82 protein-coding genes and 2 tRNA genes are annotated in these 85,000 nt (G+C 55.7%); 61 read left to right on the plus strand and 23 right to left on the minus strand.

Going from position 1 to position 85,000, the window contains the following annotated elements:
- The 9 genes from QEP11_RS05490 to QEP11_RS05530 all read left to right on the plus strand — a co-directional run.
- Nucleotides 1-268: electron transfer flavoprotein subunit alpha/FixB family protein (locus QEP11_RS05490; protein ID WP_284335637.1), on the plus strand; the 268-nt coding region annotated here is incomplete at its 5' end.
- A 375-nt stretch (nucleotides 269-643) separates the two neighbouring features.
- The gene (locus tag QEP11_RS05495; RefSeq protein ID WP_284335638.1) at nucleotides 644-2,434 is read left to right on the plus strand and encodes an acyl-CoA dehydrogenase C-terminal domain-containing protein; all 1,791 of its coding nucleotides are present in this window, start codon (nucleotides 644-646) and stop codon (nucleotides 2,432-2,434) included.
- Between the two features lie 131 nt (nucleotides 2,435-2,565).
- Nucleotides 2,566-3,525, plus strand: a complete 960-nt coding sequence (locus QEP11_RS05500) for an NAD(P)H-dependent flavin oxidoreductase (protein WP_284335639.1) — start codon at nucleotides 2,566-2,568, stop codon at nucleotides 3,523-3,525.
- Nucleotides 3,526-3,681: 156 nt separating this feature from the next.
- Nucleotides 3,682-5,361, plus strand: a complete 1,680-nt coding sequence (gene cydD / locus QEP11_RS05505) for a thiol reductant ABC exporter subunit CydD (protein ID WP_413788685.1) — start codon at nucleotides 3,682-3,684, stop codon at nucleotides 5,359-5,361.
- A complete protein-coding gene (locus QEP11_RS05510; protein WP_284335640.1) occupies nucleotides 5,358-7,049 on the plus strand; it encodes an amino acid ABC transporter ATP-binding/permease protein in 1,692 nt (563 codons plus the stop codon). The genes cydD and QEP11_RS05510 overlap by 4 nt, the downstream gene beginning before the upstream one ends.
- Nucleotides 7,050-7,138: 89 nt before the next feature.
- Entirely contained in the window at nucleotides 7,139-8,731 is a 1,593-nt protein-coding gene (locus QEP11_RS05515; protein WP_284335641.1) for a cytochrome ubiquinol oxidase subunit I, read from the plus strand.
- A gap of 15 nt (nucleotides 8,732-8,746) precedes the next feature.
- Nucleotides 8,747-9,898 carry a cytochrome d ubiquinol oxidase subunit II gene (gene cydB, locus QEP11_RS05520; RefSeq protein WP_284335642.1) on the plus strand — a complete coding sequence of 384 codons (1,152 nt, stop codon included), beginning with the start codon at nucleotides 8,747-8,749 and terminating at the stop codon, nucleotides 9,896-9,898.
- Nucleotides 9,899-10,031: 133 nt separating this feature from the next.
- Entirely contained in the window at nucleotides 10,032-10,160 is a 129-nt protein-coding gene (cydX, locus tag QEP11_RS05525; RefSeq protein ID WP_284335643.1) for a cytochrome bd-I oxidase subunit CydX, read from the plus strand.
- A gap of 126 nt (nucleotides 10,161-10,286) precedes the next feature.
- Complete coding sequence (locus QEP11_RS05530; RefSeq protein ID WP_284335644.1) at nucleotides 10,287-11,198, plus strand: DUF3014 domain-containing protein; 912 nt, start codon at nucleotides 10,287-10,289, stop codon at nucleotides 11,196-11,198.
- A 62-nt stretch (nucleotides 11,199-11,260) separates the two neighbouring features.
- Here QEP11_RS05530 and QEP11_RS05535 read toward each other — a convergent pair whose 3' ends face one another.
- The 6 genes from QEP11_RS05535 to QEP11_RS05560 all read right to left on the minus strand — a co-directional run bounded on the left by QEP11_RS05535 (nucleotide 11,261) and on the right by QEP11_RS05560 (nucleotide 17,649).
- A complete protein-coding gene (locus QEP11_RS05535) occupies nucleotides 11,261-11,872 on the minus strand; it encodes a GbsR/MarR family transcriptional regulator (protein ID WP_284335645.1) in 612 nt (203 codons plus the stop codon).
- Nucleotides 11,873-11,971: 99 nt separating this feature from the next.
- On the minus strand, nucleotides 11,972-12,385 hold the full coding sequence (gene rnk / locus QEP11_RS05540) for a nucleoside diphosphate kinase regulator (RefSeq protein ID WP_284335646.1): 414 nt from the start codon (nucleotides 12,383-12,385) through the stop codon (nucleotides 11,972-11,974).
- Nucleotides 12,386-12,641: 256 nt separating this feature from the next.
- A complete protein-coding gene (gene glmM, locus QEP11_RS05545) occupies nucleotides 12,642-13,976 on the minus strand; it encodes a phosphoglucosamine mutase (protein WP_284335647.1) in 1,335 nt (444 codons plus the stop codon).
- 2 nt (nucleotides 13,977-13,978) lie between these two features.
- Nucleotides 13,979-14,833: a dihydropteroate synthase gene (folP, locus tag QEP11_RS05550; protein ID WP_284335648.1), complete on the minus strand. Its 855-nt coding sequence runs from the start codon at nucleotides 14,831-14,833 to the stop codon at nucleotides 13,979-13,981.
- Between the two features lie 67 nt (nucleotides 14,834-14,900).
- Nucleotides 14,901-16,826 carry an ATP-dependent zinc metalloprotease FtsH gene (gene ftsH, locus QEP11_RS05555; protein WP_284335649.1) on the minus strand — a complete coding sequence of 642 codons (1,926 nt, stop codon included), beginning with the start codon at nucleotides 16,824-16,826 and terminating at the stop codon, nucleotides 14,901-14,903.
- A 169-nt stretch (nucleotides 16,827-16,995) separates the two neighbouring features.
- Nucleotides 16,996-17,649, minus strand: a complete 654-nt coding sequence (locus QEP11_RS05560; RefSeq protein WP_284335650.1) for an RlmE family RNA methyltransferase — start codon at nucleotides 17,647-17,649, stop codon at nucleotides 16,996-16,998.
- Nucleotides 17,650-17,681: 32 nt separating this feature from the next.
- Here QEP11_RS05560 and QEP11_RS05565 point away from each other — a divergent pair, with 32 nt between their 5' ends.
- From QEP11_RS05565 to QEP11_RS05575, 3 genes are all read left to right on the plus strand, one after another.
- A complete protein-coding gene (locus QEP11_RS05565) occupies nucleotides 17,682-18,149 on the plus strand; it encodes a YhbY family RNA-binding protein (protein WP_284335651.1) in 468 nt (155 codons plus the stop codon).
- A 21-nt stretch (nucleotides 18,150-18,170) separates the two neighbouring features.
- Complete coding sequence (locus QEP11_RS05570; RefSeq protein WP_284335652.1) at nucleotides 18,171-18,920, plus strand: glycosyltransferase; 750 nt, start codon at nucleotides 18,171-18,173, stop codon at nucleotides 18,918-18,920.
- A gap of 77 nt (nucleotides 18,921-18,997) precedes the next feature.
- Nucleotides 18,998-19,234, plus strand: a complete 237-nt coding sequence (locus tag QEP11_RS05575; RefSeq protein ID WP_284335653.1) for a VF530 family protein — start codon at nucleotides 18,998-19,000, stop codon at nucleotides 19,232-19,234.
- 123 nt (nucleotides 19,235-19,357) lie between these two features.
- Here QEP11_RS05575 and fghA read toward each other — a convergent pair whose 3' ends face one another.
- Nucleotides 19,358-20,224: an S-formylglutathione hydrolase gene (gene fghA / locus QEP11_RS05580; protein WP_284335654.1), complete on the minus strand. Its 867-nt coding sequence runs from the start codon at nucleotides 20,222-20,224 to the stop codon at nucleotides 19,358-19,360.
- Between the two features lie 239 nt (nucleotides 20,225-20,463).
- Between fghA and QEP11_RS05585 the strand changes: the two genes are divergently transcribed.
- Nucleotides 20,464-20,991: a hypothetical protein gene (locus QEP11_RS05585; RefSeq protein WP_284335655.1), complete on the plus strand. Its 528-nt coding sequence runs from the start codon at nucleotides 20,464-20,466 to the stop codon at nucleotides 20,989-20,991.
- 55 nt (nucleotides 20,992-21,046) lie between these two features.
- On the opposite strand, the gene QEP11_RS05590 is transcribed toward QEP11_RS05585, so the two are convergent.
- Nucleotides 21,047-22,321 (minus strand): DEAD/DEAH box helicase, encoded by a 1,275-nt coding sequence (locus tag QEP11_RS05590; protein WP_284335656.1) that lies wholly within the window; start codon nucleotides 22,319-22,321, stop codon nucleotides 21,047-21,049.
- Nucleotides 22,322-22,544: 223 nt separating this feature from the next.
- Between QEP11_RS05590 and QEP11_RS05595 the strand changes: the two genes are divergently transcribed.
- On the plus strand, nucleotides 22,545-22,985 hold the full coding sequence (locus QEP11_RS05595; protein ID WP_284335657.1) for an SH3 domain-containing protein: 441 nt from the start codon (nucleotides 22,545-22,547) through the stop codon (nucleotides 22,983-22,985).
- Between the two features lie 80 nt (nucleotides 22,986-23,065).
- On the opposite strand, the gene QEP11_RS05600 is transcribed toward QEP11_RS05595, so the two are convergent.
- Complete coding sequence (locus QEP11_RS05600; RefSeq protein WP_284335658.1) at nucleotides 23,066-24,175, minus strand: S-(hydroxymethyl)glutathione dehydrogenase/class III alcohol dehydrogenase; 1,110 nt, start codon at nucleotides 24,173-24,175, stop codon at nucleotides 23,066-23,068.
- Nucleotides 24,176-24,422: 247 nt separating this feature from the next.
- Complete coding sequence (locus QEP11_RS05605) at nucleotides 24,423-25,247, minus strand: hypothetical protein (RefSeq protein ID WP_284335659.1); 825 nt, start codon at nucleotides 25,245-25,247, stop codon at nucleotides 24,423-24,425.
- Nucleotides 25,248-25,413: 166 nt separating this feature from the next.
- Between QEP11_RS05605 and QEP11_RS05610 the strand changes: the two genes are divergently transcribed.
- On the plus strand, nucleotides 25,414-26,409 hold the full coding sequence (locus QEP11_RS05610; protein ID WP_284335660.1) for a GlxA family transcriptional regulator: 996 nt from the start codon (nucleotides 25,414-25,416) through the stop codon (nucleotides 26,407-26,409).
- On the opposite strand, the gene QEP11_RS05615 is transcribed toward QEP11_RS05610, so the two are convergent.
- The 4 genes from QEP11_RS05615 to gltS form a co-directional block, all read right to left on the minus strand.
- The gene (locus QEP11_RS05615) at nucleotides 26,406-26,816 is read right to left on the minus strand and encodes an XRE family transcriptional regulator (protein WP_284335661.1); all 411 of its coding nucleotides are present in this window, start codon (nucleotides 26,814-26,816) and stop codon (nucleotides 26,406-26,408) included. The two genes, QEP11_RS05610 and QEP11_RS05615, sit on opposite strands and share 4 nt — an antisense overlap.
- A 31-nt stretch (nucleotides 26,817-26,847) precedes the next feature.
- Nucleotides 26,848-28,419, minus strand: a complete 1,572-nt coding sequence (locus tag QEP11_RS05620; protein WP_284335662.1) for a phospholipase D family protein — start codon at nucleotides 28,417-28,419, stop codon at nucleotides 26,848-26,850.
- A gap of 151 nt (nucleotides 28,420-28,570) precedes the next feature.
- Nucleotides 28,571-30,430 (minus strand): gamma-glutamyltransferase family protein, encoded by a 1,860-nt coding sequence (locus tag QEP11_RS05625; RefSeq protein WP_284335663.1) that lies wholly within the window; start codon nucleotides 30,428-30,430, stop codon nucleotides 28,571-28,573.
- Nucleotides 30,431-30,522: 92 nt separating this feature from the next.
- Nucleotides 30,523-31,761 (minus strand): sodium/glutamate symporter, encoded by a 1,239-nt coding sequence (gltS, locus tag QEP11_RS05630; RefSeq protein WP_284335664.1) that lies wholly within the window; start codon nucleotides 31,759-31,761, stop codon nucleotides 30,523-30,525.
- A gap of 1,235 nt (nucleotides 31,762-32,996) precedes the next feature.
- Here gltS and surE point away from each other — a divergent pair.
- The 30 genes from surE (at nucleotide 32,997) to QEP11_RS05780 (ending at nucleotide 63,421) form a co-directional block, all read left to right on the plus strand.
- Nucleotides 32,997-33,785 carry a 5'/3'-nucleotidase SurE gene (gene surE / locus QEP11_RS05635; protein WP_284335665.1) on the plus strand — a complete coding sequence of 263 codons (789 nt, stop codon included), beginning with the start codon at nucleotides 32,997-32,999 and terminating at the stop codon, nucleotides 33,783-33,785.
- Nucleotides 33,782-34,564 (plus strand): protein-L-isoaspartate(D-aspartate) O-methyltransferase, encoded by a 783-nt coding sequence (locus QEP11_RS05640; protein WP_284335666.1) that lies wholly within the window; start codon nucleotides 33,782-33,784, stop codon nucleotides 34,562-34,564. Before surE ends, QEP11_RS05640 begins: the two co-directional genes overlap by 4 nt.
- 13 nt (nucleotides 34,565-34,577) lie before the next feature.
- Nucleotides 34,578-35,426, plus strand: a complete 849-nt coding sequence (locus QEP11_RS05645) for a peptidoglycan DD-metalloendopeptidase family protein (RefSeq protein WP_284335667.1) — start codon at nucleotides 34,578-34,580, stop codon at nucleotides 35,424-35,426.
- 89 nt (nucleotides 35,427-35,515) lie between these two features.
- Nucleotides 35,516-36,544 (plus strand): RluA family pseudouridine synthase, encoded by a 1,029-nt coding sequence (locus QEP11_RS05650; RefSeq protein ID WP_413788686.1) that lies wholly within the window; start codon nucleotides 35,516-35,518, stop codon nucleotides 36,542-36,544.
- 103 nt (nucleotides 36,545-36,647) lie between these two features.
- A complete protein-coding gene (gene scpB / locus QEP11_RS05655; protein WP_284335668.1) occupies nucleotides 36,648-37,424 on the plus strand; it encodes an SMC-Scp complex subunit ScpB in 777 nt (258 codons plus the stop codon).
- A 76-nt stretch (nucleotides 37,425-37,500) separates the two neighbouring features.
- On the plus strand, nucleotides 37,501-38,739 hold the full coding sequence (locus QEP11_RS05660) for a pseudouridine synthase (RefSeq protein WP_284335669.1): 1,239 nt from the start codon (nucleotides 37,501-37,503) through the stop codon (nucleotides 38,737-38,739).
- Between the two features lie 109 nt (nucleotides 38,740-38,848).
- Complete coding sequence (ndk, locus tag QEP11_RS05665) at nucleotides 38,849-39,274, plus strand: nucleoside-diphosphate kinase (protein WP_284335670.1); 426 nt, start codon at nucleotides 38,849-38,851, stop codon at nucleotides 39,272-39,274.
- 93 nt (nucleotides 39,275-39,367) lie between these two features.
- Nucleotides 39,368-40,489, plus strand: coding sequence for a dual-specificity RNA methyltransferase RlmN (gene rlmN / locus QEP11_RS05670; protein WP_284335671.1), 1,122 nt, complete (start codon nucleotides 39,368-39,370; stop codon nucleotides 40,487-40,489).
- 32 nt (nucleotides 40,490-40,521) lie between these two features.
- Nucleotides 40,522-41,352 (plus strand): tetratricopeptide repeat protein, encoded by an 831-nt coding sequence (locus tag QEP11_RS05675; protein WP_284335672.1) that lies wholly within the window; start codon nucleotides 40,522-40,524, stop codon nucleotides 41,350-41,352.
- A complete protein-coding gene (locus QEP11_RS05680; RefSeq protein ID WP_284335673.1) occupies nucleotides 41,345-42,331 on the plus strand; it encodes a RodZ domain-containing protein in 987 nt (328 codons plus the stop codon). Before QEP11_RS05675 ends, QEP11_RS05680 begins: the two co-directional genes overlap by 8 nt.
- Before the next feature lie 3 nt (nucleotides 42,332-42,334).
- Nucleotides 42,335-43,606 carry a flavodoxin-dependent (E)-4-hydroxy-3-methylbut-2-enyl-diphosphate synthase gene (gene ispG / locus QEP11_RS05685; protein ID WP_284335674.1) on the plus strand — a complete coding sequence of 424 codons (1,272 nt, stop codon included), beginning with the start codon at nucleotides 42,335-42,337 and terminating at the stop codon, nucleotides 43,604-43,606.
- A 125-nt stretch (nucleotides 43,607-43,731) separates the two neighbouring features.
- The gene (gene hisS / locus QEP11_RS05690; protein ID WP_284335675.1) at nucleotides 43,732-45,030 is read left to right on the plus strand and encodes a histidine--tRNA ligase; all 1,299 of its coding nucleotides are present in this window, start codon (nucleotides 43,732-43,734) and stop codon (nucleotides 45,028-45,030) included.
- Nucleotides 45,031-45,048: 18 nt separating this feature from the next.
- The gene (locus tag QEP11_RS05695) at nucleotides 45,049-45,729 is read left to right on the plus strand and encodes a YfgM family protein (RefSeq protein ID WP_284335676.1); all 681 of its coding nucleotides are present in this window, start codon (nucleotides 45,049-45,051) and stop codon (nucleotides 45,727-45,729) included.
- 71 nt (nucleotides 45,730-45,800) lie between these two features.
- Nucleotides 45,801-46,895, plus strand: a complete 1,095-nt coding sequence (bamB, locus tag QEP11_RS05700) for an outer membrane protein assembly factor BamB (protein WP_413788687.1) — start codon at nucleotides 45,801-45,803, stop codon at nucleotides 46,893-46,895.
- Between the two features lie 13 nt (nucleotides 46,896-46,908).
- Nucleotides 46,909-48,243 carry a ribosome biogenesis GTPase Der gene (gene der, locus QEP11_RS05705; protein ID WP_284335678.1) on the plus strand — a complete coding sequence of 445 codons (1,335 nt, stop codon included), beginning with the start codon at nucleotides 46,909-46,911 and terminating at the stop codon, nucleotides 48,241-48,243.
- A 116-nt stretch (nucleotides 48,244-48,359) separates the two neighbouring features.
- The gene (hfq, locus tag QEP11_RS05710) at nucleotides 48,360-48,614 is read left to right on the plus strand and encodes an RNA chaperone Hfq (protein ID WP_284335679.1); all 255 of its coding nucleotides are present in this window, start codon (nucleotides 48,360-48,362) and stop codon (nucleotides 48,612-48,614) included.
- A 55-nt stretch (nucleotides 48,615-48,669) separates the two neighbouring features.
- Complete coding sequence (hflX, locus tag QEP11_RS05715; protein WP_284335680.1) at nucleotides 48,670-49,878, plus strand: GTPase HflX; 1,209 nt, start codon at nucleotides 48,670-48,672, stop codon at nucleotides 49,876-49,878.
- Nucleotides 49,879-49,948: 70 nt separating this feature from the next.
- Nucleotides 49,949-51,307, plus strand: coding sequence for an FtsH protease activity modulator HflK (gene hflK / locus QEP11_RS05720; RefSeq protein WP_284335681.1), 1,359 nt, complete (start codon nucleotides 49,949-49,951; stop codon nucleotides 51,305-51,307).
- 11 nt (nucleotides 51,308-51,318) lie between these two features.
- On the plus strand, nucleotides 51,319-52,212 hold the full coding sequence (gene hflC / locus QEP11_RS05725) for a protease modulator HflC (RefSeq protein WP_284335682.1): 894 nt from the start codon (nucleotides 51,319-51,321) through the stop codon (nucleotides 52,210-52,212).
- A gap of 52 nt (nucleotides 52,213-52,264) precedes the next feature.
- Nucleotides 52,265-52,456, plus strand: coding sequence for a DUF2065 domain-containing protein (locus QEP11_RS05730; RefSeq protein WP_284335683.1), 192 nt, complete (start codon nucleotides 52,265-52,267; stop codon nucleotides 52,454-52,456).
- Between the two features lie 90 nt (nucleotides 52,457-52,546).
- Nucleotides 52,547-53,695: an ATP phosphoribosyltransferase regulatory subunit gene (locus tag QEP11_RS05735; protein WP_284335684.1), complete on the plus strand. Its 1,149-nt coding sequence runs from the start codon at nucleotides 52,547-52,549 to the stop codon at nucleotides 53,693-53,695.
- 30 nt (nucleotides 53,696-53,725) lie between these two features.
- Nucleotides 53,726-55,102: an adenylosuccinate synthase gene (locus tag QEP11_RS05740; RefSeq protein WP_284335685.1), complete on the plus strand. Its 1,377-nt coding sequence runs from the start codon at nucleotides 53,726-53,728 to the stop codon at nucleotides 55,100-55,102.
- Nucleotides 55,103-55,158: 56 nt separating this feature from the next.
- Nucleotides 55,159-55,683 carry a phosphoribosyltransferase gene (locus QEP11_RS05745; RefSeq protein WP_284335686.1) on the plus strand — a complete coding sequence of 175 codons (525 nt, stop codon included), beginning with the start codon at nucleotides 55,159-55,161 and terminating at the stop codon, nucleotides 55,681-55,683.
- A 215-nt stretch (nucleotides 55,684-55,898) separates the two neighbouring features.
- A complete protein-coding gene (locus tag QEP11_RS05750; RefSeq protein ID WP_284335687.1) occupies nucleotides 55,899-56,720 on the plus strand; it encodes an EI24 domain-containing protein in 822 nt (273 codons plus the stop codon).
- A 300-nt stretch (nucleotides 56,721-57,020) separates the two neighbouring features.
- Nucleotides 57,021-58,436 carry a type I glutamate--ammonia ligase gene (gene glnA / locus QEP11_RS05755; protein WP_284335688.1) on the plus strand — a complete coding sequence of 472 codons (1,416 nt, stop codon included), beginning with the start codon at nucleotides 57,021-57,023 and terminating at the stop codon, nucleotides 58,434-58,436.
- Between the two features lie 200 nt (nucleotides 58,437-58,636).
- The gene (locus tag QEP11_RS05760) at nucleotides 58,637-59,146 is read left to right on the plus strand and encodes a hypothetical protein (protein ID WP_284335689.1); all 510 of its coding nucleotides are present in this window, start codon (nucleotides 58,637-58,639) and stop codon (nucleotides 59,144-59,146) included.
- Nucleotides 59,147-59,169: 23 nt separating this feature from the next.
- A complete protein-coding gene (gene glnL, locus QEP11_RS05765; RefSeq protein ID WP_284335690.1) occupies nucleotides 59,170-60,243 on the plus strand; it encodes a nitrogen regulation protein NR(II) in 1,074 nt (357 codons plus the stop codon).
- Nucleotides 60,244-60,288: 45 nt separating this feature from the next.
- The gene (ntrC, locus tag QEP11_RS05770; protein WP_284335691.1) at nucleotides 60,289-61,830 is read left to right on the plus strand and encodes a nitrogen regulation protein NR(I); all 1,542 of its coding nucleotides are present in this window, start codon (nucleotides 60,289-60,291) and stop codon (nucleotides 61,828-61,830) included.
- Nucleotides 61,831-62,152: 322 nt separating this feature from the next.
- Nucleotides 62,153-62,914, plus strand: a complete 762-nt coding sequence (locus QEP11_RS05775; RefSeq protein ID WP_284335692.1) for a hypothetical protein — start codon at nucleotides 62,153-62,155, stop codon at nucleotides 62,912-62,914.
- A 168-nt stretch (nucleotides 62,915-63,082) separates the two neighbouring features.
- Nucleotides 63,083-63,421: a MoaF-related domain-containing protein gene (locus tag QEP11_RS05780; RefSeq protein WP_284335693.1), complete on the plus strand. Its 339-nt coding sequence runs from the start codon at nucleotides 63,083-63,085 to the stop codon at nucleotides 63,419-63,421.
- A 195-nt stretch (nucleotides 63,422-63,616) separates the two neighbouring features.
- On the opposite strand, the gene QEP11_RS05785 is transcribed toward QEP11_RS05780, so the two are convergent.
- Nucleotides 63,617-64,429, minus strand: a complete 813-nt coding sequence (locus QEP11_RS05785; RefSeq protein WP_284335694.1) for an META and DUF4377 domain-containing protein — start codon at nucleotides 64,427-64,429, stop codon at nucleotides 63,617-63,619.
- Between the two features lie 256 nt (nucleotides 64,430-64,685).
- On the opposite strand from QEP11_RS05785, the gene QEP11_RS05790 reads away from it, so the two are divergent.
- Entirely contained in the window at nucleotides 64,686-65,294 is a 609-nt protein-coding gene (locus QEP11_RS05790; protein WP_284335695.1) for a DUF2242 domain-containing protein, read from the plus strand.
- A 41-nt stretch (nucleotides 65,295-65,335) separates the two neighbouring features.
- On the opposite strand, the gene QEP11_RS05795 is transcribed toward QEP11_RS05790, so the two are convergent.
- From QEP11_RS05795 to QEP11_RS05805, 3 genes are all read right to left on the minus strand, one after another.
- A complete protein-coding gene (locus tag QEP11_RS05795; protein WP_284335696.1) occupies nucleotides 65,336-66,184 on the minus strand; it encodes a peptidoglycan DD-metalloendopeptidase family protein in 849 nt (282 codons plus the stop codon).
- Between the two features lie 685 nt (nucleotides 66,185-66,869).
- Nucleotides 66,870-68,225, minus strand: coding sequence for a YdgA family protein (locus QEP11_RS05800; RefSeq protein ID WP_284335697.1), 1,356 nt, complete (start codon nucleotides 68,223-68,225; stop codon nucleotides 66,870-66,872).
- Nucleotides 68,226-68,583: 358 nt separating this feature from the next.
- Entirely contained in the window at nucleotides 68,584-70,395 is a 1,812-nt protein-coding gene (locus QEP11_RS05805) for a glutamine--tRNA ligase/YqeY domain fusion protein (RefSeq protein WP_284335698.1), read from the minus strand.
- Nucleotides 70,396-70,548: 153 nt separating this feature from the next.
- On the opposite strand from QEP11_RS05805, the gene QEP11_RS05810 reads away from it, so the two are divergent.
- The 8 genes from QEP11_RS05810 (at nucleotide 70,549) to QEP11_RS05845 (ending at nucleotide 75,254) form a co-directional block, all read left to right on the plus strand.
- Nucleotides 70,549-70,878 carry a hypothetical protein gene (locus QEP11_RS05810; protein ID WP_284335699.1) on the plus strand — a complete coding sequence of 110 codons (330 nt, stop codon included), beginning with the start codon at nucleotides 70,549-70,551 and terminating at the stop codon, nucleotides 70,876-70,878.
- A gap of 70 nt (nucleotides 70,879-70,948) precedes the next feature.
- A complete protein-coding gene (gene aroQ / locus QEP11_RS05815; RefSeq protein ID WP_284335700.1) occupies nucleotides 70,949-71,395 on the plus strand; it encodes a type II 3-dehydroquinate dehydratase in 447 nt (148 codons plus the stop codon).
- Between the two features lie 14 nt (nucleotides 71,396-71,409).
- The gene (locus QEP11_RS05820; protein ID WP_284335701.1) at nucleotides 71,410-72,342 is read left to right on the plus strand and encodes an alpha/beta fold hydrolase; all 933 of its coding nucleotides are present in this window, start codon (nucleotides 71,410-71,412) and stop codon (nucleotides 72,340-72,342) included.
- A 3-nt stretch (nucleotides 72,343-72,345) separates the two neighbouring features.
- Nucleotides 72,346-72,744 carry an alternative ribosome rescue aminoacyl-tRNA hydrolase ArfB gene (gene arfB, locus QEP11_RS05825; RefSeq protein ID WP_284335702.1) on the plus strand — a complete coding sequence of 133 codons (399 nt, stop codon included), beginning with the start codon at nucleotides 72,346-72,348 and terminating at the stop codon, nucleotides 72,742-72,744.
- Nucleotides 72,745-72,820: 76 nt separating this feature from the next.
- Nucleotides 72,821-73,660, plus strand: a complete 840-nt coding sequence (locus QEP11_RS05830; protein WP_284335703.1) for a dioxygenase family protein — start codon at nucleotides 72,821-72,823, stop codon at nucleotides 73,658-73,660.
- Nucleotides 73,661-73,754: 94 nt separating this feature from the next.
- Nucleotides 73,755-74,429: an alpha/beta hydrolase gene (locus QEP11_RS05835; protein ID WP_284335704.1), complete on the plus strand. Its 675-nt coding sequence runs from the start codon at nucleotides 73,755-73,757 to the stop codon at nucleotides 74,427-74,429.
- A gap of 155 nt (nucleotides 74,430-74,584) precedes the next feature.
- Nucleotides 74,585-74,809: a YdcH family protein gene (locus QEP11_RS05840; protein ID WP_284335705.1), complete on the plus strand. Its 225-nt coding sequence runs from the start codon at nucleotides 74,585-74,587 to the stop codon at nucleotides 74,807-74,809.
- A 151-nt stretch (nucleotides 74,810-74,960) separates the two neighbouring features.
- Nucleotides 74,961-75,254, plus strand: a complete 294-nt coding sequence (locus tag QEP11_RS05845) for a YdcH family protein (protein WP_284335706.1) — start codon at nucleotides 74,961-74,963, stop codon at nucleotides 75,252-75,254.
- 56 nt (nucleotides 75,255-75,310) lie between these two features.
- Here QEP11_RS05845 and QEP11_RS05850 read toward each other — a convergent pair whose 3' ends face one another.
- From QEP11_RS05850 to QEP11_RS05870, 5 genes are all read right to left on the minus strand, one after another.
- On the minus strand, nucleotides 75,311-76,153 hold the full coding sequence (locus tag QEP11_RS05850) for a M90 family metallopeptidase (protein ID WP_284335707.1): 843 nt from the start codon (nucleotides 76,151-76,153) through the stop codon (nucleotides 75,311-75,313).
- A 16-nt stretch (nucleotides 76,154-76,169) separates the two neighbouring features.
- Complete coding sequence (locus tag QEP11_RS05855) at nucleotides 76,170-76,955, minus strand: UDP-2,3-diacylglucosamine diphosphatase (protein ID WP_284335708.1); 786 nt, start codon at nucleotides 76,953-76,955, stop codon at nucleotides 76,170-76,172.
- Between the two features lie 31 nt (nucleotides 76,956-76,986).
- A complete protein-coding gene (locus QEP11_RS05860; RefSeq protein WP_284335709.1) occupies nucleotides 76,987-77,514 on the minus strand; it encodes a peptidylprolyl isomerase in 528 nt (175 codons plus the stop codon).
- A gap of 47 nt (nucleotides 77,515-77,561) precedes the next feature.
- Nucleotides 77,562-78,146, minus strand: coding sequence for a peptidylprolyl isomerase (locus QEP11_RS05865; RefSeq protein WP_284335710.1), 585 nt, complete (start codon nucleotides 78,144-78,146; stop codon nucleotides 77,562-77,564).
- Nucleotides 78,147-78,238: 92 nt separating this feature from the next.
- Complete coding sequence (locus QEP11_RS05870) at nucleotides 78,239-78,766, minus strand: tetratricopeptide repeat protein (protein ID WP_284335711.1); 528 nt, start codon at nucleotides 78,764-78,766, stop codon at nucleotides 78,239-78,241.
- A gap of 182 nt (nucleotides 78,767-78,948) precedes the next feature.
- On the opposite strand from QEP11_RS05870, the gene cysS reads away from it, so the two are divergent.
- The 7 genes from cysS (at nucleotide 78,949) to QEP11_RS05905 (ending at nucleotide 84,886) form a co-directional block, all read left to right on the plus strand.
- Nucleotides 78,949-80,328, plus strand: coding sequence for a cysteine--tRNA ligase (gene cysS / locus QEP11_RS05875; RefSeq protein ID WP_284335712.1), 1,380 nt, complete (start codon nucleotides 78,949-78,951; stop codon nucleotides 80,326-80,328).
- Between the two features lie 22 nt (nucleotides 80,329-80,350).
- Nucleotides 80,351-81,007, plus strand: coding sequence for a DNA-3-methyladenine glycosylase family protein (locus tag QEP11_RS05880; RefSeq protein WP_284335713.1), 657 nt, complete (start codon nucleotides 80,351-80,353; stop codon nucleotides 81,005-81,007).
- A gap of 46 nt (nucleotides 81,008-81,053) precedes the next feature.
- The gene (locus QEP11_RS05885) at nucleotides 81,054-82,025 is read left to right on the plus strand and encodes an acetyl-CoA carboxylase carboxyltransferase subunit alpha (RefSeq protein ID WP_284335714.1); all 972 of its coding nucleotides are present in this window, start codon (nucleotides 81,054-81,056) and stop codon (nucleotides 82,023-82,025) included.
- 172 nt (nucleotides 82,026-82,197) lie between these two features.
- Nucleotides 82,198-83,145, plus strand: a complete 948-nt coding sequence (tilS, locus tag QEP11_RS05890) for a tRNA lysidine(34) synthetase TilS (protein WP_284335715.1) — start codon at nucleotides 82,198-82,200, stop codon at nucleotides 83,143-83,145.
- A 97-nt stretch (nucleotides 83,146-83,242) separates the two neighbouring features.
- Nucleotides 83,243-84,508, plus strand: a complete 1,266-nt coding sequence (locus tag QEP11_RS05895; protein WP_284335716.1) for an aspartate kinase — start codon at nucleotides 83,243-83,245, stop codon at nucleotides 84,506-84,508.
- Between the two features lie 59 nt (nucleotides 84,509-84,567).
- Nucleotides 84,568-84,660: transfer RNA gene (locus tag QEP11_RS05900), tRNA-Ser, on the plus strand.
- 133 nt (nucleotides 84,661-84,793) lie between these two features.
- Nucleotides 84,794-84,886: transfer RNA gene (locus tag QEP11_RS05905), tRNA-Ser, on the plus strand.
- Nucleotides 84,887-85,000 lie beyond the last annotated feature (114 nt).

Genomic DNA, 85,000 nt, shown 5'->3' on the forward strand with positions numbered 1-85,000 from the left:
CGCAGCCATTGGCGCATCGCGCGCGGCGGTGGACGCAGGCTATGCGCCCAACGACTTGCAAGTGGGCCAGACCGGGAAGATTGTGGCGCCGCAGCTGTACATCGCAGCCGGTATCTCGGGCGCGATCCAGCACCTGGCGGGCATGAAGGACTCCAAGGTGATCGTGGCGATCAACAAGGACCCCGAAGCGCCGATCTTCTCGGTGGCGGACTATGGTCTGGAAGCGGATCTGTTTGCGGCAGTGCCCGAACTGGTGAACGCGCTGTAATGAGCGAAGCAAAAAAGGAGGGTGTGCCCTCCTTTTTTACTTTTTGCGGCTGCAGATCTTACGCACCTGCTACAACAAGAGAGTCTGACTCTGGTATGTAGACAGGGTATGAGGCAAGCCAATGCTGAGGCACGCGAAGTGCGGCGTAATGCTTGCATTTGCGCCGGACGCTGTTGCAGGCTCAAATACAAACGTAGGCATGAACGTTCTGGATGGGCAGACGATGCGAATGCGATTTCGTCATGCCGTGCAATCCATCTAATTTATGTAAACCGGGCTTTGTGAATGTGCAGGCACATATGACGTCATCGACGTTTGCGTGTGCTGATGGCACAAGGCTCAGGTCGTATTTTTAGCAATAAGGGGAGATGAAACATGAGCTATACCGCACCGATCAAAGACATGCTGTTTTGCATGGAGCATTTGGCCAATCTGGAACAGGTCACACAGATTCCAGGGTTTGAAGATGCGGGTCTGGAGACAGCACAGGCAGTGCTGGAAGAAAGTGCCAAGCTTTGCGAAGGTGTGGTGGAGCCGCTCAATATCCCTGGTGATACCAACCCATCTAGCTTTGCAGAGGGCAAGGTTACGACCACGCCAGGTTTCAAAGAAGCCTACCAGCAGTTCGTGGAAGGTGGCTGGCAGGGTGTGCAGCATCCGGCTGATTTCGGTGGGCAAGCGTTGCCCAAGACGATTGGCGCTGCTTGCGTAGAAATGCTCCATGCCTCGAATCTCAGTTTTGCCTTGTGCCCGCTGCTGACGGATGGAGCCATTGAGGCGCTCTTGACGGCAGGCAGCGATACGCTCAAAGCCACCTACCTGGAAAAACTGGTAAGTGGTACGTGGACTGGTTCCATGAACCTGACGGAACCCCAGGCTGGCTCTGACCTGGCTTTGGTGCGCACCAAGGCTGAGCCGCAGCCAGATGGGACGTACAAGGTATTTGGCACCAAGATTTTCATCACCTATGGTGAGCACGACATGGCAGAGAACATCGTGCATCTGGTGCTGGCCCGTGTGGCTGGCGCGCCCGAAGGAGTGAAGGGCATCAGCCTGTTTGTAGTGCCTAAATTCCTGGTGAATGATGATGGATCTCTAGGCGTGCGCAACGATGTGCACTGCGTCTCGATTGAGCACAAGATGGGCATCAAGGCATCGCCCACGGCGGTACTGCAATACGGTGACAACGGTGGGGCCGTAGGTTATCTGGTCGGGGAAGAGAACCGTGGACTGGAGTACATGTTCATCATGATGAACGCTGCGCGTTACGCTGTGGGCATGCAAGGCATTGCTGTCTCGGAGCGGGCCTACCAGCGTGCCGTGCAGTATGCGCGTGACCGCGTGCAAAGCCGTCCTGTGGATGGCAGTGTGGCTGGCAGTGCCTCCATCATTCATCACCCTGATGTGCGTCGCATGCTCATGACCATGCGTGCTACAACTGAAGCGTGTCGCGCCATGGCCAGCACCGCTGCGGCAGCCTATGATGCGGCTCACCACCATCCCGATGCAGAGGTGCGCAAAGCGAATGCTGCGTTCTATGAGTTCATGGTGCCGCTGGTCAAGGGCTACAGCACGGAGATGAGCCTGGAGGTGACAAATCTGGGCGTGCAGGTGCATGGTGGCATGGGCTTTATCGAAGAAACCGGGGCCGCCCAGTACTATCGAGATGCCAAGATTTTGACCATCTACGAAGGCACGACTGCCATTCAGGCCAACGACTTGGTAGGCCGTAAAACGGTGCGCGATGGCGGTCAGAATGCCAGGGACATTGCCGCGCAAATCGCGAAAACGGAAGCAGCACTGGCGGCCAGTGGAACACCTGCTGCACAAGCCATGGCGCAACGTTTGCAGGCGGCACGCGAAGCGTTCTTGGATGTGGTGGACTTTGTGGCAGGCAAGGCCAAGGCATCGCCCAATGCGGTGTACGCAGGCAGCGTTCCGTACTTGATGCTGACAGGCAACTTGGTTGCAGGCTGGCAGATGGGCCGCGCGTTGCTGGTGGCCCAGGACAAAGTTGCGAAGGGCGAAGATGTGGTGTTTATGCAGGCCAAAGTGGCTACTGCGCAGTTCTACGCCGAGCACATTCTGACGCGTGCCACCAGTCTGCGCGACAGCATTGTGTGGGGTGGTGAAAGCGCTTGCGCTTTGCCGCTGGACGCGTTCTGACACGCAAGCGACAGCCTGTGCGCCACACCCTGTCTGTGCCGCATTTAAACTCTGAAAAAAATAGCTGCCAGCGCTGAGAATTTCAGCGCTGGCAGTGGATTTTCTTCTATTTCAATGACGGAGACCCTTGGATGTCAAAGATCCCTGCAGTGTTGCAAAAATTGGCTTTGCCAGTGATTGGCTCGCCTTTGTTCATCATCAGCAATCCCAAGTTGGTCATTGCACAGTGCAAGGCAGGGATCGTGGGTTCCATGCCTGCTTTGAATGCGCGTCCTGCGGAGCTGCTCGATGACTGGCTGGCTGAAATCACCGAGGCTCTGGCCGCCCATGACAAAGCCTATCCTGAAGCGCCTGCTGCGCCATTTGCCATCAATCAGATCGTGCACAAAAGCAATGACCGTCTGGAACATGACCTGGAAGTGTGTGCCAAGTACAAGGTTCCATTGGTCATCACCAGCCTTGGGGCACGCGAAGATGTGAACCAGGCTGTGCATGCCTGGGGAGGCGTGGTCATGCACGATGTGATCAACAACAAGTTTGCGCACAAGGCCATTGAAAAGGGCGCCGACGGTCTGATTGCGGTGGCAGCTGGTGCCGGAGGACATGCAGGTACGAAAAGCCCGTTTGCGCTAATTCAAGAGATCCGGCAATGGTTCGATGGTCCATTGGCGTTGTCAGGTTCTATGGCATCGGGTGGCGCCATCTTGGCAGCACAGGCTATGGGCGCAGACTTCGCTTATATCGGTTCAGCCTTTATCGCTACCGAAGAGGCACGTGCTGATGCAGCCTATAAACAAGCCATCGTGGACTGCAACTCCGACGATGTGATCTATTCCAATCTGTTCACCGGTGTGCACGGCAATTATTTGGCGCCGTCTATCCGGGCAGCTGGTTTGGATCCAGACAATCTTCCGGTTTCGGACCCAAGCGCTATGAACTTCGGTTCGGGCCGTACCAAAGCGTGGAAAGATATCTGGGGCTGTGGTCAGGGCATCGGTACGATTGACAAGGTACAGCCAGCGGCGGATTTGATCGCGCGCTTCAAGCAGGAGTACCAGATGGCACGTCAACGCTTGTTGCAAGCACATTGATACTTGATCAAAATCAATTTAAAAAGCACCTGAGGGTGCTTTTTTTATTGCGCAACCACTCGAGTGTTTCTCTGGGGTAATGCGGGAGAGTGAGCCCAAGTTTTTGGTAACTGCTTAACATTCATCAAATTTCAGTAATTTCTGAAAAAAGGAAAAATGCTAAGTCTTGATCCATCTCAGGTGACCAACAATGCCCAAGCTGTTACGCGACACCGCTTTCAGCCTGGTAGTGGTTGGCTGATGCTGGCATCCTTGCTGTGGTTGCCTCAGGCTGCAGCCATTGCGTGGGCCGTGCAGTGTTTTGCAGATGGACGTGCGCTGGCGCATTTGCCGGTGCAAGTGGGTATGGTGGCTGTGTGCGGGATACTGCGGGCCCTGTGTGAAGGTCTTGGCATTCGCGTGACCTATGTGCATGCGCGTGCACATGTCAGCCATTTGCGCAGGCAGGCCTTGCAAGCACAGGCGCAAACTTCTGCATTGGATCGAAGCCGCCCGGCATCGGGCCTGGTTGCAGGTGCTCTGGCCGAGCAGGCCGAAGCCATTGTTCCGTGGCTTGCGCGCTACCAACCTGCGATGTGGCGTGTGATGGTGGTTGCGCCAGTGATCGCCCTGGCGGTTGCCACTCAATCATGGCTGGCTGCCTTGATTTTGCTGTTCGCAGCGCCATTGATTCCCCTTTTCATGGCCATTGTGGGCTGGAGGGCCAAGGCTGCGAGTGAGGCTCATATGGTGGAATTGGGCCAGATGAACGGATTTTTGCTGGATCGTCTGCGCGGTTTGAGCACACTGCGTGCTTTGCATGCCGTACCGCTAACTGCAAGCCGCCTGCGCGATCATGCGCGATCGCTGTGTGAGCGCACCATGCGCGTTCTGCGCATAGCATTTCTATCGTCGGCGGTGCTGGAGCTGTTCGCCGCCCTGGGCGTGGCGATGGTGGCGATGTATGTGGGCTTTCACTTGCTGGGCAATCTGCCTTTTGGCGCGTGGGGCGACAAACTGAGCCTTGGGCAAGCCTTGTGGGTGTTGATGCTGGCGCCGAGTTTTTTTGATCCGCTGCGTGAGCTCTCAGCGGTTTGGCATGACCGCGCAGCAGGGCAAGCTGCCATGGAGAGTTTGCAAGCGTTGCATCGCCAGCAACTGCCACTGCCTGCGGCTTTGGAAAATGTACCCCGGCAGGCTGCAAATGATGCCGTGGAAGTTGAGGTGCGTGGGCTTGAGGTGGCTGTACAAGGTCACAGTGCGCTGCCACCCGTGAGTCTGAAGATTGCTGCTGGTGAGCATGTTGCCATATGGGCACCCAGCGGTGCTGGCAAATCGGTGCTGCTGGCACAGTTGGCAGGTCTGTTGCCAGTGCCAGCACACACATTGTGGATGGATGGACTGCCCATGGACGATGCGCACTGGCCATCCATGCGTGCGCGCACAGCGTGGATGGGGCAGCAGGCGCATGTGTTTGCAGCCACCGTCAGCCATAACGTGAGTCTGGGACGTGAAACCGTGGATGCCGCTGGAGTCAGGGATGCCCTGGCGAAAGCTGGGCTGATGCAAAGTCTGGGACAGCGCCCCTCGAGTAGCCTGGGTGAGGGTGGGCAGGGGCTTTCCGGTGGTGAAGCTGTGCGTTTGGCATTGGCGCGTATGGCGGTGCATCAGCATGCTGGTTTGTGGCTGGTGGATGAGCCGACAGCGCATCTTGACCCCGAGACGGCAAAGCAAGTCATGCATAACTTGCGTTATATGGCTGAAGGTAAGACCTTGGTGGTAGCCACGCATGACCGTGCATTGGCAGCGTTGATGGATCGGTCCATTTGCTTACCCCAGGCTGGAGAGCTGTCATGAAACAGCGCACTGGATTGCGACAAATGGCGCGCTTGCTCAGCACAATGGCTCCCCGCCGCTGGTGGTTGGGCGGGGCAGCCATGGCTACCTTGACCGTGGTGATGGGCATGGCGTTGCTGGGGCTGTCGGGCTGGTTCATTGCCGCCACTGCGATTGCGGGCCTGGTTCCAGCCACAGCCTTGGTGTTTGATGTGTTCATGCCTTCTGCTGGCATTCGCTTGCTGGCCATGGGGCGTACTGCCTCGCGTTATGGTGAACGCTTGGTAACCCATGAGGCCACACTGGCCGTGCTGGCAGGTTTGCGAGAAAAGCTTTTTGTCAGCTGGGCACAGCCTGGTGCAGCACGATTGTTGCAGTTGCGACCCGCACGCTTGCTGCAGCGCCTGAGCGCAGATGTGGATGCGCTGGACAGCCTTTATCTGCGTCTGATTGTTCCGGTGGCTGCGGCAATGGGGGCTACGCTGCTAGCCGCAGCGGTGCTGGGCGCTTTGAAATGGTGGTTGGGGCTGGCTGTTTTCGGTTTCCTGATGCTATTTGGCACCTGTCTCACCTGCTGGCTGGCGCATCGCAGCACGGTACCTGCAGTACAGCGTGCCCTTGCGTTGGAGCGCATGCGGTCTGAAACCGTAGATTTGGTTGCGGGGCAAACAGAGCTGTTAATGGCTGGGCGCTTGCCTGCGCAGTGTGCCCGTGTGCAACGCAGCGATGAGCGTGTTGCCAAGGCAGATCATCAACTCAATCGTCTTGATGCCCAAGCCGCCACAGGTTTTGGTGTGGCGGGGGCATTGCTGCTGGCTGGTGTTTTGGCGGCTGCAGGCTACCTGGTGCAGGTGAATGCGATCGGTGCGCCTGGAGCAGCTTTGGCACTGCTTGTGTCATTGACGGCGATGGAGCCTTTTGCGGCTCTGCGTCGTGGTGCACTGGAAGCAGGGTGTACCCGTCTTGCTGCACGCCGCCTGGGTGAGCGTTTGCAGGCGGACGAGGTTGACTCAGCACTCACTGCGCCGGAACAAGGTATCGCCTTTTCGCTGCGCAACGCCACAGTGCATTACCCAGGGCAGACACAGCCAGCCATACAGCAGATCAATCTATCGATTGACACGTCCGAATGTGTGGCGCTGATTGGGGCGAGCGGGGCGGGCAAGTCGACGGTGATGGCGGTATTAGCGGGAGAGCAAGCGCTGACCCAAGGTCAGGTACATGCGCAGCCAAGTGTGTGGCTGACCCAGCGTGTGGCCTTGTTTCAGGACAGTATGCGTGACAACCTGCGTCTGGCTGCACCACTGGCAGACGATGCCGCGCTGTGGGCGGCATTGCGCGACGCCGGTTTGGATGCAGATGTGCGTGCCATGCCGCAAGGCCTGGACAGCCCGCTGGGTGAAGGTGGCTTGGGCCTGTCAGGCGGACAGACTCGCCGCCTGGGATTGGCAAGGCTGTTGTTGGCGCAGCAGCCTTGCTGGCTGCTTGATGAACCCACTGAAGGCTTGGATAGCACCACGGCACTGGATGTGCTGCAGCGATTGCAGGCACGCAAGCAAGGCACCACGGTTTTGTTGTGCACGCACTTGCAGCGTGAAGCACAGATGGCTGACCGGTTGCTATGGCTGGAAGCGGGTGTTGTGAAAGCACAGTCCAGAAGAGGAGAGCCTATGTTTGATGTCTTGTTGCAGCGTTTGCGGCCAGATTGAGCGCGGCCACATTCGTACAGAGTTTTTTATTGCACGGGCGCAAGCCCAACAGCCTCATTGCGTCTGGGGGCCTTTAGAAAGGAAAAGCCATGGATCTCGACATCGTCGACTTATCGCGATTGCAGTTTGCGATAACGGCGCTCTACCACTTCTTGTTTGTACCGCTGACTTTAGGTCTGGCCGTGCTTGTGGCGATCATGGAGACCGTATACGTCATGACAGGCCGCACCATCTGGCGCGATATGACCAAGTTCTGGGGAGTGCTCTTTGGTATCAACTTCGCTATGGGGGTGGCGACCGGCGTGGTGATGGAGTTCCAGTTCGGCATGAACTGGAGCTACTACAGCCACTATGTGGGCGACATCTTTGGTGCTCCACTGGCCATTGAAGGCCTGATGGCCTTCTTCCTGGAAGCAACCTTTGTCGGTCTGTTCTTTTTTGGTTGGGACCGCATGACCAAGGTACAGCACTTGATAGCGACCTGGTTGGTGGCCATTGGCTCCAACTTCTCGGCGCTGTGGATTCTGATTGCCAACGGCTGGATGCAAAACCCCGTAGGGGCAGTGTTCAATCCGCAGACCATGCGTATGGAAGTCAATGACTTCCTGGCTGTGTTGACCAACCCGGTGGCCCAGGCCAAGTTTGTGCACACAGTATCGGCAGGTTACGTGACGGCTGCGATTTTTGTATTGGGCATTTCGGCCTGGTACATCCTCAAGGGGCGTCATATTGCGCTGGCGAAGCGCTCAATGACTGTGGCGGCTTCGTTCGGTCTGGCGGCATCGCTGTCTGTGGTGGTGCTGGGTGATGAGAGCGGTTATCTCTCGTCAGAACATCAGAAGATGAAGCTGGCATCGATTGAAGCCATGTGGGAAACCGAGCCTGCACCTGCTGCCTTTACTGCCTTTGGCTTTCCGGATACCGAGGCACGCGAGACGCACTATGCCGTACACATTCCATGGGCCATGGGTCTGATTGGCACTCGCTCCTTGAACACCGAAATCCCTGGTATCAAGGATCTGGTAGCACGTGCTGAAGACCATATCCGTAACGGTATCGAAGCTTATGACGCGCTGCAGACTATCCGTATGGCCAAGAGCGATGCAGAGGTGCCTGCACAAGCCAAGGCCATCTTTGAAGAAAAGGGAGACCGTCTGGGTTATGCCCTGCTGCTGATGCGCTACGTTGATGACCCGCGCCAGGCAACCGACATGCAAATCCAGCAAGCGGCCAACGATACCGTGCCACCGGTAGGCCCGCTGTTCTGGTCCTTCCGTTTGATGGTAGGACTGGGCTTCTTCTTCATTGTTCTGACAGCCACCTTCTTCTTCCTGTCCGCGCGTCACAAGCTTGATGCCTATCCATGGCTTCTCAAGGTGGCGGTGTTCTCCATTCCACTACCCTGGATTGCTGCAGAGTGCGGCTGGATTGTGGCTGAAGTGGGGCGCCAACCTTGGATTATCGAAGGGGTGCTGCCCACTGCGATGGCGGTCTCGAATTTGGGTGCGGGCACAGTGTTGCTGACGATTGCGCTGTTTGTGGCGATTTACACCGTGATGTTCATCATTGAAATGGTGCTGATGCGCAAAGCCATTTTGAAGGGACCGCAGGAAGAAAGCGAGCCGCATTTGAGTGCTTTCTTTTCTCAAATCCAGTGGGCAGATTCCAAGGCCAGCAAGTAATCGAGGGAGTCACACATGATCTTGCATGAACTTATTTCGTACGACGTCTTGCGCGTCATCTGGTGGCTGCTTTTGGGCATTTTGCTCGTTGGCTTTGCAGTCACTGATGGCTTTGACTTGGGGGTCGCAGCCTTGCTGCCTGCCACAGCCAAAACCGATGTGGAGCGCCGGGTGGTGATCAACACCATTGGCCCTGTATGGGAAGGCAATCAAGTCTGGTTGATCCTGGGTGGTGGTGCCATTTTTGCCGCTTGGCCACAGTTGTATGCCATCTCGTTTTCAGGTTTTTATATGGCCATGTTCGCCATTCTGGTATGCCTGATCCTGAGACCTGTAGCTTTCAAATTCCGCAGCAAGCGAGAGGGTGCTGCATGGCGCAATCGCTGGGACTGGATATTGTGCCTGTGTGGTTGGGGCCCAGCCTTGGTGTTCGGCGTAGCCATGGGGAACGTGCTGCTGGGCGTGCCATTCCGTCTGGCTCCGGATATGCGCATCTATTGGGACGGTAGCTTCTTCGACCTGTTTTCACCATTTGCCGTGTTGTGTGGTCTGGTCTCACTGAGCATGCTGCTCATGCACGGTGCAGCATGGCTGGTTTTCAAAACCACAGGTGCTGTGCAAGCACGCGCTGTGCGCTGGGGTGTATGTGCTGCCGTGGTCACCACACTGTTGTTTGTGTTGTCGGGTGTGTGGCTGTCCAGCCATGATGGCTATGTCTTGACGCAGGCAATGAGTACCACCGGCCCGTCCAATCCGCTGCTCAAGTCGGCAGCAGTGGGTGAGGGAGCTTGGATGCTCAATTACAGCAAGCAGCCGCTGTTGTGGATTGTGCCTGCTCTGGGCGTGCTGATGCCTTTGCTGGCTGCGCTGGGCATGCATTTGCGTCGCGAATGGCTGGGTTTGATGAGCAGTGGCCTAGCCATTGCAGGCATTGTGCTGAGTGTGGGCGTATCCATGTTCCCCTTCATTCTGCCGTCCTCGGTGGATCCGACGTTCAGCCTGATGGTGTGGGACGCTTCGTCCAGCCACCTGACGCTGTTCATCATGCTGGTGTGCACAATTATCTTTTTGCCGATCATCCTGGCCTACACCAGCTGGGTCTATCACATCATGCGTGGCAAGGTAGAGCCTGAAGCCATTGAGCAAGGCAAGGGACACGCTTATTGAAGACGAAAGTGAGCAATCAGCGCTGGAAATTACGTGTTGGGAGGCATGTTTCTTTTGAAAACACAGAGCTTCCGCCGCGCGATGCTCAAGTATCGGGGTTGAATTACAAACGAATTGTTGAAAGGAAGCACACATGTGGTACTTCGCTTGGATTTTAGGCCTGCCGCTGGCTGCCGCATTTGCCGTACTCAACGCCATGTGGTTTGAGCTGATGGACGATGAAGCTACACGCAAAAAATTGCAAGGCAAAGCAGGTAATTAAGCGCTGTTAACAAGCAAGAGAAACCCGTGGCATGCAAGGTCGCGGGTTTTTTTATGTCCATAGGGCCGTTAGGATGGTCGCAACAGCGTGACATTGCCTCCATCGCGCTGTGCAGAAAGGAGTGTTATGTCCGAACCAGATTTTCGTCCACCCACTCAACAACGCAGCCATGACACAGGCACAACCAAGTGGTTGCTGATCGTGCTGCTCATTGCAGCCCTGGGCTATGGCGGTTGGTACGCACGCGAATATTGGGCTGCAAAAAATCGCGTGGCTGAGCCGCAGCAGGTACAAGCACCTGTGGCGGAGCCTGAGGCGACAGCGCAGCAGCGATTGCCTGATGCAGCTGCGGAAGATCCCGCACCTGCAGCCTCCGATGAAACTGCTTCAGAAGAAAAGGTGCTGCATCCCGTACCTGTCCAGGCAGATGCCCTGCCTGCAGATGATGACCAGGCGCTGGATCGCTTGGTTGGACAGTGGCTGGACAGCACTGCCGTGAAGTTCGTAGTGACGCCTGGTCTGGCGCACCACATTGTGGCCACTATCGATAACTTGCCCAGAGGCCATGCAGCTCCGCGCTTGTGGCCCATTTATCCAGTTGGCGGTCAAATGGAGCTGGCGCAAGACGAGAATGGCATGCGTATTGCGCAGAGCAACAGTGCGCGCTATGACGCCGTGGTGGGCTTTGTGACGGGTATTGAGCCAGCCAAGGCGGCTCAATGGTATCGACAGGCATATCCTGTGTTGCAGCAGAGCTATGAAAATCTGGGTTATCCCGGCAAGTACTTCAACGACCGCCTGGTGGCAGTGATTGATCATTTGCTGCAGACACCAGAACCGCAAGAACCGCTGCAACTGCGCCTGGTGCAAGTGCAAGGTCAGGTCGCTTCACAGCAGCCCTGGCTGCGTTATGAGTACGCAGATGCACAGCTTCAAGCGTTGTCGGCAGGGCAAAAGATTCTGTTGCGCATGGGAGCCCAGCACCGCAGCACCATCAAAACTTATCTGCAAGCTTTGCGCGGGCAGATTGCAGGATGAAAAAGGCCTGCGCTGAGCGCAGGCTGGTCGTGGTGCAAAGATTTTTGCAAGGTGGGCGGCGATCAAGCTTCGCCGCCGTCCTTGGTTACAGCCTTTGACTTGTCCTTGTCGCTACCACCCAGCAAGCGGTCTTTGAAGTCCAGAACCTTGGTCACTGCCGCACCCATGCCCATCAGTTGCATGGCGGTTTCAGGTTTGAGGCGTTGTACATCATCAAACCAAGTCATGAGCTTCTCAATCAGCTCATACATTTCCTGCATACGCTGCTGGGCATAACGTTCGTCATCAGTGGCTACATCTTCCAGCAAGGCTGAGCGCAGCATGGACTGAGTGGGTTCAATTTCACGGCGACGGCGTTCTTCTGCCAGACGGCGGAAAATTTCCCACACGTCTTGCGGCGCTTCAAAGTACTCTCGGCGGTCACCAGCGTGGTGGCGCAGATTGACCAGGCGCCACGACTGCAATTCCTTCAAGCCCATGCTCACATTGGAGCGCGAAAACTCCAGTGTCTCCGCAATCTCTTCTGCATTCAGTGCGCGTGGCGACAAATACAGCAGTGCGTAGATTTGACCTACGGTGCGGTTGATGCCCCAACGGCTACCCATCTCGCCAAAGTGCGAGACAAATTGCCGATTCAATGGAGGGAGTGGGGTGTTTTGTGTCATAGCACACATTGTGCCTAGGAATGCAGGCAGTTCTGCAATTGCGGAATTTACCGATGTTGGCCTGTATGGACTATTTCATGCAATAACGCGCTACATCAACTTTGTCGTTTAGCGATGTAGCTGACCGGCACTCTCAGGTTGGTAGGTAATGGCATCCACCTTCACAGTAACAGCTTTGCCAGTTGGGCTGGGCAGCTCAAACACATCGCCCACGCGCAGGCCCAGTAGGGCAGTACCCACTGGCGCAAAAACGGACACCTTGTCAGGGCTGCCATCAGCTTCTTTAGGGTAGACCAGTGTCAAGGTCTGGCTTTTATTGCTTTCCAGCAGAGTAAAGCGAACGGTCGAGTTCATGGTGATGACATTGGCCGGCATGTCCTTGGGTTCCAGCACATCGGCACGGTCCAACTCAGCTTCCAGGGCTTCCCGGCCAGGGAAGTTGCCAGGGAGTTTTTCCATCAATGCTTCAATGCGATCCATGTCCAGCGATGACAAAGTAATGGCGGGCTTTTTCTTATCCATGAGGTCCTTCCTTGCGGATGTGGTGATCAAACCGTGTTAAGAGCTGTTGATTGCGCCATGCATTGCTTACGAGTGCCGAAGCATGCATTGGAAGCGCGGCGCTCAAGCGCAGGTGCCTACACGGAGAAAGGCCCGGGCAACAACGGTTGTCCGGGCCAAAAGAGGGTGCACAACAAAAAGTGCTGAATGCATTGTCTCTGTCTGGCAGATAAATGCAAGCATTCCGCACGCCATGGGTGCGGAACTTGGGCCTGTGTCAGCCTGCTTTGACGGCGTCTGCCAGTTCTTGGGCGCAACGGTTGGCGATCGCTGCATCCTGCGCTTCCACCATCACGCGCAGCAAAGGCTCTGTGCCACTGGCGCGAATGAGCACGCGGCCAGTATTGCCCAGCTGTTGCTGAACTTTGGCTTGGGTCTCTGCCAGCAATGTATTGCTCTTCCAGTCCTGACCTGGATTCAGACGGACATTGATCAAGGTCTGAGGAAAGAGGGTCAGCGTCGACAGTTGCTGCGCCAGGGTTTTTCCAGAGCGCACACAGCTTTGCAGCACTTGCAAGGCGCTGACCAAGCCATCACCAGTGGTGTGCTTGTCCAGTGCCAGCAAGTGGCCCGAGCCCTCGCCCCCGATTTGCCAGCCTTTCTCATTGAGTGCTTCCAGCACATAGCGGTCACCCACCTTGGCGCGGACAAACTCCACACCCTGCTGTTGCAGTGCCACCTCCACGGCCATGTTGGTCATCAGGGTGCCCACAGCACCCACGACCTTTTCGCCGCGCTGCAAGCGCTCCTGCACCATCAGGTACACCAGCTCGTCACCGTTGTAGATGCGGCCCGCTGCATCCACCATCAGCAGACGGTCGGCATCACCATCCAGGGCAATGCCGTAGTCCGCATGGTTGGCGCGCACTGAAAGGGCCAGTGCTTCGGGATGGGTTGCGCCCACCCCGTCGTTGATGTTCAGACCATCGGGCTCACAACCAATGGCAATCACTTCTGCGCCTAATTCATGCAGCACCTTGGGGGCGATTTGATATGCCGCGCCATGGGCAGCATCGACCACAATGCGCAGGCCTTGCAGCGACAGATTGTTGTCGAAAGTGCTTTTGCAAAACTCGATGTAGCGGCCAGCCGCATCGGTCAGGCGGCGTGTTTTTCCCAATGCCGAAGAATCCACCCACTGTGGAGATTCTTCCAAAGCGGCTTCCACAGCCTCTTCCCAGGCGTCATCCAGTTTGGTGCCCTGTGCGCTAAAGAACTTGATGCCGTTGTCATAAAACGGGTTATGGCTGGCACTGATCACCACGCCCAAGCTGGCGCGCTGTGTGCGTGTGAGGTAGGCCACACCCGGTGTTGGCAAGGGCCCCAACAAGATGACATCCACACCAGCAGCATTGAAACCGGCTTCCAAGGCCGCTTCCAGCATGTAGCCGGAAATACGTGTGTCTTTGCCAATCAGCACGGAAGGCCGGGTTTGGGTCTTTTTAAGGACGCGCCCCACGGCATGGGCCAGGCGCAGTGCAAAGTCTGGATTGATGACTGACTGGCCAACCTTTCCCCGAATGCCGTCTGTGCCGAAATATTTGCGAGCCATTCCTAATTTTCTCCTGAAGAGTCTGCTTTTTTTTGTTCGTTCATGGCCCGCCAGACTGCCAAAGCGGCTTTGGTATCTGCCACATCGTGGACGCGGACAATGCGTGCTCCACGCTCGACAGCCAATAATGCTGCCGCGACGCTGGGCACCATGCGTTGCTCCACTGGCAAGCCGCTGACTTGTCCCAGAGAGCCTTTTCGGGACCATCCCGCCAAAAGAGGGAAGTCTAGTGCCAGCAACTGCTTTTGGTGTGCAAGCAAAGCAAAATTTTGTGCAACGCTTTTGCCAAAACCTATGCCGTAATCCAGGACGATCCGATTTCGGGCAACGCCTCGCTCCATCAGCGCTTGTGACGCTCCTTGCAAAAAAGTCTGGACTTGGGTGACTACATTCCCTTGCATATGGTGCAGGTGCATGTCTTGAGGCGTCTGGTGCATGTGCATGATGCAAACCCCGCAAAGCGGGTGCTGTGCAACCACATCCTGTGCCCCAGCTTGTCGCAACCCCCATACATCATTGATGATATCGGCGCCCAGGTCCAGGGCAGCTTGCATCACCTGGGGTTTGTAAGTGTCCACGGAGACAGCAACACCCAGCTTTACTGCTTCTTGCACAACAGGCAGCACGCGTTGAAGCTCTTCTTCAAGTGAAACGGACGGAGAGCCAGGGCGGGTAGATTCACCGCCGATATCCAGAATGTCGGCCCCATCTTTGACCAGCTGCTCCGCATGGCGCATTGCTTGCTGGCCTTGGTATTTGCCGCCATCAGAGAATGAGTCGGGGGTATTGTTGACGATGCCCATCACCAAGGGGCTTTGCAGATTCAGCAAGAAGCGGGTGGTCTGCCACTGCGGCATAGAAATCTCCAGATAACACTCGGCCATGAAAAACGGGGCGCTAGGCCCCGTGATGGTATGTGCAGCTTTAAGCGGCTGAGGGTGATGGGTTGGTATCCACGGCGGGAGTGCCGCCACCGGAAGAGTTGCCATCATCCGAGGACTTCGGTGTACGAGGCACCCAGTCCTTGGGTGGGCGAGGCTCTTTGCCTGCAAAGATGTCGTCCAGTTGCTCCATGTCGATGGTCTCCCACTCGAGCATGGCTTTGGCCATGGCGTGCATCTTGTCCTGATTGTCTTCAATCAGCTTGCGCGCCAGAGCGTATTGCTCATCGATGATGCGGCGTACCTCGGTGTCCACTGCCTGCATCGTGGCTTCCGAAAGGCTGGAGCCTTTGCTGAACGTGCGGCCCAGGAAGGGCTCACCTTCTTGCTCGGAGTACACCATGGTGCCCAGTGCATCGCTCATGCCGTAACGTGTGACCATGTCGCGGGCAATCTGAGTGGCCCGCTCAAAGTCGTTCGAAGCGCCGGTGGTCATCTGGTTCATGAACACTTCTTCGGCGATGCGACCACCAAACAGCATGGCAATTTGATTGAGCATGTACTCCTTGTCATAGGAGTAGCGGTCTTTCTCGGGCAGGCTCATGGTCACACCCAGGGCACGGCCTCGGGGAATGATTGTGACCTTGTGCACGGGATCGCACTTGGGCAGCAGGCGGCCAATCAGTGCGTGGCCCGCCTCATGGTAGGCCGTGTTGCGGCGCTCTTCCTCAGGCATGACCATGGTCTTGCGCTCAGGGCCCATGATGATCTTGTCCTTGGCCTTTTCGAAGTCCTGCATTTCCACGGTGCGCGCATTGCGACGCGCAGCCATCAAGGCAGCTTCGTTACACAGGTTGGCCAGATCCGCACCGGACATGCCGGGTGTACCGCGGGCGATGACGGAAGGATTCACGTCCTGGCCCACAGGAATCTTGCGCATGTGCACGTTCAGGATTTGTTCACGGCCACGGATATCGGGCAGCGTTACATAGACCTGACGGTCAAAACGACCGGGGCGCAGCAAGGCAGCGTCCAGGATGTCGGGGCGGTTGGTGGCTGCCACGACGATCACGCCAAGGTTGGTTTCAAAGCCGTCCATCTCCACCAGCATCTGGTTCAGAGTCTGCTCGCGCTCGTCATTGCCACCGCCCATGCCAGCGCCGCGTTGGCGACCCACTGCATCAATTTCGTCAATGAAAATGATGCAAGGCGCGTTCTTCTTGGCATTTTCGAACATGTCGCGGACACGGGCTGCGCCCACACCCACAAACATTTCCACGAAATCAGAGCCAGAAATCGAGAAGAAAGGCACCTTGGCTTCACCAGCAATCGACTTGGCCAGCAAGGTTTTACCGGTACCGGGGGGGCCAACCAGCAACAAGCCACGGGGAATGCGACCGCCGAGCTTTTGGAACTTGTTGGGGTCCTTCAGGAAGTCGACAACTTCCTTGACTTCTTCTTTGGCCTCGTCACAACCGGCAACGTCTGCAAAAGTGACGGTGTTGTTGTTCTCGTCGAGCATGCGGGCCTTGGACTTTCCAAAGCTGAAAGCTCCGCCTTTGCCACCGCCCTGCATCTGGCGCATGAAATAGATCCATACGCCAATCAGCAGCAGCATGGGGCCCCAACTGACCAGCAAGCTCATCAGCAAAGAGCCTTCTTCGCGAGGTTTGACATCAAACTTCACGTCGTTGGCGATCAAGTCGCCCACCAGACCGCGGTCCAGATAGGTCGCAGTGGTGCGTACGCGGCGATCATCGGTGGTCACCGCGACGATGTCAGTGCCGCCTTGGCCTTCCTGAATGGTTGCACTCTTGATGCGGTTGTTGCGCACCTCGGTCAGGAATTCCGAATAGCCGATTTGGCCTGCGCCAGCACTGCCACGGGTATCAAATTGCTTGAATACCGTAAACAACACCATGGCGATGACCAGCCAGACGGCGATTTTTGAAAACCACTGATTGTTCAAGCGGGGCTCCAGAGGAAAAGAGGAGAAAACATTCGCATGGGAGTATGAAGCTCCCATATAAGGCCCATTTTAGGTGTTTCAAGCAACTGTGCTAAACCTTTATTCCTGCCAAGGCAATGGGGTACAAGGGTTTTATACGCTTTGCTCGAGCAAACCGGGTGGCTTGGGGTTATTTCAGACCAATACCGATCAGGAAGGTTTCCGAGGATTTGTCGCGTGAAGACTTGGGCTTGAGCGGCTTGACCAGCTTGAAATGACTGCGGAACAGCTTGACCAGATCGTCATAACCTGGGCCATGAAAGACTTTTGCCACCAATGCCCCTTCAGGGCGCAGGTGGTTGGTGGCGAAGTCGACAGCCAGTTCAATCAGGTGTTCCACGCGGGCTCCATCTGTGGTGCTATTGCCTGAAAGATTGGGGGCCATGTCAGAGACCACCACATCAACCGGGCGGCCTTGCACCACCTCTTCCAGTTGTGTGAGTACCGACTCTTCTCGGAAGTCGCCCTGAATGTAGTGCACGCCTTCAATGTGTTCCATGGGCAGCAGATCCAGAGAGATGATGGTGCCGTTGATCGCTCCGACCGAGTTTCCTGTGGGGGACAGGCGACGGCGCAGGTACTGGCTCCAGGCGCCTGGCGCGCAGCCCAAGTCCACCACGATGTGCCCAGGTTTTATGAGCTTGAATGTCTCATCAATTTCCTTGAGCTTGTAGGCCGCGCGAGCGCGGTAACCGTCCTTTTGGGCGGCTTGCACAAAAGGGTCATTCAAGTGGGCATTGAGCCAATTCTTGTTGACCTTCTTGCTTTTCGTTTTGGTATTCATCGCAAATTTCTTCCTGCCTCGATAATACGGGCATGCCCCAAATTGATTTAACTCCCGCTGAGCGCCGGGAACACCGCGCTGATGCCCACCATCTGGACCCTGTGGTCATGATTGGTGGTGATGGCTTGACACCCGCCGTCCAGAAGGAAGTTGACGCTGCATTGAACGCGCACGGCCTGATCAAGGTTCGCGTGTTCGGTGATGATCGTGCCGCCCGTGAGCAGATTTATCTGCAACTGTGCGACGAACTCAACGCTGCTCCTATTCAACACATTGGCAAGCTGCTGGTCTTGTGGCGCCCCATCCCCGAAAAGGAAAAAGCCATTGACGAAGACCGTAAAGCTGGACCACGCGATATCAAGTTGCTGAAGTTCGGCCGTGCCGGAAGCAAGCCTGAGGTCAAGCAAATCCGTGTGCTGGGCAATCAACGCCTGACACAGGGCGGCTTGATCAAGCGTGCCAAGAAGAGTGGTCCCAAGTCGACCAAAAAAGGTCACTAAGTATTCCAATATCCTCTTTGCATGACCACCTCAACCTCCAACACACCTGAGCGCCACATTCTTTGCATGAAGTGGGGTACCAAGTATGGGCCCGAGTATGTCAATCGCCTGTACGCCATGGTGCGCCGTCATCTCAGTGGTGATTTTCGCTTTGTCTGCCTGACCGACAATGCTGAAGGGATTCGTTCCGAAGTGGAATGCCTGCCCATCCCGTCCCTGGAACTGCCTGCAGGCATCCCTGAACGTGGCTGGACCAAGCTGACAACCTTCAGCAAAGACCTGCATGGCCTCAAGGGTACTGCGCTGTTTTTGGATGTGGATGTGGTGATCACCGGCTCGCTGGATGATTTCTTCACCTACCCTGGTGAATTCCTCATCATCCATGACCACAAGCGTCCATGGCGTGTGACGGGTAACTCTTCCGTCTATCGCTTTGAATTGGGCGCACATGCTGATGTGCTGGACTACTTTCGTGGCCACTTCGAAGAAATTCGCCAGAAGTTCCGCAATGAACAGGCCTATCTGTCGGATGTCATCTACAAGCAGGGCAAGCTCAAGTATTGGCCTGCGCAGTGGTGTCCGAGCTTCAAATACCATTGCATTCCATCTTGGCCCACCAATTACTGGAATCCTCCCTTTGTGCCAGAGAACGCGCGCATTGTGATTTTCCACGGGGAATGCAATCCGCCGGATGCCCTGGCGGGACGGCGCAATCGCCGCTTCCGATTTATCAAGCCAGCCACATGGGTGGCTGAACACTGGCGCGAATAATTACCCAGATTCCGCAATCACAGCCCCTCTCGGCTTGGCTCAGAGGGGCTTTTTTCTTTGACTGTCAGTTTTGAACCATGAGCCAAGAACAACCGCACAACCCTTTGCATGGACTGACGCTGGAGCGAATTCTGACCGACCTGGTGGATTACTACGGCTGGCAAGAGTTAGGTAGGCGCATTCCGGTGCGATGCTTTCAGTTTGAGCCCAGCATTTCTTCCAGTCTGCGTTTTTTGCGCAAAACGCCCTGGGCGAGGGAAAAGGTGGAGCAACTGTACGTGTACACCCTGCGTGTCACACAGCGTCAGCGCTGACGGTGTTGAAGCTGTGAAGGCTTACGTCTTGGTGTGAGTGCTTGCTGACGTCTGTGCATTCGTAGCTGGCAGCCGTGAGGCTGCCAGCTTGCCAGGCGATGTGACAACGCACAGTTTCAGACCTTAACTGGCTTGCAACTGCTGCGCATGGTGGCGCAAATGGTCGTCAATAAAGCTCTGAATGAAGTAGTAACCGTGGTCATAACCCCCCTGACGGCGCAGTGTCAGAGGCTGGCCCAGCTTTTCGCATGCAGCTTCCAGTGCCTCGGGCAATAGTTGCTTCTCGTGCAAAAACTTGTCGGCCATACCCTGGTCAATGAGAATGCCTGCCGGGTAGGGGACCTTGCCCTGCTTTTCCATCAGCAGGGTGGCGTCGTGCTGTGCCCATACTGCACGGTTGTCGCCCAGGTAGCCTGAAAAGGCTTTTTCACCCCAGGCACAGTTGCTGGGGTTCGCAATCGGTGCGAAAGCGGAAAGGCTTTTGAATTTGCCTGGATGGCGCAGCGCCAGTGTGAGTGCACCATGCCCTCCCATGCTGTGGCCCGAGATACCCAGACGTTGCATATCAATGGGCAGGTAGCGCCCCAGCATGGGCAGCAGTTCTTCCATGATGTAGCTTTCCATACGCCAGTTACGTTCCCAGGGTGCTTGCTGGGCATTGAGGTAAAAGCCAGCGCCTACGCCAAAGTCCCAGCTGTCGGCTTCGCCGCGGACTTGGGCTCCGCGTGGACTGGTGTCGCAGGTAATCAGCGCCAGACCAAGCTCTGCGGCCAAGCGCTGGGCACCGGCTTTGACCATAAAGGTTTCTTCCGTGCAGGTCAGTCCGGCCAGAAACAGCAGCGCTGGTACTTTTTCGCCCATGATGGCCTGAGGGGGCAAGAACACGGAGAATTTCATGGGCAGACCAATCTCGCGTGAATCATGTTGGTAGTAGCGTTGTGCGCCGCCAAAGCAGGCATGGGCGGACAAAAGCTCGAAGGGGGTGGACATGGACGACTCCTGGAGAAAAAAGCGCTGTGGCTGCGGAGAATCTGCGGCTGAACTTAGCGCTGATTTTTAAAGGCGGCATTGCTCTGCCGTGTTGAGCGAAGTGTAGGGGCTTGGCGGGTACCGATGGACCAAACTTTTTACTTGCCAGCCAGTCTGGCGGGGCTTGTTCCGCTTCGTCCTACGCAGCGGGGGCAGAAGCGGTGAAAAGATGGGGATCCCGTTCTTTTCAGTGAGTTGCCATGAAAGCCGTGCATTCCTTGTTTACTGCTGTCCATGCGTTGATGGCTTTGCTCTTTGCCTTGGTGTCCTTGGCTTTGCTCTGGATAGCAATCAGCAAGGGCTGGGCCACGGTGGCCAATGGTTTTGATGCCGAGACCACCTTGCATATGGTGGAAGCTATGGGCGTGCTGGCCGCTGCAGTGGTGGCGCTGCAAATCAGCCAGACCGTCGTGGAGGAGGAGGTGGTGCGCGATGCGAGTATTGCAGGCCCGACACGTGTACGGCGTTTCCTTTCCAGGTTTTTGGTCGTGGTCGTGGTGGCACTGGCGATTGAGGCTTTGATTGCCACTTTCAAGGCGCAAGAAAATCCTGAAAGTCTGCTGTATGCGGCTGCTTTGATGGTGGGTGTAGGCAGCATGCTGTTTGGCTGGGGCATGTTTGTGCATCTGAATCGCTCAGCAGAAGAGCTGGAGCCCGAGGCGCTGCATGACGCAACTCAAGAGGATGAAGAAGTGACTGCCGAGGGTCAGCATGCGCGGCCCCGATAGCGAAATACCCATGAAAAAGCCACCTCAAGGGTGGCTATGGAGGCAGAGAATACGTCTAAAGAAGCTTGCCTTGCGCCGCCGCAGCTGCACGTAACTTGTCCTTTTTGCTCATGCGCTTGCCTTTGATACCGCCATTGTTGCCATCTTCATGCGGTTGGCGTTCAGGGGCCTTTTCTGTGACCGGGTAGGCTGCCAAGGTCTCCAGGGGCAGGTCCAGCTGGTTGCGTTTGGCAATCAGTCTCCAGTGCGCTTGCGTATCGGGTGTGACAAAGCTGATGGCTGTGCCACTCAAACCTGCGCGTCCAGTGCGGCCCACGCGGTGGGTGTAATCGTCAGGGGAACGAGGCAGGTCGTAGTTGATGACCACTGGCAATGCTTCGATATGAATACCGCGTGATGCCAGATCGGTAGTCACTACCACTTGCCACTGATTAGCCTTGAATTCTCGCAACACGGTCTCGCGTGCACCTTGGCTGAGTTCGCCATGGAAAGCCGTCGCATAAATCCCTTTGGCATACAACTTGTTGGCAACATGTTCGGCGCTGTAGCGGCTGGCGACAAATACGAGAACGCGCTGACCGGGATGTTGGAGAATCAGCTCGCGCAACAGGGCGCTGCGACGTGCTGCATCGATATGGATGGCACGCTGAGCAATTGTGGCATCTTGGTGGTGCGTGTTCTCAACTTCTACATTGTGGTGAGGTTCGCGCAACAGCTCAGCGGCAAGGTTTTGCACAGCAGGGTTGAATGTGGCTGAGAGAAGCAGGGTTTGGCGTGCTGTCTTGCTCGGGAGCAGCGCCAACACTTGCTCCAGTTCCTGCGCAAACCCCAGGTCCATCAGGCGGTCAGCCTCGTCCATCACCAGCGTTTGGATGGTGTGCAGCTTGAGCTGGCTGTGTGCCACCACATCCAGCAAGCGTCCTGGAGTTGCAATCACCATGTCTACACCGCCACGCAGCGCCATCAGCTGAGGGTTGATGGAAACACCGCCCGTCAACACCGCCACTTTGGGCCGCTGTCCCAAGGCTTCTCCCAGATGGTAGATCAGCTCGGCCACCTGGGCGGCCAGCTCACGCGTTGGCACCAAGATCAGGGCCTTGGTGCTGCGAGGCCCCTGCCGATGGCTGGCATCACTAAGCAGCCAGCGTTGCAACAATGGAAGTATGTAGGCCGCTGTTTTGCCTGAGCCAGTTGGAGCGCAAGCGCGCAAATCTTGACCATCCAAAATCGCAGGAATTGCTTGCACCTGCACGGCAGTGGGTGCAATCAAGCCTTGAGAGGCGGCAGCGTGGGCCAGCGATGGGGCAAGGCCAAGAGCAGAAAAGGGCATGGACAGAAAAACGCCTGAAAAGCAAAGACTGTAATTGTCTGCTTTGTAGCGCAGCTGTGTGCGGCAAGGACTTTAGATCGTAAACACGTTCTTATGCATTGCTGGGGGAACCTTCATTACCTATGGCGCTCCGACTACAGATGGTCAGCCGCGTTCTGCGCTAATGCAGCAGTGGTGGGCCTACAACTGGTGGCAGAAAAACGATAGAAATGGATGAATGGGAATGAATGTTTTTTTGAAAACAGTGGCAGCGTTGGGCATTGCTTTTTCGGTGGCACATGCACATGCAGAATTCGTGAGTATTTCTGGCAACAAGGTGAATATCAGAGCGTCGGCTTCGACAAAGTCTGACATCACCTGGGAGCTGACAGATGGCTACCCCATGCAGGTCATGCAAAAACGTGGCAACTGGCTCAAGGTCAAAGACTTTGAAGGTGAGCTGGGGTGGGTGTATCGTCCGCTGACAGGCAAAAAGGCACACCATATCGTGAAGTCCGAGACCGCCAATATGCGAAGCGGCCCGGGCACCCAGAACAGGAAAGTGGGCCGCTTGCAGAAATACGATCTGGTTCAGACCCTGGAAAAGAAAAACGGGTGGGTCAAAGGCAGGGCCAGCGATGGCAAGACGGGATGGATTTCCAAAAAACTGCTGTGGGGATGGTGATTACAGGCATCATATTGCTGATGCAGCATGCATGAAAAAAGCGCTCCTTTGGAGCGCTTTTTTGTGCCTGACGCAAGGTCTTAGTACTTGACCACCGAGCGGATGGACTTGCCTTCGTGCATCAAATCAAATGCTTCGTTGATCTTGTCCAGTCCCATGGTGTGGGTGACAAATGGCTCCAGCTGGATCTTTCCGGCCATGGCGTCTTCCACCATGCCTGGCAGTTCGCTGCGGCCCTTGACGCCGCCAAATGCGGTGCCCATCCATTTGCGGCCTGTCACAAGCTGGAAGGGCCGCGTGGATATTTCCTGGCCCGCGCCGGCTACGCCGATGATCACGCTCTGGCCCCAGCCACGATGTGCGCACTCCAGCGCTGCACGCATCACGCTCACGTTACCAATGCACTCAAAGCTGTGATCCACGCCCCAGCCAGTCATTTCGACGATCACTTGCTGGATAGGCTTTTCGTAGTCCTTGGGGTTGATGCAGTCAGTAGCGCCAAAAGTCTTGGCCAAGTCGAACTTGGACGGGTTGGTGTCGATGGCGATAATGCGCCCCGCTTTGGCTTGCTTGGCACCCTGGATCACCGCCAGGCCAATGCCACCGAGGCCAAATACGGCCACGGTGTCGCCTTCTTGCACTTTGGCGGTATTCTTCACGGCGCCCAGACCAGTGGTAACACCGCAGCCCAGCAAGCACACTTGCTCATGGTTGGCGTCGGGATTGATCTTGGCCAGAGAGACTTCTGCCACCACGGTGTACTCGGAGAAGGTGGAGCAGCCCATGTAGTGGTAGATCGGTTCACCGTTGTAGCTGAAGCGGGTGGTGCCATCGGGCATCACGCCCTTGCCCTGGGTGGCGCGCACCGAGGTGCACAGATTGGTCTTGCCGCTCTTGCAGAACAGGCACTCACCGCACTCTGCGGTGTACAGCGGAATGACGTGATCGCCTGGCTTGACGCTGGTCACACCTTCGCCCACTTCCACTACCACGCCGGCGCCCTCATGGCCCAATACTACGGGGAACAGGCCTTCGGGGTCTTCACCGCTGAGGGTGAAGGCATCGGTATGGCAGACACCCGTGTCGGTAATCTTGATCAGCACCTCCCCCTTCTTTGGCGGGGCAACGTCGATTTCCACGATTTGCAGGGGCTCTCCAGCTTTAAAGGCAACAGCGGCGCGGGATTTCATGGGCGGTTCTTTCTAGTGAGAGAGGTAAACGGGCAGTTCCAGCATCGCTGCGGACGTACCCGGCGGAAAGTATGAATGTAGGCGATAGCATCGCAGCGTGAGCGGCCGTGGCCGAGGATGCATGGGCTTTGGCCGAATGTGAGGAATTTTAAAGAATCGGTCACTCATCAATCAGTCAAACAGAGCGAACCCTGCCAAACATCGTGCTTTTGCGGTGCCAGCAAATCAGGGCATTTTCCCCCGGCAGTTAATCATCTTCATTTGGAATCAGCGGTCCCCACACAGATGTATGCGCACCGGGTGGCGCTGCTTGGTCGTAAGCGGGCTTTACATCAATGGGGGCCTGACCACTTTCGCAGGACGTAAAGCCCCACTGACTGGGCCGGAACCGCGCCAGGGCTCCGTCGGGTTCGCCCACTACAAATTCGGACACTATGTCGTAGTCAATCAGCGGTGCGTGGTAATGGGCAATATCTCCAGCGCGGCATTCCAGGTAAGGACGTTTGGGGTCAACGACCCAGGCACCGTAGGGCTCATTCACGGTGCGGTCGAAGTGGTATACCGGGCCAATGCGTTGATCGCGGGCCAGCTCCAGTGTTCCGTGCGTATCGATCGCATTCACCCATGCTCCCGCAATCTCCACAGGCTCAGGAAATCGGGCTGCATCCAGCCTGCGCAAGCCCAGCGGACGCTGGCGCTCTCCATTGTCATGAGCCTCATAACGATTGATGAGCGTGCCTTTGGGAAACAGCATCTCGCCGTATTGAAAGTCCTGGGGCAATACAAAGCGCTGGCGGCTTTCCCGGTAGTGGGCCTGCAGTCTGATCCGTTCATCCGTTTTCTGGAATTGGTATGTCAGCACCAAACCCCAGATATCTCCAGCCACAGCCAGGGCAGTCAGCAGTATCACCAGCCAGGTCCAAAAACGTGGCCGTTGTACGGAAGGCGTATGCCGATAACTCAGCCACCACCAAAGCCCACGCAGCAGCAGTAGCAAACTGAGCCCTGCAGCCAGAAATGGCGCCAACAGCAGCAGCAACATCGGAAGCGTAAAGAGCGGGCCAGGAATCATGGTGAACGGTGCGCATCGTGCGCCAAGCTGCAAGGGCTTCAACTTTAGCCCGGGAGTGCGCTGCGAGAAGGCTGCGTGTGCGTATAGTCGGCTTCACGCGCTATAAAGATGTATCTAAATGCTGTTGGGTTGGTTGGCGCAGGCCCTGGCAGCCGGGATTTTTGTCATGAAACACCACCACCCAGGCGCGCACCGCGTGGATGTGATTGTTTACCCTGGATTCAAGGCTCTGGAGGCCGTGGGGCCCATGTCGGTCTTTGATTACGCCAATGTGCATCTGCGGCAAAAAGGACTGCCTGATGGTTATGCATTGCGTGTTGTGGCGGCGGAAAAAGGTCTGGTGCGCTCGGACACATTGATGGCTCTGGAGGCCACACACACATTGGCGGATGTGGAGCAGTTCCCAGGTTGCACTGCGTTGCTGGTCGGGGCAAGGCACATTGCCACTGTGTTGCAAGCCAGCACGCCTTTGGTGGCCTGGCTGCAGCGCGTGGCGCCGCAGGTGGCGCGCATGGTGACGCTGTGCAGCGGGAGCTTCTTCCTTGCTGAAGCAGGTTTGCTTGATGGCCGCCGTGCCGCAACACATTGGAGTGTGGCGCAGGAGTTGCAAAGAAGGCACCCCAAAGTCAAGGTGGATGCCGATGCCATCTATGTACGAGACGTGCATTACTGGACATCGGCAGGTGTGACTGCAGGTATTGACTTGGCGCTGGCCGTGGTTGAGCAGGACTTCGGTCATGCGCTGGCGCTGGAGGTGGCGCGCGATTTGGTCATGTACCTCAAGCGCCCAGGGGGCCAGTCACAATTCAGTGTCCAGTTAGCCAGTCAGTCGGTGCAGCACAGCGGCGTGCGGCTGGTGCAGCAATGGGTACTGGCCAATCTGGAGCAACCCATGCCGCAAGCATTGCTGGCTGAAAAAGCAGCGATGAGTGAGCGCCACTTTCGCAGAATTTTTCAGCAGGAGATTGGCTTGACGCCCAGCGCATTCGTTGAAAACGCACGCCTGGAAGGTGCCAAGCAGCTGCTGGAGACGCGCGGAGATCTGCCCTTGAAAACGGTGGCCGCGCGTGTGGGGATGGGTTCTGAGCAGGCGTTGCGTCACCTGTTTCAAAAGCGGCTGGGCATCACCCCGGTGGCCTATCGAGAGCACTTTGGCGATTAGGAGGCAACGGAGAGTTCCGGCACATTCCATTGCGCCAGCAAATCAGCGAACTCTTCAGCGGCGGACTTCGCATGTCCTGAAACGGGGAGCTGGTCAGCTTCGGGAAATAGGGCTGCAGCAGGACGGGAAGTTCCCACCAGTTGCAGCAGATCCAGTTCGGGGTTGACCAGCCACAAACACATCACATAGGTGGCTGTGGCAATGGCTGGATCTCCGCGTTCGATGCGTGCCATGGTGGGCTGGGAAATACCCAGCTTCTCGGCCCATTGGGCCTGGGTTTCTCCGCGCTGTTTGCGAGTAGTGACGATGTGCTGGGCAAGCTGTTCAATCTGCTGCAGGATGAACGGTGGAAATTGTGCCGGGCTGATGTTCTGACGGGGCATGGCACGCATGGTAGTGCCGTTCATCCACCATTTTTTGTAACTCTATAAATATTTCCTACAGTAGCCATTCAATCGGCAATTTGCCAAGCAGCCACAATGTCCAGCGCTGGTACCACGTAGTCTGCGGCTCTTGGTCGTACACAGGGGGAGGATCACCGATACCGCTGTGCCAGCGTAGCTTCCCTTGAGGACTGAGTGTGACGCGATAGGCTGAGCTGGGAATGTAGCGGTCAAAGCTGTGACTGATTTGCTGGGCCAATGCCGGGCTTTCGATCATCAGGCCCATTTCGGTATTCAGATGCACAGAGCGAGGGTCAAAATTGAAGGAGCCAACGAAAGCTCGTTTGCCATCCACTGCAAATGTTTTGGCATGCAGGCTGCTGCCAGAGCTACCCAGGGCCTTCAGTTGCAGGCGCAGCTTTTCATCCGCATAGTCTGGTGCCTGACCTCGCATCTCGTACAGCTCCACCCCTTGCTCGAGCAGCGGTTTGCGGTATTTGGCATAGCCTGAGTGCACGATGGCCACGTCGGTGGCTTCTAGCGCATTGGTCAGAATGCGTACGCGCAAGCCTTGGGCACGCATATGTGCAAAGGCATCAACGCCCGCTTGGGTTGGAACAAAATAGGGAGAAACCAGATCCAGCGAGGTGTGAGGCGTACCGATGGCACGTAGCAATTGCGCGCCAATCTGCTGCGTTTTTTGGCTTGCTCCCTGGATTTTCTCTGGTGGGTCACTCACCAGCGTGGCGCTGGCCCATTCCATGGGGAGCTGGGCGCGCAGCAAGTTTTGTACAAAAAAGGTCGATTGCAATGCCTTTTGGTAATCCTGCGAAGCAGGCGCTTGCATCAGTGCAAGGCCGCTATTGCGCAAATTGTCCAGAGGCAGCGGTTCTGCGTGTACGACTTGGTCGACGGGATAGGCGGCTACATTGTTCCAGTAGCGGTCAAAGTCTTGCTCAATATCTTGAACGACGGGTCCGATGACCAGTACATCCAGGTCGGCAAACAGTACGCCATCGGTTGCCCCGAAGTATTCGTTGCCAACATTGCGCCCCCCCACAATGCTGGATTGCCCGTCAGCCGAAAACGACTTGTTGTGCATGCGCCGATTGGTACGGCTGAACTCGGTGATGTAACCCAGAGATTTGAGCCAGCCACGCTGCACAAAGGGGTTGAACAAGCGCACTTGCACATTGGGGTGGCTGTGCAGCGAGCGCAGTTCCTGATCCAGCCCTGCTGTGCCACCATCGTCCAGCAGCAAGCGAACGCGCACCCCGCGATCGGCAGCCATGAGCAACTCGTGCAGTAGCAGCAAGCCGGTCTTGTCGTTGCGCCAGATGTAGTACTGGACATCCAGCGTATGCTCCGCTTCGCGAGCAAGCAAGCCGCGAGCCGCAAATGCTTCGCGAGGGTCATTGAGCGGGTAGATGCCAGAGTGTGCGGCATCGGCCTGAGCCTGACGGCTCAAATGCGTATAGGCCTGGCCCAGTTTGGTTTGGGCTGAAACTTCCGGCGCAATTGCCTTGCTCGCGCTGTCGTCGTGCACCACAGTCGGTAAGCTGCAAGCACTCAGGAGACTGAGTGCCATGACCACACCCCCCAAGCAGCGCAAAGAACGTTCATACATATAAAAGTAGTAGGAATATCGCTGCTGATACAAGCAGTTGACAAAGCTTACCTCACTCGATGAAGCGCTTTGCATATGTTACTGGACTGCAGCGCGAATCCTTGTACCTTGCAGGTGCGCACGCTCTGGCAGTCCAGCAATGGAGGGCAATTTAGTCACCCATCACCACACCCTCACGTCGAGGGTCTGCACCGCCAAACCAGAAGACTTTGCCATGGGCTTCTCCTCTGGTAATGGCCTGCAGGCCGCTGGTGAGATCTTGCTCCTTGACCTCCGCGCCACGCGCTTGCAGTGCCTGTATGGTTGCCGCAGGAAAACGCTTGGCTTCCAGCAGTGTAGGTCCGTTCAGACTGCTGAAGTTGGGCAGATTGATAGCTTGCTGCGGCGTCAGACCCCAGCCCAGCACGCCTTGCAGCGTCTTTGCGGTGTAGTGGATGATTTGCGCCCCGCCTGGACTGCCTGCGCTCATGATGACCTTGCCTGTGGCTTTGTCAAAAACCAGCGTCGGAGCCATGGAGGAGCGAGGGCGCTTACCGGGTTCAACCCGGTTGGCAACCGGCTGCCCATCAGCGGCTTTGGGTGCCATGCTGAAGTCGGTCAGCTCATTGTTGAGCAAAAAGCCCTTGACCATTTGGCGGCTGCCGAACTGGTCCTCAATGGTGGTGGTCATGGCCAAGGCATTGCCAAAACTATCCACGATGCTGATATGACTGGTGCCGTATTCGATCTGCTCCGGCATGGGACCGTGGCTGACCTTGAATCTGGCTGGATTGCCAGGCTGGGCCACTTTCAGGCTTTGCTGACCAATCAGGGCCGCACGTTCTTTCAAATAGCGGTTGTCCAGCAAATTCAGCCAGTCGCCGCCTGGTGCTTGAACAAAGTCAGGGTCTGCCACATACAAGGCACGGTCTGCAAACGCCAGGCGTGCGGCTTCGGTGTAGAAATGCAGCCAGTCGGCAGTGGGCAGTCCATCTGCGCCCAGTGGCATGGAGGCTGCAGAGGTATTGCCCAAAATGCCCAGAATTTGACCGATGGCGATGGCGCCTGAACTGGGCGGCGGGAAGCCGCAGACTTTGTAGCCTCTTGCCGCTATACCTTGTGCCGAGGCAGGCAGGTTCCAGTCAAAGCACAGTGCGCTGCGCTTCTTGGCCTGGTACTTGGCAAGGTCTTCGACAGCCAGTACGCCCGGGTTACCGGGGTGGCTGCGCACCTTGTTAACAATGGCCTGCGCAATCTCTCCTTCGTGCAGTGCCTTGCTGCCATTTTTAGCAATGGCGCGCAGCACTTTGGCGTACTCCGGGTTTTTCAATACGGTACCCACAGGCAGTGGCTTGCCATCAGCACCATAGAAGTAGGCACGCGCGATGGGGTCGTTGGGCAGAAACTTTTCAGTTGCCAAAAGTGTGTGCAGCCGGGGACTCACTTTGAAGCCCTGCTCGGCCAAGCGAATGGCCGGTTCAAATAGAGAGGCCCAAGCCAGCTTGCCGTGCTCTTTGTGCGCCATCTCCAGCATGCGCACTGCTCCCGGTGTGCCGACGGAGCGACCGCCCACTACGGCATCGTGAAATGCCATAGGTTTGCCATTGGCTTGCAAGAAGAGATTTTCATTGGCGGCAGCGGGCGCAGTTTCGCGCCCATCGTAGGCCTCAATCTGGGTGCCTGCAGCATGCAGCAAAAAAGCGCCACCGCCAATGCCGCTCGATTGCGGCTCCACGAGTCCCAAAACCATTTGCACGGCGATGGCTGCATCCAGCGCAGTGCCGCCAGCTTTCAGGACCTGGTAGCCCGCATCTGTGGCCAATGGGTTGGCTGCGGCCACAGCAAACTTTTCGGTGGCCCAACCTGGTTTTTCGCTCCAGCCTGAACTGCCTTCTGGCTGATCTGGAATTTGATAGCTCAGTTGTTGCTTGGGCGCTTCGGGGTGGGTGCCGCATGCTGCCAGCAGGGCAGCAGAAACGACAACGCCCAGCGCAGTGGCTGGGCGTAGCAGGCGGTGGTCTTGGTCACGCATGGGGCAGTCTCCTCGTTGAGTGAATGCCTCCAGTGTGCAGTAGAAACACCGTTCATGGTGTAGGTGCATCACGCACCTACTGGCCTATTGGATTATCGGATCCAGGCGATGAAGGCTTGAATCAAGAACGCATTGATGATGTCAATAAAGAAAGCGCCGACCAAAGGCACGATCAGAAAGGCTTTGTGCGAGGGGCCGTATTGGTTGGTAATGGCTTGCATATTGGCGACGGCCGTGGGTGTTGCACCCATGCCAAAGCCGCAGTGACCTGCTGCCAGAACGGACGCATCGTAGTTTTTTCCCATGATGCGGAAGGTCACGAAGGTAGCGTACAGCGCCATTACCAAAGTTTGGACGGCCAAGATAATCATCAATGAACCAGCAAGGTCGCTCAGTTCCCACAGCTTCAAGGACAGCAATGCGATAGCCAGGTAGATTGACAATGCAGCGTTGCCAAAAACATCAATTGCACGGTCAAAGACCTTGAAGCCAAAGATGTAGTCCAGAGCATTGCGAATTACTACACCGCCACCCAAGCACCACACAAATGTAGGTAGCTGGATCGCTGTTCCCTTGGTCACGGTAGACATGAACTCACCAAAGGCCAGGCATGCAGCAAACAGTGCCAGCGTTTCAATGGCTGCATCGGCGGTGATCAGTCGCGGTGTTTTCCCAGAGGATTCAAAGTTGGCCACATTGCTGTGCTCAGTCACAGCATCAGGTTGCAGAGAAAGCTGATCCGCCTCGCTGCGAGGCTTGGCCAAACGGTGGCGTGTGATCAAGCGTTTGGCCAGCGGGCCGCCCAGAATGCCGCCGATCACCAGACCGAAGGTGGCGCAAGCCATGCCCAAAGTGGTGGCGCCAGTCAGACCGTGCTGTTGCTCCAGCACGGATCCCCAAGCGCCGGCAGTTCCATGACCACCAATGAGTGTGATGGAGCCAGCAACCAAGCCAACCAAAGGGTCAAGTCCCAGTATCGTTGCCAAGCCTACGCCCACGGAGTTTTGCACCAGAATGAAAGCAGCGATTACACCCAAGAAGATGACTAGACCGGAGCCACCTTGTCTGAGTTTGGCGAAGTTGGCACTCAGGCCAATCGACGAGAAGAAGACCAGCATGAAGGCTGTTTGCAAGCTTGATTCAAATCCGAACGACCAGCCCAGTGTGGAGTGCAGAATAAAAATCACAGTGGCTACAACCAAACCGCCCGCAACAGGTTCTGGAATATTGAAATCACGTAAGAAACGGATTCGCGTCACTAGGAATTTGCCTAGAAGCAGTACCAATACGGCGAGTATGAGCGTGTAGTACGCACTGAAATTTACATGCATGAAAGGTCTCTTTCACAAGAAGCAGCAACAGCAACTATCCACGCAGCAGCACTCGCTGGAGCGTGGAAGAAAGCGCTTACGGTTGAAGGTCAAAGACTTGTCTACCCAGAGATGGAAAAACTAGATTCCTATGGCTATTGAAAGAATAGCTTTGCGTTTGCCGAACAAACGCACTCTGGAAGAAGTCCTCAAATTGTTGAAAAGCTTTTTTGAGCTTTTCGGTATGTCACGCTTATAAGCAAATGCGTATAAGGCAATTCGCGCGAACCATGCACTAATATATTCGTTAGTGCTTGCTGTTGTGGGGAAAACCCGCACTCCTATCGGATTGTTTTTGGTGCTCGTGAAATGTGATAGGAGGCTTATGCAAGACCGATTGCAGGGTGCACCAGTGTGGTGCGGCTTTACAGGTGGGCAATGCCTTCAGCCCAAGATGACGTGGCTCTGGGCCACGCGTTGTTGCTTGTTGCTGAGTCAGGACTCGCAAGCCGGTCAGTGGGGGGGGGCTTCGTGTAGTTTTCCGTGGTGAGGCAGCGTTCGGAGTCTAGGAAGGCTTGCCGCATGGTCGCCAAAGCACCCAAATTTTTGACACTCCTAATTTGTTGCACACGGTGGCCTAACTGTGAACAAGTCTGCTGCATGGAAGAAGGAGCTGCTGCTAAGTGTGCTTTGCCATAAGTGCTGTCAATTTCAAGATGAGTAAATAACAGGTTTGAGGTGGGAAAGAGCCGATCCAGTTGCGGCAAGGTCCAAGGGGCCTCTTGGAGACTTTTGCCTGCTATCGGCACCGGGGGCTGGGTCACTGCGGCGATGTGATGTGCAACCATGCGCAGCAAGGCGTGCATAAACAGGCATTCAGGGCTTCCAGCTCTCGGCTCCCCAGTATTTTGAAAGTGCTGGGCAGTATGATTTTGGCGAACGTCTGGGTAGGTACAGCGGTGGCGATGTGGTGCGGCCATGCAGGGGCAGAGCGGTTACTTCGCAGAAGGCCAGACGTTTCTTCAAAATGATTGGCTAATTGGCTGGGGTGGCGGGCGATTTACGGCCAAGCGCTTGTGGAATCCACGAGTGATATCGGTGGGGTTGCGTTCAAGCACGGCTTTGTTTGCGAAACAGAATACCTGGAATCAAGTCTTGCAGAGTCCGCCGAGCTTCCCTGGTGCTATGGCATTGCTGCGTGCATGTTTGCGCTTGTCTGTGCGGCACCTACAATCGGTGCAATCTGTTTAGAACCCATGAAGATTCTTATTTCCAACGACGACGGTTATCAGGCTCCAGGCATCGTCGCGCTGCACGATGCTTTGGCATCGATTGAAGGTGTGCAGGTGGAGGTTGTCGCTCCCGAACACAATAACAGTGCGAAATCCAATGCATTGACGTTGCATTCACCCCTGTATGTGCTGCGCGCTGCCAACGGTTTCCGTTATGTGAACGGAACGCCAGCAGATTGCGTGCATATTGCAATGACCGGCCTATTGGGCTATCGACCCGACCTGGTTGTGTCTGGCATCAACAATGGTGCCAACATGGGAGATGACACCATTTACTCCGGCACGGTAGGCGCTGCCATGGAAGGGTATTTGTTCGGCGTGCCTTCCATAGCGTTCTCGCAGGTTGAGCGTGATTGGGGGGAGTTGCAGTCTGCTGCGCAGAAGGCAAAGGAGCTGGTTCAGCAAATGCGCTTGCAGCAGTTGATTGGCCATGCGCCATGGCTGCTGAATGTCAACATTCCCAATTTGCCGTTGGAGCGGTTGGGGGCTGTGAAGCTGTGTCGTCTCGGCAGGCGCCATTCGGCAGAGCCTGTGATTACCCAAATCAGTCCACGTGGCGAAACCATGTACTGGATTGGTAGTGCTGGAGCAGCAAAAGACGAGTCCGAAGGGACGGATTTTCATGCCACGGCGCAGGGGCATGTGGCACTGACGCCGCTGAAGGTTGATTTGACCGATCATGAAAACTTGGTTTATTGGGCACAGACTGCATCGCGCCTCGACGCAGTGGTATCAGCCAGGGAGGCTGCATGAGTGAGCCCAAGCGCCCAGTGCCAGGCTGGATTGCTGCGTCCGCTGTACCCAAACACATCCATGCTCGTGTGAGTAGTGGTGCAGCTCAGGTTCAACGTTCAAGCACACCGCCTGTGGGCTTGGGACTGGACTCGGCAGCAGTGCGCATGCGCATGGTTCAGCGTGTGGCGGCGACGGGTGTTCAATCCACCAAGGTCCTGGATGCATTAGGCAAGGTCGAGCGCCATATGTTTGTGGACAGTGCATTGGTCAATCAAGCATACGAAGACACCAGCTTACCCATTGGTTTGCAGCAGACCATCTCCAAGCCCAGTGTCGTGGCGAGGATGATTGAGTTGCTGGAGGGGGCTGACTGTGTTCGCACTGCAGGCCGCCTGGGGCGGGTGCTGGAAGTGGGTACAGGGTGTGGTTACCAGGCTGCAGTGCTGGCATGTGTCGCGCAGCAGGTGTATTCCATTGAGCGACTCAAAGGATTGCACGAAAAAGCACGGAACAATTTGCGCCCACTGCGACTCTCTAATGTTCACCTTTTGTTTGGGGACGGGATGTTAGGCTACGCCCAAGGCGGACCGTATGCGGGCATTATCTCGGCGGCGGGCGGTAGCGCAGTGCCTCAAGCTTGGTTGGATCAATTGGCTGTGGGTGGGCGCCTGGTTGCACCCACTGTAAGAGGGACGGGGCAGCAAGCACTCTTGGTAGTGGATAAAACACCGCACGGATTTAAAGAGTCTGTGCTCGAAGCAGTGCACTTCGTTCCTTTAAAATCTGGGATTGCCTGAAAGGGAAATAAATATGTTGTTATCGCGAGGTCTTGGAGCTTTGAGTGCAGTGCTGGTCGCTGGTAGTTTGCTGGCGGGTTGTGCTCAGGTGAACAAGGCTCCAGTTGAAGATCGTGGTGGTTGGGGCGCGGCGGGTTCGCGTGTAGATCCATCCACGCTCCCGGGAGCGGAGAATGCCGGCAAACCTGGTTACTACACGGTTCGACCCGGTGACACACTCATTCGTATTGGCCTGGAGCATGGTCAAAGCTGGAAAGACATTGCGCGCTGGAGCAATCTGACCAATCCCAATCTGATTGAGGTGGGTCAGGTGGTGCGTGTGGTACCGCCAGGAGCGGCCGAGTCCCCTCAAGGCACTCGCCCTGTGGCATCCACCACCGTACAGCCTGTGCCTCTGCCACCAGCAGGCAGCACTGCACCGGTGGTTGCCGCGCCTACTCCTGCGCCTGCACCAGTAGAACCTAGCGTGTCCAGCTCCACCGGTGGCGATGCCAGCGGCCTGGGCTTTGTGTGGCCAGCGTCTGGTTCGGTGATCGCAGGCTTTAACGAGTCCACGAACAAGGGCCTGGACATTGCGGGCAAGGCCGGTGATCCGATCATCGCGGCGGCTGATGGGCGTGTGGTGTACGCTGGTGCCGGCTTGCGGGGCTATGGTCATCTGGTGATCTTGAAGCACAACAACACTTACCTGACTGCCTATGCCCACAACCAGAAGCTGTTGGTTAAAGAAGATCAGAATGTGAAAAAAGGTCAGAAGATTGCTGAAATGGGCAGTTCGGATGCCGATCGCGTCAAGTTGCACTTTGAAGTGCGTCGCCAGGGCAAGCCTGTGGACCCATCGCGTTATCTGCCAAGCCGTTGATTCAGTGAGTGCATAAGGGCGTAAGCCTCGAATGCCATGCCCGGTGTACCTTACACCGGGCATTTTTGTTTGGATGTTTTTGATAGGGAATGCGCGTGAGTTCTAACGCTGTGCCTGCTGGGCTTGATGTGCCCTTGGATGCCGATGATGGGGCGGAGGTGGAAATCTCTGCCTCTGAGGTGGAGGTGCGTGCACTTACAGCGCAGATGGCTCAACACGGTGTGCGTCTGGACAAGGCTTTGGTGGAGCTGGTGCCGGAGTTCTCGCGCAGCTATCTGCAGCAATTGCTGGAGCAAGGCGCTGTACAGCTCAACCACAAGCTTGTGAACAAGGCATCGGCGAAAGTGAAGCTGGGTGATGCCATCAGTGTCGAAATGCGCCCCACTGCGCAAAGCCAGTCCTTCAAGCCTGAGCCCATGGATTTGGATGTGGTCTATGAAGATGCACATTTGCTGGTGGTCAACAAACCTGCGGGTTTGGTGGTGCATCCTGCGCCCGGGAACTGGCAGGGAACTCTGCTCAACGGCTTGCTGGCTCACCATGCTGCTGCGGCAACGGTGCCGCGAGCCGGTATCGTGCATCGTCTGGACAAGGACACCAGTGGCCTGATGGTGGTTGCCAAAGACCGCCAAACCATGGATGCGCTGGTTGCGCTGATTGCGCGCCGAGAGGTAAGCCGCCGTTATCTGGCGCTGGCGCACAAGCCTTGGAAGGGTGCCCAGTTGCAGAAGGTGGATGCGCCGATTGGTCGTGATCCACGCAATCGCCTGCGTATGGCTGTGGTGGATTTGGCGCAGCATGCCGGGAAAGAGGCTCGCACGGACATTACCTGCTGGGACACGACAGCAGAGTATTGTCTGGTGCATTGCAAGCTACACACCGGGCGTACCCATCAAATTCGTGTGCACATGCTTTCGCTGGGGCACGCACTGGTGGCAGATGCCTTGTATGGGGGGGCAGCCGCAGGTGACATGCAGCGTCAAGCGCTCCACGCGTTTCGATTGTCGTTTGTTCATCCATGCACCGGCGAGACCCTGGAATTGGCGGCAGAGCCTCCTGCCGATTTCCGTGCTGCCATCGAAAAACTGGGTCTGAGCTACAATTCCCCGTTGAATTAAAGAGCAGGCACTGCTGCTTGCTTGAATCGTTGGTGTACTTGCCCGTGAGGGTCCGGTCCATCTGTCTTTTACCCTTCCTCTTGCGAGGCTTTGCGTCTAAACCATGAACTCGGTTGATGCCAAACGGGTCCTAGAAACCGCCTTGATTTGCGCGCAGCAAGCTTTGCCGCTGCGCGATTTGCGCGCGCTGTTTGATGGCAACCTGGGTGCTGACACGCTCAAGGACATGCTTTTGTCTCTGCAGCAGGATTGGGCTGGGCGTGGCGTGGAATTGGTGCAAATAGCTTCTGGCTGGCGCTTTCAAAGCCGTCCGGAAATGCGTGTTTATCTGGACAAACTTCATCCTGAAAAACCGCCGCGATACAGTCGCGCAGTTTTGGAGACCTTGGCCATCATTGCCTACCGCCAGCCGGTCACGCGCGGGGATATTGAAGATATCCGTGGCGTGACGGTCAACAGCTTGATCATCAAACAGCTGGAAGACCGTGGTTGGGTAGAGGAAATTGGTCACCGGGAAACGGTGGGCCGTCCTGCCTTGCTGGCCACAACGCGCCAGTTTCTGGACGACTTGGGGCTGAGATCGCTGGATGAGCTGCCGATGCTGGATGAGCCAGAGACACAGGCATGTCTCTTCAACGCCCTGGAAGGGGAGTCTGCAACTGAAGCTGGGACTGAGGCTGAAAATGTGCCGGTGGATGAGGTGTCTGCGCTGCCAGCAGACTTGCCTATGGATGACTTGTTTGCCCAGCCAGTACTGCCAATGGATGAGGTTTTTGTGCCTGCGCAGGCTACGGACGTTGAGTCAGCTGAAGCTGCACAAGTGCTGGACGAGAGTGTGCTGCGTGCCTCGGATGCGGCCGAAAACCCTGATAAAGCCTAAGCGCTGGGCGTGCGCCGCCTAATTTGATTGAAAGCGTCGTGCCTTTAGGAATCGGCAGACGCAGAAATGGAAAAACATGACGAAAGAACAAAAGCCTGCGCGTCCTGCGTCGCGCACTGCCGAGCGCAAGCCACAGGCCAATCCTGAAGTGGCCCAGCCAAAGCAAGATCTGCTTGAGCTGCTCAATGCTGAACCCGGCTACGACTTTGACGCCATCGTGTCTGGTGAACTGGATGCGGCTGAGGTGTCGGGTGAGGAGGCTGTGCCTGCCAAGCGTGTGCTCAAGCCAGAGGCTGAATCTCCCAAGCTGCATAAAGTGCTGGCGCAGGCCGGGCTGGGTTCGCGCCTGGAGGTCGAACGCTGGATTGCCGAAGGTCGTATCACGGTGAATGCAGAGCCTGCCCACGTGGGGCAGCGCATTCAGCTGGGTGACAACATCAAGGTGGACGGCAAGCCTGTAAAGGTACGCATTGATCCGCCAGCAGTGCGCGTGCTGGCCTATCACAAGCCCGCGGGTGAAGTGGTGACGCTGGATGACCCGCAAAACCGTCCCACGGTATTCCGTCGCCTGCCCAAGCTGCATAACGGCAAGTGGCAGTCGGTAGGTCGTTTGGACTTGAACACCGAAGGTTTGTTGCTGTTCACCAGCTCGGGGACTTTGGCCAACAATCTGATGCACCCTCGATTTGGTCTGGAGCGCGAGTATGCGGTGCGTGTGCTGGGTGCCTTGACCAAGGAAGAAAAGCAGTTGCTGACTACGGGCGTGCAGCTTGAAGACGGTGAAGCTGTATTTGGTTCCATTGAAGATGGAGGCGGCGAAGGTGCCAACGTCTGGTATCGAGTGACCATTTCGGAAGGTCGCAACCGTGAGGTGCGCCGCATGTTTGAATCCGTGGGGCGTGCAGTCAGCCGTTTGATCCGTATTCGCTATGGCGCCATGCAGCTGCCACGCGGTTTGCGCCGTGGCGCCTGGATGGAGCTGGATGAACAAGATGTGCAGGCACTGATCCAGGCAGCAGGCGTGGCGATGCCCAAGCCCAAACGCGCTGCAGCGCAGGGCAATGTGCGTCGGGAATCGGATCGTGCGGGCTCGCGCAAGAAGGCTCGGGTGAATGAGGCGGAAGAGGAGCGCTTCTTGCGCGCTCGCCGCAAAACCAAGTCCGGCCCCAAGCGCACCAGCAATAACGACTACCAGTTGCCCAGCGGGCAGCCCGATCCGATGAAAACCTCTGTCGGTTACATCGGAAGTGACAGTCTGGCACGTGCCCGCGCTGCGCAAAAGCGCAAGCCGGGTGCACGCAGAAGCGGCCGTTGAGCCGTCAAGGGTGCTTGGCAAGCAGTTTCTAGGGTTGCCAGCGCCCCGGTAGAATCAAGGGTTTTGCCGAGTCGGCAAAAAATCATTCCATTTTCATTAGGAAAACCAAATGGCTATCGAACGCACACTCTCCATCATCAAGCCTGACGCAGTTGCCAAGAACGTAATTGGCCAAATCTACAGCCGTTTTGAAGGCGCTGGCCTGAAGATCGCTGCAGCCAAGCTGGTGCACCTGTCGCGCCAAGAAGCTGAGCAGTTCTACGCTGTGCACGCTGAGCGTCCTTTCTTCAAGGACCTGGTTGAGTTCATGATCTCCGGTCCCGTAATGATCCAAGTTCTGGAAGGCGAAGGCGCTATCCTGAAGAACCGCGAACTGATGGGCGCTACCGATCCCAAGAAGGCAGAAGCTGGCACCATACGCGCTGACTTTGCTGACAGCATCGACGCCAACGCTGTGCACGGCTCGGACGCCCCTGAAACTGCTGCTGTTGAAGTGGCTTTCTTCTTCCCTGGCATGAACGTCTACGCACGTTAATACCATGTCTCCCATGCTGGCCGTGCTTGCTGTTACGGCGGCACCCCATGCATGGGAGTGCTGCCTTGTAAGTGGTCCGGGGTAAAAAAAAATATGACCACGAATCTTTTGAATTTTGACCTTCAGGGGCTGACCGCGTATTGCGAGTCGCTGGGGGAAAAGCGTTTTCGCGCCACACAGCTTTTCCGTTGGATTCACCAACGCGGCGCCAGTGACTTTGACCAGATGACCGATCTGGCCAAATCGCTGCGTGAAAAGCTCAAAGGCCAGGCTCATATTGAGGGTCTGCCCGTGATTACCCAGCATGAATCCCAGGATGGCACGATCAAGTGGCTGTTTGATGTGGGTGACGGCAATGCTGTGGAGTCTGTATTCATTCCCGAAGATGACCGCGGCACGCTGTGTGTCTCTTCGCAGGCAGGTTGCGCGGTGGGATGCCGTTTTTGCTCCACGGGCCACCAAGGCTTCAGCCGCAATCTGACCACCGGCGAAATCATGGCTCAGCTATGGTTTGCCGAGCACTTCTTGCGAAAACACCTCAAGACTGACGAGCGTGTCATTACCAATCTGGTAATGATGGGCATGGGCGAACCCATGCAGAATTACTCTGCCTTGGTGCCCGCACTGCGCACCATGCTGGATGACCATGCCTATGGCTTGTCACGTCGCCGCGTGACGGTGTCAACCTCGGGTGTTGTGCCAATGATGGATCGCCTGTCGCAGGACTGCGCCGTGGCTTTGGCGGTATCGCTACACGCACCCAATGATCCGCTGCGTGAAAATCTGGTACCACTGAATAAGAAGTACCCTCTTGATGAGCTGATGCAGGCTTGCATTCGCTATCTGGAGTTTGCGCCGCGCGACTTCATCACATTCGAGTACTGCATGCTTGACGGTGTGAACGACCAGCCGGAGCACGCGCAGCAGCTCATTGACTTGATCCGGAAATATGGCAAGGGCAAGCCTTGGTGCAAGCTGAACTTGATTCCGTTCAATCCATTTCCGGCCTCTGGCTTGTTACGCTCTACCAATGCGGCGGTGGCAGCGTTTGCGAAGGCGCTCAGTGATGCGGGTATCGTGACCACAGTGCGCAAGACACGGGGTGATGATATCGATGCGGCATGCGGTCAATTGGCAGGGGATGTGAAAGATCGAACCCGTGCAGCAGAACGCATGGCCAAGCAACGTACCATACCGCTGACACCTATTTCTTAACGGTTGATCTGCAAGGTCTTACAAGGATGCATATGCCAACACCATTCATTCCCATCAGGCAGTTAGTGAGCAAAGCCCGCTGGGCTATGGGAGGGCTGGTTGCCGCATGCATTTTGGCTGGATGTGCAAGCACGGGCTCGGTGACACCACCGGAAGCGATATCCGGCTCCGCTGCGGAAACGGAGCTGCATCGGCTGGCCAAGACGCGCCTGCAACTGGCCGCCATGTATTTTGAAGAAGGCCGTGCGGAGGTTGCACTTGGGGAAGTCGCCCAGTCTTTGCAAGCCTACCCGCGTTATGTTGATGCGTTCAACCTCAAGGGCTGGATTCATATGAGCTTGCAGGACTACAAGGCTGCCAACGAGAGCTTTGTGCAGGCTTTGGCACTGCGGCCTGGTGATGCGGAAACTTTGTATAACCTGGGATGGTTGCAATGCCAGCAAAAACAGTTCGCTGTGGCAGACCGCAACCTTGATGCAGCCCTGGCTGCGCCGCGCAGCAGTGGTCAGTCTGTTTCTCGCATCTGGTTGGCCAAGGGCGTGTGCCTTCGCCAAGCAGGCCAGGCAGACGCAGCATTACAGGCGTTAGAAAAAGCGCATGAAATAGAGCCTGGCAACCCTGCAATTGCCTACAATTTTGCCGAAGTATTGCATGCACAAGGTAATGCAGAGCGCGCACGTTTTTATGTGCGGCGAGTCAATAATGGTCAGTGGGCTTCCGCGCAGTCACTATGGTTGGGTATCAAGGTAGAGCGTAGCCTGGGTGATCGCGTGGCCATGCGTCAGCTGGCTGACCAATTGCATAAGCGATTCCCTGATTCCAAGGAATGGCAACGGTTTGAGCAGGGAGCTTTTGATGACTGAGGTGGGGGTGGGTAGCGCACAGGAGCAGAGCAGCAGCAACACTGAATCGCCGCAGACGAACGGTGGAGCAGGACTGTTGCTGCGCCAGGCGCGCGAACAGCAGCGAATGTCATTGGAGACGGTTGCTTCGACTCTGAAAGTGCCAGCATACAAATTGCAGGCACTGGAAGAAGATCGCTGGGATGTCCTGACGGACTCGGTTTTCACTCGTTCCTTGGCTTTGAGTGTATGCCGCCTGCTGCACATTCCTTCCGAGCCAGTTTTGGCGGGTTTGCCCAAATACGAAGGTGCGAAGCTGGCGCCCAACCCTGAAGGCATCAATACGCCGTTCAAAGAGAAGTCGCTGCATTCAATGATGTCCTCGTCACACGGTGGTGGCTCTGGCAATATTGTCAAGGTGGCGGCAGCAGTGCTGATCGCAGTTGCCGGAGGCGCGGGGTTGTATTTTCTGCCCCAATGGGATGCGCAAGAAGAAAGCCCAGCAACGGCTGCAACATCGCCGGATCACAATCCGGGTATGCCGTTGTTTGAGCCTCTGCTGCCTGCAGAGCCAGTAGCTTCCTCATCAGAAACAGTGCCCCAGCAGGCTGTCTTGCCCATGGTGGAGCCATCTCAGGAGGCGGCTCCTGCAACAGATGTTGCTGCTGAGCGCTCTCAAGTCGAGGCAACTGCTGGAGCCTCGCCTGCAGTGCAGGATGCAGTTGTGACAACTGAAGCTGCTGCGGCCAGCACGGCTAATGGCCGTGTCTTGCGCTTCACCGCTACAGGCGAATCGTGGATTCAGGTGCGCGATGCACAGCGCAAGGTGCTGATGGAAAAGATTTTGAAGGCCGGTGATGTCTATGAAGAGACCGTGGCTGGCCAAGCTCTGTATGTGGTCGTGGGTAATGCCGGTGCCACAAAGCTGGAGATTGATGGCGCTGCATTGGATTTGGCCGCTTCGGCCAGAAACAATGTGGCCCGATTCGAGGTGAAGTAAAAAGTGTCTGACAACACATTCCAGGCGTCGCCCATCGCGATTGCCGCGCCTTTGCCCCGCAAGAGCCGCCAGGCTCGCGTGGTGTGGCGCAACAATATCGTCACTGTAGGTGGCGACGCACCCGTGCGCGTGCAATCCATGACCAATACCGACACAGTGGACGCTGTGGAAACAGCCATTCAGGTGCGTCAACTGGCACAAGCTGGTTCGGAGATGGTGCGTATTACGGTGAATACACCAGAAGCTGCAGCGGCTGTGCCCTACATCCGCGAGCAACTGGATCGCATGGGTGAATACGTACCGCTGGTGGGGGACTTCCACTACAACGGCCATCGTTTGTTGACGGACTATCCTGCGTGTGCCGAGGCGCTGTCCAAATACCGCATCAACCCTGGCAATGTGGGCAAGGGCGATAAAAAGGACAAGCAGTTTGGTCAGATGATCGAAATTGCGGCCAAGTACGACAAGGCCGTGCGCATTGGTGTCAACTGGGGCTCGCTGGACCAGGAAATCATGGCCGAGCTGATGGATCAGAACTCGCGCCGTGCTGATCCCTGGCAGACCCGTCAGGTGATGTACGAAGCGCTGATCACCTCAGCCATCAGCTCCGCAGAATTGGCAAAGAGCATGGGGCTGAATCCAGACAATATCATTTTGTCGTGCAAGGTCAGCGGTGTGCAGGACCTCATCTCCGTGTACCGCGAATTGGCGCGCCGCTGCGACTATGCGTTGCACCTGGGGCTGACCGAGGCGGGCATGGGCACCAAGGGCACTGTGGCATCAACGGCGGCATTGTCCGTGTTGCTGCAAGAAGGCATTGGCGACACGATTCGTGTCTCGCTCACACCGCAGCCCGGCGAAGCGCGTACGCAAGAGGTGGTGGTGGCTTCGGAAATCCTGCAGTCCCTGGGGCTGCGTGTGTTTGTGCCCAGTGTGACGGCGTGCCCCGGTTGTGGCCGCACCACCAGTACGACCTTTCAAGAACTGGCAAAGCAGATTGATGATTATTTGCGCGGTCAGATGCCTGTGTGGCGTATGAAATATCCTGGTGTGGAATCCATGAAGGTGGCTGTGATGGGTTGCATCGTGAATGGCCCAGGCGAAAGCAAGCATGCAGATATCGGCATCAGCTTGCCTGGCAATGGCGAAGCACCAGCGGCCCCTGTTTTCATCGATGGCGAAAAAGCCATGACGCTGCGCGGCGAAGGCATTGCGCAGGAATTTCAGGGCATTGTCGAGTCCTACGTGCAGCGCCGTTGGGGTGCTGGTGCTTAATTCAAACAGTGCCTGACTGTGCGTACTCCCTGTGTGTCTGCTGGATCGACAGACGGGAGTAGGGCGTAATGCAGGCACAAGCAGTCTGTTTCCATGCAGGGCTGCATTTTGGTGAGATCTGAGAAGTGGCAAAGACAGAAAAACTCTCCGCCGTCAAAGGCATGAACGATATTCTTCCCGCGGACTCCGTACGTTGGGAGTGGCTGGAAGCACAGGTGCGTGACCTGATGGGCCGCTTTGCCTACCGCAATGTGCGCACTCCCATCGTCGAACACACGCAGCTGTTTGTGCGCGGCATTGGTGAGGTGACGGATATTGTGGAAAAGGAGATGTACTCCTTTGAAGACAAGCTCAACGGCGAGAAGCTGACGCTGCGCCCAGAAGGTACGGCCAGCCTGGTGCGTGCCACCATTGAAAACAATTTGCTCTACGACGGGGGCAAGCGCATGTGGTACATGGGCCCCATGTTCCGCCATGAGCGCCCTCAACGTGGCCGCTATCGCCAGTTCCATCAGATTGGTGCCGAAGCCCTGGGTTTTGCCGGTCCTGACGTGGATGCGGAACTGATCATGCTGGCCGTGTCACTGTGGAAGCGCCTGGGCTTGACCCAGTGGCGCCTGGAAATTAACAGCTTGGGTCAGCCCGAAGAGCGCAAGGCTCATCGGGAGGCGCTGATCGCCTATCTGGAGCAGCACACCAATGTGATGGACGATGAAGCGAAGCGTCGCATGTACAGCAACCCGCTGCGCGTGCTGGACACCAAGAATCCTGCGATGCAAGAGATGGTGAATGCAGCGCCCAAGTTGCTGGACTACCTGGGCGAGGCATCCCTGGCGCACTTTGAAGGGCTGAAAGCCATCTTGGATGCCAATGGGGTACCGTGGACGGTCAATCCCCGTCTGGTGCGAGGTCTGGATTACTACAACCTTTCGGTATTTGAGTTCGTGACTGATTTGTTGGGCTCACAGGGCACTATCTGTGCTGGTGGCCGCTATGACTATCTGATCGAGCAAGTCGGTGGCAAACCTGCTCCAGCCGTGGGCTGGGCGCTGGGGGTGGAGCGTGTGCTGGAGCTGGTCAAAGAGCTGGGCACTGCCATCCCAGAGCCCCCACTGGATGCTTACGCGATTGTTCCTGACGCTGCATCGATGCCCGTGGTGCTGCGCACACTCCAGCAACTGCGAGAAGCTGGTGTGCGTGCGCAGATGCATACCGCTGGCGCCGAAGGCATGGGCTCCATGAAGTCCCAGTTCAAGAAAGCCGATGCATCCGGTGCGCGTTTCGCCCTGATCTTTGGAGGCGATGAGCTGGCTCAAGGCAAGGTGACGGTGAAGTCGCTGCGTGATGGTCAAGGTGGTGAGCAGGTGCTGCAATCACTGAACGATGTGGCCACTTGGGCGCACACCCTACAATTGAACGCTTAATTTTTCAAAAAACCAGATATGGCAACGCATCTCGACCTCGAAGAACAAGAGCAACTTGATCAGATCAAGCACTTCTGGAACAAGTGGGGAACACCTATTACAGGCTTGGCCGTCGTGGTCATGGCTGGTTTCGCTGCTTGGAATGGGTACCAGTACTGGCAGCAGCGTCAAGCAATACAGGCTTCAGCCTTGGCCGATGTGGTTGCCGTTGCTGTGGAAAGCGGGGACCAGGCTCGCGTTGCACAAGCGTTTGAGACCGTTAAAGCGGATTACAAGGGCACTTTGCAAGCGGGACATGCGGCTTTGCTGGTAGCGCAGTCGGCAGTGAATGCTGGCAAGCTGCCCGAAGCCAAGGCTGCTTTGCAATGGGCTGTGGACAATACCAAGGATGAGGGCTACCAAGCCACGGCCAAGCTGCGTTTGGCGGCAGTGCTGATGGAAGACAAGGACCTGGACGGCGCTGCCTCCTTGTTGCGCAGCAGCTTCCCGAACGAGTTCAAGGGCTTGGCTGCAGATCGGCTGGGTGATGTGCTGCAACAGCAAGGCAAGACTGCGGAGGCTGTGGCAGCCTACCAAGAGGCCTGGAAATTGATGGATCCACAAGTGGATTACCGCGCTCTCGTGGGCTTTAAGCTCAATGCACTGGGCGTCACCACCACACAATCTGGCACCACAAATTCGACGGAGACAAATCAGTGAATCGCAACGCACAACAACTTAAGGGTTCTCGTTTTTGGACGACTGCGCAACGCACGGTGCTGGCAACAGCCATGGTGGTGGCCTTGGGCGGTTGTGCGTGGTTTGGCTCAAGCAAGGCTCCCAAGCCTGCTGATCTGGGTCCCAATGTGGTGAACTTGCCTGTGCGCCAGGCGTGGAAGCTGAGCATTCCTTCTGTCAAAGATGTGAATGTGCATGCGCATGTTCAGGGCGATACCGTGGTTGTGGCTGCTGCAGATGGCACCGTGGTGAGCTTGAATGCTGCCAATGGCCGCGAAAACTGGCGTGGACAGGCAGGCAAGACCCTGCAAACCGGCGTGGGCGCTGATGGTCGTATGGCCGCAGTTGTCACCACGGGCAATGAACTGGTGGTGCTGGAGGCGGGCAACAAGCTCTGGAGCAAAAAGCTTGGTGCCTCGTCGTTTACCGCACCGTTGGTGGGAGGTGGCCGTGTATTCGTACTGACAGCAGACCGCTCGGTCAGCGCCTTTGATGCGCAGAACGGCGCCCATCTGTGGACCCAAAAGCGTGAAGGTGAGCCTTTGGTACTGCGCCAGCAAGGGGTGCTGATACCTTACGGCAACACACTGCTGGCAGGTCTGTCGGGTCGTTTGGTGGCACTCAATCCTGATCACGGTAACGTGGAGTGGGAGGCCCCTTTGGCTTCGCCACGTGGAACCAATGACGTGGAGCGCTTGGTCGATTTGGTGGGCCCTGCTGCCCGTGTGGGCAACGCCGTGTGTGCACGTGCATTCCAGGCTTCTGTGGGATGTGTGGATGCCAATGTCGGTCGTACAGGCTGGGCGCAAACTGCCAAGGGAGCAGTGGGAATTGCAGCTGATGCAGAGTACGTGTATGGCACAGAGAGCAACGGCATTGTGCAGGCGTGGAACTTGATGGACGGTGAAAAGCGTTGGTCGGTTGACCGCTTCCAGCACCGTAAGCTGACAGCGCCGCTGGTGCTGGGCCGTGCGGTGGTCACCGCGGATGAAACAGGTCTGGTGCACCTGCTGTCTAAAAAAGATGGGGCTCACCTGAACCGATTGACAACAGATGGAACTGGTGTGGCTATGGCACCAGTAGTGGCTGCCGATACGTTGGTGGTCGTGACACGGGGTGGCGGCGTTTACGGTTTCCGCCCCGATTGACAGAATTTTTCGAATGAAGCCAGTTATTGCCCTCGTCGGGCGGCCCAATGTGGGCAAATCGACCTTGTTTAACAGACTGACGAAGTCACGCGACGCAATCGTTGCAGACTTTGCAGGCTTGACGCGCGACCGTCATTACGGGCAGGGGCGCCAGGGCAAGCACGAGTACATTGTGATTGACACGGGCGGTTTTGAGCCTGATGCGTCCAAGGGCATCTTCAAGGAGATGGCCAAGCAGACCCGCCAGGCTGTGGCAGAAGCCGATGTGGTGGTGTTCGTGGTTGATGCGCGGGACGGTTTGTCCGCACAGGATCACGACATTGCCAACTACCTGCGCCGCCTGGGCAAGCCCTGCGTGCTGGTGGCCAACAAGGCCGAAGGCATGAAAGCGGGCACACAGCTGGCCGAGTTCTATGAGCTGGGCCTGGGCGAAGTCTACCCAGTCTCGGCAGCGCATGGTCAAGGTGTGCGTGGTTTGGTGGATCTGGCGCTGGAGCCGTTGCAGCTGCCTGATCCCGATGAAGAAACCATTGAAGACGTAGAAGCACGTCCTGTGCGTCTGGCATTGGCAGGACGCCCGAATGCAGGCAAATCCACACTCATCAACACTTGGCTGGGTGAAGAGCGTCTGGTGGCCTTCGATATGCCTGGTACCACGCGTGATGCCATCTCTGTGCCGTTTGAGCGTAACGGTCAGAAGTTTGAGCTGATCGATACTGCAGGCTTGCGTCGCAAAGGCCGAGTTTTTGAAGCCATTGAAAAGTTCTCAGTGGTCAAGACACTGCAAGCGATCGAAGATGCCAACGTGGTTCTGCTGCTGATCGATGCCACCGAAGGTGTGACCGACCAGGATGCCCACATTGCGGGCTATGTACTGGAAAGTGGTCGTGCCGTTGTGGTGGCGGTGAACAAGTGGGATGCAGTAGATGACTATCAGCGTCAGATGGTGGAGCGAGCCATTGAAACCCGTCTGGGTTTTTTGAAGTTCGCCGCCTTGCACTTCATTTCTGCCACCAAGCGACAGGGCCTGGGGCCGCTGTGGGCATCCATCGTGCAAGCGCACAAGGCTGCAACCTGCAAGATGCCTACACCCGTACTCACACGGGTGCTCATGGAGGCCGTGCAGTATCAAACACCTAAGAAGGTGGGTGCTTATCGACCCAAACCGCGCTATGCGCACCAGGGCGGTATGAATCCTCCAGTGATCGTGATTCACGGAAATTCTGTGGAACATATCACTGACGCTTACAAGCGTTTCCTGGAAGGGCGTTTCCGCAAAGAGTTTGATTTGGTGGGTACGCCACTACGTATCGAGTTCAAGACTTCCCACAACCCCTACACCGACTGAGACGGGAAGTCATCACCACAGCGGTTGTATGCACGAATCCCAGCGGGGAAGAGGGCAAAAAAGGCGCTGTGGTAAGGTGTCGGTTTACAACAACATTTCCGAACACGGAGAATATCGTGAGCAATAAAGGCCAACTCCTGCAAGATCCTTTCCTGAACGCACTGCGTCGCGAGCATGTGCCCGTTTCCATTTATTTGGTCAACGGCATCAAGCTCCAAGGCCAAATCGAGTCTTTTGACCAGTACGTCGTGTTGCTGCGCAATACAGTGACACAGATGGTCTACAAGCACGCCATATCGACCATTGTTCCTGGCCGCGCCGTGAACTTCAACATGGCAGACAACAACGACAACGAGGCACCAGCCGCTTGAAACTGCTGACTAATCCCTTCCCTGTGCAACCGTGCAGGGTGGGGGAGGTGCTTGCATGAGCGTCAACGCGGCATCTTCCCCGAGCGCCACACCTGTTGTTTTGGTGGGCGTTGATTTTGGACTTCCACACTTCGACACCGAGCTTGAAGAGCTGGGCTTGCTGGCGCAAACCGCTGGTCTAGACCCCGTGGCACGTATTACCTGTAAACGCAAAGCCCCTGACGCGGCCCTTTTTGTGGGCAGTGGCAAGGCTGATGAGATTCGCATGCTCGCGCAGATGCATGGAGCGCGCGAGGTCTTGTTTGACCAAGCACTCAGTCCGGCACAACAGCGCAATCTCGAGCGGCACATGGAAATGCCGGTCAACGACCGCACCTTGCTGATCCTGGAAATTTTTGCCCAGCGTGCGCGCAGCCATGAAGGCAAGTTGCAGGTGGAACTTGCACGTTTGCAGTACATCAGCACACGCCTGGTTCGTCGCTGGACCCACCTGGAGCGGCAGATGGGTGGTATTGGCGGCCGTGGTGGCCCCGGTGAAAAGCAGATTGAGCTGGACCGACGCATGATTGCTGACGCGATCAAGCGCACCAAGGACAAGCTGCAAAAAGTCAAAAAGCAGCGCCAGACCCAACGCCGCCAGCGTGAACGCCGAGATGTATTCAACATCTCATTGGTGGGCTACACCAATGCAGGCAAATCCACCTTGTTCAATGCTTTGGTCAAAGCGCGTGCTTACGCAGCCGACCAGTTGTTTGCAACGTTGGATACGACTACACGCCAGCTGTATCTGAGTGAGGCGGGTATGTCGGTATCGCTGTCCGATACAGTGGGTTTTATTCGCGACTTGCCCCACGGTTTGGTGGAAGCATTTCAGGCTACGTTGCAAGAAGCAGTCGATGCCGATTTGCTGCTGCATGTGGTGGATGCCTCCAACGAAACTTTCCCAGAGCAGATGGATCAAGTGCGCAAGGTACTTGGTGAAATCGATGCCCTGGGAATCCCGCAGGTGCTGGTTTTCAACAAGCTCGATGCTTTGCCTCCAGCGCGAATGCCCACAGTACTGCAGGACACTTATGAAGTTGATGGGGTAGCAGTGCCACGTGTTTTCGTCAGTGCACGCAGTGGCGACGGATTGCAGCAGCTGCGTCAGATTTTGGCTGATGCAGCCATTGCGGCACGCAATGCACCTGACGATGTGACGAGTGGGGGCAGTGATGAGGATTCACTGTCCATACCAATGTCCCCTGAAGACTACGACGATTGAGCAATGTGCTTATCCAACATTTGGGCACAATGCGCTATGGTTCATAGCTATACCAATTGAGACTTTTCGCATGAATTTCCTGAATCGCGCCCCTCGCTGGGCAGTGCTGCCAGAACGCTTGCGGGGAATGTTCAATCTGAATGATCCCCGCTGGGGCCGTGGAGAGGACAACAATGCAGGGGAGGGCGAGCAGCGCCCAGATTCTGATCGTCCCGCGCCACCGCCTTCTTCTCCGCCACCTTCTCGTGGTCAAAACAATCAGGCGGGTCAACCTCCTGATCTGGATGAGTTGTGGCGTGACCTCAACCGCAAGCTTTCCGGCTTGTTTGGAGGGAAACCACCGCAAGGGCCGCGTGGTGGTAATTCGCAGCCCCCTGAAATGAAGAGCGCAGGCATTGGCGTCGGCGTGATCGCTGGCATTGCCGTGCTGATCTGGCTGGGGACGGGCTTCTTCATTGTGCAAGAAGGTCAGCAGGCAGTGATCACCCAGTTCGGCAAGTACCACTCCACGGTGGGTGCCGGTTTTAACTGGCGTGTGCCCTATCCCATCCAAAACCATGAACTGGTGTATGTCTCGCAAATCCGCTCGGTGGATGTGGGGCGTGACACCATCATCAAGAGCACAGGCTTGCGTGAGTCGGCGATGTTGACGGAAGACGAGAACATCGTCGAAATCAAATTCGCCGTGCAGTACCGCTTGAGCGATGCGCGTGCCTGGTTGTTTGAAAGCAAGAACCCGGACGTTGCCGTCGTGCAGGCAGCTGAAACTGCTGTGCGCGAAGTAGTGGGCAAGATGAAGATGGATACGGCGCTTGCAGAGGAGCGTGACCAGATTGCGCCTCGGGTGCGTGATCTGATGCAGACCATTCTGGATCGCTACAAAGTTGGTGTGGAAGTGGTGGGCATCAATATGCAGCAAGGCGGCGTGCGTCCGCCCGAGCAGGTGCAGGCTGCGTTTGACGATGTGCTCAAAGCTGGCCAGGAGCGTGAGCGTGCCAAGAACGAAGCACAGGCCTATGCCAACGACGTGATTCCTCGCGCTACGGGTACGGCAGCGCGCCTGAAGGAAGAAGCCGAAGCCTATCGTGAGCGTATTGCTGCGCAAGCAGAGGGTGATGCGCAGCGCTTTAGCTCTTTGCTGGCTGAGTACAAGAAGGCTCCGCAAGTCACGCGTGATCGTTTGTATACCGAGGCCATGCAAGAGGTGTACAGCAACGTGACCAAGGTGCTGGTGGATTCCCGCCAGGGCTCGAACCTGCTGTACTTGCCACTGGACAAGATCATGCAAAGCGCTGGTGCTGCGGCACCGCAGCCAGCACAGGATGCTGCAGCGCGTGCGCAAACGTCAGGCAGCACGGCTGTGCCCGCTACCCCCGTTGATTCCCGCGTGCGCGACGCCAGCCGTTCGCGTGAACGCGAGTCCCGCTGAGGAGATCTGTTGTGAACAGAGTTGGATTTATTGCCTCTAGCCTGTTGGTGGTGTTGGCATTGTTGAGCTCCATGCTCTTTGTGGTGGATCAGCGCCAGTTCGGTGTGGTCTATGCCTTGGGTCAAATCAAGAGCGTGATCACCGAGCCAGGACTGAACTTCAAGTTGCCGCCCCCATTTCAGAATGTGCGCTATATCGACAAGCGTTTGCTGACACTCGATAGCAGTGACACCGAGCCCATGTTGACGGCAGAAAAGCAGCGCGTGGTGATCGACTGGTATGTGCGCTGGCGCATCTCGGACCCACAGGAATACATACGTAATGTGGGCCTGGATGAAAGTGCAGGTGCCATGCAGCTCAATCGTGTGGTGCGCAATGCTTTTCAGGAAGAAGTGAACAAGCGCACTGTGCGCGAATTGCTCTCGACCAAGCGTGATACCTTGATGGCCGACGTCAAGCAAGAAGTGCTGAATGCCGTATCAGGTGGCAAGCCTTGGGGTGTGGATGTGGTGGACGTGCGCATTACACGTGTGGATTACGCGGAAACCATTACCGAGTCGGTCTATCGCCGTATGGAGGCAGAGCGCAAGCGCGTGGCCAATGAACTGCGTTCGACCGGTGCTGCGGAAGGCGAAAAGATCCGAGCGGAAGCGGACCGTCAGCGTGAAATCACGGTGGCCAACGCCTACCGTGACGCGCAGAAGATCAAGGGTGAAGGTGATGCGCAAGCCGCTAAAACCTATGCAGAAGCTTTTGGGCAGGATCCGCAGTTTGCCAAGTTCTATCGCAGTCTGGACGCTTACAAGGCCAGCTTTGCGAACAAGGGTGATGTGATGCTGGTAGACCCTAGCAGTTCGGAGTTCTTTAAGTCCTACCGCAGCAGCGGCAGTGGCTCCAGCAATTAAGTAGATCCAACTTTCTTGCTGCCCTTATTAAGGCCAAGGTAAGCTCACCGCCATGGAAACACAAATCTCTTGGTGGGCTGCCTTGGCCTTGGTTTTGGTCATTGAGGGCCTTTTCCCGTTTATCTCACCCAAGGGCTGGCGTGAGATGTTCTCCCAACTGCTGGCATTGCGTGATGGTCAGATCCGTTTTGTCGGGCTGCTCTGTATCGCAGTCGGTCTGGCTTTGCTGTGGCTGCTGAAATAACGTGTTTCATGTCTAGGCCTTAAGCCTTTGTTAGGGCAGGACGGCGATAGCCGATAGAATCACGTTTTTAACAGCCTCCCCCTTTTTTCCATGTCCGCTTGGGTCCTGCCGGATCACATCGCCGATGTTTTGCCTTCCGAGGCTCGGCACATCGAAGAGTTGCGTCGAGGATTACTCGATACGGCACGCAGCTATGGGTATGAATTGGTCATGCCTCCGCTCTTGGAGTACCTGGAATCTTTGCTCACCGGCACGGGTGAAGCACTGAACCTGCAGACTTTCAAGTTGGTTGACCAGATTTCTGGCCGCTCCCTGGGTTTGCGGGCGGACATGACGCAGCAAGTGGCGCGTATTGATGCCCACTTGCTCAACCGACAAGGTGTTACGCGTCTGTGCTATTGCGGCCCTGTGCTGCATGCTGCGCCGGATCGTCCACGTGCAACGCGCGAGCCTTTGCAGTTTGGCGCAGAAATCTATGGCCACGAAGGCCCGGAAGCCGACTTTGAGGCTTTGAGCCTGGCGCTCGCCTGCGTGCAAGGTGCTGGCGTGCAAGATTACACAGTGGATCTGGCCGATGTGCGCATTGTGCGCAGCTTGCTGGCGGGCGTGATGGTCGACTCTTCCGTGTTGCAAAAAGTGCATGCTGCATTGGCTGCCAAAGATGCAACCAGCCTGGCGGAACTGACCAAAAATTTCCCCCAGGCTTCGAGCGAAGGCCTGATGGCATTGCTGCAACTGTATGGCGATGCACAGGTGCTGGACGAGGCCGAAAAGGCTTTGGCCCGCACCCCGGGTGCGCAACATGTGCTGCAGCATTTGAGGTGGTTTGCATCGCAGTTTCCCCAGACGAATGTGACGTTCGATCTGGCGGATCTGCGTGGCTATTCTTACTACAGTGGCACGCGCTTTGCGGTGTACGCCCCCGGTGCCAGCGATGCGCTGGTGCGTGGTGGTCGTTACGATGAAGTGGGTGCCGTTTTTGGACGCAACCGCCCTGCGGCGGGCTTCTCACTGGATATCAAGCAATTGGTATCGGTGGTGCCATCGCGTCCGCTGCGAGCGGCCATCCGCGCTCCCTGGGGCAATGATGCACAGCTGAGTTCTGCCATCGCGCAATTGCGCGCGCAAGGCGAGACCGTGGTGTGCGTGCTTCCCGGGCATGAGAGCGAGGTGGACGAATTCCACTGCGACCGAGCACTGGTGCAAAGCGCCGGGCAATGGGTCGTGCAAGCCGTTTAAGGCATTTTTCAATTCATCGGATTTGAGATTATGAAAGCAACCAAAGGTCGCAACGTGGTCGTCGTCGGTACCCAATGGGGCGACGAAGGCAAGGGTAAATTGGTCGACTGGCTGACCGAGAGTGCCCAAGGTGTGGTGCGCTTCCAAGGCGGCCACAATGCCGGTCACACATTGGTGATCAATGGCGTGAAGACTGCGCTGCACCTGATTCCAAGCGGCATCATGCGTTCGGGCGTGAAATGCTACATCGGCAACGGTGTGGTCTTGTCCGTGGGCAAGTTGTTTGAGGAAATTGAAGGCCTGGAAAAGGCGGGTGTTTCGGTGCGTGATCGCCTGCGCGTGTCGGAAGCCTGCCCCTTGATCTTGCCTTTCCATCAAGCATTGGACGTGGCGCGTGAAGCTGCCCGCGAACAAGGCGGGGTGCAAAAGATCGGTACCACCGGCAAGGGCATTGGCCCTGCGTATGAAGACAAGATTGCACGCCGTGCATTGCGTGTGCAAGACCTCAAGCACCCAGAGCGCTTTGCGACCAAGCTGCGCGAACTGTTGAATCTGCACAACCACATTCTGGTGGAGGTGCTGGGCTCCAAGAAGTTCGAATTTGCCGATGCGCTCAAGCCTTACATCAAGGATGGGCAAGTGCAGTTCGACGTGATGTACGAAGAAGCCATGCGCCATGCGCAGCTGCTCAAGCCCATGATTGCCGATGTGTCGCGTGAACTCAACGATGCACATGCTGCTGGCGCCAATTTGCTGTTTGAAGGTGCACAAGGCACGTTGCTGGACGTGGATCATGGCACCTATCCCTATGTGACATCGTCCAACTGCGTGGCAGGCAATGCTGCTGCTGGCGCGGGCGTTGGCCCAGGCATGCTGCACTACATTCTGGGCATCACCAAGGCTTACTGCACCCGCGTGGGCGGCGGACCATTCCCTACCGAGCTGGAGTGGGAAAAGGAAGGTACTCCTGGCTACATCATGTCCACCGTGGGCGCTGAAAAGGGCGTGACTACCGGTCGCTCGCGCCGCTGTGGCTGGTTTGACGCCGCATTGCTCAAGCGCTCGGCGCAGATCAATGGCCTGTCGGGCCTGTGCATCACCAAGCTGGACGTGCTGGACGGTATTGAAGAGCTGCAACTGTGCGTGGGCTACGAGCTGGATGGCCAGAAGATTGACATCCTGCCTTTGGGTGCTGACGATATCGAGCGTTGCAAGCCCATCTACGAATCGATTCCCGGCTGGACCGACTCGACCGTGGGTGTGGTCGACTACAACAAGTTGCCAGTGAACGCCCAGCGTTATCTGCAGCGCATCGAAGAAGTGACTGGTGTGCCTATTGCGATGGTGTCGACCAGCCCTGACCGCGATCACACCATCTTGATGCAAAACCCTTACGCAGCTGCTTAAACAGTACTGCCTTTATTAACACGCTCCTCGCGAAGACATTAAGACAGGAACAACACATGTTGACTGAAGACGGCAAGCACCTGTACGTCAGTTACGACGAATACCACGGCTTGATCGAAAAGCTGGCCTTGAAGATTCACCAGTCTGGCTGGGAATTCGACACCATTTTGTGCTTGGCACGTGGTGGCCTGCGCCCTGGTGATATCTTGAGCCGAATTTTTGACAAGCCGCTGGCCATCATGTCCACCAGCTCTTACCGTGCCGAAGCTGGCAAGGTGCAGGGTCATCTGGACATTGGGCGATTCATCGCCACCCCCAAGGGCGAGATTGCTGGCCGCGTGCTGCTGGTGGATGATCTGGCTGATACAGGCGTAACGCTGAACGCGGTGGTCAAGCGCCTTAAGGAAAACTACGCGCCCATCACTGAATTGCGCACTGCCGTGATCTGGACCAAGGGTGTTTCGTCCTTCAAGGCTGATTACTCGGTGGAAGATCTGCCAACCAACCCCTGGATTCATCAGCCCTTTGAAGGCTATGACAATCTCTCGCCAGAGAAGCTGATGGAGAAGTGGAAGCTGTAATTGCAGCTTGTGTCCACCTAAAAAGGAGTCCGTGCGGCTCCTTTTTTTATGCTTGCGCAGGGATTCGAGCCTGCATTCAACGTGCGCATCAAAATGAAAAACGTTCGGTTTTGAAACTCTATGAATATTTATTTGGCATGCTGTTTTTCCAGATGGGCTGATAGTCCTTATGGCTATGCATATGCAGGTCAATCAGCTTCGTTATGCTTGCTGGCATGCAAATGATGTTTGATGCCCTGTGGCGTGCACTGGCCGATTGCCTGCGTGGCAAGGTCATCGCATGGTCTTTGTTTCCTCTGTTGCTGGTGGCCTTGATGGGGTTGCTTGTCGGCATTTTCTGGTGGGATGGGGCTGTGACTATCGTGCAGTCCTGGCTCGAGCGTGCCAGCTGGCTGCAGTGGCTGTGGAGCTGGATGGGCTCAGCGACGGCTACAGCCAGCGCGGTGGCGGCCGCTGTGACCGTTGTGCTGGTGGTTAGTCCCATTGTCATCATGATTGCGCTGGCTATTGTGGCGGTGGTCATGACGCCCAAAATGGTGGAACTGGTGGCTGAGCGTCGCTTTCCTCACTTACAGCGCAAGCGTGGGGGAGGCTGGGTAAGCAGTGCACTCTGGGCACTGAGTTCCACTGCTGTTGCGCTCATGGTGTTATTGCTGTCGGTGCCTCTGTGGCTGGTGCCACCTCTGATTTTGGTTTTGCCTCCGTTGATTTGGGGCTGGCTGACGTACCGGGTGATGACTTTTGATGCTTTGGCTGAGCACGCCAGCAAGGCAGAGCGACAAGCTATTTTGGAAGTACACCGATATCGCTTGATTCTGATGGGGGTGGTATGTGGCTATATTGGCGCAGCGCCGAGCTTGGTGTGGGCTTCGGGCATTGTGTTTGCAGCTGCGTTCTGGATTTTGATTCCCATTGCGGTGTGGATTTATGCGCTGGTTTTTGCCTTTTCCTCGCTGTGGTTTGCGCACTATGGTTTGGCGGCGCTGTATAGCTTGCGTGCAAGCGCGGGCAACAAAGAGGCATCGTTCGCACCATAAGCAGTCGTGGGGACGCGGGCTTGCTGTATGTTTTGAACCAATTGGTGCAATCAAATAGCGAGATAGTCGATTGCACCAATTTGGTGTGTTCTGGCGAACTAAAATGGTGCCGATATGACGAACTCGCTAGGGTTTGTCAGATGTGCACCAAAATGGTGAATCATCAACAAAAGCCATGAAGTCATGTACTTCATGGCTTTATGCTTATGGCAAGCGCATCGGCGTGACAGCTAAAAGCTGGCACACAAACTGCTTTGCTTAATGCGTACTTTCTATGAAGCGCTTTTCCAGGAGAACCTGATGGCTAAGACCGTTGCAGATGTGATGAACCTAGTGAAGGAGAACGAGGTCAAGTTTGTTGACCTGCGCTTCACTGATACCCGTGGCAAGGAGCAGCACGTCACTGTGCCAATCTCGCATTTTGATGATGACAAGTTCACATCAGGCCACGCTTTCGACGGTTCGTCGGTTGCAGGTTGGAAGGGTATTGAAGCTTCGGACATGCTGTTGATGCCCGATCCCAACACCGCCAACATTGACCCCTTCTTTGAAGAAACCACGCTGATCTTGCAGTGTGATGTGATCGAGCCCGGTGATGGCAAGGCCTATGACCGCGATCCACGCTCTGTGGCCAAGCGCGCTGAAGCCTACCTGAAGGCTTCTGGTCTGGGTGATACCGCATATTTCGGTCCCGAGCCAGAATTCTTCATCTTTGATGGCGTGCGCTGGGGCACCGAAGCTCATAACCCCTTCTTCGAAATCGAAGAATACGAAGCACCATGGAACACTGGCACCAAGTTTGAAGGCGGTAACCGTGGTCACCGCCCTCGTGTCAAGGGTGGCTATTTCCCTGTGCCTCCGGTTGACAGTACACAGGATATGCGTGCCGAGATGTCTCTGATCTTGGAGTCCTTGGGTATTCCTGTCGAAGTGTTCCACCACGAAGTGGCAGGTGCTGGCCAAAATGAGCTGGGCACCCGTTTTTCCACTCTGGTGGAGCGCGCTGACTGGACACAGTTGCAGAAATACGTGATCTGGAACGTCGCCAACACCTACGGCAAGACCGCGACTTTCATGCCCAAGCCTTACTCTGGCGACAACGGCTCGGGCATGCACGTGCACCAGTCTGTGTGGAAGGATGGCAAGAATCTGTTCGCTGGCGACGGCTATGCCGGTCTGTCCGACTTTGCCCTGTACTACATCGGTGGCATCATCAAGCACGCACGTGCACTGAACGCCATCACCAACCCCGGCACCAACTCGTACAAGCGCCTGGTTCCCGGCTTTGAAGCACCTGTGAAGCTGGCTTACTCGGCCAAGAACCGTTCTGCTTCCATCCGTATTCCTTACGTGAGCAATCCCAAGGGGCGCCGTGTTGAAGCGCGCTTCCCAGATCCTCTGATGAACCCCTACCTGGGCTTCGCAGCGCTGTTGATGGCTGGTCTGGATGGCGTGGAAAACAAGATTCACCCCGGCGAAGCTGCCACCAAGGATCTCTACCACCTGCCTCCAGAAGAAGACAAGTTGGTGCCTACCGTGTGCCACAGTCTGGATCAGGCGCTGGAAGCTTTGGACGCAGACCGCGCGTTCCTGACCAAGGGTGGCGTGTTCAGTGACTCCATGATTGACGCCTATATCGAGCTGAAGATGGGCGAAGTGACGCGCTATCGACAGTCTGTACACCCCGTTGAATACGATATGTACTATTCGCTGTAATTTGCAAGGTGCCAGCACAAGCTGGTGCCGTCTGCAGATGTGCAAATGGGCAGCCTCAGGGCTGCCTTTTTTGTAGAAGCCAACGAATGCCTTGTCGGAATAATCAAGGACAAGTGAAGTGCTGCATTGCAAAATGCACCCATGACGTGAACTAGCTCATGTACGCTTCACAACGTTCAGTATTGGATAGGGGCATAGAAATGAAACAAAAGATTGTGCTGGTGAGTTGTTGCTTGGCAGCGGGTATTGCTGCCTTGAGTAATGCCGTGGCGCAGGAGCGCATCTACCGCTGTGGCAATGAGTACACCAACAGTGCTGCAATCGCCAAGCAGCGCAATTGCCAGGTTGTGGAGGGCGGTCATGTCACGGTGGTGAATACAGGTGAAGCCAAGCCTGCTGCCAAGGCACCATCAAGCACAAGTCCCAAGCCTGCTGCCAGCAACCGGTCAGTGCAGGTGGATCCTGAGCAGCAAAAGGCACGCGATAACGATGCGCGTGCCATCTTGCAAAGTGAGCTGAGCAAGGCGCAGGACAAGCTCAACGCCTTGAAAGCTGAATACAACGATGGCAACCCCATCAAGACTGCCCTGGAGTTGCGTAATCCGCAGGTGTTCAATGAGCGGGTGGAAGCTCTGAAAGCCAGTATCGCCAGACAGGAAGCCGATGTAGCCGGGATTCAGCGTGAGTTGTCACGTCATTCTGGCGGCTGATTTTTTGAAAGTTTGATCTCTTCATGTCCCAAGCTTCTTCCAATGCTGCGCAGCGTTTTGCTGCTTTGGACTTGCTCTCAACCTTAGCGGTTGTCGTGGATGCGCAAGGCGCAGTGGTATTTGCCAATGCGGCGCTGGAGAGTGCGGTAGGCATGTCGCGTCGCATGTTGGAGGGATCAGAGTTTGCGCAGCATCTGGCGGCTCCTTCTTTGCTCAGGTCGGGCCTGAGCGCTTCTGGTGGGCAAAGCTATGCTGCCATGAGCTTTGACACCGGCTTGCTACGCGCTGTTCAAGAGCCTTTGTTTGTTCACGTGACAGTCACCGCCATTGAGCACAGTGATTTGAAGCTCATCGAGTTGTGGGTGCTAGAGCAGCAGGCCCGCCAGGACCGAGAAGAGCGCTTGGTGGCGCAAGCCGAGGCCAACAAGGAGCTGGTACGTAATTTGGCCCACGAAATCAAGAATCCTTTGGGGGGAATTCGTGGCGCTGCGCAATTGCTCGAGATGGAGCTTGAGAGCAAAGACCTGCGTGAGTACACACAGGTCATCATTCACGAAGCAGATCGCTTGCAAAGTTTGGTGGATCGCTTGCTGGCGCCTCACAGGCATCCTCATCAACTGGTCGATTTGAATATCCATGAGGTGTGTGAGCGGGTGAGGGCGCTGGTGTTGCTGGAGTATCCACAGGGGCTGAAGATTCGTCGTGATTACGATATCTCCATTCCCGAGTTCAAAGGCGATCGCGCGCAACTGATTCAGGCCTTGCTCAACATTGTGCAAAACGCCGCACAGGTGCTTACAGAGAAGGTTAACAGTGGGGAGGCTGAGATTACGCTGCGCACTCGCGTGGTCCGTCAAGTCACTATTGGACGCCAACGGCACAGACTGGCATTGGAATTGCATGTCATTGATAACGGCCCCGGCGTGCCAGATCACATCAAGGAGCGGATTTTTTATCCGCTGGTGACTGGCAGGGATGGAGGCTCGGGCTTAGGACTGCCGCTGGCGCAAACTTTTGTGCAACGCCACCACGGTCTGATTGAGTGTGAAAGCATGCCCGGGCGCACAGACTTCAGAATTCTGATCCCACTGCCTTAAGACCGGGGCTCTGACAGAACAAGCAACGGAAGGTAAACACTGCATATGAAGCCGATCTGGATAGTAGATGACGACCCCTCGATCCGCTTCGTCTTAGAAAAGGCGTTGGCTCGCGAAAACCTGGATACCCGCAGCTTCAGCAATCCGCGTGAGGTGTTGGCTGCGCTGGCAGACTTGCCAGATGGAGATCCTGCCCAGCAAGGCCCTCGGGTGCTTGTCAGTGATATTCGCATGCCAGGAGGTTCTGGCTTGCAGCTGCTGGAACAGGTGCATTCACTGCATCCTGATTTGCCGGTCATCATCATGACGGCCTATTCGGATTTGGATAGTGCGGTTTCAGCTTTCCAGCGAGGTGCTTTTGAATATCTGCCCAAGCCCTTTGATTTGCCCAAGGCCATCGAACTGATCCGCCGTGCGGTCGAAGAGAGCGAGCGTGAGCAAGTGGCGGAAGAGCGCCAGACGGTCATGCCGGAAATGCTGGGCCAGGCACCAGCCATGCAGGATGTGTTCCGGGCCATTGGCCGCTTGAGTCAGAGTGCGGTCACCGTGCTGATCACGGGTGAGTCCGGCTCAGGCAAGGAATTGGTGGCTCGGGCGTTGCACAAGCACTCGCCTGTGGGCAATGGCCCGTTTGTGGCAATCAATACGGCGGCTATCCCCAAGGATCTGCTGGAGTCGGAGCTGTTTGGGCATGAGCGCGGTGCATTTACCGGAGCGCAGACGCAGCGGCGCGGTCGCTTTGAGCAGGCCGAAGGCGGTACTTTGTTTCTGGATGAAATTGGCGATATGCCTTTTGATCTGCAAACCCGTTTGTTGCGTGTGTTGTCGGATGGGCAGTTCTATCGTGTCGGGGGACATACTGCCGTGAAAAGCAATGTCCGAGTGATTGCTGCGACCCATCAGAATCTGGAGCAACGTGTCAAAGATGGTGTGTTCCGTGAAGACCTGTTCCATCGCTTGAACGTTATCCGCCTGCGTCTGCCATCGTTGCGTGAGCGTGCAGAAGATGTGCCTATGCTGGTCAAACATTTTTTGCAACGCAGTGCAAAGCAATTGGGAGTGGAGCCCAAGCGTATTTCCGAAGCCGCGCTGCAGCGTTTGTCGCAGTTCAGTTTCCCAGGTAATGTGCGACAGCTGGAAAACATTTGCCATTGGTTGACCGTTATGGCGCCAGCGCAGCAAGTTTCTGTGCAGGATCTGCCGCCTGAGGTATTGGGTGTCGTGGAGGATGCATTTCCGGCGCCCCCTGCGGTTGCAAGCATTGCGGCTGCCTCCATGCCAGAGCGGACGGTGGTACAGCCACCTGTTGTCCAGTCTATTCCGGGTAATCTGGATGCAGGAAGTGACGCAAGCTGGGAACTCTTGCTTGAAGCAGAAGCGCGAAAGCTATTGCAAAGTGACTGCAAAGAGGTTTGGGATGTGTTGAGCCAGCGTTTTGAGTCGAGTTTGATCACTACAGCGCTAACACTCACTCATGGCAGACGCATGGAGGCCGCGCTGCGTTTGGGGATTGGCCGCAACACGATTACACGCAAGATTCAAGAGCTGGGGATTGATGGTGCGGACAGGGTTGTTGCAGAAAACTGAGGCAGCTTTCATGCAGTAAAAGAAAAGGGCATATGTGCGCATATGCCCTTTTTTGTTTCCGAAATCTGATGCATGTGAAGAAGTGGTGATTCGTCCTACAGCCAGCGCATGTCTATGCTGACCATCGGGTATCTCATAATTTTTGACAATCTTGTGACAATAAGGCTTGTAGTGTTTGCGCACGCATGGCCGGCTTCAGCATTCGTTGTATTTCATGTCGCACTCTTCTTCACATGCTCCGCGTCACAGTATGGCTCAGTACCAGAGGGGGAGCACGCCGCATACTTTGGCTGCCTCCTGCTTGGGTGAGCCTGCTGGTTGCGTGACTGATATTCAGATGCAGCTGGTTTGCGAGCAGGAAGATGCGTATTGGCATGTTCAGTTCGCGCTGCAGCCTTATTACGTTCCAGGCCGTGGATATGACCAGTACAAGCCAGCTTATGAGTTGGGCTGGCAGGCGGCTTTGCTGTATCCCGATGCCGAGTTTTCTGACTTGTGCAAAGCGCTGGAGATGCAATGGAGTCACAAAAACGGTACAAGTTTGCTACCTTGGCGCGAAGTGCATCAGGCTGTGAAAGCGGCCTGGCTGCGTGCAAATTTTTCAGCACAGAAAATGCAGGAGCATGTGCCGGCTTTGGTGGATCGGCGTGATCTCGCCGGTGCGTTGCAACCCTTGTACAAATGTTGCCAATCGCTGGTGCATGATTTGGCGCGTTTGCGCGGTGCGCCGATGAATGAGTTCGCTCAGCAAGTGCTTGATCGCCACATCCGCGTGATCCAGGGGCTGGCGCAAGGCTTGGAGCCAGCCATATACCCTCAAGAGCGCGCATCCAATGCGGTCATGCCGTGGTCCAAGCGTTTATATGCGCAATGGATGAAGTTCAAATCCGGCTTGTTGGAATGGGCTCCAGGGCGGGTGTTCGAAGTTTGTGAACAACGTGAGCGCGGTCTGTTATCAGCTTACCAGCTGATATTGCGCAACAGCTTGCCAGAAGATGTCAAACATCTCCTGCAGCAGCAGGTAAAAGTGCTTCAAAACAATCTGCGTCGACTGCATTGGCTGCAAAAAAACTGGGCACTGTAAGCGGCCGGTATAGAACTCTGCGCATTGATGTGCCGATGTTTGACATGTGATTGGTTAGGGCTGCTGGCGTGCACAAGCGCCTAATTCCCACAGCGAGCTCTCTGTTTTGCATCGAACAATTCATGCAAGGTCACTGGCTTCAGTACCGTGAAAACAGGGGGATAAGCAATGACAATGCATTACACAGGTGCCTTGCTGGGTCGAGAGGCTGTGATTGAATTTCCTGAAAGCACTGCGCAGGTGAGCTACTCAGTATGCGGCCACTTGATTTGGCGGGTAACTGACAAGAATGGAAATGTGACGCAGGGTAATGAACGGCTGAGTTATTTGCAACTCTCAGACAGCTTGCATTTTCTCAATTGGATGGAGAAGACGGGCTTTACCGTCAGCCAGATCATTGATACTGAAATCGGCAAGGTCAAAGCCTTTTGGTCTTATTCTGACGAAATTGGGGGGCGAGGACACCGGGCATCCATGTTTGTAGACGGTAAGTTCCGATTTATCTAGCGGCCAGTTTGATAATGGCTTTGTTTTCGCTGGATTTTTAAGCAATCTGCGCAATCCCGCAGTGGTCGTGGCTTTGCGCAGTTATGCCTTATGTTGTCCACAGCTGCACCCACAGTACCTGGGAACAACTCCTGCAGACGGAAAAAAGGCCCGCGTCCAGATACAGGCCTTTTTTCATCGTCTCTAAAGTCAGGGTTAGCGCACGATTTCACTCTCCACCGTCAAATCCAGGACATCGATGTATTTGGATGCATCAGCAGGAACCTGATCGCGCGTGAAACGCTTGATGCGCAACACATTGCGCACACCTGCTTGGTGTGTATAGCCTTCAATGGTGTCGTAGTAGGCACCCCACTGGCCTGTGCTTTGTTTGATGCCTTGGTCGTTGTACTTGACTTCTCGCACTTGCAGGCATTGTGCGTTGGGCATCAGAGGATGGCTGCAAGCCACTTTCTGAGGGGCTACTTCGAGAAAAATACGCTCGCTTTGGCCATAGAGGGTTTCGTGTGTAGGTGTGCCTTTGAACTTCCATGCGGCACCACTTGCAAACTTCACCTCCAGCATGGGCGGAGTGCTGCCAGTGATTTTCCAGGTACTTGCCTTGGGCAGTTGCAATGCCACGTTTTGTTCCAGCTGCATCAAAGCGGCATTGCTGCAGGCCATCATGGTTGAAGCCATGCGACCTATTTTGAGTTGCTCGCCTTGAGTGCTGTAGCTGCCGTTGATGAGGTTGCACAAACGGTCAACACTCAGGTTCTGGTTATCGTAGAAGCGCAGTCCAACGGTGCGCGCAGGAGTGTCATTGGATGCGGGAATTTGCCAGCGAGTGTCCGCAGCGCCTTGTGGCGTTACGGCTTGTTGTAGTTCCCAATGATGGGACTGCAAAGTCGGTGCAGATTGTTGGGCAGCACCAGCAGCTTGATTCAAATCTGCAGAGTGGGTGGCACAGCCCATCAAGATGCTGGAACCCAAGACGCAAACCATGCTCAGTGATTTCATAGACAACATTCAGCAATAGCCTTCAAGAGTTAGTTAAGACACAGAGTTGCAAGCATGCATCAAGAATGCATGCGCTGCTTGGAAAATCTTGACTTATCGGCTGTGGGACTACTGCTTGATACGCAATGGAACATCTTGCGCGCTGCACTTTGTATGCTTCACAGTGATGAAAAATCTACTAGCTATAAAATCGTGAGCGATTCAAATGCAGCGCTGTGCAGTTTTATAGCGCCAAGTTCACAATCAAGGTTTCGTGGAAACAGTCATGTCCAATTTTTTTGCTAACGAGTCAGTGCGTCGGGTTGTGTATGCATTTTCAACAGTCAGCATCGCAGCATTGTTGACGGCTTGCGGCAGCTTAGGTGGACGCTCTTCTGCACAAGAGCGCATGCCTCAGGTGGAGGAAAAATTTGGCTCAGCAACCACCTATTCGCGCATGTTCGATGCAACGCCTGCGCAAACCTGCGAAGCAGCACGCCGCGCGTTGCTCAGTCAGGGCTACATCATCAACAAGGCCGATAAGGATGTGGTGGATGGACAAAAAAGTTTCCAGCCCCAGTCAGACCGCCATGTGCAGATGAACATCCGCGTCACTTGCGTGCCCGAGAGCGATGACGCCATGTTGAGCATGGGTTTTGTGAGTGCGCTGCAGGACAGCTATGCTCTGAAAATGGCCAGCAACTCTGCCAGTTTGGGGGTGAGCATGCTGGGAACGGTATCTGTACCAGTGGCCGCAGGGCATGACTCCATGATCAAAATTGGCAGCGAAACTGTAACGAGCAGCCAGTTCTATGACAGTTTCTTCGATTTGATGCGTCGCTATTTGTTGGTGGATGCACCAGCCAGCAGTGCTGAGGGGGAAAAGCGCAACTGAGGTGCCGCTTGTGATTTTGCGCTCGTCAGTGCTATGGATGATCAACTGAGGAACAGCGCTGGATCCACCATGGTGCGGTTAAGCATGACGCCCCAGTGCAAATGCGGTCCTGTCACACGACCTGTCGCACCGACCTTGCAAAATGGCTGTCCCGTCTTGAGCACATCTCCCACTCTGCACTGTGTGCTGGAGAGGTGGCAGTACATGCTCAGCAAGCCTCCGCCATGGTCGAGCCAGACGGTTCCTCCGTTGAAAAAGTAATCTCCTACGTCGACCACGGTACCGGGCAATGGTGCAACGATAGGGGTTCCGGCTGCTGCAGCGATATCCATGCCACTGTGTGGATTGCGAGCTTGTCCATTGAATACGCGGCGCAATCCAAAACTGCTGGAGCGGCGTCCAGGGCAGGGTTGGCGCATGCCCATGGCAGACGGATCCGGTGCTGGTTGGGTGAACAAAGCCATGATGGTTTGCTGATGTGCCCGTTCACGTTCATGGCGAGCCAAGTCTTTGGGGGCCAAATCCACAGTTTTGGGCGCAACTTTGAGGCTTTGTTCTGCGTACTTTTTATCGGTGACCCTGTAATCCAGCGACTGAGTTCCATCGTCGTTGCGTACGGTGACGGTATGGATGCCGGGTCGAGCAGCCAGAGGAATGCCAACCAAGGCAGTCCACTCAATCATGTCGCCAATGACCAAGACCGGAATTCCATCAGCGGTTGTGACTTTGGGAAGGCTGGAAGAGGGGCCAAGAGACAGACGTGCAATTCCACCAGGAACGCGGCTGTCAATGGGGAAAATTGGGGCGTCTAGGCTGGTACTTGCCCAGCCAGGCAGCGCAATGCCTGCACTCAGGTGGATGAAGCTTGCCAAGCAGTAACGACGTTGCATAAAAAACTCTGTGCTTGCAATTAGCAGGGCTCTATTGTGACTTGCCGTAGACAGTCCTAAGCGTCAGAAAGTGGCTTGTGAAGTCTGCCAATAGAGATCTATTCGGAGCTGTAATGTGCACAATCACAACCCGGGCACTATGTACCAACCATATGACGTCTGGCTGGTAGTTTTGACTAAACCTTGAAATCAGGGCCTGTATTTCGCATGGCGCTGATTGGTATCGGCGAAACAGCAGCATTTTTTGGCAACAACTATTGGATGCGTGGTTTGTCCAACTGCTGGGTGTGGCCGATTTGGTTTTTCCTGGTATTGCATCGGCGCTTCAGCATCAAATCCGGGTCAGCAACAACTTGAACGGGTTGCTAAGCCAAGGGTAATGAAGTCGAATCACCATTGATATGACTGTGGCTGCGAAAGTGCGAGAGCAACTGCGTCAGCACATGGTGACTCACACAACACGCACACAGTGCTCATGAATGAACGCATTGCCTGGAAAATGAAGTCCCTCTTCGCACACTCTTTATTTGGCCCCCGGCATGGATGCAAAGCTACGCTTGAGCGCTAGGCTTGTGTCCTGCATGTTTGGAGCTACAGTAGCCCGTTAATAAAAAAAAGCGGCCTTAGAGGCAGCTTTTTTTTATCTAAAAAATTTAGGCGATGGCCCACGCAGTTTTAAAAAGAACTACATGGCACTACCGATACCTAAGAGCTGTTGCAATGTCTGAGGGCGGTCGTTGAGCTTTATTTCTCCGCGCGCAAAGTCCAGTGTGGCTTCGACGCTGTCGCCTTTTTTTTGCACAATGCCTTGGCTCAACAGTGCTTTCAGGCGCTTGCCTACCCCATCATCAACGGCAGTTTGCAACTCCTGCTCATTCATCTCATGCTCCATCTGCTCCAGAAGGTCCAGGTAGTCACTGCGGACTTTGCTTTCCAGCAACTGAACAAGTGTGGGCAGCGGCAGGGTGGTGTGTAGCTGCCCTTCCAGGTCGGTGGTCGGATCAAAAGCTTCCGGTTGTGAACCGGTATAGGCAAGCCGCGCAGAAATTGACACCGGGCCATCTGCGCTGTCCATGCTGAGGCGATTGATGGATAGCTCGGGTTTGCCAGCGAGCAGTTGCGGAAGCATGCCCAACCAATTCATCTCCTGTGCATCTGTGCCTGCTTGCACCCAACGCATGACTTGATCCAGCCAGTCTGCATCAAAGTTCTTGAGCTGCATTTGCAGAGCTACGTTTTCGGCGTTGTAAGACGGCGTTTCCAGTTGCTTGAGCTGCATGTCCAGGCCAGATTGCACCAACCTGTCTTGTAGCGTATTGGTGGTGCTGAGGTCCAGTTGCTGCAGCTTGATCTGGCTGCTGTTTTCACTGTCTTGCACAGACATCAGACCCAGCTTCAATGCACTGGGACCCAGCCAGAAGCTATAGCCAGCGGGCGCGTGAGTGTCGAAGGTGATCTCAGTGTCTTCGAGGTCCAGGCGACTGCCATCTTCCACTTTGACGCGTAGCACAGGCATGCGCATAAAGCCTTGGGCGTTATCGCGTTCGGCTGACAGGGTCCATTCGGCTTTGAGTCCGCCCCACGTCAGTGCTGACCCATCTTCAAAGTTACTGCTGAAATTGGGTGAAGACAGTGTGTGCGCAGTTTGCCCAGACCAGCCTGCTGTTGTTACCAATTCCAGTGGAGCCTGTTTTTGCAGGGCTTCGACCAATTGCGGTTCGCTGTCCTGAGGTAACAAAAAGCGGGACACGACTTTGGCTGCATGACCCATGGGCCAGGGGCCGTGCAAGATATCGTGGGTGACGGTGACGTCATAGACATCTTCACCACTGACAAAGGACCACAGGGTTTGTGCGCGGGAACTCACCAAGCCGCGGTCATATTCCAGCACTCGCACAGTGAAGCCATCTTCAGCACTCCATACATCGGCAGTTTGCTGCAGTGTCTGCTGAATTTTTTTCCCGGTGTAATAGCTGGTGCCTAACCCGCCTGCGACTATCAGTGCGCCAGCACCGAGAACGCCAATGGCCAGTTTTTTCATGGTTGCCCTTAGTTGGTCGTGCTTGTGGACAGGGTTTGTCTTCGCCAAACCTTGCGATGCGAGATTTTAGAGATAGCGTTTGTGCTTCATGTGTTCTCTGTGTCGCTGTTGTTTTTTGGATTTCAAAATTGCCAGCTTTCAAGGTGAGAGCAACATGGGTAGAGGATTCTTCAAGGCAGTGAGCAGGCGATTGCTACGCAGCTGATCTAAGCTTCGCGTAGCGTTTTTTTCTGTGGCACGGTGAGTTGTTGTGGTGAATGCTTGTGAAAGTCTATGAATAATTTGCCCTGAGACTGTACTTTGGGTGAAAAGAAAAAGGCTGCTTTGAGGCAGCCTTTGTTGCGAGGAATGGTGGCAGTCACTTGCCCCAGGAGTCTTTCAGGCCTGTGATTTTATTGAACACAGGGTGGGCAGTCGTGTGATCCTTGCGGTCGGCGACAAAGTAGCCAAAACGCTCGAACTGGAACTTGTCGTCAGCTTGTGCCGCCTTCAGCGATGGTTCGACATAGGCGGTCACTACCTTCAGGCTGTCGGGGTTGAGCAATGCCAAATAGTCTTTACCTCCTGCATCGGGTTGTGCGTCGGTGAACAGACGGTCATACAGGCGCACTTCTGCCTTCACGCCGTCGGCAACGCCCACCCATGTGATGGCAGCCTTGACTTTCACGGCATCTGCACCCGGAGTGCCACTCTTGGTGTCGGGCACCACGGTGGCAAGTACCTTGGTGATGTTGCCGTCACTGTCCTTTTCGCAGCCAGTGCATTCAATGACGTAGCCGCCCTTTAGGCGCACCTTGTTGCCGGGGAACAGACGCTTGTAGCCTTTCGGTGGAACTTCGGCGAAGTCTTCCCGTTCAATCCATACTTCGCGGCCTAGCGTGAACCTGCGCTCAGGTACAGCTTCGGCGTCAGCAGCATGGGGTAGTGCTGGCAGGCTGCACGCTTCCAGGTGGTCGGCGCTGCCAAATACATCGGTCCAGTTGGTCAGCTCCAGCTTTACCGGGTCAAGCACCACCATGGCGCGGTGGGCCTGGTTTTCCAGGTCTTCGCGCAGGCAGCCGTCCAGGGTGGCGTAATCGATCCAGCTGTAGTCCTTGGTCACACCAATACGCTCGCAGAAATTGCGAATGGACGCAGGTGTGTAGCCACGACGGCGCAGGCCAACAATGGTGGGCATGCGTGGGTCATCCCAGCCAGTCAGCGTGCCGCTGTCCACCAAATGTTTGAGTTTGCGCTTGGAGGTGACCACATAGGTCAGGTTCAGGCGTGAAAACTCGTACTGGCGTGGCTGGGGGGCGTCAATCAGACCGCCTTCGCGCAGATGATCGAGCAGCCAGTCGTAGAAAGGGCGCTGGTCTTCAAACTCCAGCGTGCAAATCGAGTGCGTAATGTGCTCGTAGGCATCCTCAATGGGATGCGCAAATGTGTACATGGGGTAGATGCACCACTGGTTGCCTGTGTTGTGGTGCTCTGCATGGCGCACGCGGTAGATGGCAGGGTCGCGCAGGTTGATATTGGGGGCAGCCATATCAATCTTGGCGCGCAGCACGGCAGCGCCGTCAGCCAGTTTGCCGTCTTTCATGTCGGCAAAGCGCTGCAGGTTTTCGGCCACACTCCGGTCTCGGAAGGGGCTGTTCACACCAGGGCGGGAGAAGTCGCCCCGATTGGCCTTCATGTCTTCTGCAGATTGCTCATCCACATAGGCCAGCCCTTGCTCAATCAGGTAGACCGCGCACCGGTGCATGAAGTCAAAGTAATTGCTGGCGTAGTAGAGGTTGGAGTTGCCCTGGGCATCTTTCCAATCAAAGCCTAGCCATTGCACAGCGTCTTTGATGCTGTCGACGTATTCCTGATCTTCCTTTTCAGGATTGGTGTCGTCAAAGCGCAGGTGGCACACGCCGCCGTAGTCTTTGGCCAGACCAAAGTTCAGGCAGATGGATTTGGCGTGGCCCACATGCAGGTAGCCATTGGGCTCGGGCGGAAAGCGCGTGCGAATCTTCGCCTCGTCCACCTGGCCCTGCTGGTGGTGCTGTGCATCACCAGGCGTGCCGCCCCAGTGGCGACCTTGGTAGGTACCCTTATCCAGGTCGGCTTCAATGATTTGGCGCAGGAAGTTGGTGGGTTTCACCACTTCCGGGGTTTCGTTGTGAGTATTGGCGGGTGTGCTCATATCTTGCTGATTGTAGGGCGCCTCACAAGAGAAGGCTGGCACTGCGGGTGTTGGTTGCACACCAATGGATACAAGCTTTTACTGTTGGTATGACATCCACAAGGGGGATTGGTGCGTTGTTAGAGAAGAACCACTATGAAAGGACGCTGTCGAATGAACCTCAACCTGACCAAGATGCGCCTGGGGGTGCACCGTGGCCTGGCTGCTTTAGGCTTATTGGCTGCAATCGCAGGCGGCAGTGCGCACGCGGGGAATGTCGGTATTTCTGTCGGCATCCATGTTCCAGGTGTGCCTGTGTATGTGGCTCCACCGCCACCACCACCTCCTCCACGTTACTACCGCCCGGCGCCGCCACCTGCTGTGGTGTATTACCCGGCTCCTGCCGCACATGGTTACTGGGCACCTCCGCCACCGCCGCGTGGTTACGGCAAACACTTCAAGCATCGCAAGCACAAGCATCATCCGCACCACAGACACCGTTAAGTTGGGTGACAGCTTCTGAGCCAGCAGGGCCGCATAATCGCGGCTCTAGTTGTTTCTATGAGTGCTTGCAATGGCGAAGACCGTATTTGTCTTGAATGGCCCCAATCTGAATCTTTTGGGGACCCGTGAACCTGCTGTATATGGCGCACATACTTTGGCGGATGTACACAAACTGTGTGAACAAGCTGCTGCACGCCACGGTCTGGCACTGCGTTTTCACCAAAGCAATCACGAAGGCCAGTTGATTGACTGGATCCATGAAGCTGGTCAATTGCATGCCAAGGGCGAACTGGCAGGCTTGGTCCTCAATGCTGGTGCATACACCCACACCAGCATTGCCTTGATGGATGCCATTAAAGGCACAGGCGTGCAACTGCTGGAGCTACACATCAGCAATGTGCATGCACGTGAAGCATTCAGACACCACTCCTATCTGTCCTCTGTGGCGCGTGCTGTGGTGTGCGGTCTGGGAGTCGCTGGTTATGCCTTGGCAATCGATGCGGTTGCGCAGTGGTGACAGCAGTGGACAGTATGACGGAGCGTAGCGTGCCATTGAGCTTGCCCTGGAGTGGCAGCGAAGAAGAAATTGCAGCAATTGCAGCCGGACAGGCGCAAAGTCAAGAAGTGATTCATTGGCAGGCTCTGGCGCAGCGCCTGCAAGTCGGTCACGAAAATGGTCAGATCACGCTGCACCACTGGGTATCACCTGAACCCAATGGTCAGGCGCCGCTGGTACTGTTCCATGGAGGCAGCGGTAGCTGGACCCATTGGGTGCGCAGCATCGGGCCTTTGCGCGATGCAGGTCATGATGTCTGGGCGGTCGATTTGCCGGGCTTCGGTGCTTCGGATGCTCCAGTGGGCGTCATCGATGCGGATGGCATGTTGCCCGTCCTGGCGCAGTTGCTGCAAACGCAGTTTCCATTGCAGTCAGTTCGACTGATGGGCTTCTCGTTTGGTGGCATGACGGCTGGCATGCTGGCTGCAGCCTATCCCCATTTGGTCGAGCAACTGATTGTGGTTGGGGCTCCTGGCATCGGTCTGACCAACAAGCATCCTTTCCGCCTCAAGGGATGGCGCCATCTGCCTGATCCTCGGGATCAGTTGCTGCATCATGTGTTCAACCTGGGGGAGCTCATGCTGCATGATCCATCCGGTATTGACCGCGATACGGTGGCTTTGCATGTTGCCAATGTGCAGCGTGACAATTTGCCGCGGCGCCGAATCTCCAGCACCGACATTCTGGTGCGTTCGCTGGCGCAAGTGCAATGCCCGGTAGCAGCCATCTATGGTGACTGTGATGCACTTTATCCGGGCACTTTGGATGAGGTGGAGGCCCTTATGGCAGCCCACACCTCGCAGTGGCAAGGCATGCAGCGCATTGCAGGTGCCGGGCACTGGGTGCAATATGAGCAGGCAGATGCATTTCATGCGGCCTTGCTGCCGTTGCTGGCGGCGGAGCATTGAGCCATGCATTGGCGACTGGAACCTGGGGAAGTCATCTGGACCGCAGTGCGCGCCCAAGGTGCGGGTGGACAGAATGTCAACAAGGTTTCCAGTGCCGTGCATCTGCGCTATGACGTACACGCCTCGTCGTTGCCTCAGGAGTTGAAAGAGCGATTGGTGGCGTTATCAGACCACCGCATCACGCAAGATGGGGTGGTGGTGATCAAAGCCCAAAAACACCGCACCCAAGAGCTGAATCTGCAAGATGCCATGCAGCGCCTGCAAGACTTGATCGCGCAAGCGGCGCATGAGCCCAAGGTACGCAAAGCCACCCAGCCCACGCGCGCATCGCAGCAACGTCGCGTGGATGGAAAAAAACGGGCAGGTGCGACCAAGGCTTTACGAAGCAAAGTGGATTGGTAATTGCGATCATTTTTGAGACAGTGAATGTGAGCAGGCACTAGTAGTACTTCAATTGAGACGACCTAATATTCAGCACATGTCTCATGTTGTTACCCCTACTTCTATCTTGCCTTCTTCCCCGGCTCGTGTTCCTGCGCTGTTTGTTTCGCACGGATCTCCCATGTTTGCACTGGAAGCAGGGCAGACCGGGCCAGCATTGACCAGGTGGGGCAGAGATTTGCGTGCGCGGCACCCGCATTTGCGAGGCGTGGTCATCATGTCACCACACTGGATGAGTCAGGGTGTGCGCGTGATGAGCGCTCCTGATCCAGCGACATGGCATGACTTTGGTGGCTTTCCGCCTGCGTTGTACGAATTGCAATATCCGGCCAAAGGTTCACCATCGCTTGCACAAGAGGTAATCGGTTTGCTGGCAAAAGCTGGCGTGAACGCAACAGAAGATACACGGCAGCCTATGGATCATGGTGCTTGGGTGCCTTTGATCCACCTGTTTCCTCAGGCTGATGTACCCGTCGTGCAGATCTCGCTGCCGATACATGCGGATGCGCATGCAGTTCACGCTTTGGGTCGTGCGCTGCACACCATGCGTGAACGCGGCGTGCTCATCATTGGCAGTGGCAGCATGACGCACAATTTGCGCGAATTCTTTGGTGGGGCACACCAATCTGCTGACTATGTGGTGGAGTTCAGTCGCTGGGTGGAGGCACAGATTCAAGGCGGAAAGGTCGAGAACTTGCTCGACTGGAAGGTCCACGCGCCGCATGCATTGCGGGCGCATCCCACCGATGAGCACTTTTTGCCTTTGTACTTTGCGCTAGGTGCTGCGGGCCCGCAAGCTGTTGCCAGCTATCTCAGTCGTGAGGTCATGTACGGCATGCTGGCCATGGATGCACTGGCATTGGATGCTCCTATTTGATTCATTGAAAGCCTCAGGCGGTTGCGGTATAAGCGCTGGAACTTGGCGAGCCTCTAGGTCTGCAAGATTTGTTTTTGGCTTCTGAAAGTGTCGAATGTTGAAGCTCCCACTGAATGGTTTGTATCGTCCTGCATCCGCTGATGAGGCCCAGCCCTGGCTGCTGGTGCTCATGCACGGCGTGGGCAGCAATGCGCAGGATTTATTTGGCCTGGCCAGCTATGTACCGCAGCAATACCATGTACTGAGTTTGCAGGCTCCGTATCCGATGGGTCACGATGCGTATGCTTGGTTCATGTTTTCGGTGGATACCGATGGAACACGTCACATTGACGTGATGCAGGAGCAGCAAAGCCGTGCATTGGTGACCCAAACTGTCATTGCTGCCTGTGAGCAACTGGATGTGTCGGCAGAGCGGGTAATTGTGGGCGGCTTCAGCCAGGGCGGCATCATGAGTCTGAGTCTGCTGTTGACGCAGCCAGAGTTGCTGGCCGGTGTGTGCATCTGGCACAGCCGTTTATTGCCAGAGGTGCTGCCTGAGCAGGTCGCTGTTGAGCGCTTTCAGGGACATTGCGCTTGGGTCAGCCACGGCACCCAAGACAACGTTATTGCACTGACCAGCGCGCATGCCATTTGCAGCCATCTGCAAGGGCTGCCCGTTACGTTGCGCTATGAGGAGTATCCGTGTCAGCACACCATACATCCTCAAGAGTTGCAAGACAGCATGCAGTGGTTGTCTGATTGTGTCGGGATCAAAAAAGAGAGCTGCTGAGGTTGAGCAGGTATCGCGGTAACGGCTTTGAGTTTGTGATGTTTACATATCGCAAACTTTTTGGAGATGACATTGTGCAAAATGGAATTGAAGCGTTGTCATCCAAGCGGGTGTCAGCGAATAGTTCGGCATCGTTACATTGATGAAAGGCCAGCATGTTTCCTGAGTACCGAGAACAAATCGCCCAATTGCGCGCCAATGACCGCCATTTCAGCCGACTTTTTGATGAGCACAACAAGCTTGATCATGAAGTCAAACAACTGGAGGACAAGCGCTCTCCAGCTTTCCACGCAGAAATTGACCGCCTGAAAAAGCAAAAACTGGCTTTGAAAGAAGAGATTTACAGCCTGCTGCGCAAGGAAGATGCAAGCGCCCTCTAAGTACTATCTGTAAGCACCGCATGGTGCTTTTTTTATTTTTGTGAAGCGGCGTGGGGGTGTTACAGCCTTTCATTGCAGAGACCTTCACAATGTGTAATTTCCAGTGGGTAGTCTGTCTGCTGCCCTGCCTGTTGTTGATGAAAGGAAGCTTATGTTTGCCGAGTACCATGAACAGATTCAGCAGTTGCGCGCCAGCGATAAAAACTTTGACCGTTTGTGTGAGAAGCACAGTGCGCTGGATGCAGAGGTAGAAGCCTTGGTTCAGAGGAAATCGCCGAGTTTGCAGGTGGATATTGAGAACCTGAAAAAACAGAAGCTGGCAGTCAAAGAAGAGCTCTACAGCATGCTGCGCAAAGCAGAACCGATGCTGGCATTGAAGCAGCAAAAGAACTATGTGGACCGGGACAAACTGGCCCAGATGTCGGGTGTTCGCTTGAGTGCTTAATTTGTATTGGGATATCGGGAGGTATTCCCAGATCAACGGGGCGTCGAAAGGCGCCTTCAGTTTTTATGGCGTGTATCTGCGCGTCTAAACAAGGCGTCTAGCAATGGTTTGAGGGTAGGCTGTGCCTGGGCAAAAGCTTCGGGAGCCACCCAATAAGCTTCGCAAGCGACTGCAAAAAACTCTTCAGGGGCACTGGCACCATAGGCGTCCAGCCATGGCGCGGGTTGTCCAAAGCGATAGTGTGCCTCCAGCGCTTCGCGAAAGTCAGCATAAGCTGCGGACCAGACTCTTGCCCAGTACTGTTTGGCTTGTGCAGCAGAGGTGTAGCCCAGGAAGTCGCTGGGCAAAGGAGGGCTGCCATCCACGCCGCCATTGGCCATGTCCAGCTTGTGTGCAAATTCGTGAATCACCACATTGCTATTGTCGCCCCAGTGCGCATGCCCGCCACGCTGCACTGCTGACCAACTGAGTGTGATCGGCCCTCGCTCCATCGCTTCGCCCATCAGTGTTTCCTGGTAGTGGTGCACCACGCCGGTGGCGTCACGTACTTTGCGGCGAGCTACCATATCTTCAGGATGAACAATGATGCCCACAAAGTCGTCATACCAGCGCAGCGCTTGCCGGGGTTCGCCCCAGTGAATCAAGAGCACACAAGCTTGCGCCGCGATGGACAAAGCCATTTGGTCAGTAATCTCTAGGCCATGAGCCCCAGCGAACTCCTTGCGTTGCAGAAAATGAGCGCACAAGGCTTTCAGTTGCAGCAATTCTTTGGGCGAGAGTTGCTGCAAAAAAGGTAGATCGCGTAGTGTGGCTTGCCACAAGGTATCGGGAATCTCTGGTGGAAGCCCAAGTTTTCCAAGAAGGTTGCGGCGTAGCCAGCCAGAGATTGTGTGCCACATGGTGCTAGTTGCTAGTTCACAGAGGTTGGCGTTGCCAGCCTTGCGAGCTCAGGCGCAGGACCTCAGCGCGGTGCGTGCGACTATCGATATGCCAGTCGCTGAGCACAATGCGTGTACCGCCATTGGGCAGCGCATGCTCAGCAGGGCGATGAGTGTGCCCGTGAACCAGCCACTTTGCATGGGTCTGCTGCATCCAGGCTGCGGTCATGGTAGGGTCGGCATCTGCATAAGGTGCACCGGATTGTTTGCGCTGCTCGCTTTCGGTGCGGGCAGATTTGCCAATCGCGCGGCGCACCGCCAGGGGTTGGCTCAGCAGCTGCTGTTGCCAGGCGGCTGAGCGGCTGAGCGTACGGAATTTCTGGTACTCCACATCATCCAGGCACAGCGCATCTCCGTGGCTCAAAACAATGCGGTACTCGCCCCATGCCAGCAAGGTTGGATCGGACAAACCAGTCATGCCGCTGGCTTGTAAGAATGCATCGCCTGCAAGAAAGTCACGGTTGCCCACCATGAAAAACAGGCTGCGTTGCGCACTGGCTGCCAGCAGTGTCTGGGCACATTGGGCTTCAAAGCTGCTGGGTTCGAGCAGGGCATCATCACCTACCCAAACTTCAAAGATATCGCCCAGCAAAAAAATGGCATCGGCCTTGCTGTTCGCAAGATAGTCGCGCCAAGCCTGCACAGTGGCAGGCTCACCTGGGTCAAGGTGCAGATCGGAAATGAATTCGACCGTGTGCCAATGCGCTGGAGCGATTAGCTCGGGCATGGGCGACACGGTCGATGTCACATCCGTTGGTTGCATGGCAGAGTCCAACGGTTGACTCCCTGCGTAATTACAGCGCGACGGCCTTGTCAATCACCACGGCGTCAAAAGGTACATCGTCGTGGAAGCCTTTGCGTGTGGTGCGCACCTTCTTGATGGCGTCCACAACTTCTTCGCCCTTGACCACCTTGCCGAACACGGCATAACCCCAGCCTTGTGCGGTGGGCGAGGTGTGGTTCAGGAAGTCATTGTCCACGGTGTTGATGAAGAACTGTCCGGTGGCGCTGTGAGGGTCGCTGGTACGGGCCATGGCAATGGTGTACTTGGAGTTCTTCAGACCGTTCTTGGCTTCGTTTTCAATAGGATCTTGTGTGGGCTTTTGCTTCATGTCAGGGGTAAAGCCGCCTCCCTGGATCATGAAATTCTTGATCACGCGGTGGAAGATGGTGCCGTTGTAGAAGTCGCTCTTGACGTAGTTCAGGAAGTTTTCGGTCGACTTGGGGGCGTTCTGTGCATCCAGCTCCAGCGTGATCACGCCTTGGGTAGCTGTGTCGGCAACGTTGATGGTGACGTGAAGTTCAACTTGTGGGTTGCTCATGGGAAAAGCTTTCTGTGTGAGAGATAAAACGGAGCGTCTGCGCCCAATTACTTCAGCAATGTGGCTGATGTGATGGTGACGGCAGAAGTGGGCACATTCTGGTGCATGCCACGGTTGCCCGTAGGCACAGTGCGGATTTTGTCGATGGTCGCTTGGCCCTGTACCACTTTGCCAAACACCGCGTAACCGTGTCCGTCAGGCTGGGGGGCATTCAGCATGTCGTTATTGGCGACGTTGATGTAGAACTGCGAGGTGGCGGAATTGGGGTTGCCGGTGCGCGCCATGGCAATGGTGTAACGGTCATTTTTCAGACCATTCTTGGCTTCCAGGGCAATAGGCTCTCGCGTCTTCTTTTGCTGCATGTCGGCCGTAAAGCCGCCACCCTGGATCATGAAGCCGTCAATCACACGATGAAAAACAGTGCCTTCATAGTGCTTGTCGGTCACGTACTGCAAAAAATTCTCCACGGTCTTGGGTGCTTTGCTGGGCTCCAGCTCCACGACAAAATCACCCATATTCGTAGCGAATTTGACACGGGGTTTTGCAGCGTCTTGCGCAGCAGCCAACCCAGCAGTGCTGGCTAGCAGCATGCCAGTCAGGGATAAACAGAGGGTTCTGCGGGACAAAGTCATGACAGTGTTCCTTGCGGTGAACAAATTTCGAAAGTAAAAGCCAGCAAGGCTGGCTCTGATGCGTAGGAGTGCTGGGGCGCGCAGAGGTTCAATCAACGTGCAGCAGGCTGCAACATCTCCGTGAGTGTGGTCAGCTTGAGCTTGAGTGGGCGGTTATTGCCATTGAGTTTGAGCGACTGGTTGTACGCGTCATGCGCCAAGCGGGCATAAATGTCACCCAGATTTTCATGGGCTACAGCATAGTTGGGGTTGTTGCGTACAGCCATCTCCAGGGCGCCACGGGCTTTGTCCAACTGGTTTTGGTTGGCGTAAATCACTGCCAAGTTGTTGTACGGCTCGGGTAGCTCGGGGTATTCTTCTACGAGAGCCTGGAATGTGGCAGTGGCAGCATCCATATCACCCGCCTTGGATTGCGCCACTCCTTTCAAGAAACGCATCTGAGGGTCTCGCGGATTGGTCGAAAGGTATTGCTCCGCTTTGGCAATGGCTTCTGTGGTCTTGCCGGATTTGGCCAGCTCAGACACGTCTCCATACATATCGGCGTGTGCCGCGCCAGCGACCAAAAAGCCAGACAGAGCCATAAGGCACAACATGGATCGAGGGCGGAGGGTAGGGGACATGTAGGTGCTTTCCAAGGGCAACAGTAGTCCGCCAGCTTGGCGGGCTTATACTGCTAAAGATTGTAGCTGAGGGGGTGTTGACGTTTGGCGTTTGCAGCTCTGTCCCCAGTCTGGCCGCATGGAGACGGCGTTGCACTACTGCTGTGCCGCAGCTCCCCCATATCTTCCGTTTCTGACACTCCATGAGTTTGCGTATCTACAACACGCTGTCGCGTGCATTGGAGGCGTTTTCGCCGCTTGAACCAGGTCATGTCCGCATGTATGTGTGCGGCATGACGGTTTATGACTTGTGCCACCTGGGCCATGCTCGTTCCATGGTGGCTTTTGACGTGGTGCAGCGCTGGTTGCGCGCCAGCGGCTTGAAGGTGACTTATGTGCGCAATATCACTGATATTGATGACAAGATCATTAAGCGCGCGGTGGAGAATGGTGAAACCATCCGTAGCCTGACTGACCGCATGATTGATGCGCTGCATCAGGATGCCGATGCGCTGGGTATTGAGCGCCCCACCTATGAGCCACGTGCCACTGAATACGTACCGCAAATGCTGTCGATGATCGGTACGTTGCAGCAAAAAGGGCTGGCCTATCAGGCCGGTAATGGTGATGTGAACTTTGCTGTGCGCAAGTTTCCTGGTTATGGCAAGTTGTCGGGCAAGACGCTCGATGAACTCAATGCTGGCGAACGTGTGGCCGTGGCTGATGGAAAGAACGACCCGCTGGACTTTGTGCTGTGGAAGTCGTCCAAGCCCGAAGAGCCTGCCGATGTAAAGTGGCAAAGTCCGTTTGGTGAAGGGCGTCCAGGCTGGCACATCGAGTGCTCGGCCATGGGCTGCGAGATGCTGGGCGAGAGCTTTGATATCCACGGCGGTGGTGCCGATTTGCAATTCCCGCACCATGAAAACGAAATTGCCCAAAGTGAAGGGGCGACAGGTAAGCCTTTTGCGCAAACCTGGATGCACAACGGTTTCATCAATGTGGACAACGAGAAAATGTCCAAGTCGCTGGGCAATTTCTTCACCATCCGGGATGTGTTGAAGGAATACGACGCAGAAACTGTGCGTTTCTTTGTTGTGCGCAGTCATTACCGCAGTCCATTGAACTATTCCGACGTGCATCTGGATGATGCGCGCAATGCTTTGAAGCGCTTGTATACAGCGCTGAGCTTGGTACCACCGGCCAATGTGGTCATTGATTGGTCCGACCCCTATGCTGCGCGTTTCAAGGCAGCCATGGATGAAGACTTCGGCACACCTGAGGCTGTAGCTGTGCTGTTTGATTTGGCAAGCGAGGTCAATCGCACCAAGTCTCCTGAAGTGGCAGGTTTGCTCAAGGCGCTTGGTGCTTGCCTGGGCTTGTTGCAAGACCAGCCCCAACAGTTTTTGCAGGCTGGAGCGGCGGATGTCGACGCGGCAGCCATTGAGGCGCAAATAGCGGCGCGTGCTGCAGCCAAAGCGGAAAAAAACTGGGCCGAAGCTGACCGAATTCGCAAAGCATTGTTAGAGCAAGGCATTGTCTTGAAGGACTCTGCTGCTGGAACTACTTGGGAGGCTGCTCAGTAACAACTGGGCTGCACACAGCAGTATGTCTCCCTCCCCCAAAGAATTGCCTGCACCACCTGCGCATGCGCCGGAGTATTGGGCTGAAGCGTGCAAGCATTTGGTCAAAAAAGACCGGGTCATGCGCCGCCTGATTCCTCAATTTGCTGCCGAAGCACTGCAAACGCGTGGTGATCCGTTTATCACCCTGGCGCGTTCCATCGTTGGTCAGCAGGTATCTGTGAAGTCCGCGGCCTCCATTTGGAAGCGTTTTAGTGCTTTGTTGACCGAAATCACACCTGCGCAAGTATTGTTGCTCAAGGTGGACGATATGCGTGGCGCTGGTTTGTCGGCGCGCAAAGTTGACTATCTTGTGGACTTGGCCGTGCATTTCACGGAAAACCGCCTGCACGTTCAAGATTGGGTGCAGATGGATGATGAAGCCATCATCGCAGAGCTCACAGCCATTCGCGGTATCGGCCGTTGGACGGCCGAGATGTTTTTAATCTTTTACCTGCTGCGGCCCAACGTGCTTCCACTGGATGACGTGGGTCTGCTCAAGGGGATCAGCCAGAGTTATTTCTCGGACGATCCCGTGAGTCGCAGTGATGCCCGAGAAGTTGCTGAGGCTTGGAAGCCGTGGTGCACCGTGGCAACTTGGTATATTTGGCGCTCGCTCGACCCGCAGCCTGTGGCCTATTGAATAATCCCTGGGCCCCATCGCGCAGGCCGGGACAAGGAGAAATAACTTGGCGAAAAAAACCTTTCTGGACTTTGAACAGCCTATCGCTGAACTTGAAGCCAAAATCGAAGAACTGCGTTATGTGCAGACTGAAAATGCGGTTGATATCTCGGATGAGATCGATCAGTTGAGCAAAAAGAGCAACCAGCTCACCAAGGACATCTACAGTGATCTGAGCCCCTGGCAGATCACCAAGATTGCCCGCCATCCCGAGCGCCCTTACACGCTCGACTATGTGCGAGAGTGTTTTACCGACTTTGTCGAAATGCACGGTGATCGTCATTTTTCCGATGACAAATCCATTGTGGGTGGTCTGGCTCGTTTTAACGGACAGCCGTGCATGGTCATCGGTCATCAAAAAGGCCGTGATACCAAGGAGCGCGCTCTGCGCAACTTTGGCATGACCAAGCCCGAGGGCTACCGTAAGGCACTTCGCCTGATGAAGACCGCCGAGAAGTTCAAGCTTCCCGTATTCACTTTTGTGGACACACCTGGAGCATTCCCCGGTATTGATGCGGAAGAGCGCAGCCAGTCCGAAGCCATTGGGCGCAATATTTATGAAATGGCCCAGCTGGAAACGCCCATCATCACTACTGTGATTGGTGAGGGTGGTTCAGGTGGTGCGCTGGCCATTGCTGTGGCGGATCAGGTATTGATGCTGCAGTACTCCGTGTACTCGGTGATCAGTCCCGAAGGTTGTGCCTCCATTTTGTGGAAGACGGGTGAGAAGGCGGAAATGGCGGCAGACGCCATGGGGATCACAGCTCATCGTCTGAAAGCACTTGGGTTGGTGGACAAGATTGTTAGCGAGCCTGTAGGTGGCGCGCACCGTGATCACAAGCACATGGGCAGTTTGCTCAAGCGTGCTTTGAATGATGCATGGCGTCAGCTTTCGGATCTGAAGCCCAAGGAGCTGCAGGATCGTCGCTATGAGCGTCTGCAAAGCTACGGTCGCTTTAACGACACCAAAGCCAGCTAATGGTCGCAGTTGTTGCTTGTCATGCAAGCAACAGTGCTAAACACTCAAATGGCCCTAGAGGGCCATTTTTGTTGTTGCCTGTATAAATTTGCACGTGTTCCTGGCTCGGTGTGAGTGTGCTGCGGGTGGTTTTCCTTGCAAGTACTGGGTGATGGTTGGGGAGAAGTAGACGGTGACCGTATCAGTTGAACAAGCCATGCAGGACTTTGTGCCTGCCCTGCCGGTGGCGGTGGCATACAGCGGGGGTGCTGATTCCACGGCACTGCTGCATGCTTGTGCGCGGCGCTGGCCGGGGCAGGTGTTTGCTATTCACGTACACCATGGATTGCAGGCTGCGGCGGATGAGTTTGAAAAGCATTGTCGTGACACCTGTCGCGCTTTGAAAGTGCCTTTGTCGGTGGTGCATGTGGATGCGCGCCATCAAATTGGTCAAAGTCCGGAGGATGCTGCGCGTCGTTATCGTTATGCAGCACTGGCTGAGCAAGCGAAAACTGGTTTTGCAACGGTTGCCGCCAGTGTGGTGCTTGCGCAGCATGCGGATGACCAGGTGGAAACCTTGTTGCTGGCTTTGTCGCGAGGGGCGGGGGTTGCGGGATTGGCTGCCATGCCGAAGCAGTGGCAACGCGATGATTTGCAGTGGTTTCGCCCACTGCTAGGAGTGAGTGCAGCCGATCTCCGTATTTGGCTGAGCGCGCAAGATATCGCATGGGTAGAGGATCCAACAAATATCGATCCAAGCTATACGCGCAACCGTATTCGTGCGCAATTGTTGCCGGTGCTTGAGCAAGTTTTTCCGCACTTTCGCGATACCTTTGCTCGAAGCTGCGCACATGCTGCGCATGCCAAGCATCTGTTGCAAGAGTTGGCAGAAAGTGATTTGCAGAGGGTGGGGGTGCCGCCACATATTCAAGCTTTGCAAAAGCTCAGTGTGGAGCGGCAAGCCAATGTGCTACGTCATTGGTTGTTGCAACATCACCAAACCACACCTTCTTCGGCGCAATTGCAGGCGTTGCAAAAACTCTTGGCTGCGTGCCAAACCCGAGGGCATCAGATTCATGTGAAGGTGGGCTACGGGTTTGCCGTAAGGAACGGAGCGCATCTCGGTTGGTACAATCCCTGAGTTTTGGTCCTAATTTTTGAGCACGAAAACCGGCGGCGCGCCAAAACACGCTTGTACCAACAGCGCCGTGCCAAGCAGTTTCGTCACCTAATTTCCAATGGCACTGATCGTTCATAAATACGGCGGCACCTCGATGGGCTCTCCAGAGCGCATTCGCAATGTTGCCAAGCGCGTGGCCAAGTGGGCTCGGGCAGGTCACCAAATGGTGGTTGTGCCCAGCGCCATGAGTGGCGAAACCAACCGTTTGCTGGGTTTGGCGAGTGAGCTGGCACCAAGTGCTGCAAAAACTGCTTACTACCGAGAGCTGGACATGCTTGCTGCAACAGGGGAGCAGGCATCCTCTGCCTTGCTGGCTATTGCACTGCAAGCCGAAGGCGTGGAATCTGTGAGCTATGCAGGCTGGCAAGTGCCAGTTCGCACAGATAGCAGCTACACCAAGGCGCGCATTGAGTCGATCGATGATGCCCGTGTGCGCAAAGATCTGGATGCAGGTCGTGTGGTAGTGATTACGGGCTTTCAGGGGCTTGATCCAGACGGCAACATCACAACGCTGGGGCGTGGTGGTTCTGACACTTCTGCGGTGGCCGTGGCTGCAGCCATGAAAGCTGATGAATGCCTGATCTACACAGACGTGGATGGTGTCTATACCACCGACCCTCGTGTGGTGCCTGCGGCCAAGCGTCTGAATACCGTGAGCTTTGAGGAAATGCTGGAGATGGCCAGCTTGGGCTCCAAGGTGTTGCAGATCCGTTCAGTGGAATTTGCAGGCAAGTACAAAGTGCCTATGCGTGTGCTCTCTAGCTTCACGCCATGGGACATTGATTTGGTTGAAGAAGCCAAGTCAGGCACGCTGATTACTTTTGAGGAAGACGAAAAAATGGAAAAGGCCGTTGTTTCTGGCATCGCATTCAATCGTGGCGAAGCCAAGATCTCCGTGCTCGGCGTGCCCGACACCCCCGGTATTGCTGCAGGTATCCTCGGTCCTGTGGCAGATGCCAATATTGAAGTCGATGTCATCATCCAGAATATTTCCAAGGATGGCAAAACCGACTTCTCCTTCACCGTGAACCAAGGTGACTATCAGCGTGCGCTGGAGTTGTTGCGTGACAAGGTGGCTCCTGCTCTGGGTGCTTCCGAAGTGGTGGGTAACCCCAATATCGCCAAGGTTAGCATCGTAGGTATCGGGATGCGCAGCCATGTGGGTGTGGCTTCCACCATGTTCCGTGCCCTGAGTCAGGAAGGTGTGAACATCCAGATGATCTCTACTTCTGAAATCAAGACCTCGGTGGTGATAGATGAGAAGTACCTGGAGTTGGCAGTGCGTTCGTTGCACACAGCTTTTGGATTGGATAAGAGCGAATAAGCTAAAAACTGCGATTTGTTGAAGCAGGTCTTTAAAACTGATTAGAATCGCAGGCTCTAGGAAACGTGACCGAGTGGCCGAAGGTGCTCCCCTGCTAAGGGAGTATGGGGTGTAGAGCCTCATCGAGGGTTCGAATCCCTCCGTTTCCGCCAGATATCAGCCCGCAAATGCGGGCTTTTTTATTGGCTGGCATCTCGCGTGTCATGCGTATATCAAGGTGTTTTTTTGGTTTTTGCCACTTTTTGAGAAAAGTGGTCAGAAATCTGCTTACAATAGCGTCATTCTGGAAACGTGACCGAGTGGCCGAAGGTGCTCCCCTGCTAAGGGAGTATGGGGTGTAGAGCCTCATCGAGGGTTCGAATCCCTCCGTTTCCGCCAGATGCAGCAAAGAATCTCGTAAGAGCTTCTTTGCTTCTGGTTGCGGATGGATGGGATTTCCTTGAGGTTTCAAGGGTTGAAAATTCTGGTATAGTTCAAGGCTTCGCTGATCGA

It is taken from the genome of Comamonas halotolerans (assembly GCF_030162935.1).
Lineage (GTDB): Bacteria > Pseudomonadota > Gammaproteobacteria > Burkholderiales > Burkholderiaceae_C > Comamonas > Comamonas halotolerans.

What these genes read in the sequence shown, in the direction of transcription:
- QEP11_RS05495 (WP_284335638.1), top strand. Translation starts at nt 644, where the DNA reads ATGAGCTATACCGCACCGATCAAAGACATGCTGTTTTGCATGGAGCAT.
- QEP11_RS05500 (WP_284335639.1), top strand. Translation starts at nt 2,566, where the DNA reads ATGTCAAAGATCCCTGCAGTGTTGCAAAAATTGGCTTTGCCAGTGATT.
- cydD (WP_413788685.1), top strand. Translation starts at nt 3,682, where the DNA reads ATGCTAAGTCTTGATCCATCTCAGGTGACCAACAATGCCCAAGCTGTT.
- QEP11_RS05510 (WP_284335640.1), top strand. Translation starts at nt 5,358, where the DNA reads ATGAAACAGCGCACTGGATTGCGACAAATGGCGCGCTTGCTCAGCACA.
- QEP11_RS05515 (WP_284335641.1), top strand. Translation starts at nt 7,139, where the DNA reads ATGGATCTCGACATCGTCGACTTATCGCGATTGCAGTTTGCGATAACG.
- cydB (WP_284335642.1), top strand. Translation starts at nt 8,747, where the DNA reads ATGATCTTGCATGAACTTATTTCGTACGACGTCTTGCGCGTCATCTGG.
- cydX (WP_284335643.1), top strand. Translation starts at nt 10,032, where the DNA reads ATGTGGTACTTCGCTTGGATTTTAGGCCTGCCGCTGGCTGCCGCATTT.
- QEP11_RS05530 (WP_284335644.1), top strand. Translation starts at nt 10,287, where the DNA reads ATGTCCGAACCAGATTTTCGTCCACCCACTCAACAACGCAGCCATGAC.
- QEP11_RS05535 (WP_284335645.1), bottom strand. Translation starts at nt 11,872, where the DNA reads ATGTGTGCTATGACACAAAACACCCCACTCCCTCCATTGAATCGGCAA.
- rnk (WP_284335646.1), bottom strand. Translation starts at nt 12,385, where the DNA reads ATGGATAAGAAAAAGCCCGCCATTACTTTGTCATCGCTGGACATGGAT.
- glmM (WP_284335647.1), bottom strand. Translation starts at nt 13,976, where the DNA reads ATGGCTCGCAAATATTTCGGCACAGACGGCATTCGGGGAAAGGTTGGC.
- folP (WP_284335648.1), bottom strand. Translation starts at nt 14,833, where the DNA reads ATGCCGCAGTGGCAGACCACCCGCTTCTTGCTGAATCTGCAAAGCCCC.
- QEP11_RS05560 (WP_284335650.1), bottom strand. Translation starts at nt 17,649, where the DNA reads ATGAATACCAAAACGAAAAGCAAGAAGGTCAACAAGAATTGGCTCAAT.
- QEP11_RS05565 (WP_284335651.1), top strand. Translation starts at nt 17,682, where the DNA reads ATGCCCCAAATTGATTTAACTCCCGCTGAGCGCCGGGAACACCGCGCT.
- QEP11_RS05570 (WP_284335652.1), top strand. Translation starts at nt 18,171, where the DNA reads ATGACCACCTCAACCTCCAACACACCTGAGCGCCACATTCTTTGCATG.
- QEP11_RS05575 (WP_284335653.1), top strand. Translation starts at nt 18,998, where the DNA reads ATGAGCCAAGAACAACCGCACAACCCTTTGCATGGACTGACGCTGGAG.
- fghA (WP_284335654.1), bottom strand. Translation starts at nt 20,224, where the DNA reads ATGTCCACCCCCTTCGAGCTTTTGTCCGCCCATGCCTGCTTTGGCGGC.
- QEP11_RS05585 (WP_284335655.1), top strand. Translation starts at nt 20,464, where the DNA reads ATGAAAGCCGTGCATTCCTTGTTTACTGCTGTCCATGCGTTGATGGCT.
- QEP11_RS05590 (WP_284335656.1), bottom strand. Translation starts at nt 22,321, where the DNA reads ATGCCCTTTTCTGCTCTTGGCCTTGCCCCATCGCTGGCCCACGCTGCC.
- QEP11_RS05595 (WP_284335657.1), top strand. Translation starts at nt 22,545, where the DNA reads ATGAATGTTTTTTTGAAAACAGTGGCAGCGTTGGGCATTGCTTTTTCG.
- QEP11_RS05600 (WP_284335658.1), bottom strand. Translation starts at nt 24,175, where the DNA reads ATGAAATCCCGCGCCGCTGTTGCCTTTAAAGCTGGAGAGCCCCTGCAA.
- QEP11_RS05605 (WP_284335659.1), bottom strand. Translation starts at nt 25,247, where the DNA reads ATGATTCCTGGCCCGCTCTTTACGCTTCCGATGTTGCTGCTGCTGTTG.
- QEP11_RS05610 (WP_284335660.1), top strand. Translation starts at nt 25,414, where the DNA reads ATGAAACACCACCACCCAGGCGCGCACCGCGTGGATGTGATTGTTTAC.
- QEP11_RS05615 (WP_284335661.1), bottom strand. Translation starts at nt 26,816, where the DNA reads ATGAACGGCACTACCATGCGTGCCATGCCCCGTCAGAACATCAGCCCG.
- QEP11_RS05620 (WP_284335662.1), bottom strand. Translation starts at nt 28,419, where the DNA reads ATGTATGAACGTTCTTTGCGCTGCTTGGGGGGTGTGGTCATGGCACTC.
- QEP11_RS05625 (WP_284335663.1), bottom strand. Translation starts at nt 30,430, where the DNA reads ATGCGTGACCAAGACCACCGCCTGCTACGCCCAGCCACTGCGCTGGGC.
- gltS (WP_284335664.1), bottom strand. Translation starts at nt 31,761, where the DNA reads ATGCATGTAAATTTCAGTGCGTACTACACGCTCATACTCGCCGTATTG.
- surE (WP_284335665.1), top strand. Translation starts at nt 32,997, where the DNA reads ATGAAGATTCTTATTTCCAACGACGACGGTTATCAGGCTCCAGGCATC.
- QEP11_RS05640 (WP_284335666.1), top strand. Translation starts at nt 33,782, where the DNA reads ATGAGTGAGCCCAAGCGCCCAGTGCCAGGCTGGATTGCTGCGTCCGCT.
- QEP11_RS05645 (WP_284335667.1), top strand. Translation starts at nt 34,578, where the DNA reads ATGTTGTTATCGCGAGGTCTTGGAGCTTTGAGTGCAGTGCTGGTCGCT.
- QEP11_RS05650 (WP_413788686.1), top strand. Translation starts at nt 35,516, where the DNA reads ATGCGCGTGAGTTCTAACGCTGTGCCTGCTGGGCTTGATGTGCCCTTG.
- scpB (WP_284335668.1), top strand. Translation starts at nt 36,648, where the DNA reads ATGAACTCGGTTGATGCCAAACGGGTCCTAGAAACCGCCTTGATTTGC.
- QEP11_RS05660 (WP_284335669.1), top strand. Translation starts at nt 37,501, where the DNA reads ATGACGAAAGAACAAAAGCCTGCGCGTCCTGCGTCGCGCACTGCCGAG.
- ndk (WP_284335670.1), top strand. Translation starts at nt 38,849, where the DNA reads ATGGCTATCGAACGCACACTCTCCATCATCAAGCCTGACGCAGTTGCC.
- rlmN (WP_284335671.1), top strand. Translation starts at nt 39,368, where the DNA reads ATGACCACGAATCTTTTGAATTTTGACCTTCAGGGGCTGACCGCGTAT.
- QEP11_RS05675 (WP_284335672.1), top strand. Translation starts at nt 40,522, where the DNA reads ATGCCAACACCATTCATTCCCATCAGGCAGTTAGTGAGCAAAGCCCGC.
- QEP11_RS05680 (WP_284335673.1), top strand. Translation starts at nt 41,345, where the DNA reads ATGACTGAGGTGGGGGTGGGTAGCGCACAGGAGCAGAGCAGCAGCAAC.
- QEP11_RS05695 (WP_284335676.1), top strand. Translation starts at nt 45,049, where the DNA reads ATGGCAACGCATCTCGACCTCGAAGAACAAGAGCAACTTGATCAGATC.
- bamB (WP_413788687.1), top strand. Translation starts at nt 45,801, where the DNA reads ATGGTGGTGGCCTTGGGCGGTTGTGCGTGGTTTGGCTCAAGCAAGGCT.
- der (WP_284335678.1), top strand. Translation starts at nt 46,909, where the DNA reads ATGAAGCCAGTTATTGCCCTCGTCGGGCGGCCCAATGTGGGCAAATCG.
- hflX (WP_284335680.1), top strand. Translation starts at nt 48,670, where the DNA reads ATGAGCGTCAACGCGGCATCTTCCCCGAGCGCCACACCTGTTGTTTTG.
- hflK (WP_284335681.1), top strand. Translation starts at nt 49,949, where the DNA reads ATGAATTTCCTGAATCGCGCCCCTCGCTGGGCAGTGCTGCCAGAACGC.
- QEP11_RS05730 (WP_284335683.1), top strand. Translation starts at nt 52,265, where the DNA reads ATGGAAACACAAATCTCTTGGTGGGCTGCCTTGGCCTTGGTTTTGGTC.
- QEP11_RS05735 (WP_284335684.1), top strand. Translation starts at nt 52,547, where the DNA reads ATGTCCGCTTGGGTCCTGCCGGATCACATCGCCGATGTTTTGCCTTCC.
- QEP11_RS05740 (WP_284335685.1), top strand. Translation starts at nt 53,726, where the DNA reads ATGAAAGCAACCAAAGGTCGCAACGTGGTCGTCGTCGGTACCCAATGG.
- QEP11_RS05745 (WP_284335686.1), top strand. Translation starts at nt 55,159, where the DNA reads ATGTTGACTGAAGACGGCAAGCACCTGTACGTCAGTTACGACGAATAC.
- QEP11_RS05750 (WP_284335687.1), top strand. Translation starts at nt 55,899, where the DNA reads ATGCAAATGATGTTTGATGCCCTGTGGCGTGCACTGGCCGATTGCCTG.
- glnA (WP_284335688.1), top strand. Translation starts at nt 57,021, where the DNA reads ATGGCTAAGACCGTTGCAGATGTGATGAACCTAGTGAAGGAGAACGAG.
- QEP11_RS05760 (WP_284335689.1), top strand. Translation starts at nt 58,637, where the DNA reads ATGAAACAAAAGATTGTGCTGGTGAGTTGTTGCTTGGCAGCGGGTATT.
- glnL (WP_284335690.1), top strand. Translation starts at nt 59,170, where the DNA reads ATGTCCCAAGCTTCTTCCAATGCTGCGCAGCGTTTTGCTGCTTTGGAC.
- ntrC (WP_284335691.1), top strand. Translation starts at nt 60,289, where the DNA reads ATGAAGCCGATCTGGATAGTAGATGACGACCCCTCGATCCGCTTCGTC.
- QEP11_RS05780 (WP_284335693.1), top strand. Translation starts at nt 63,083, where the DNA reads ATGACAATGCATTACACAGGTGCCTTGCTGGGTCGAGAGGCTGTGATT.
- QEP11_RS05785 (WP_284335694.1), bottom strand. Translation starts at nt 64,429, where the DNA reads ATGTTGTCTATGAAATCACTGAGCATGGTTTGCGTCTTGGGTTCCAGC.
- QEP11_RS05790 (WP_284335695.1), top strand. Translation starts at nt 64,686, where the DNA reads ATGTCCAATTTTTTTGCTAACGAGTCAGTGCGTCGGGTTGTGTATGCA.
- QEP11_RS05795 (WP_284335696.1), bottom strand. Translation starts at nt 66,184, where the DNA reads ATGCAACGTCGTTACTGCTTGGCAAGCTTCATCCACCTGAGTGCAGGC.
- QEP11_RS05800 (WP_284335697.1), bottom strand. Translation starts at nt 68,225, where the DNA reads ATGAAAAAACTGGCCATTGGCGTTCTCGGTGCTGGCGCACTGATAGTC.
- QEP11_RS05805 (WP_284335698.1), bottom strand. Translation starts at nt 70,395, where the DNA reads ATGAGCACACCCGCCAATACTCACAACGAAACCCCGGAAGTGGTGAAA.
- QEP11_RS05810 (WP_284335699.1), top strand. Translation starts at nt 70,549, where the DNA reads ATGAACCTCAACCTGACCAAGATGCGCCTGGGGGTGCACCGTGGCCTG.
- aroQ (WP_284335700.1), top strand. Translation starts at nt 70,949, where the DNA reads ATGGCGAAGACCGTATTTGTCTTGAATGGCCCCAATCTGAATCTTTTG.
- QEP11_RS05820 (WP_284335701.1), top strand. Translation starts at nt 71,410, where the DNA reads ATGACGGAGCGTAGCGTGCCATTGAGCTTGCCCTGGAGTGGCAGCGAA.
- arfB (WP_284335702.1), top strand. Translation starts at nt 72,346, where the DNA reads ATGCATTGGCGACTGGAACCTGGGGAAGTCATCTGGACCGCAGTGCGC.
- QEP11_RS05830 (WP_284335703.1), top strand. Translation starts at nt 72,821, where the DNA reads ATGTCTCATGTTGTTACCCCTACTTCTATCTTGCCTTCTTCCCCGGCT.
- QEP11_RS05835 (WP_284335704.1), top strand. Translation starts at nt 73,755, where the DNA reads ATGTTGAAGCTCCCACTGAATGGTTTGTATCGTCCTGCATCCGCTGAT.
- QEP11_RS05840 (WP_284335705.1), top strand. Translation starts at nt 74,585, where the DNA reads ATGTTTCCTGAGTACCGAGAACAAATCGCCCAATTGCGCGCCAATGAC.
- QEP11_RS05845 (WP_284335706.1), top strand. Translation starts at nt 74,961, where the DNA reads ATGTTTGCCGAGTACCATGAACAGATTCAGCAGTTGCGCGCCAGCGAT.
- QEP11_RS05850 (WP_284335707.1), bottom strand. Translation starts at nt 76,153, where the DNA reads ATGTGGCACACAATCTCTGGCTGGCTACGCCGCAACCTTCTTGGAAAA.
- QEP11_RS05855 (WP_284335708.1), bottom strand. Translation starts at nt 76,955, where the DNA reads ATGCAACCAACGGATGTGACATCGACCGTGTCGCCCATGCCCGAGCTA.
- QEP11_RS05860 (WP_284335709.1), bottom strand. Translation starts at nt 77,514, where the DNA reads ATGAGCAACCCACAAGTTGAACTTCACGTCACCATCAACGTTGCCGAC.
- QEP11_RS05865 (WP_284335710.1), bottom strand. Translation starts at nt 78,146, where the DNA reads ATGACTTTGTCCCGCAGAACCCTCTGTTTATCCCTGACTGGCATGCTG.
- QEP11_RS05870 (WP_284335711.1), bottom strand. Translation starts at nt 78,766, where the DNA reads ATGTCCCCTACCCTCCGCCCTCGATCCATGTTGTGCCTTATGGCTCTG.
- cysS (WP_284335712.1), top strand. Translation starts at nt 78,949, where the DNA reads ATGAGTTTGCGTATCTACAACACGCTGTCGCGTGCATTGGAGGCGTTT.
- QEP11_RS05880 (WP_284335713.1), top strand. Translation starts at nt 80,351, where the DNA reads ATGTCTCCCTCCCCCAAAGAATTGCCTGCACCACCTGCGCATGCGCCG.
- QEP11_RS05895 (WP_284335716.1), top strand. Translation starts at nt 83,243, where the DNA reads ATGGCACTGATCGTTCATAAATACGGCGGCACCTCGATGGGCTCTCCA.